Annotated in this window: 114 protein-coding genes and 2 riboswitches (2 of these 116 running past the window's edge); of the genes, 75 read left to right on the top strand and 39 right to left on the bottom strand. The window is 58.3% G+C overall.

Annotation, left to right across the window (positions count from 1 at the left end; all coding sequences use genetic code 11):
• A protein-coding gene (locus ACQQ2Q_RS10120) for a LysE family translocator (protein ID WP_428186947.1) crosses the window boundary here: on the top strand, positions 1-512 show its 3' portion. Its footprint begins 112 nt before the window's first position; the window shows 512 of its 624 coding nt (coding positions 113-624); its start codon lies beyond the left edge, outside the window; it ends in the stop codon at positions 510-512.
• A gap of 42 nt (positions 513-554) precedes the next feature.
• On the opposite strand, the gene ACQQ2Q_RS10115 is transcribed toward ACQQ2Q_RS10120, so the two are convergent.
• The 6 genes from ACQQ2Q_RS10115 to ACQQ2Q_RS10090 form a co-directional block, all read right to left on the bottom strand.
• Positions 555-878 (bottom strand): flagellar basal body protein, encoded by a 324-nt coding sequence (locus tag ACQQ2Q_RS10115; protein ID WP_428186946.1) that lies wholly within the window; start codon positions 876-878, stop codon positions 555-557.
• Positions 879-1,109: 231 nt separating this feature from the next.
• Complete coding sequence (locus ACQQ2Q_RS10110; protein ID WP_428186945.1) at positions 1,110-1,319, bottom strand: cold-shock protein; 210 nt, start codon at positions 1,317-1,319, stop codon at positions 1,110-1,112.
• A 337-nt stretch (positions 1,320-1,656) separates the two neighbouring features.
• Positions 1,657-4,521: an aminomethyl-transferring glycine dehydrogenase gene (gene gcvP / locus ACQQ2Q_RS10105; RefSeq protein WP_428186944.1), complete on the bottom strand. Its 2,865-nt coding sequence runs from the start codon at positions 4,519-4,521 to the stop codon at positions 1,657-1,659.
• Positions 4,518-4,880 carry a glycine cleavage system protein GcvH gene (gcvH, locus tag ACQQ2Q_RS10100; RefSeq protein ID WP_428186943.1) on the bottom strand — a complete coding sequence of 121 codons (363 nt, stop codon included), beginning with the start codon at positions 4,878-4,880 and terminating at the stop codon, positions 4,518-4,520. The genes gcvP and gcvH overlap by 4 nt, the downstream gene beginning before the upstream one ends.
• A gap of 78 nt (positions 4,881-4,958) precedes the next feature.
• The gene (gcvT, locus tag ACQQ2Q_RS10095) at positions 4,959-6,152 is read right to left on the bottom strand and encodes a glycine cleavage system aminomethyltransferase GcvT (protein ID WP_428186942.1); all 1,194 of its coding nucleotides are present in this window, start codon (positions 6,150-6,152) and stop codon (positions 4,959-4,961) included.
• Positions 6,153-6,269: 117 nt separating this feature from the next.
• A riboswitch (glycine riboswitch) is annotated at positions 6,270-6,356 on the bottom strand.
• Positions 6,357-6,462: 106 nt separating this feature from the next.
• Entirely contained in the window at positions 6,463-6,648 is a 186-nt protein-coding gene (locus ACQQ2Q_RS10090; protein WP_428186941.1) for a DUF3008 family protein, read from the bottom strand.
• 212 nt (positions 6,649-6,860) lie between these two features.
• Between ACQQ2Q_RS10090 and ACQQ2Q_RS10085 the strand changes: the two genes are divergently transcribed.
• On the top strand, positions 6,861-7,235 hold the full coding sequence (locus tag ACQQ2Q_RS10085; RefSeq protein WP_428186940.1) for a hypothetical protein: 375 nt from the start codon (positions 6,861-6,863) through the stop codon (positions 7,233-7,235).
• An 84-nt stretch (positions 7,236-7,319) separates the two neighbouring features.
• Positions 7,320-8,321: a DUF1775 domain-containing protein gene (locus tag ACQQ2Q_RS10080; RefSeq protein ID WP_428186939.1), complete on the top strand. Its 1,002-nt coding sequence runs from the start codon at positions 7,320-7,322 to the stop codon at positions 8,319-8,321.
• 37 nt (positions 8,322-8,358) lie between these two features.
• Here ACQQ2Q_RS10080 and ACQQ2Q_RS10075 read toward each other — a convergent pair whose 3' ends face one another.
• Complete coding sequence (locus tag ACQQ2Q_RS10075; protein WP_428186938.1) at positions 8,359-8,631, bottom strand: hypothetical protein; 273 nt, start codon at positions 8,629-8,631, stop codon at positions 8,359-8,361.
• A 188-nt stretch (positions 8,632-8,819) separates the two neighbouring features.
• Here ACQQ2Q_RS10075 and crcB point away from each other — a divergent pair, with 188 nt between their 5' ends.
• The 13 genes from crcB to cobO all read left to right on the top strand — a co-directional run bounded on the left by crcB (position 8,820) and on the right by cobO (position 22,086).
• Entirely contained in the window at positions 8,820-9,197 is a 378-nt protein-coding gene (gene crcB / locus ACQQ2Q_RS10070; protein ID WP_428187483.1) for a fluoride efflux transporter CrcB, read from the top strand.
• A 102-nt stretch (positions 9,198-9,299) separates the two neighbouring features.
• Positions 9,300-10,295, top strand: coding sequence for an RluA family pseudouridine synthase (locus ACQQ2Q_RS10065; protein ID WP_428186937.1), 996 nt, complete (start codon positions 9,300-9,302; stop codon positions 10,293-10,295).
• On the top strand, positions 10,292-10,951 hold the full coding sequence (locus ACQQ2Q_RS10060) for an HAD-IA family hydrolase (protein ID WP_428186936.1): 660 nt from the start codon (positions 10,292-10,294) through the stop codon (positions 10,949-10,951). Before ACQQ2Q_RS10065 ends, ACQQ2Q_RS10060 begins: the two co-directional genes overlap by 4 nt.
• 3 nt (positions 10,952-10,954) lie before the next feature.
• A complete protein-coding gene (locus ACQQ2Q_RS10055) occupies positions 10,955-11,758 on the top strand; it encodes an ATP12 family chaperone protein (protein WP_428186935.1) in 804 nt (267 codons plus the stop codon).
• 61 nt (positions 11,759-11,819) lie between these two features.
• On the top strand, positions 11,820-12,539 hold the full coding sequence (locus tag ACQQ2Q_RS10050) for a hypothetical protein (RefSeq protein ID WP_428186934.1): 720 nt from the start codon (positions 11,820-11,822) through the stop codon (positions 12,537-12,539).
• Between the two features lie 103 nt (positions 12,540-12,642).
• Entirely contained in the window at positions 12,643-14,175 is a 1,533-nt protein-coding gene (locus ACQQ2Q_RS10045; RefSeq protein ID WP_428186933.1) for an acyl-CoA carboxylase subunit beta, read from the top strand.
• A 65-nt stretch (positions 14,176-14,240) separates the two neighbouring features.
• A riboswitch (cobalamin riboswitch) is annotated at positions 14,241-14,623 on the top strand.
• A 136-nt stretch (positions 14,624-14,759) separates the two neighbouring features.
• Entirely contained in the window at positions 14,760-15,038 is a 279-nt protein-coding gene (locus tag ACQQ2Q_RS10040; RefSeq protein ID WP_428186932.1) for a hypothetical protein, read from the top strand.
• Position 15,039: 1 nt separating this feature from the next.
• Entirely contained in the window at positions 15,040-15,567 is a 528-nt protein-coding gene (gene cobU / locus ACQQ2Q_RS10035; RefSeq protein WP_428186931.1) for a bifunctional adenosylcobinamide kinase/adenosylcobinamide-phosphate guanylyltransferase, read from the top strand.
• 3 nt (positions 15,568-15,570) lie between these two features.
• Positions 15,571-16,653 (top strand): cobalamin biosynthesis protein CobW, encoded by a 1,083-nt coding sequence (cobW, locus tag ACQQ2Q_RS10030; RefSeq protein WP_428186930.1) that lies wholly within the window; start codon positions 15,571-15,573, stop codon positions 16,651-16,653.
• A gap of 13 nt (positions 16,654-16,666) precedes the next feature.
• Positions 16,667-20,602 carry a cobaltochelatase subunit CobN gene (gene cobN / locus ACQQ2Q_RS10025; protein ID WP_428186929.1) on the top strand — a complete coding sequence of 1,312 codons (3,936 nt, stop codon included), beginning with the start codon at positions 16,667-16,669 and terminating at the stop codon, positions 20,600-20,602.
• Positions 20,595-21,014: a GFA family protein gene (locus tag ACQQ2Q_RS10020; protein WP_428186928.1), complete on the top strand. Its 420-nt coding sequence runs from the start codon at positions 20,595-20,597 to the stop codon at positions 21,012-21,014. Before cobN ends, ACQQ2Q_RS10020 begins: the two co-directional genes overlap by 8 nt.
• Positions 21,011-21,457 (top strand): GNAT family N-acetyltransferase, encoded by a 447-nt coding sequence (locus ACQQ2Q_RS10015; RefSeq protein ID WP_428186927.1) that lies wholly within the window; start codon positions 21,011-21,013, stop codon positions 21,455-21,457. Before ACQQ2Q_RS10020 ends, ACQQ2Q_RS10015 begins: the two co-directional genes overlap by 4 nt.
• A complete protein-coding gene (gene cobO / locus ACQQ2Q_RS10010) occupies positions 21,454-22,086 on the top strand; it encodes a cob(I)yrinic acid a,c-diamide adenosyltransferase (protein WP_428186926.1) in 633 nt (210 codons plus the stop codon). Before ACQQ2Q_RS10015 ends, cobO begins: the two co-directional genes overlap by 4 nt.
• Positions 22,087-22,163: 77 nt before the next feature.
• Here cobO and ACQQ2Q_RS10005 read toward each other — a convergent pair whose 3' ends face one another.
• Positions 22,164-22,949, bottom strand: coding sequence for a TSUP family transporter (locus tag ACQQ2Q_RS10005; RefSeq protein WP_428187482.1), 786 nt, complete (start codon positions 22,947-22,949; stop codon positions 22,164-22,166).
• 149 nt (positions 22,950-23,098) lie between these two features.
• A complete protein-coding gene (locus ACQQ2Q_RS10000) occupies positions 23,099-23,269 on the bottom strand; it encodes a hypothetical protein (RefSeq protein WP_428186925.1) in 171 nt (56 codons plus the stop codon).
• A 305-nt stretch (positions 23,270-23,574) separates the two neighbouring features.
• On the opposite strand from ACQQ2Q_RS10000, the gene ACQQ2Q_RS09995 reads away from it, so the two are divergent.
• From ACQQ2Q_RS09995 to ACQQ2Q_RS09955, 9 genes are all read left to right on the top strand, one after another.
• The gene (locus ACQQ2Q_RS09995) at positions 23,575-24,882 is read left to right on the top strand and encodes a sirohydrochlorin chelatase (RefSeq protein WP_428186924.1); all 1,308 of its coding nucleotides are present in this window, start codon (positions 23,575-23,577) and stop codon (positions 24,880-24,882) included.
• Positions 24,883-24,884: 2 nt separating this feature from the next.
• Entirely contained in the window at positions 24,885-25,538 is a 654-nt protein-coding gene (locus ACQQ2Q_RS09990; RefSeq protein ID WP_428186923.1) for a precorrin-8X methylmutase, read from the top strand.
• Positions 25,531-26,769 carry a precorrin-6y C5,15-methyltransferase (decarboxylating) subunit CbiE gene (gene cbiE / locus ACQQ2Q_RS09985; RefSeq protein ID WP_428186922.1) on the top strand — a complete coding sequence of 413 codons (1,239 nt, stop codon included), beginning with the start codon at positions 25,531-25,533 and terminating at the stop codon, positions 26,767-26,769. The genes ACQQ2Q_RS09990 and cbiE overlap by 8 nt, the downstream gene beginning before the upstream one ends.
• 88 nt (positions 26,770-26,857) lie before the next feature.
• Positions 26,858-27,589: a precorrin-2 C(20)-methyltransferase gene (cobI, locus tag ACQQ2Q_RS09980; protein WP_428186921.1), complete on the top strand. Its 732-nt coding sequence runs from the start codon at positions 26,858-26,860 to the stop codon at positions 27,587-27,589.
• Positions 27,586-29,424, top strand: coding sequence for a precorrin-3B C(17)-methyltransferase (gene cobJ / locus ACQQ2Q_RS09975; protein WP_428186920.1), 1,839 nt, complete (start codon positions 27,586-27,588; stop codon positions 29,422-29,424). Before cobI ends, cobJ begins: the two co-directional genes overlap by 4 nt.
• Before the next feature lie 85 nt (positions 29,425-29,509).
• Positions 29,510-30,295 carry a precorrin-4 C(11)-methyltransferase gene (gene cobM, locus ACQQ2Q_RS09970; RefSeq protein WP_428186919.1) on the top strand — a complete coding sequence of 262 codons (786 nt, stop codon included), beginning with the start codon at positions 29,510-29,512 and terminating at the stop codon, positions 30,293-30,295.
• Positions 30,285-30,755, top strand: a complete 471-nt coding sequence (locus tag ACQQ2Q_RS09965) for a hypothetical protein (RefSeq protein ID WP_428186918.1) — start codon at positions 30,285-30,287, stop codon at positions 30,753-30,755. Before cobM ends, ACQQ2Q_RS09965 begins: the two co-directional genes overlap by 11 nt.
• A 141-nt stretch (positions 30,756-30,896) precedes the next feature.
• A complete protein-coding gene (locus ACQQ2Q_RS09960; RefSeq protein ID WP_428186917.1) occupies positions 30,897-31,358 on the top strand; it encodes a GFA family protein in 462 nt (153 codons plus the stop codon).
• 104 nt (positions 31,359-31,462) lie between these two features.
• Positions 31,463-32,425 (top strand): nucleoside hydrolase, encoded by a 963-nt coding sequence (locus tag ACQQ2Q_RS09955; protein WP_428186916.1) that lies wholly within the window; start codon positions 31,463-31,465, stop codon positions 32,423-32,425.
• Positions 32,426-32,459: 34 nt separating this feature from the next.
• On the opposite strand, the gene ACQQ2Q_RS09950 is transcribed toward ACQQ2Q_RS09955, so the two are convergent.
• From ACQQ2Q_RS09950 to ACQQ2Q_RS09940, 3 genes are all read right to left on the bottom strand, one after another.
• Positions 32,460-32,690, bottom strand: a complete 231-nt coding sequence (locus ACQQ2Q_RS09950) for a GlsB/YeaQ/YmgE family stress response membrane protein (protein WP_428186915.1) — start codon at positions 32,688-32,690, stop codon at positions 32,460-32,462.
• Positions 32,691-33,116: 426 nt separating this feature from the next.
• Positions 33,117-33,818 carry a cobalt-precorrin-6A reductase gene (locus tag ACQQ2Q_RS09945; RefSeq protein WP_428186914.1) on the bottom strand — a complete coding sequence of 234 codons (702 nt, stop codon included), beginning with the start codon at positions 33,816-33,818 and terminating at the stop codon, positions 33,117-33,119.
• Positions 33,802-34,932, bottom strand: coding sequence for a cobalt-precorrin-5B (C(1))-methyltransferase (locus ACQQ2Q_RS09940; RefSeq protein WP_428187481.1), 1,131 nt, complete (start codon positions 34,930-34,932; stop codon positions 33,802-33,804). Before ACQQ2Q_RS09940 ends, ACQQ2Q_RS09945 begins: the two co-directional genes overlap by 17 nt.
• 122 nt (positions 34,933-35,054) lie before the next feature.
• Here ACQQ2Q_RS09940 and cobA point away from each other — a divergent pair, with 122 nt between their 5' ends.
• The 7 genes from cobA (at position 35,055) to ACQQ2Q_RS09905 (ending at position 41,805) form a co-directional block, all read left to right on the top strand.
• Positions 35,055-35,900 (top strand): uroporphyrinogen-III C-methyltransferase, encoded by an 846-nt coding sequence (gene cobA, locus ACQQ2Q_RS09935; RefSeq protein ID WP_428186913.1) that lies wholly within the window; start codon positions 35,055-35,057, stop codon positions 35,898-35,900.
• Positions 35,897-37,204 carry a cobyrinate a,c-diamide synthase gene (locus tag ACQQ2Q_RS09930; protein ID WP_428186912.1) on the top strand — a complete coding sequence of 436 codons (1,308 nt, stop codon included), beginning with the start codon at positions 35,897-35,899 and terminating at the stop codon, positions 37,202-37,204. Before cobA ends, ACQQ2Q_RS09930 begins: the two co-directional genes overlap by 4 nt.
• Positions 37,201-38,211, top strand: coding sequence for a threonine-phosphate decarboxylase CobD (gene cobD, locus ACQQ2Q_RS09925; protein WP_428186911.1), 1,011 nt, complete (start codon positions 37,201-37,203; stop codon positions 38,209-38,211). Before ACQQ2Q_RS09930 ends, cobD begins: the two co-directional genes overlap by 4 nt.
• Positions 38,208-39,185 carry an adenosylcobinamide-phosphate synthase CbiB gene (gene cbiB / locus ACQQ2Q_RS09920; protein ID WP_428186910.1) on the top strand — a complete coding sequence of 326 codons (978 nt, stop codon included), beginning with the start codon at positions 38,208-38,210 and terminating at the stop codon, positions 39,183-39,185. The genes cobD and cbiB overlap by 4 nt, the downstream gene beginning before the upstream one ends.
• A 228-nt stretch (positions 39,186-39,413) precedes the next feature.
• On the top strand, positions 39,414-39,842 hold the full coding sequence (locus ACQQ2Q_RS09915) for a L,D-transpeptidase (RefSeq protein WP_428186909.1): 429 nt from the start codon (positions 39,414-39,416) through the stop codon (positions 39,840-39,842).
• A gap of 133 nt (positions 39,843-39,975) precedes the next feature.
• Positions 39,976-40,374: a DUF2946 family protein gene (locus tag ACQQ2Q_RS09910; RefSeq protein WP_428186908.1), complete on the top strand. Its 399-nt coding sequence runs from the start codon at positions 39,976-39,978 to the stop codon at positions 40,372-40,374.
• A gap of 60 nt (positions 40,375-40,434) precedes the next feature.
• Positions 40,435-41,805 (top strand): PepSY-associated TM helix domain-containing protein, encoded by a 1,371-nt coding sequence (locus ACQQ2Q_RS09905; protein ID WP_428186907.1) that lies wholly within the window; start codon positions 40,435-40,437, stop codon positions 41,803-41,805.
• Positions 41,806-41,881: 76 nt separating this feature from the next.
• Here the strand turns inward: ACQQ2Q_RS09905 and ACQQ2Q_RS09900 are convergent, their stop codons facing one another.
• Positions 41,882-42,607: a Crp/Fnr family transcriptional regulator gene (locus ACQQ2Q_RS09900; RefSeq protein WP_428186906.1), complete on the bottom strand. Its 726-nt coding sequence runs from the start codon at positions 42,605-42,607 to the stop codon at positions 41,882-41,884.
• A gap of 218 nt (positions 42,608-42,825) precedes the next feature.
• On the opposite strand from ACQQ2Q_RS09900, the gene hemN reads away from it, so the two are divergent.
• The 8 genes from hemN (at position 42,826) to ACQQ2Q_RS09860 (ending at position 50,752) form a co-directional block, all read left to right on the top strand.
• Positions 42,826-44,175 (top strand): oxygen-independent coproporphyrinogen III oxidase, encoded by a 1,350-nt coding sequence (gene hemN, locus ACQQ2Q_RS09895; protein ID WP_428187480.1) that lies wholly within the window; start codon positions 42,826-42,828, stop codon positions 44,173-44,175.
• A gap of 101 nt (positions 44,176-44,276) precedes the next feature.
• Positions 44,277-44,561 (top strand): acyl carrier protein, encoded by a 285-nt coding sequence (locus tag ACQQ2Q_RS09890; protein WP_428187479.1) that lies wholly within the window; start codon positions 44,277-44,279, stop codon positions 44,559-44,561.
• Positions 44,562-44,583: 22 nt separating this feature from the next.
• Positions 44,584-45,054 (top strand): 3-hydroxyacyl-ACP dehydratase FabZ family protein, encoded by a 471-nt coding sequence (locus ACQQ2Q_RS09885; RefSeq protein WP_428186905.1) that lies wholly within the window; start codon positions 44,584-44,586, stop codon positions 45,052-45,054.
• A 143-nt stretch (positions 45,055-45,197) separates the two neighbouring features.
• The gene (locus ACQQ2Q_RS09880; protein ID WP_428186904.1) at positions 45,198-46,403 is read left to right on the top strand and encodes a beta-ketoacyl-ACP synthase; all 1,206 of its coding nucleotides are present in this window, start codon (positions 45,198-45,200) and stop codon (positions 46,401-46,403) included.
• An 11-nt stretch (positions 46,404-46,414) separates the two neighbouring features.
• Complete coding sequence (locus ACQQ2Q_RS09875) at positions 46,415-47,701, top strand: beta-ketoacyl-ACP synthase (protein ID WP_428186903.1); 1,287 nt, start codon at positions 46,415-46,417, stop codon at positions 47,699-47,701.
• Positions 47,702-47,764: 63 nt separating this feature from the next.
• Complete coding sequence (locus ACQQ2Q_RS09870) at positions 47,765-48,793, top strand: zinc-binding dehydrogenase (RefSeq protein ID WP_428186902.1); 1,029 nt, start codon at positions 47,765-47,767, stop codon at positions 48,791-48,793.
• Positions 48,794-48,797: 4 nt separating this feature from the next.
• Positions 48,798-49,727 (top strand): lipid A biosynthesis lauroyl acyltransferase, encoded by a 930-nt coding sequence (locus tag ACQQ2Q_RS09865; protein WP_428186901.1) that lies wholly within the window; start codon positions 48,798-48,800, stop codon positions 49,725-49,727.
• A gap of 326 nt (positions 49,728-50,053) precedes the next feature.
• Positions 50,054-50,752: a PAS domain-containing protein gene (locus tag ACQQ2Q_RS09860; RefSeq protein ID WP_428186900.1), complete on the top strand. Its 699-nt coding sequence runs from the start codon at positions 50,054-50,056 to the stop codon at positions 50,750-50,752.
• Between the two features lie 27 nt (positions 50,753-50,779).
• Here the strand turns inward: ACQQ2Q_RS09860 and ACQQ2Q_RS09855 are convergent, their stop codons facing one another.
• The gene (locus ACQQ2Q_RS09855; protein ID WP_428186899.1) at positions 50,780-51,289 is read right to left on the bottom strand and encodes a hemerythrin domain-containing protein; all 510 of its coding nucleotides are present in this window, start codon (positions 51,287-51,289) and stop codon (positions 50,780-50,782) included.
• 256 nt (positions 51,290-51,545) lie between these two features.
• Here ACQQ2Q_RS09855 and ccoN point away from each other — a divergent pair, with 256 nt between their 5' ends.
• From ccoN to ccoP, 4 genes are read left to right on the top strand one after another with little or no spacing between them, the layout of a single operon-like run.
• Positions 51,546-53,180: a cytochrome-c oxidase, cbb3-type subunit I gene (gene ccoN, locus ACQQ2Q_RS09850; RefSeq protein ID WP_428186898.1), complete on the top strand. Its 1,635-nt coding sequence runs from the start codon at positions 51,546-51,548 to the stop codon at positions 53,178-53,180.
• 14 nt (positions 53,181-53,194) lie between these two features.
• Complete coding sequence (gene ccoO / locus ACQQ2Q_RS09845) at positions 53,195-53,926, top strand: cytochrome-c oxidase, cbb3-type subunit II (protein WP_428186897.1); 732 nt, start codon at positions 53,195-53,197, stop codon at positions 53,924-53,926.
• A gap of 13 nt (positions 53,927-53,939) precedes the next feature.
• On the top strand, positions 53,940-54,092 hold the full coding sequence (locus tag ACQQ2Q_RS09840) for a cbb3-type cytochrome c oxidase subunit 3 (protein WP_428186896.1): 153 nt from the start codon (positions 53,940-53,942) through the stop codon (positions 54,090-54,092).
• Positions 54,093-54,095: 3 nt separating this feature from the next.
• The gene (gene ccoP, locus ACQQ2Q_RS09835; protein WP_428186895.1) at positions 54,096-54,959 is read left to right on the top strand and encodes a cytochrome-c oxidase, cbb3-type subunit III; all 864 of its coding nucleotides are present in this window, start codon (positions 54,096-54,098) and stop codon (positions 54,957-54,959) included.
• Positions 54,960-55,030: 71 nt separating this feature from the next.
• Here the strand turns inward: ccoP and ACQQ2Q_RS09830 are convergent, their stop codons facing one another.
• A complete protein-coding gene (locus ACQQ2Q_RS09830; protein ID WP_428186894.1) occupies positions 55,031-56,452 on the bottom strand; it encodes an alanine/glycine:cation symporter family protein in 1,422 nt (473 codons plus the stop codon).
• A 206-nt stretch (positions 56,453-56,658) separates the two neighbouring features.
• Here ACQQ2Q_RS09830 and ccoG point away from each other — a divergent pair, with 206 nt between their 5' ends.
• From ccoG to gndA, 5 genes are all read left to right on the top strand, one after another.
• Positions 56,659-58,245: a cytochrome c oxidase accessory protein CcoG gene (gene ccoG / locus ACQQ2Q_RS09825; RefSeq protein WP_428186893.1), complete on the top strand. Its 1,587-nt coding sequence runs from the start codon at positions 56,659-56,661 to the stop codon at positions 58,243-58,245.
• A gap of 5 nt (positions 58,246-58,250) precedes the next feature.
• A complete protein-coding gene (locus ACQQ2Q_RS09820) occupies positions 58,251-58,739 on the top strand; it encodes a FixH family protein (protein WP_428187478.1) in 489 nt (162 codons plus the stop codon).
• The gene (locus ACQQ2Q_RS09815) at positions 58,736-61,039 is read left to right on the top strand and encodes a heavy metal translocating P-type ATPase (RefSeq protein ID WP_428186892.1); all 2,304 of its coding nucleotides are present in this window, start codon (positions 58,736-58,738) and stop codon (positions 61,037-61,039) included. Before ACQQ2Q_RS09820 ends, ACQQ2Q_RS09815 begins: the two co-directional genes overlap by 4 nt.
• Entirely contained in the window at positions 61,036-61,191 is a 156-nt protein-coding gene (ccoS, locus tag ACQQ2Q_RS09810) for a cbb3-type cytochrome oxidase assembly protein CcoS (RefSeq protein ID WP_428186891.1), read from the top strand. The genes ACQQ2Q_RS09815 and ccoS overlap by 4 nt, the downstream gene beginning before the upstream one ends.
• Positions 61,192-61,291: 100 nt before the next feature.
• Positions 61,292-62,713 (top strand): NADP-dependent phosphogluconate dehydrogenase, encoded by a 1,422-nt coding sequence (gene gndA / locus ACQQ2Q_RS09805; protein WP_428186890.1) that lies wholly within the window; start codon positions 61,292-61,294, stop codon positions 62,711-62,713.
• 108 nt (positions 62,714-62,821) lie between these two features.
• Here the strand turns inward: gndA and ACQQ2Q_RS09800 are convergent, their stop codons facing one another.
• A complete protein-coding gene (locus tag ACQQ2Q_RS09800) occupies positions 62,822-63,862 on the bottom strand; it encodes a LacI family transcriptional regulator (protein WP_428186889.1) in 1,041 nt (346 codons plus the stop codon).
• A gap of 446 nt (positions 63,863-64,308) precedes the next feature.
• On the opposite strand from ACQQ2Q_RS09800, the gene ACQQ2Q_RS09795 reads away from it, so the two are divergent.
• The 9 genes from ACQQ2Q_RS09795 (at position 64,309) to ACQQ2Q_RS09755 (ending at position 76,147) form a co-directional block, all read left to right on the top strand.
• Positions 64,309-65,544, top strand: coding sequence for an ABC transporter substrate-binding protein (locus tag ACQQ2Q_RS09795; protein ID WP_428186888.1), 1,236 nt, complete (start codon positions 64,309-64,311; stop codon positions 65,542-65,544).
• Between the two features lie 181 nt (positions 65,545-65,725).
• A complete protein-coding gene (locus ACQQ2Q_RS09790; protein WP_428186887.1) occupies positions 65,726-66,628 on the top strand; it encodes a carbohydrate ABC transporter permease in 903 nt (300 codons plus the stop codon).
• Positions 66,629-66,680: 52 nt separating this feature from the next.
• Complete coding sequence (locus ACQQ2Q_RS09785) at positions 66,681-67,562, top strand: carbohydrate ABC transporter permease (RefSeq protein WP_428187477.1); 882 nt, start codon at positions 66,681-66,683, stop codon at positions 67,560-67,562.
• Positions 67,563-67,567: 5 nt separating this feature from the next.
• Positions 67,568-68,659 (top strand): ABC transporter ATP-binding protein, encoded by a 1,092-nt coding sequence (locus ACQQ2Q_RS09780; protein WP_428186886.1) that lies wholly within the window; start codon positions 67,568-67,570, stop codon positions 68,657-68,659.
• A 54-nt stretch (positions 68,660-68,713) separates the two neighbouring features.
• The gene (locus ACQQ2Q_RS09775) at positions 68,714-71,173 is read left to right on the top strand and encodes a beta-mannosidase (RefSeq protein WP_428186885.1); all 2,460 of its coding nucleotides are present in this window, start codon (positions 68,714-68,716) and stop codon (positions 71,171-71,173) included.
• Positions 71,174-71,242: 69 nt separating this feature from the next.
• Complete coding sequence (locus ACQQ2Q_RS09770; RefSeq protein ID WP_428186884.1) at positions 71,243-72,004, top strand: sugar phosphate isomerase/epimerase family protein; 762 nt, start codon at positions 71,243-71,245, stop codon at positions 72,002-72,004.
• A gap of 32 nt (positions 72,005-72,036) precedes the next feature.
• Positions 72,037-73,170, top strand: a complete 1,134-nt coding sequence (locus ACQQ2Q_RS09765) for a Gfo/Idh/MocA family protein (protein WP_428186883.1) — start codon at positions 72,037-72,039, stop codon at positions 73,168-73,170.
• Positions 73,171-73,281: 111 nt separating this feature from the next.
• Positions 73,282-74,328 carry an L-glyceraldehyde 3-phosphate reductase gene (gene mgrA, locus ACQQ2Q_RS09760; RefSeq protein ID WP_428186882.1) on the top strand — a complete coding sequence of 349 codons (1,047 nt, stop codon included), beginning with the start codon at positions 73,282-73,284 and terminating at the stop codon, positions 74,326-74,328.
• A gap of 208 nt (positions 74,329-74,536) precedes the next feature.
• Entirely contained in the window at positions 74,537-76,147 is a 1,611-nt protein-coding gene (locus tag ACQQ2Q_RS09755; RefSeq protein ID WP_428186881.1) for a glycoside hydrolase family 43 protein, read from the top strand.
• Positions 76,148-76,327: 180 nt separating this feature from the next.
• On the opposite strand, the gene fghA is transcribed toward ACQQ2Q_RS09755, so the two are convergent.
• The 6 genes from fghA to ACQQ2Q_RS09725 form a co-directional block, all read right to left on the bottom strand.
• Positions 76,328-77,161: an S-formylglutathione hydrolase gene (gene fghA / locus ACQQ2Q_RS09750; RefSeq protein WP_428186880.1), complete on the bottom strand. Its 834-nt coding sequence runs from the start codon at positions 77,159-77,161 to the stop codon at positions 76,328-76,330.
• A 210-nt stretch (positions 77,162-77,371) separates the two neighbouring features.
• Entirely contained in the window at positions 77,372-77,641 is a 270-nt protein-coding gene (locus ACQQ2Q_RS09745; protein ID WP_428186879.1) for a hypothetical protein, read from the bottom strand.
• 44 nt (positions 77,642-77,685) lie between these two features.
• Positions 77,686-79,110, bottom strand: a complete 1,425-nt coding sequence (locus ACQQ2Q_RS09740; RefSeq protein WP_428187476.1) for an SPOR domain-containing protein — start codon at positions 79,108-79,110, stop codon at positions 77,686-77,688.
• Between the two features lie 193 nt (positions 79,111-79,303).
• Positions 79,304-80,065 carry a hypothetical protein gene (locus tag ACQQ2Q_RS09735; protein WP_428186878.1) on the bottom strand — a complete coding sequence of 254 codons (762 nt, stop codon included), beginning with the start codon at positions 80,063-80,065 and terminating at the stop codon, positions 79,304-79,306.
• A 253-nt stretch (positions 80,066-80,318) separates the two neighbouring features.
• The gene (locus ACQQ2Q_RS09730; protein WP_428186877.1) at positions 80,319-80,930 is read right to left on the bottom strand and encodes a transglutaminase-like cysteine peptidase; all 612 of its coding nucleotides are present in this window, start codon (positions 80,928-80,930) and stop codon (positions 80,319-80,321) included.
• Positions 80,931-81,390: 460 nt separating this feature from the next.
• On the bottom strand, positions 81,391-82,002 hold the full coding sequence (locus ACQQ2Q_RS09725) for a PilZ domain-containing protein (protein ID WP_428187475.1): 612 nt from the start codon (positions 82,000-82,002) through the stop codon (positions 81,391-81,393).
• A gap of 305 nt (positions 82,003-82,307) precedes the next feature.
• Between ACQQ2Q_RS09725 and ACQQ2Q_RS09720 the strand changes: the two genes are divergently transcribed.
• Positions 82,308-83,057 carry a rhomboid family intramembrane serine protease gene (locus tag ACQQ2Q_RS09720; RefSeq protein WP_428186876.1) on the top strand — a complete coding sequence of 250 codons (750 nt, stop codon included), beginning with the start codon at positions 82,308-82,310 and terminating at the stop codon, positions 83,055-83,057.
• A gap of 132 nt (positions 83,058-83,189) precedes the next feature.
• A complete protein-coding gene (locus tag ACQQ2Q_RS09715) occupies positions 83,190-83,624 on the top strand; it encodes a CBS domain-containing protein (protein ID WP_428186875.1) in 435 nt (144 codons plus the stop codon).
• A gap of 45 nt (positions 83,625-83,669) precedes the next feature.
• Here the strand turns inward: ACQQ2Q_RS09715 and ACQQ2Q_RS09710 are convergent, their stop codons facing one another.
• The 3 genes from ACQQ2Q_RS09710 to folE all read right to left on the bottom strand — a co-directional run bounded on the left by ACQQ2Q_RS09710 (position 83,670) and on the right by folE (position 85,830).
• Positions 83,670-84,632, bottom strand: coding sequence for a patatin-like phospholipase family protein (locus ACQQ2Q_RS09710; RefSeq protein ID WP_428186874.1), 963 nt, complete (start codon positions 84,630-84,632; stop codon positions 83,670-83,672).
• A gap of 123 nt (positions 84,633-84,755) precedes the next feature.
• Complete coding sequence (gene hisI, locus ACQQ2Q_RS09705; RefSeq protein ID WP_428186873.1) at positions 84,756-85,202, bottom strand: phosphoribosyl-AMP cyclohydrolase; 447 nt, start codon at positions 85,200-85,202, stop codon at positions 84,756-84,758.
• 22 nt (positions 85,203-85,224) lie between these two features.
• Positions 85,225-85,830, bottom strand: coding sequence for a GTP cyclohydrolase I FolE (gene folE / locus ACQQ2Q_RS09700; protein ID WP_428186872.1), 606 nt, complete (start codon positions 85,828-85,830; stop codon positions 85,225-85,227).
• A gap of 259 nt (positions 85,831-86,089) precedes the next feature.
• Between folE and ACQQ2Q_RS09695 the strand changes: the two genes are divergently transcribed.
• From ACQQ2Q_RS09695 to ACQQ2Q_RS09675, 5 genes are all read left to right on the top strand, one after another.
• The gene (locus ACQQ2Q_RS09695; RefSeq protein WP_428186871.1) at positions 86,090-86,533 is read left to right on the top strand and encodes an iron-sulfur cluster assembly scaffold protein; all 444 of its coding nucleotides are present in this window, start codon (positions 86,090-86,092) and stop codon (positions 86,531-86,533) included.
• A gap of 31 nt (positions 86,534-86,564) precedes the next feature.
• Entirely contained in the window at positions 86,565-86,933 is a 369-nt protein-coding gene (yidD, locus tag ACQQ2Q_RS09690) for a membrane protein insertion efficiency factor YidD (protein ID WP_428186870.1), read from the top strand.
• 8 nt (positions 86,934-86,941) lie between these two features.
• Complete coding sequence (locus tag ACQQ2Q_RS09685) at positions 86,942-87,298, top strand: nuclear transport factor 2 family protein (protein WP_428186869.1); 357 nt, start codon at positions 86,942-86,944, stop codon at positions 87,296-87,298.
• 177 nt (positions 87,299-87,475) lie between these two features.
• Entirely contained in the window at positions 87,476-89,521 is a 2,046-nt protein-coding gene (thrS, locus tag ACQQ2Q_RS09680; RefSeq protein WP_428186868.1) for a threonine--tRNA ligase, read from the top strand.
• A gap of 155 nt (positions 89,522-89,676) precedes the next feature.
• Entirely contained in the window at positions 89,677-90,543 is an 867-nt protein-coding gene (locus tag ACQQ2Q_RS09675) for a lysophospholipid acyltransferase family protein (RefSeq protein WP_428186867.1), read from the top strand.
• On the opposite strand, the gene ACQQ2Q_RS09670 is transcribed toward ACQQ2Q_RS09675, so the two are convergent.
• Positions 90,540-91,493 carry a hypothetical protein gene (locus tag ACQQ2Q_RS09670; protein WP_428186866.1) on the bottom strand — a complete coding sequence of 318 codons (954 nt, stop codon included), beginning with the start codon at positions 91,491-91,493 and terminating at the stop codon, positions 90,540-90,542. The two genes, ACQQ2Q_RS09675 and ACQQ2Q_RS09670, sit on opposite strands and share 4 nt — an antisense overlap.
• Positions 91,494-91,604: 111 nt before the next feature.
• Between ACQQ2Q_RS09670 and ACQQ2Q_RS09665 the strand changes: the two genes are divergently transcribed.
• Positions 91,605-92,192, top strand: a complete 588-nt coding sequence (locus ACQQ2Q_RS09665; protein ID WP_428186865.1) for a nitroreductase family protein — start codon at positions 91,605-91,607, stop codon at positions 92,190-92,192.
• Entirely contained in the window at positions 92,192-92,797 is a 606-nt protein-coding gene (locus tag ACQQ2Q_RS09660) for a flavin reductase family protein (protein WP_428186864.1), read from the top strand. The genes ACQQ2Q_RS09665 and ACQQ2Q_RS09660 overlap by 1 nt, the downstream gene beginning before the upstream one ends.
• 7 nt (positions 92,798-92,804) lie before the next feature.
• Here the strand turns inward: ACQQ2Q_RS09660 and ACQQ2Q_RS09655 are convergent, their stop codons facing one another.
• A complete protein-coding gene (locus ACQQ2Q_RS09655) occupies positions 92,805-93,515 on the bottom strand; it encodes an aldolase/citrate lyase family protein (RefSeq protein WP_428186863.1) in 711 nt (236 codons plus the stop codon).
• A 95-nt stretch (positions 93,516-93,610) separates the two neighbouring features.
• Here ACQQ2Q_RS09655 and ACQQ2Q_RS09650 point away from each other — a divergent pair, with 95 nt between their 5' ends.
• Positions 93,611-94,762, top strand: a complete 1,152-nt coding sequence (locus tag ACQQ2Q_RS09650; RefSeq protein WP_428186862.1) for a DUF2336 domain-containing protein — start codon at positions 93,611-93,613, stop codon at positions 94,760-94,762.
• Between the two features lie 14 nt (positions 94,763-94,776).
• Here ACQQ2Q_RS09650 and ACQQ2Q_RS09645 read toward each other — a convergent pair whose 3' ends face one another.
• Complete coding sequence (locus tag ACQQ2Q_RS09645; protein WP_428186861.1) at positions 94,777-95,247, bottom strand: hypothetical protein; 471 nt, start codon at positions 95,245-95,247, stop codon at positions 94,777-94,779.
• 207 nt (positions 95,248-95,454) lie between these two features.
• On the opposite strand from ACQQ2Q_RS09645, the gene ACQQ2Q_RS09640 reads away from it, so the two are divergent.
• On the top strand, positions 95,455-97,182 hold the full coding sequence (locus ACQQ2Q_RS09640; RefSeq protein WP_428186860.1) for an ABC transporter ATP-binding protein: 1,728 nt from the start codon (positions 95,455-95,457) through the stop codon (positions 97,180-97,182).
• Positions 97,183-97,206: 24 nt separating this feature from the next.
• Here the strand turns inward: ACQQ2Q_RS09640 and ACQQ2Q_RS09635 are convergent, their stop codons facing one another.
• The 7 genes from ACQQ2Q_RS09635 to parE form a co-directional block, all read right to left on the bottom strand.
• The gene (locus ACQQ2Q_RS09635; protein WP_428186859.1) at positions 97,207-98,412 is read right to left on the bottom strand and encodes an AI-2E family transporter; all 1,206 of its coding nucleotides are present in this window, start codon (positions 98,410-98,412) and stop codon (positions 97,207-97,209) included.
• 172 nt (positions 98,413-98,584) lie between these two features.
• Positions 98,585-99,433 (bottom strand): pyridoxal kinase PdxY, encoded by an 849-nt coding sequence (gene pdxY, locus ACQQ2Q_RS09630; protein ID WP_428186858.1) that lies wholly within the window; start codon positions 99,431-99,433, stop codon positions 98,585-98,587.
• 175 nt (positions 99,434-99,608) lie between these two features.
• A complete protein-coding gene (locus ACQQ2Q_RS09625; protein WP_428186857.1) occupies positions 99,609-99,875 on the bottom strand; it encodes a hypothetical protein in 267 nt (88 codons plus the stop codon).
• Between the two features lie 69 nt (positions 99,876-99,944).
• Positions 99,945-100,184, bottom strand: a complete 240-nt coding sequence (rpsU, locus tag ACQQ2Q_RS09620) for a 30S ribosomal protein S21 (protein WP_428186856.1) — start codon at positions 100,182-100,184, stop codon at positions 99,945-99,947.
• Positions 100,185-100,212: 28 nt separating this feature from the next.
• The gene (locus ACQQ2Q_RS09615; RefSeq protein ID WP_428186855.1) at positions 100,213-100,503 is read right to left on the bottom strand and encodes a hypothetical protein; all 291 of its coding nucleotides are present in this window, start codon (positions 100,501-100,503) and stop codon (positions 100,213-100,215) included.
• A 114-nt stretch (positions 100,504-100,617) separates the two neighbouring features.
• Positions 100,618-100,827: a cold-shock protein gene (locus ACQQ2Q_RS09610; RefSeq protein ID WP_428186854.1), complete on the bottom strand. Its 210-nt coding sequence runs from the start codon at positions 100,825-100,827 to the stop codon at positions 100,618-100,620.
• A gap of 287 nt (positions 100,828-101,114) precedes the next feature.
• Positions 101,115-103,193 (bottom strand): DNA topoisomerase IV subunit B, encoded by a 2,079-nt coding sequence (gene parE, locus ACQQ2Q_RS09605; protein WP_428186853.1) that lies wholly within the window; start codon positions 103,191-103,193, stop codon positions 101,115-101,117.
• Positions 103,194-103,434: 241 nt separating this feature from the next.
• Here parE and ACQQ2Q_RS09600 point away from each other — a divergent pair, with 241 nt between their 5' ends.
• The 6 genes from ACQQ2Q_RS09600 to ACQQ2Q_RS09575 all read left to right on the top strand — a co-directional run bounded on the left by ACQQ2Q_RS09600 (position 103,435) and on the right by ACQQ2Q_RS09575 (position 109,131).
• Positions 103,435-104,340, top strand: coding sequence for an alpha/beta hydrolase (locus ACQQ2Q_RS09600; RefSeq protein WP_428186852.1), 906 nt, complete (start codon positions 103,435-103,437; stop codon positions 104,338-104,340).
• Between the two features lie 127 nt (positions 104,341-104,467).
• Entirely contained in the window at positions 104,468-105,238 is a 771-nt protein-coding gene (tpiA, locus tag ACQQ2Q_RS09595) for a triose-phosphate isomerase (protein WP_428186851.1), read from the top strand.
• 131 nt (positions 105,239-105,369) lie between these two features.
• Complete coding sequence (secG, locus tag ACQQ2Q_RS09590; RefSeq protein ID WP_428186850.1) at positions 105,370-105,768, top strand: preprotein translocase subunit SecG; 399 nt, start codon at positions 105,370-105,372, stop codon at positions 105,766-105,768.
• A gap of 133 nt (positions 105,769-105,901) precedes the next feature.
• On the top strand, positions 105,902-107,539 hold the full coding sequence (locus ACQQ2Q_RS09585; RefSeq protein ID WP_428186849.1) for a CTP synthase: 1,638 nt from the start codon (positions 105,902-105,904) through the stop codon (positions 107,537-107,539).
• A 354-nt stretch (positions 107,540-107,893) separates the two neighbouring features.
• Positions 107,894-108,424 carry a DUF992 domain-containing protein gene (locus tag ACQQ2Q_RS09580; protein WP_428186848.1) on the top strand — a complete coding sequence of 177 codons (531 nt, stop codon included), beginning with the start codon at positions 107,894-107,896 and terminating at the stop codon, positions 108,422-108,424.
• Between the two features lie 236 nt (positions 108,425-108,660).
• Positions 108,661-109,131 (top strand): MarR family winged helix-turn-helix transcriptional regulator, encoded by a 471-nt coding sequence (locus ACQQ2Q_RS09575; RefSeq protein WP_428186847.1) that lies wholly within the window; start codon positions 108,661-108,663, stop codon positions 109,129-109,131.
• Between the two features lie 26 nt (positions 109,132-109,157).
• Here the strand turns inward: ACQQ2Q_RS09575 and ACQQ2Q_RS09570 are convergent, their stop codons facing one another.
• The 4 genes in view from ACQQ2Q_RS09570 to trpD are tightly spaced (at most 15 nt apart) and all read right to left on the bottom strand, a layout consistent with a single transcriptional unit that may run on beyond the window.
• Positions 109,158-110,384 carry a molybdopterin molybdotransferase MoeA gene (locus ACQQ2Q_RS09570; RefSeq protein WP_428186846.1) on the bottom strand — a complete coding sequence of 409 codons (1,227 nt, stop codon included), beginning with the start codon at positions 110,382-110,384 and terminating at the stop codon, positions 109,158-109,160.
• A gap of 2 nt (positions 110,385-110,386) precedes the next feature.
• Positions 110,387-110,881: a cyclic pyranopterin monophosphate synthase MoaC gene (gene moaC / locus ACQQ2Q_RS09565; RefSeq protein ID WP_428186845.1), complete on the bottom strand. Its 495-nt coding sequence runs from the start codon at positions 110,879-110,881 to the stop codon at positions 110,387-110,389.
• Positions 110,878-111,693 (bottom strand): indole-3-glycerol phosphate synthase TrpC, encoded by an 816-nt coding sequence (gene trpC, locus ACQQ2Q_RS09560; RefSeq protein WP_428186844.1) that lies wholly within the window; start codon positions 111,691-111,693, stop codon positions 110,878-110,880. Before trpC ends, moaC begins: the two co-directional genes overlap by 4 nt.
• A gap of 15 nt (positions 111,694-111,708) precedes the next feature.
• Positions 111,709-112,620 carry the 3' portion of an anthranilate phosphoribosyltransferase gene (gene trpD / locus ACQQ2Q_RS09555; RefSeq protein WP_428186843.1) on the bottom strand. The gene runs 105 nt beyond the window's last position, so 912 of the gene's 1,017 nt are visible here — the last part of the coding sequence; its start codon lies off the right edge, out of view; the stop codon is at positions 111,709-111,711.

The following is a 112,620-nucleotide window of genomic DNA, read 5'->3' as shown; positions in this document are numbered from 1 at the left end:
GACTCGCCGGTGGGGTGGGTACTGCGCTTGCCGATGCGACCTATGCGGCATTGGCGGCCGCCGGCTTTGCGGCTTTCGCCCGGTTTCTCGATGCGATCTCGTTACCGCTGCAATTGGCTGGTGGCGCTTTCCTGTTGTGGCTCGGTGTAACAAACCTTCGACCGCGACGCGACGTCAGGCCCGCAAGGGTCGGTACCCGAGACGTACTGTCGACGACGGTTAGCACCTATCTTCTGACCATGGCCAATCCCACGACGATCCTTTCCTTCGCCGCGATCTTTGCGGGTCTCGGTCTGGCAGGAGAGGGAGACTGGTTTGGGGCCATATCGCTGGTCGCAGGTGTATTTGCCGGATCGATGCTGTGGTGGTTGTGTTTGTGCGGGCTTGTCACGCAGTTGCGTTATCGTCTGCCGAAGGCGTTTGCGAACTGGGTATCGCGCATCTCTGGACTGGTGTTGATCGCGTTTGGAGCCGTTGCGGTGGTGTTGGGGCTGCAAGGATTATTGGTGTAATCGCTGCCGGTTCGACTTCAATTACGTCGAGCGCCGCTCCCCTCAGTCCCGCTTGATGCTCATCAGCACATCCCACATGTCGGCACCGGTTTCCCAGACGGCCGCATTGGCTTTGAACCCGATTTCGGATTCGATGGTGGAGAGCATTTCCCGGCCGAGGTCGACATTGGAGGTGTCGGGGAAGGTCATGTCTTGGGAGGATCGGACGGTTGTTTCCACGCCAGCGGGCGAGGATGAGAATGCGGTGACCTGGCGGTCATAGCCGGGCGTCATGACATTGGCGACATTGTTGGCAGTGGTCGATAGCTTGCGCGTATTGGCCTGCATGCCCGACAAGGCGGTGTTCATGATTGCGGAAATGCTCATTGCTCACCCGTGCTGTGTTGACGGATGAGAGTTTAGTCAGGGTTTTTTAGGAAAGTCTGAACGATCAAGGTAACGGGAATGTTGCGCTGATCTCCCGCTTTGTGCCGAATTGGAGCAATGTCGTGCGGCGCTTTGGCTCGCTCACGCGAAAAGGCCGGGCTCAAGGCCCGGCCAATTCATGCTGATTGATTGTGGTGACCGCCCATTGAAGGACGATCTCCCTGCGGCGCCTCAGGCGGCCTGCAGGTTGTCAGCGGAGCTCTTGCCCGAACGCTTGTCCTGAACGATGTCGTACGAGACCTTCTGGCCTTCGTCGAGACCGGCAAGGCCTGCGCGCTGAACTGCGGAGATGTGAACGAACACGTCCGGCGTGCCATCATCCGGCTGGATGAAGCCATAACCCTTGGTGCTGTTAAACCACTTTACGATACCTGTAGACATAACGATTTCCTTTCAAATCGCTTGTGGGCCCGGTCGAGAATGACCGACAGTAGATCGACTATGAGAGGAAATCTGAATGGGCTTTGAGGGCCGGCAACAGTCGCTAGCAAAGTTCGATTTGGATTAATTACGGATTCGGACAAAAAAATGCAAGAGTTTGATCGCGGGAATTGCGCCGGATTTACCACAAACTGGTGGCTCTTACTCTTTTCCCTAAGGGGCAAGTCTTTGATATCGCAGTCTTCCAAGTGAGTGCTGACGTAACCTGTGACCCTTGGCCCTCTCCCCTCATCGGGGGAGAAGGCGATTTTCTCCTGTCAGACAAGCGCTGGACTATTTACTCAGCCGCCTCTGCATATTCGCTCATTGGCGGGCAAGTGCAGATGAGGTTGCGGTCGCCATAGACATTGTCGACGCGGTTGACGGAGGACCAGTATTTGTCCACCCGGAAGGCCCCCGGCGGGAAGCAGGCCTGTTCGCGCGAATAGGGTCTTGTCCATTCGCCGACGAGGTCTTCCACGGTATGCGGTGCGTTCTTGAGCGGATTGTCGGTCTTGTTCATCCGACCGTCTTCCACCATGCGTGCCTCTTCGCGAATGGCCAGCATGGCCTCGCAGAAGCGATCGATCTCGGCCTTGGTTTCCGATTCCGTCGGCTCGATCATCAGCGTGCCGGCGACCGGCCAGCTCATGGTCGGAGCGTGGAAGCCGCAGTCGATCAGGCGCTTGGCCACATCGTCGACAGTAATGCCGCAGCTGTCGTTGAGCGGGCGGGTGTCGACGATGCATTCATGAGCCACGCGTCCGGCCTCAGACTTGTAGAGCACGTCGTATGCACCCTTCAGGCGGCAGGCGATGTAGTTGGCGTTGAGGATCGCCACCTTGGTTGCCTGGGTCAGGCCTTCTCCACCCATCATCAGGCAATAGGACCAGGAGATCGGCAGGATCGAAGGCGAGCCGTAAGGGGCGGCCGATACCGCGCCGGGTCGACCATCGGTTGCCGTGTGTCCCGGCAGATGGTCTGCCAGATGCGCCTTCACACCGATCGGTCCCATGCCCGGTCCGCCGCCGCCATGGGGAATGCAGAAGGTCTTGTGCAGGTTGAGATGAGACACGTCGGAGCCGATATCGCCGGGACGGGCAATGCCGACCATGGCGTTCATGTTGGCACCGTCGAGATAGACCTGTCCGCCATGCTTGTGGGTGATTTCGCAGATCTCGCGCACCGTTTCCTCAAACACACCATGGGTTGAAGGATAGGTGATCATGCAGCAGGATAGATTCTCTGCATATTTTTCTGCCTTTTCGCGGAAATCGTCGATATCGACGTCGCCGTTTTCGCGCGCCTTGACCGGCACCACCGTCATTCCGGCCATTTGCGCCGAAGCCGGGTTGGTGCCGTGCGCGGAGGTCGGGATGAGGCAGATGGTGCGGTGGGTATCGCCATTGGCAATGTGATAATTGCGGATGGTCAAAAGGCCCGCATATTCCCCTTGCGCACCGGAGTTCGGCTGCATCGAGATCGCATCATATCCGGTGACGGCGCAGAGCTTTTCGCTCAGATCGTCAATCATCTCCTTGTAACCCAATGCCTGATCGGCGGGAGCGAAGGGGTGGATGTCGGCAAATTCCGGCCAGGTGATCGGCAGCATTTCGGCCGTGGCGTTCAGCTTCATGGTGCAGGATCCGAGCGGGATCATGGCCCGGTCGAGTGCCAGATCCCGGTCCGACAGTCGGCGGATATAGCGGGTCATCTCGCTTTCCGCGCGGTTCATGTGGAAGATCGGGTGGCTCAGATAGTCGCTTCGACGCAGAAGATCCTTCGGCAGTCGGTAGTCTGCGGTGAATTCGGCAACGGCGAACGCGCCGCCGAAGGCGCGCCAGACGGCTTCCAGCACGGCTGGGCGGGTGCGCTCATCAAGCGCGATGCCGATCTTCGTTGCGCCGACCTTGCGCAGGTTCACACCTTCGGCGACGGCCGCCCGCAGGATGAGGCCCTGCATATGACCGACCTCGACAGTGATCGTGTCGAAAAAGGTCTCCGGTTCGACAGCATAGCCGAGCTTTTCGAGACCCTTTGCCATCAGGACAGCCTTGCGGTGTACCTGCTGGGCGATGGCCTTGATACCCTGTGGACCGTGGAAGACGGCATACATGGAGGCCATAACAGCCAGTAGAACCTGCGCGGTGCAGATATTCGATGTCGCCTTTTCGCGGCGGATATGCTGTTCGCGGGTCTGCAACGACAGGCGATAGGCGCGGTTGCCGCGGGCATCGACGGAAACGCCGACGAGACGACCGGGCATCGAGCGCTTGATGGCGTCCTTGACTGCCATGAATGCCGCATGCGGGCCGCCATAACCAACCGGAACGCCGAAGCGCTGCGAGGAGCCGATAGCGATATCGGCTTCCATGTCTCCCGGCGATTTCAAGAGCGCCAGCGCCAGAAGATCGGTTGCGACGGTGGCAATCGCGCCGGTCTGGTGGAGGCGGGCGATCAGGCCGGAGAAATCGTGGCAATGACCATGGGTGCCCGGATACTGGAAGATCGCACCGAACACCTCTGTCGGGTCGAGGTCGGAGAAGGGATTGCCGACGATGACCTGCCAGCCAAGCGGTGCCGCGCGAGTCTGGATCACGTCGATGGTCTGCGGGTGGCAATCCTTGTCGACGAAGAAGGCGTTGGCCTTGGATTTCGAGACGCGCTGCGCCATGGCCATGGCTTCGGCTGCCGCGGTCGCTTCGTCCAGCAACGAGGCATTGGCGACGTCGAGGCCGGTCAGATCGGTGATCATGGTCTGAAAGTTCAACAGCGCTTCCAGGCGTCCCTGGCTGATCTCCGGCTGGTAGGGCGTATAGGCCGTATACCAGGCGGGATTTTCCAGGATATTGCGCTGGATTACCGGCGGCGTGATGGTGCCGTAATAGCCCTGACCGATGAGCGAGGTCAGCGCCTTGTTCTTGTTGGCCGTCTCGCGCAGCTTGTCGAGCGCTTCGCGTTCCGTCATCGGCGCACCCCAGGTCAGCGGCACGTCCTGACGAATGGAGGCCGGAACCGTGGCATCAATGAGGTTATCGAGGGTCTTGTAGCCGATCACCTTGAGCATCTCGTCCATTTCGGCCGGCGAGGGTCCGATATGGCGGCGATTGGCGAAATCGTATGGATCGTAATCGGTAAACTGGAATTCTGTTGGCGTGGTCATGCGATCAGCTCTTGGTAGGCGGATTCATCGAGAAGGGCGTCGGCATCGGCGGCATTCTTCAGCTTCAGCTTGAAGAACCAGCCCTTGCCCTGTGGATCGGAGTTGACCAGCGACGGATCGTCGGCGATTGCCTGGTTAACTTCGACGATCTCGCCATCGAGCGGGCAATAGACTTCGGAGGCTGCCTTGACGCTCTCAACTGTCGCTGCGTCCGCACCCTTGTCGAATTCCGCACCTTCGTCTGGAAGTTCAACGAAAACGAGATCGCCGAGCTGCTCGGCAGCGTGTGCGGTAATGCCAACGGTCGCAACGTCGCCGTCGATCTGCAGCCATTCATGTTCAGCAGTGAATTTCAGCATTGGAGGATCCTCTCAAAGGGAATGGGGAATGGATAGAAAAATAGGACTATGTCGGATTTCCACCGCCACACCGCGCGCCTATCGCTTGTAGCCGGGCGTGATGAAGGGGAGAGCCGAGACGATGAGCGGCAGATATTTTCCGCGCACTTCAGCGAAAACCGTCGTCCCGGGCTCGGTCTTGTCCGTGGGCAGATAACCCATGGCAACGGGGCTTTCGACCGAAGGACCAAAACCGCCGGATGTGACGTGTCCGATTTCGGTTTGGCCGTCGGCATCGGCAAAGAGCCTGGCCGGTGCTCGAACGGGTGCCTTGCCTTCAGGCTTCAGGCCGACCCGACGACGGCTGGTGCCGTTTTCCAGTTCGCCCAGAATGCGCTCGGCCCCCGGGAATCCCCCTTCGCGTTCGCCACCCCTGCGGCGGACTTTCTGGATTGCCCATTCCAGGCCGGCTTCGATGGGGCTGGTGGTGGTGTCGATGTCATTGCCATAGAGACACAGACCAGCCTCCAGCCGCAACGAATCGCGGGCACCAAGGCCGATGGCCTCGCAGTCTGGATGACCGAGGAATATTTCGGTCAGTTCGGTGGCGCGCTCAGCCGGCACGGAAAGTTCATAGCCATCTTCGCCGGAATAGCCGGAGCGTGACACCATGCACTCGATATCGTGCAGCGGTCCTTCCCGCATATCCATGAATTTCATGGCGGCAAGGCCAGCCCACAGTTCCGGTACGACCTGACCGGCACGGGGTCCCTGGATTGCCAGAAGAGCGCGATTTTCCAGAACCTCAATGTCGCAAGCCTCGGACAGATGTGCCTTCATATGGGCGATATCTGCATCCTTGCAGGCCGCGTTGACAACGACAAACAGATGATCGCCGCGATGGGTGATCATCAGGTCATCGAGAATGCCGCCATTGTCATCGGTGAAAAAGCCATAGCGCTGGCGGCCGTCTTTGAGCCCGAGAAGATCGACAGGCACCAGTTTTTCCAATGCCAGAGCGGCATCCTCGTACCGTCCGGACTTGGCACGCACGAGCACTTGTCCCATGTGCGATACGTCGAACAATCCAGCCTTTTCACGGGTCTGGAGATGCTCCTTCATCACGCCCAGCGGATATTGCACGGGCATGTCATAGCCCGCGAACGGCACCGTGCGGGCACCAAGTTTCACATGCAGATCGTGCAGCGGGGTGGTTTTCAGTGTGGGCTTTTCGTCCACAGGGGCCTCCAGGTCTTGTGCGGCCGGATCGAAACGCCCGGCGCACTGGCTCATGTCTGGCGCTTGCTGCGCCGGTTCATCGAGCCCCCTCTGTCCCTTTGCCTGAGATTGTTATCCCTTCGGCAAGTGCCTTCCCTTATGGCGGGCGGCTCTATTCTCCAGAGTTCCTATCGGCACCTTGTGGTCCTGTTGCCTGAGAGTTTCCGGGGCGGTTGCTCCTTCGGCACCGGATCAAACCGGTTCTCCCAACAAGGTCAGGTTGCCATTATCGATGGCTGCGGCATGTTGGCAATAGCCAAACGTCGTTCTCAGCCAATTTTTTGTCGCGTCGGTGCGACACCTGAGGCTGGAAGACGCATTGGGTTCAGTCGGACTTCTTGTCCGGCAGACCTTTGCGCTTGGACTCTGCCAGATCTTCCAATTCCTTTTCCGTCATCGATTCAACCATCTGTTTCGATGCGCCCTGAAGTTTGGATTTGGGCATGTCGCCGCGTTTTGCAGCAAGCGCGGCGCCTGCTGCCTTCTGCTGGGCTTTGGATTGTGCTGGCATGAAAGCCTCCTCAGTTCTGAACGTGATGGACGCTCAAAGCATGAAGGGCGGGGTTGGTTCCCGGCAGGGACAATGACGGATGCAAGTTTGTCCCGATCGTCACTGTTTTCACAGGTCGCTCGAGCGGGCTGCTACGTGTTGCCGCAGGCTGATGGCCTTTGCCTTCCACTCTGTTTCCGGCTAAGCAGTCGCTGACATATTCGGGGACGGTTATGACGGCTAATCTGACAAGGGCGACATTGTATCTGCGCATCCTCTGCGCCGTTGCACTGGTGTCTTTGGCATTCGCCCACAAACCGCCCCAGGTTCTGGCAGCCATTATCGAGACGACGGCTCTGCAATTGCCGGACGGCAGCTATGCCGATCTCTGCATTGGCGAGAGAGGGACCTCGATTCCGGGAATTCCCGCCGGCAAATGCGAGGCCTGCCTTTTGGGCGGCCAGACCGTGTTGCCTCCGCCTTCCGATTGCTCGTGGCTGATTGCCAGTTTTGCTTCGCTTGAAAATCGCCCTGTCAGCGACAAGGCCGTTCCGGTTGCAAGCCCCGTTGCCCAGCCGCGCTCTCGCGGACCGCCTGCGTTCTCCTGACACTATCGTTTACCCACGATATTTCATCATCCCAGATCGGGATTTCGGTCGGCGTTGTGACGTCCGGCTGTTCAGGAGACACTTATGAACAAGCATATCAATTTCACCCTTGCCGGCCTTTTGGGCCTCGGCTTTGCCCACTCGGCGCTTGCGCATGCCACCTTCGCCAACGATCCGGTCAAGGTCGGGTCTTATGTTGCCGCCACACTGCAAGTGCCGCATGGTTGCGATGGCAAGGCGACCACGGATGTCGAGGTCAAGCTGCCGGAAGGCTTTATCTCTGCCAAGCCTCAGCCCAAGGCTGGCTGGGACCTGGAGATCATCCAGGGTGACTACCAAAAGGCCTATGACAATCACGGCAAGCAGATCACGTCGGGTCCGGTAGAGATCCGCTGGAAGAACGGCGATTTGCCGGATGACAACTACGATACCTTCGTTATCTACGGCAAAGTTGCAGAGGCTGGTCCGGCAGGCCTTGCCTTCCCGACTGTCCAGCTTTGCGGCACGGACGGCGAGGTGGCATGGACCGAGATTGCAGCAGAGGGCGTCGATCCGCATTCGCTTGCTCATCCTGCACCCGTGCTGAAGATCGCCTCCGGTGAGGCTGCCGGTCACGATCATGGTGCGATGAATCATGATGCCATGGACCACGGTTCGATGGATATGGGGGCGATGGCTCCAGCGGACGGCGCTTCTGTGACAATTGGCGATCTCGAGCTCACTGGCGGTTTCACCAAGGCGATGCTTCCAGGCCAACCTGTCGGTGGCGGTTTCATCACCATCCACAACAGTGGCCACCATGATGATCGCCTCGTTTCGGTGTCATCACCGAGCGCTGGAGAGGTCCAGTTGCACGAAATGGCCATGCAGGGCGAGGTCATGAAAATGCGCGCGCTCGATGACGGTATTGCGATCCCTGCCGGTGAGACGGTTTCCCTTCAGCCCGGAGGCCTGCACATGATGTTTATGGCGGTGAAGGAACCCTTCGTTGAAGGGAAGACTGTCAACGTCACAATCACCTTTGAGAAGGCCGGGACGGTTGACGTGTCATTGCCGGTGATTTCGGCTTCGGGAAAGAAAAACTGAGTTTACTGGTGACGACGCGGGCGGTTGCGCCCGCGTCTCATTGACCGGCCTTGTATGCTTCCACGGCCTGGGTCAGCGTTGCCTGTTCAAATCGCGGCGTAGACGCTGTCAGCCAGTATAGCGACAGGGCCGGGGGCTTGATCACGGTCATCATGGCGCGAAGAGAGAAATCTTCGCTCTTTTGGGCCAGTTCCGCCAATGCGCGGGTTTGTTCTTCCGCGAGAGAGCTTCGCGTGACCTTTTGAGTCTTTTGATGCGTATCCGCGGCGTAGTGCGCGGTTTGGGCCGATATGGTCAGAACCTGTGTCATGTGTTTCACCGCAAAAGTGTTTCGCGATTACTATGCACGTGAAATGAATATGCATTTTAAACTTCGGCATCTGTATTTTATTCAAATGCAATATGCCGAGCAGGTCTCTTTTGTTGCCTGCGGCGAGCATGATCGCTATGGGGGGATAAAAGGGTCCGTCGCGGCCTTTACGGAAACGAAGGCGATTGATCATGCATATTCTTCTTGTGGCGCTGGGCGGCGCCTGCGGCTCAGTTCTGCGATATCTTGTCGGGCTCTTCACGATACGATGGCTCGGGCCCAATTTTCCCTGGGGCACCATCACCGTGAATATTCTGGGCTCGCTTATGATCGGTTTGTTTGCCGAGCTGGTATTGCGCAAGTTCAACGCGTCGGCAGATATGCGGGTCCTGATCGTGACCGGTTTTCTGGGCGGTTTTACAACCTTTTCCGCGTTTTCACTGGACTTCATTTCGCTTGTCGAGCGGGGCGCCTTTGCCTCGGCAGCTGCCTATATGATCTTCAGTATCGTCTTGTCCGTGGCCGCTGTTTTCGCTGGCCTGACGATCGGGCGTATCATCTTCTGAAATCCTTTTCGCCATTAAGGTTGTCCGATGGCGGTGAAATGCAGTAAAGCCGGCGCTTGAAGAGACATTAGTGGGCGCGCGCGCCTGAGCGAAAGTGACGACATGGCCGGCATCGAACATATCACAGTGGACGGGGAAGAGGCGGGTATGCGCCTCGACCGCTGGTTCAAGATCCATTATCCCGGCCTCGGGTTCGGAGCACTGCAGAAGCTTTTGCGGTCCGGTCAGGTGCGTGTCGATGGTGGCCGCGTCAAACCCGATGCGCGCGTGCAACCGGGGCAGGTCGTTCGCATTCCGCCGATGAATGTCGACGCGAAGGATACCAAGACCGGTCCGATTGCCAGCAAGGATCTCAAGCATGCCGGCGATGGAGAGCTTCTGTCGCGCATGCTGTTGCATGAAGACGACAAGGTCTTCATTCTCAACAAGCCTGCTGGCCTTGCGGTTCAGGGTGGTTCGGGCCTGACACGGCATATCGACAAGATGCTTGAGGCATGGACCAGCAAGAAGGGTGAAAAGCCACGGCTTGTTCACCGGCTGGACCGCGATACATCAGGGGTTCTCGTCGTTGCCCGCACCAGAGGCGCTGCGCAGAAGCTGACGGCAGCGTTCCGCGAGCGCGACACGAAAAAGACCTATTGGGCACTGGTCAGAGGCGTTCCGCGCAAGCACGAAGACAAGATTTCGAGCTGGTTGCTGAAGGAAGAGACCGAGGATGGCGACCGCATGCGGATCGCCCGGCACGGCGAAGAGGGTGCCGATCACGCCATTTCCTATTACCGCGTGCTGGAAACAGCGGCGCAGACCATGGCCTGGCTGGAAATGCAGCCGTATACCGGCCGCACCCATCAGTTGCGCGTTCATGCCCTGTCGCTGGGTCACCCCATCATTGGCGATCCGAAATATTTCATCGACGATCACAACTGGGAATTTCCAGGTGGCATCCAGAAACGACTTCATCTGCACGCGCGCCATATCGATATTCCCCATCCGGCGGGTGGTCGCCTGAAGGTCACGGCTCCCCTGCCGCCGCATATGGTGCAGAGCTGGAACCTCTTGGGCTTCGATGAGACTTCTGCCGACGAGGACCAGTCGTGAAGCTGGTTCTGTTTGACTGCGACGGAACGCTGGTCGACAGCGCCGCTCTGATCCATGAGGTCATGCGCCGCACCTTCATTCAGTACGGTCACCAAGCGCCGTCGCTCGACGACACCAAGTCGATTATCGGACTGACGCTCGATATTGCCATTGCGCGGCTTCTCGGTCGTCCGCATGCTGACGGCGAATGCGTGGAGATGATGGCTCACTACAAGTCGATTTACGCGGATGTCCGAAGCGAAAGCGGTGCCATTGATCGATTGTTCGACGGTATCCGGGACGTCATCGCCGAACTCGCTGAGCGCGACGACGTCATTATCGGTGCTGTCACGGGGAAGTCCCGCCGCGGTCTCGATCTCATTCTCGATACGCATGACTGGCGCCGCCATTTCTTCGTCAGCCGCACTGCGGACGATTGTCCATCGAAGCCGCACCCGGCGATGGTGAGCGAGTGCTGCGATGAGGCGGGTATTTCGCCAGCCGACACGATTGTCATCGGCGACGCCATCTATGACATGCAGATGGCCAAGGCCGCCGATGCCACTGCCATCGGCGTTTCCTGGGGCTATGCCTCGACGAACGCGCTCTGGCAGGCGGGTGCTGACGCCGTGATAGACCAGCCGGCGATGCTCTTAAGCTATATTCACAAGGGGTAACCCATGCGCGACGAACTCTCCGATATCTTCGGTCCCTTCATTCCTGAACTCAGTCATGAGGATCCGGTGCGGCGCGCGCAGATCCAGATGAAGAAGGCGCTGCCCAAGCGGTTCTACAAGGAGGTGGCCGTCGCACCATGCGATTCCGGCTTTCTCATCCAGCTCGATGGCCGCACGGTGAAGACACCGGCCAAGTCGGATCTGGCCATGCCGAATGCTGAACTGGCAGAGATGGTGGCAGATGAGTGGCGCGCACAGGTCGAGGTGATCAATCCCACCTCGATGCCAGTGACGCGTCTGGTCAATACAGCGCTCGATGGTGTGGCAGTTCAGATCGGGGCCGTTGCCGAGGAAATCGAGCGGTTTGCCGGCACCGATATGCTGTTCTATCGGGCCGACTCACCTGATGCTCTGGTCGAGCGCCAGACGCGGGAATGGGATCCGGTCCTCGCCTGGGCGTCTTCCAATCTTGGGGCGCGCTTTATTCTGGCTCAGGGCATCATTCATCAGCAACAGCCGGCAGAAGCGCTTTCAGCCTTTTCGAAGGCCTTGAAAAAATATCACCAACCGCTGCCCCTGTCTGCGATCCACGTGATCACAACGCTCACCGGTTCCGCCGTTCTGGCGCTGGCGTTCGCCGAAGGTGCGCTGGAGCGTGACGAGGTCTGGCGTCTTGCCCATCTGGAAGAAGATTGGACAATCGAGCATTGGGGTTCTGATGCCGAGGCGGAAATGCGCCGTGCAAAGCGTTTTGAGGAATTGCGGGCAGCATCGGCTGTGTTCGAAACGTTAAGAGCTGCTACTTAACCGTTTGCTAACTATAAATGCGCATGCTTTCGGCGTTACTTCATTTCGCCGGGAACCCGCTATGCTTCGTCGACTGCTGCCGATTGTCGCCACTCTTCTTGCTGCATTGACGCTTGCGGGCTGTGTCGCTTTTCCGACGGATCCGATCCGTCGGCCTTTCTTTTATGATGTGCGCGATGTCAGCGTGATCGCCAACGAGCAGGTCCCGCTTGCGCTCACTACGGGCGTGGACCAGCGCGTCTCGGCAGCAATCAAGGCTACCGAGCGGCGGGTGGCAACCGAACGGGTTGTGCTGACCGTAAAGATCGAAAGCTACCGCGCTGTCCGCTATCTCGGCGACAGGCGTGCGCTTGCACGCTTCAAGGTGACCGCTGCGGATGTCGTGACCGGTAATCCGGTTGCCGCCGGAAGCTTCCTTGTTCGCAGCAATACCGATAATCCAAACATCGCCATTCAGGCGCTCGCCGACGAGATCGCCGCGCGCATACGTTTTTCTTTCGCCCTGCAGACCCCGAGCCTCGTGCGTGTGGTCAAGCCGAAGCCTCGGACCTCGACCAGGCTGAAAACAGATTATGTGACCGAAGAAACCATCGCGCCTGACGCCACATTCGACGCCTTCGTGCAAAAGCCTGACGTCGCCGTCGAAGTCGTGAAGCCGACTGTGCGGTCGGGGACGAATCTGGAAGACGGGGCCAATGCCAGCATCAGCTTGTCACCGGCTCCAAAGGTGGAGACAGCTGCACCGAAATGCGCGTCCAATGACCCTGCCTGCAAACCATAGGCTGTCTCTTTCGGGTCCTAATACCAATAGCGAAGGCTGTTGCGCTTCAATCCGCAGCGTTGTCATGGTAAGCCCGCACATTCGTTGAGGATGAGGGGCTGCCATGAAGGAAATTCTCCGGGAACTTGAAGAGCGTCGCGAAAAAGCGCGGCTTGGCGGCGGACAGACGCGCATCGATGCCCAGCACAAGCGCGGCAAGCTGACTGCGCGCGAACGCATCGACATCTTTCTGGATGAGGGCTCCTTCGAGGAATTCGACATGTTCGTCGAGCACCGTTGCTCGGATTTCGGCATGGAGAATACGCGCATTTCGGGGGACGGTGTCGTCACCGGATGGGGCACGGTCAACGGCAGAACGGTCTTTGTCTTTGCCAAGGACTTTACCGTGTTCGGCGGTTCGCTGTCGGAGGCGCATGCCGAGAAGATCTGCAAGATCCAGGATATGGCGCTTAGAAACCGTGCGCCGATTATCGGGATCTATGACGCCGGCGGTGCGCGCATCCAGGAGGGTGTGGCAGCGCTTGGCGGTTATGCAGAGGTGTTCCAGCGCAATGTGCTGGCCTCTGGTGTCATTCCGCAGATTTCGGTGATCATGGGGCCCTGCGCCGGCGGTGACGTCTATTCGCCGGCCATGACCGATTTCATCTTCATGGTGCGCGATACCTCCTATATGTTCGTGACAGGCCCCGATGTGGTGAAGACCGTGACCAACGAGACGGTGACTGCGGAAGAATTGGGTGGAGCCTCTATCCACACGACCAAATCATCGATCGCCGATGGCGCCTATGAAAACGACGTGGAAGCGCTGCTGCAGGTGCGCCGGTTGATCGAGCTTCTGCCGCAGTCGAATACGGCGCCAGTTCCCGAGATCGAGTGCTTTCAGCCCGTTGACCAGACCGATACGTCTCTCGACACGCTGGTGCCTGCCAATGCCAACAAACCCTACGACATCAAGGAACTGGTCCTGAAGACGGCGGATGAAGGCGATTTCTTCGAGATCCAGGCAAGCTTCGCCAAGAATATCGTCTGTGGTTTCGGTCGCATCGAGGGGTCGACCGTCGGCTTTGTCGCCAACCAGCCAATGGTGCTGGCCGGCGTCCTTGATTCCGATGCCAGCCGCAAGGCTGCACGCTTCGTCCGCTTTTGCGATTGCTTCAACATTCCGATTGTCACCTTTGTCGATGTGCCGGGCTTTCTGCCGGGCACAGCGCAGGAATATGGCGGATTGATCAAGCATGGCGCCAAGCTGCTGTTTGCCTATGCCGAGGCGACCGTGCCGAAGCTGACTGTGATTACCCGCAAGGCCTTCGGTGGCGCTTACGATGTGATGGCGTCAAAGCATCTGCGTGGTGACATCAACTATGCCTGGCCAACGGCGCAGATCGCGGTGATGGGGGCCAAGGGTGCGGTCGAGATCATTTTCCGCAAGGATATCGCTGATCCAGACAAGATTGCCCAGCACACCAAGATGTATGAAGACCGCTTCCTGTCGCCGTTCGCGGCCGCCGAGCGTGGCTATATCGACGAGATCATCCGTCCGCAATCGACCCGCCGACGGCTGGCGCGCGGGTTGAAGATGCTGCGTAACAAGGACCTGTCCAATCCTTGGAAGAAACACGACAACATTCCTCTGTGAGCGAAGTCGTCCCCTGTCTTTTGAGGTCGCCGGTTTGATTGACTTCATTCGGCGGAACGCATAATCATGCGGGAGAATTGGATGGTTTCCGCTTCATCCTGGGATGACGCGGAGAGCAAAAGGGAATGCGACGGATGGACCCAAACAGGGCGTCCCAATCGCAGCCGACCCCGCGACTGTAGAGCGGCGAGGCTTTCTCATCCGTTTGTGCTGAAGACTGTCGAGATCGACCGCATGGTGCGGCGGCAGGTGGTCTTCCTGCAGGCGGAAAAGCCACTGAAAATGTGGTGCGAATAACCGGGGTTGGACGCCTCCTTATCTACGAATCGTCCGCCTTTCGCATCACGGTAGTTTTCGGGAAGGTGAGGGAAAGCCGTGGGCAAATGCGCGTGACTGCGCTGCGCCCGAAGCCGCGAGCCAGGAGACCTGCCGTCCTTCAGGGCCTGACGCCCGAAACTGGGGTATCTCCCCGTTGCCAGCACGGAGGTTGTCGTGGCGACATTTGGTGAAGCGCCCTTGCGGTCGCGTCTACGCTGTTGTTGCTGCCGGGAGGTCGCGTGCATTGCATGCGACATGCAAACCCGATGAAGCCTTCTGCATTGTTCAAACGCTGGACGGTCCTCTTGCTGGTCGTGGCCGCGCTGTTCTTTGCCATTCTGCCGCGCTTTATCGGTCGCAACGCCGAAGACCTGAATTCTGCCGCCGACGCGGAGGTGGAGCTACCCAATGTGGACAAGCTCCTGCCCGAGGAAGACAAGAGCAATCCCGATTTTGCCATTTCCGGCAAGGCGACCGCTAAGGATCGTACCGTGATCATCGGCAAGCCCGGCGGCCTGTTCGGCTCGTCCGACAAGGTGAATTGACGTGGCAGCGGATAAAACCAGAAATGTGACATTTGTTCTGGGTGGTGCGCGCTCCGGAAAGTCGCGTTTTGCCGAAAACATTGTCACAGATACGTGTCTGGACCGACATTACATCGCAACAGGACAGGCCTTCGATGACGAGATGCGGGCGCGCATCGCGGCCCATCGTTCGGATCGGGGTGAGGGGTGGATCACCCACGAGGCGCCACTCGAGCTGGTTGAGACGCTGACCTCGTCCAGCGCGTCACAGAATGCCGTTCTGGTCGATTGTCTGACGCTCTGGGTGTCCAATCTGATGCTGGCGGACAAGGATGTGGAGGGGCAGAGCGCCGGGCTGGCTGACTGCCTTCGCCATCTCTCAGGAGAGATCGTGATCGTTGCCAATGAAGTTGGGCTTGGGATCGTGCCGGATAATCGCATGGCGCGCAAATTTCGCGACCATGCGGGGCGGCTCAACCAGATGATCGCCGCACAAGCGGACACAGTGTATTTCGTAGCGGCCGGTTTGCCGCTGAAAATGAAGGGTTAAATCATGCTGCAGGCCAAAATTCCGGCAACCGTCATCACCGGCTTTCTCGGATCGGGAAAGACCACGATTATCCGCAACATGCTGATGAATGCCGGCGGCAAGAAGATCGCCCTCATAATCAACGAATTCGGTGATCTGGGTGTCGATGGCGATGTGCTGAAGGGCTGCGGTGCCGATAATTGCACCGAAGACGACATCATCGAGCTCACCAATGGCTGCATATGCTGCACGGTCGCCGATGACTTCATTCCGACCATGGAAAAGCTCCTGGACCGGCCAGACCGCCCCGATCACATCGTGATCGAGACATCGGGGCTTGCCTTGCCGCAGCCGCTGGTCGCGGCGTTTAACTGGCCGGGTATCAAGACGCGGGTGACGGTGGATGGCGTGGTCACGGTCGTCGATAGTGCAGCGGTCGCTGCCGGGCGCTTTGCCGATGATCACGACAAGGTGGACGCGCTTCGTGCGCTCGATGACAATCTTGACCACGAAAGCCCGATTGAGGAACTGTTCGAGGATCAGCTCACTTGCGCTGACCTGATCATACTCAACAAGGCCGATCTTCTGGAGGCCGAGGCGCTTGCCGACGTCAAGTCAAAGGTTGCCGGCCGCATTGCCCGCAAACCGTCATTGATCGAGGCCCGCCATGGCGAGGTTCCGGCACTGGTGCTTCTGGGGCTTGGTGCCGCTACGGAAGGCGACATCGACAATCGCAAGTCTCACCACGAGCTGGAGCATGCTGCGGCGCATGAGAGTGGCGACGACCATGATCATCTTCATCACCATGACCACGATGAATTCGAGAGCTTCGCGCTCACACTGCCATCGATTACCGATCCGGCAGCCTTTGCGGAGACGCTGAAGAACATCATTTCCGACCATGACATTCTGCGTCTCAAAGGGTTCATCGACGTGCCGGGCAAGCCGATGCGGCTTGTCATTCAGGCCGTGGGCACCCGCATCGACACCTATTTCGACAGGCCCTGGGCAGCCGGCGAAAAGCGCGAAACCCGGATCGTGGTCATCGGCCTGCATGACTGGGATTTCGGCGCAGTTGTCGAAGCGGTGGAAGGGGCGGCGGCTTAGCCGTCGTTAGGCAATGCACCTTCTGCTCGCCCAGAAAGGCACGATTGCCGACAGTGACGAGGCCATCGATCTGGGACAGACGCCGGGCGATGTGTTGTTCCTGTCTGCCGCCGATACCGAGCTTGCCGCCATCGCGGCTGCCTACCGCATGGTGGCCCCTGCGTTTTCGCTGAGGGTCGCAAGCCTTTCGAGCCTCAAGCATCCGATGTCGGTCGACGCCTATATCGAGCGCACTGCGCGGCACGCAAAGCTGATCGTCGTCAGGGCGTTGGGAGGTGCCGGTTACTTCCATTATGCGCTGGAGGCGCTGCATGCTGTCGCACGCCGCACAGGCGCTGCAATCGCGGTGCTTCCGGGCGATGACAAGCCGGATCAGGGACTGGAGAGTTTCTCGACGGTAGACGCTGACGCACTCGACACTCTGTGGGCCTATCTGATCGAGGGCGGGGCGGATAACAGCGAAAGCCTGATCCGCTTTTGCGCAGCGCTGATCGGCAAGGGCGACAAGCCGGAACCGGCGATCCCCTTGTTGAAAGCTGGTATCTGGTATCCGCGCAGGGGCGTGATCGGTGTTGAGGAATGGCGCACTTTGCAGCGCGCCATGTCCGTCGGTGGAGAGACAGATCTTGCCACCAATAAGGGCGATCTGGCTCCATCACCCGTCGTTGCCATCTGCTTTTATCGCGCGCTTGTCCAATCGGGTGACACCGCGCCTGTTGCTGCCTTGGTGGAGGCGCTGGATGTTGAGGGTATCAGGGCGCTTCCGGTGTTCGTCTCCAGCCTCAAGGATGCCGTTTGCGCCGATACCATCCGCTCGGTCTTTGGCGCCGTGACACCCGATGTGGTGATCAATGCCACGGGGTTTGCCGTGTCTGCGCCGGGCGCCGAGCGCAAGGCAACCGTTTTGGACGAGCAGGGTGCAGTGGTCCTGCAGGCGGTCTTTTCCTCCTCGTCGCGCGAGGGGTGGGAGAACAGCAGCCAGGGACTATCGGCGCGAGATCTGGCGATGAATGTGGCGCTGCCGGAGGTCGATGGCCGAGTGCTGTCCCGGGCTATCTCGTTCAAGTCGGCAGCCCGCTTCGATGCAGCCGTCGAAGCCAATATCGTCAGTCATCAGCCGGATACCAACCGCGCGGCCTTCGTGGCGCGCCTTGCTGCCAACTGGGCGCGGTTGAGGCGAACTTGCGCCAGGGACCGTCGTGTGGCGATCGTCATGGCCAATTATCCAAACCGCGATGGCCGGCTTGGCAATGGTGTGGGTCTCGATACGCCTGCTGGCACGATGGAAGTGCTGCGCGCGATGCAGGAACAGGACTATTCCGTCGACGATTTGCCCGCGGATGGCGATGCGCTGATGCAGCATCTGATGGCGGGGCCGACCAATGCCGCCAATGATGGTCGTGAGATCCGCGAGACGCTTTCGTTGAGTCGATACAAGACGTTCTTCGAGAGTCTTCCTATATCGATTCAAGACGCGGTCACTTTGCGCTGGGGGGCGCCTGAGCGCGATCCGTTCTTCCTCGACGGTCGCTTTGCGCTGCCGTTGACGCGCTTCGGCGACGTGCTGGTGGGTATCCAGCCGGCACGCGGTTACAATATCGATCCCAAGGAAACCTATCACTCCCCGGATCTTGTTCCGCCGCACGGTTATCTGGCGTTTTACGCCTATCTGCGGGAGGCCTATGGCGCGCATGCGATCGTGCATATGGGCAAGCATGGCAATCTCGAATGGCTGCCGGGCAAGGCACTGGCGCTGTCGCAAGCGTGCTATCCTGAAGCCGTGTTCGGCCCCTTGCCGCATCTCTATCCCTTCATCGTCAACGATCCCGGCGAAGGAACCCAGGCCAAGCGCCGCACAAGTGCCGTCATCATCGATCACCTGACACCGCCGCTCACACGCGCAGAAAGCTATGGTCCGCTGAAGGACCTGGAGGCACTGGTCGATGAATATTACGAGGCATCCGGCGGCGATCCGCGCCGCCTGAAGTTGTTGAAAAAGCAGATCCTCGACCTGATCGCCGATATCGGTCTCGATCAGGATGCCGGTATCGCCAAAGGTGAGGCGGAGGATACGGCACTTGAAAAGCTGGATGCCTATCTGTGCGACTTGAAGGAGATGCAGATCCGCGACGGGTTGCACATCTTCGGTCTGGCGCCGGAGGGGCGGCTGCTGACGGATTTGGTGGTGGCGCTTGCCCGTGTGCCGCGCGGCCAGGGCGAGGGCGGGGATGCGAGCCTGCAGCGGGCCATTGCGGGGGATCTCAAGCTGCAGAAAAAACCCTCCACAACCCCTCCACACAAGGGGGAGGAGCTGCTCCTGCATTCGGCGTCTGCCTTGGCGGTCGAGCGGGTGCCGCTTGTCGTCGCCCCCCTTGTGGGGGAGATGGCCGGCAGGCCAGAGGGGGACTTGGTTTCGACTTTCGACCCCCTCGACTGCGTCATGTCCGATCCGTGGACCGGAGCGAAACCCGCAATCCTCGCCGATCTCACGGACTCTTTCTGGCGCACCCACGGCGACACCGTCGAGCGCATCGAATTGCTCGCCGCCAAGCTCGTCTCCGGTGATTTGATCTGCCCCGAAAGCTGGCCGCTAACCCAAGCCGTGCTGGCAGAGATCGAAACCCGTCTCAAGCCCGCCGTCGTCTCCTCCGGCCCCGCCGAAATCCAGGGCCTGCTGAAAGGCCTTGCTGGCACATTCGTGCCTCCCGGTCCCTCCGGCGCACCGACGCGGGGGCGACCGGACGTGCTGCCGACCGGTCGGAACTTCTATTCCGTCGATAGCCGTGCGGTGCCGACGCCGGCGGCCTATGAACTGGGCAAGAAATCCGCAGAGCTTCTGATCCAGCGCTTTGTCCAGGACCATGGAGAGTGGCCGCTTTCCTTCGGCCTGACGGCCTGGGGGACATCCAATATGCGCACCGGCGGCGATGACATCGCCCAGGCTCTGGCGCTGATCGGGGTGAAGCCGTTGTGGGACATGGCCTCTCGCCGCGTTACCGGCTACGAGATCATTCCGCAGGCTCTGCTTGGGCGACCACGTGTGGATGTGACCCTTAGAATTTCAGGGTTTTTCCGCGATGCATTTCCGGAGCAGATCGCGCTCTTTGACAAGGCCGTGCGAGCGGTGGCGGCTCTGGACGAGGATGAGGCCGACAGCCCGATCGCTGGCAGGGTCAGGGCAGAGACTGCGCGACTGCTCAGCGAGGGGCTGGATGCGACCGCAGCTGCGCGCCGGGCGGGCTACCGTGTCTTCGGTTCGAAACCCGGTGCCTATGGCGCAGGTCTTCAGGCCTTGATCGATGAGAAGGGCTGGGACAATCGTGCGGATCTGGCCGAGGCCTATCTCGTCTGGGGTGGTTATGCTTACGGGGCAGGCGAAGACGGCCAGGCTGAACGAGGCTTGTTCGAAGAGCGACTGCGTTCGGTGCAGGCTGTGGTGCAAAATCAGGACAATCGCGAGCACGACCTGCTCGACAGCGATGATTACTACCAGTTCGAGGGCGGCATGACGGCGGCGGTCGAGCATGTTTCCGGAGCTCGGCCCAAGGTCTATCACAACGACCATTCCCGTCCGGAAAAACCGGTGATCCGGAGCCTTGAGGAAGAGATCGGTCGCGTGGTGCGCGCCCGCGTCGTCAATCCGAAATGGATCGCCGGTGTGATGCGCCACGGCTACAAGGGCGCCTTCGAGATCACCGCGACGGTCGACTACATGTTTGCCTTTGCTGCGACCACTGGCGCCGTGCGAGATCACCATTTCGAGGCCGTATACCAGGCCTTCATTCTCGACGAACGCGTGCGCGATTTCATGGCCGACAAGAATGCTCCGGCCCAGAAGGAGCTGGCCGAGCGCCTGATCGAGGCAATCGACCGTGGATTGTGGACGCCGAAGAGCAATTCGGCCAAGTTCACGCTGAGCGAGATGGTTCAAGGAGAACAACATGCCTGACGTTCACATTGGAAAACCGATGGCTTTGAGCGGACATTGCCTGTGCGGTGGCGTGCGCTTCCGCACAGTTGGCCTCGTGCGGACCTCCGGCCATTGCCATTGCGAAAGCTGCCGGCGCGCCGCGTCGTCCCCGGTCACCACATTCTTCACCGTGTCGCGCGAGGCTACGGAACTCGGTGGTGAGAGCCTGAGCTTCTATGCCTCTTCACCGGGTGTGCGCCGCGGCTTTTGCGGCACTTGCGGATCGCCGATGTCTTTTGAGACTGAGCGTCGACCTGACGATATTGATCTGTATGTCGCAAGCCTCGATGCCGGGCTATCCGTCCCGATTCGCGAACACTGGCACTGGGACGAACGCGTCGACTGGTTGACGATCGTCGACGACTTGCCGAAGAGCGAGGGCGGCGCATGACGAACGGGATCCGCATCGAGCTCGTCGAGAGTGACGATGAGGCCGTGGCCAAGGCTGTTGATGCCATTCTTGACGAGGCCGCTGAGGCACAAGGGCGCACCTTCGAAGGTCGAAAGGTGCAACTGCGCGCCGTCAACGCCGAGGGAAACATGCTCGGTGGCTTGTTCGGCGCACATCTGCAGCGCTGGTTCTTCGTCAAGCTCCTGGCGGTATCGGCTGAGGCGCGAGGCCATGGCATCGGCGCCCGACTGCTGTCCGAAGCCGAAGCGCTCGCCCGCAGAGAGGGCCTCGTCGGCATCTATCTCGACACATTCGAGTTTCAGGCGCCGCGCTTCTACCTGCGCGAGGGATATCGCGAAATTGGGCGTTTGCCCAAGGTCGGCGACGCCCCGCAGCGCATCTGGTTTGCAAAAGAATTCAACGATACGGGGAGTACGACATGACCGAGGAAACCACTGGGGCCGGCGAGGCCGATCTCGCGCGTCACGCGGAAAAGATGGCCAAGAAGAAGGCCGCCCGCGACAAGATCATGGCGACCAAGACCGGTGAGAAGGGCCTGATCATCGTCCATACCGGCAAGGGCAAGGGCAAGTCCTCGGCCGCCTTCGGCATGATTTTCCGTCACATCGCCCATGGCAAGAAATGCGCTGTGGTGCAGTTCATCAAGGGCGCGATGTCAACAGGCGAACGGGATATGATCCTGAAGCATTTCTCGGATCTTTGCGAATTCCACACCATGGGTGAAGGCTTTACCTGGGAAACACAGGACAAGGCCCGCGACATTGCCATGGCCAAGGCCGCCTGGGAGAAGGCAAAGGAACTGATCCGCGACCCTGCCAATTCCATGGTGCTGCTCGACGAGGTGAACATCGCCATCCGCTACGACTATATCGATCTCGCTGAGGTGCTGGAGTTCCTGGCGTCCGAAAAGCCCGACATGACCCATGTCGTCTTGACCGGCCGCAACGCCAAGGATGAGTTGATCGAGATCGCCGATCTTGTGACCGAGATGGAACTGATCAAGCATCCGTTCCGCTCCGGCATCAAGGCCCAGATAGGCGTCGAATTCTAACGGAGACATGGCCCCGGCTGGCAGTTGGCAATTCTGCTGGCCGTCGCTCGCTGCCTGGGCGGGGGCGGTGCGTTGTTCTAAACGCCGAGCCAGACGCGAACGGGGTTGGCCGGATCAGACAGAAGTTTGATTGCCATGGCAAGACAGGACAGGATCAAAAGCGGTTTGATGATCCGCGCGCCATTGCGCATGGCCAGGCGCGAGCCGATCTGGGCTCCGATGATCTGGCCGACACCCATGATCAGGCCGATTTTCCAAAGGATCGCGCCCGAGAAGATGAAGACGATGAATGCACCGACATTGGAGCCGAGGTTCAAGAGCTTGGTGTGGGCCGTTGCTTTCAGCATGCCGAAGCCCGCCAGTGACACAAAGCTCAACATGAAGAAGGACCCGGTGCCCGGCCCGAACAAGCCATCGTAAAGCCCGATCAGCGGAACGACGGTGACGCCGAAGGCGAAGGCTGCCATGCGGCGGTGGCTGTCGACGTCGGAGAGATTCGGTTTCAGGGCGAAATAGACGGCCACGGCGATCAGCAGGAAGGGCATCAGCAATTTCAGCACGTCGCCCGGCATGATTGTGGCAAGCCCTGCGCCCACTCCACCGCCAATCGTGGCGGCCAACGCCATCGGCAGCTGCGCCTTGAGGTCCACATGGCCCTTGCGGGCATAGGCGATGGTGGCCGAGGCTGCTCCGAACTGTCCCTGAAGCTTGTTGGTGCCAAGCGTCTCCAAAGGCGGGATGCCGGCGATCAGCATGGCGGGAATGGTAATCAGCCCGCCGCCGCCGGCAATGGAATCGACAAAACCCGCAGCAAGTGCTGCCGCAAATAACAAAAGCACGGTGAGATCGAAGAATTCCAGCACGGAAAAGCCTGCATCTATGACGTTAAGAGGCGGAACGTCCGCCACGTTTTAAGCTGCCCTATGCCACAGGAGGTTTGCTGGATAAAGCGCGATATTGATCATCCCCGGCGAGCGTTTGCAAACGCGCCGAGGATGAATGCTGCTTGCCGCTAAAGACCTTTGACGACGTTGCCCAGGCACAGCAGGCCGAATGCCGCGGTCATCAGCCAAAAAGCGGGAATGCCAACGAAATGCAGAACGTTGAAAACCATCAGCAGGGCGACGATTGCCAGGACGAGCGAGATCAGAAATACGATTTGTGTTGGGCGGCTGAGATTCATGGTGTTCTCTCCGGTGAATATCAAAGCACCATAGGACTATTGCCGGGCAGGTCAATGCGAGTTGCAAAGCATCAGTTCGCGCAATTATGGGCATGAATGGCGCAAACGGGTTTGACCCATTCGCGCGGCTTCGCTAAAGCTCGGACATGTGCGACGGCGCCTGTTCGACAGGCTGGAAATAGTCCGGTGCGGCTGACCCAATCAGGGGGCCAATTCCGGAGCTGTCCCAATGGCCAAAGAACCGCGTGTGAGCGTGGTTCCGGCGCTTCGTACATGAAACGGCATACGAAGCAGGAGGCCACGACATGGCGGAAAAACTCGGAATCATGGTGTGCGGACACGGCAGCCGCAATCAGAATGCAGCGCGCGAATTCGCGGTGATCGCTGAGGCTCTGAAGGCCCGAAATCCCGATATGCCCGTGGAATATGGCTATCTCGAATTCTGCAATCCGGTGATCGCCGAGGGTCTGGACAAATTGCGGGCCGAGGGTGTGACGCGCGTGCTGGCCATTCCGGGCATGTTGTTTGCCGCGGGCCATGCCAAGAACGACATTCCCTCGGTGCTCAATACCTATCAAGCGCAAAATCCGGGCATGGTCATCAATTACGGTCGCGAGCTTGGCATCGACCTGAAAATGATCCGAGCCGCCGGCGACCGCATTCAGGAGGCTGTCGAGAGCGCCAATGCCGAGTTCGGCTTCGTTGACAAGCACGACACACTTTTAATGGTGGTCGGTCGCGGTTCGTCCGATCCGGATGCGAATTCCAATGCCACCAAGGTCATGCGCATGCTGTGGGAAGGCCTTGGCTTCGGTTGGGGCGAAACCTGCTATTCGGGTGTGACCTTTCCGCTGGTGGAGCCGGGCCTGACCCATGCCGCAAAACTTGGCTACAAGCGCATCATCGTCTTTCCGTATTTCCTGTTTACTGGCGTTCTGGTGAAGCGGATCTATTCCTATACCGATGAGGTTGCGGCCAGATTTCCCGATATCCAGTTCGTCAAGGCAAGCTATCTCAACGATCATCCGCTGGTGCTCGACACGTTTCAGGACCGCGTCGGCGAGATCCTCGAGGGTGCGGCCGTGATGAACTGTCAAATGTGCAAATATCGCGAGCAGGTGCTCGGCTTCGAAGCCGATATCGGCCAGCCGCAGGAAAGCCATCACCACAATGTCGAGGGCATTGGCGGCGGGCTGGAAGACTGTCCGTGCAAGGGCGATTGCGATGCCTCTTGCCGCGATCCGGAATTCTGCAAGGCGCATGGTCTGCCCTGGACGCCGGTGCATAGTCACGACGCGCCGAACGATCTTGAGCCTGCATTCGACTATTCCGCGTCGTTCACGCTCGGTGGCAAATATGCCGGTCTAGCGAATAGGGACGTCGATCGAGACCTGCAGGCGGTGATGGATGCACCGTCGAGCGGCAAGGCTGCGGTCCATGAACATGGCCCCGATTGCGGCTGCGGCCATCACCATGGACATGATCACGGTCACAGCCACGCTCACGGACATGAGCACGACCATTCCCACGGGCACTCTCATGGTCACGACCATCATCATGCACCATACCCTCATGCGGACCATCCACTCGGGCCGAAATCGATGAAGAAATAGAAATGGCGGCGGCGGTGACATCCCTCGATTACATTCGCGATCCGGCTGAGATCTACCGACAGTCTTTCGAGACGATCCGTAGTGAAGTGGCTCTGGATGATTTTCCGGTTGTCATGCAGCCGCTGGTCATCCGTTTGATCCATGCCTGCGGTATGACGGATCTTGCCGCTGACATCGCATTTTCGGAGGGTGCGTTCGAAGCAGGGGCGGCGGCTCTCGCAGCCGGTGGTTCCGTGATCGTCGATGCGGAGATGGTGCGGCATGGTATTATCACGCGACTTCTACCGGCCGGAAACCAGGTGCTCTGCCTCTTGAACGACGCGCGCACGCGCCCCACGGCCGCCGAGATTGAAAACACCCGCTCTGCGGCCCAAGTGGATCTTTGGGATGCGCATCTTGACGGTGCCGTTGTCGCCATTGGCAATGCGCCGACCGCTCTGTTTCGGCTTCTGGAGCGGATAGACGCGGGCGCACCGAAGCCGGCGTTGATCCTCGGCTTTCCGGTCGGTTTTGTCGGGGCCGCAGAATCCAAGGATGCGTTGATCGCTGACAGTCGTGGCATTCCATACATTGCCGTTCGTGGGCGCCGTGGCGGATCGGCCATGGCTTCTGCTGCCGTCAATGCGCTTGGGGGAGGTCTCGGAACCAATGTCTGACGTCATCCTCGAACCATGGCTTACCATCATCGGCATCGGCGACAATGGGCTGAAAAGCCTGACGCCGGAGGCGCAGTCGCTTGTCTGGCAGGCCGAGACGCTGGTGCTGGGAGAGCGGCTCGATGCTGTGATCGACGGCAGCCGGTTACCGGATTTGAAGCGCATCCTCAACTGGAGCGGTGGTTTTCGCGATACGCTGGCCGAAGTGTTGAAGCTGCGGGGTACGCCGGTGACGGTGTTGGCCACCGGCGATCCCATGCATTACGGCATCGGGGCGACATTGCTGCGCTATGTTCCGGCGGAAGAAATTCGGGTATTGCCGTCACCCTCTGCCTTTTCTCTGGCGGCTTCGCGGCTGGGTTGGCCGTTGCAGTCTGTTACCTGCATTTCTTTGCATGGCAGGCCGCTGGCCAAGCTCAACCGGCATCTGATGCCGCGCCATCGCATTATGGCTCTGACATCCGGAACGGAAACCGTGATTGGCGCTGCGGCCTTGATGGTGAAGCGTGATTTCGGCAATTCATTGCTGACCGTGCTTGAACATATGGGTGGCGATGACGAGCGGGTTACCACCATGACGGCGAGTGACCTGCTGGCCGAGCAGCCGGAATTTTCCGCGTTTAATACGCTGGCTATCGATTGCGTTTCGGACTCGCCGCTCGTGTCTCCAATCGCCGGTCTGCCCGATGATGATTTCGTTCATGATGGCCAGATCACCAAGCGGGAAGTACGGGCCGTCACTTTATCTTTCTTGCAACCATTTCCGGAAGCGCTGCTTTGGGATGTGGGGGCTGGCTGCGGCACCGTGGCGCTGGAATTCATGCGGATCGGTCACGGCGCGCGGGCCATTGCGATCGAGGACAAGCCGGAACGCGTTTCGATGATCCGTGAGAATGCGGAAAAGCTCGGTTTTCCCGATCTCGATATTGTCGAAGGTCGCGCGCCTCACGCGCTGGAGCGGTTGGAAACGCCGGATGTCATCTTTATCGGTGGCGGCATAACCGGCGACGGGGTCTTCGACGCCTGCTGGCGCGCACTCCCGCCGGGCGGTCGCATCGTCGCCAATGCCGTGACGGTTGAGGGCGAGGCCAGGCTTGCCCAGCTGCAAAGCGAATTTGGCGGGGAGTTGACGCGTTTGACCGTGTCGCGCGCGGAACCTGTCGGTCGATATCTCGGCTGGAAGGGCCTGATGCCTGTGACCATCTGGTGGACGATGAAGGGGAACGGGTGATGACTTTGGCAGTGGCGTTGTCGGTCGAGAATGCAGGAGCTGCAATCGGCAGCCTTGTTCTCTGCCGTCCGGCGATTGGAGCGCGTCCATGAGCGGCAAACTCTACGGGCTTGGCCTTGGGCCGGGCGATCCGGAATTGATCACGCTGAAGGCCCATCGCATCCTCACGTCGACGCCGGTGATTGCCTATCCCGCCCCGGATACGGGACCGAGTTTCGCGCGCCAGATCGTCGCCTCTTATCTGGATGCCTCGCAGCTTGAGGTACCAATCGTCGTGCCGATGCGGGTGGAGCGGTTTCCGGCACAGGAGATCTATGATGCTGCCGCCAGCGAATTGTCGCGGCATCTGGATGCCGGCTCCAATGTCGCCGTCTTGTGCGAGGGAGACCCGTTTTTCTACGGCTCGTTCATGTATCTGTTTTCGCGGCTTTCGGGTCGATATGAGACCGAGGTTGTGCCTGGCGTCTCATCGATCATGGCCGGAGCATCCGCCTTTGGCCGACCGCTTGCGGCGCGAAACGATGTGCTTTCGGTGGTGCCGGGTCCGCTGGAAGATGTAATGCTGATGGCACGGATCGAGGCTGCTGATGCGGTAGCCATCATCAAGGTTGGCCGCCATTTCGCCCGTATTCGTGCCTTGATTGATCGATTGGGGCTCACGGATCGCGCCGCCTATGTCGAGCGCGTGTCTCTGGCAGAAGAGCGGGTCATACCGCTCGGTGACGTGCCAGAGGATACCGCCCCCTATTTCTCGATGATCCTGATCTACAAGGGTGCCGAGGCCTATGCCTTTGGCGCCGACAAAACGGAAACCGCATGATCGACTTGAACAAACCTGCCGTTCTCATTCTGACCCAGCGAGCCTTGCCTTTGGCCTCGCAGGTTGCTGCGCTGATTGACGGTGAGGTGCATGGCGCCGAGGCACGGGTCAGCGGCGCTGACCTGGTATTCCCAGAGACCAAGGCGCATGTGCGTGAACTCTTTCACGCAGGCCGTCCCATCATCGCCATCATGGCGTCCGGTGCGTTGATCCGCCTTCTCGCACCGGCTCTCGCAGACAAGAGCACCGAGCCGCCGGTGATTGCACTCTCCGAGGATGGCAAGTCGATCGTGCCGCTTCTGGGCGGTCACCATGGTGCCAATGATCTGGCGCGCTTGATTGCCGACGGGCTGGACGGCCATGCTGCCGTGACGACGGCTGGCGATCTGAGATTCGGCGTTGCACTGGATGCACCGCCTGCAGGCTATGTGCTGGCCAATCCGGACAATGCCAAGGCCGTGATGGCGGAGCTCGTCGCCGGTGCATCGGCGAGCCTGTCCGATCCCGATGGAATCGGTGCCAATTGGCTGAGGTCCTCGCGCATCCCGTTTGCGGACGATGCCGAGGTGACGCTGACAGTGACAGACCAGGCCCGGAACGGGGATCCGCTCGAACTCATCTACCACCCGAAAACACTGGTGCTTGGTATTGGCTGCGAACGTCATGCTTCAGCCGAGGAAGCAATCGCGCTGGCTGAAAAGGCGCTTGCCGATGGCGGATTTGCACGGGCGAGCCTTGCAGCCATCTGCTCGATCGATCTGAAGGCCGATGAGACCGCGGTCCATGCTGTTGCCAGCCATTTCGGCGTGCCGGCGCGCTTTTTCGATGCGGCAACGCTGGAAGCGGAGGCGCCACGGTTGAAGAACCCGTCGTCCATCGTATTCGCCGAGGTCGGGTGCCACGGTGTGGCTGAGGGCGCGGCGCTCGCGGCCGCCGGTCCAAAGGGTGTGCTGGTGGTGGAGAAGATCAAGTCCAGAGGCGCCACCGCTGCGATTGCACGCGCGACCGAGCCCGTCGATCCGCATAGCACCGGCCGCGCCCGTGGCACGCTGTACGTCGTCGGCATCGGTCCGGGTTCAGATGGCTGGCGTTCGCCGGAAGTGTCTCAGATGGTGGCGCGGTCCACGGATCTCGTCGGCTACTCGCTTTATCTCGATCTGCTCGGTGAGCTTGGCCGCGACAAGACCCGCCATGATTTCGATCTGGGCAAGGAAGAGGCCCGGGTTGTCCATGCCATGGAACTGGCGGGGCAGGGCAAGACCGTTTCGCTCGTTTGTTCTGGCGATGCCGGCATTTATGCCATGGCGACGCTGGTTTTTGAACTCTTCGAAAAGGGCGGCATTTCCGAGGCTGCCCGGCGGATCGAGGTGCAGAATTCACCGGGTATTTCGGCCCTTCAGGGTGCTGCAGCGCGGATCGGTGCGCCACTTGGACACGATTTCTGCACGATATCGCTGTCGGACCTTCTGACGCCCTGGGAACATATCAAACGCCGCGTCACAGCGGCTGGCGAGGGTGACTTCGTCATCGCCTTTTACAATCCGGTGTCGATGAAGCGCCGCACCCAGCTTGCCTGGGCGCGCGACACACTTCTCGACTATAGGCCATTCGATACGCCCGTCGTGCTGGCCACCAATCTCGGTCGGCCCGGCGAATTCGTCCGCACTGTTCCGCTGGGTGCACTCGACGTTGACGATGTCGACATGCTGACCGTGGTTGTGGTCGGCTCGTCGGAAAGCCGCACGGTAACCACCGGTGACGGCAAGACCTGGGTCTATACCCCGCGCGGTTATTCCGGAAAGTCCGATACCGGCATGACGGGGGCGGCAGAGTGATTGTGTCGCACAGTATTCGAGCCCCTCATCGGGTGGGGCAATGCTTTCGGCGTCGTCTGTCGCTTTGTTGTCTGAGGAGTTCTCCATGACTGTCTATTTCATCGGTGCCGGTCCCGGCGCGCCGGATCTTATTACGGTGCGCGGTTTGCGGCTGATCGAGCGCTGCCCGGTCTGCCTTTATGCCGGTTCTCTGGTGCCTGAAGAGATCGTCAAGGCAGCGCCCCAGGATGCGCTGGTCAAGGACACAGCACCCATGCATCTCGACGAGATCATCGCCGATATGGTCGCGGCCCATGATCGCGGTGAGGATGTCGCTCGGGTGCACTCCGGAGACCCCTCGATCTACGGGGCGACAGCCGAACAGATGCGCAGGCTCGATGCGCTGGATATTCCCTATGACGTGGTGCCCGGAGTGCCGGCCTTTGCCGCTACCGCCGCGCGACTGAAGACAGAATTGACCCTGCCCGAGATCGCCCAGACGGTGATTGTCACGCGAACCGGCATGAAGGCATCGTCGATGCCGGAATTCGAGACGCTGGAGATACTCGGTAAGTCCAGGGCAACGCTTGCCATCCATCTGTCGATCCGCAATCTGCCACATATACGCGAAACGCTGACACCCTATTACGGCGAGGACTGCCCTGTCGTTATTGCCTACCGTGCGACCTGGCCGGACGAGTTGTTCATCCGCACCTCGTTGAAGGACATGCAGGCCGCGGTGCGCGAGGCGAAGATCACCCGCACCGCTTTGGTCATGGTGGGCAAGGTGTTCGGGGAGGTCGAGTTCCGTGACAGCGATCTCTACAATTCCGGATTCTCTCATGTGCTGAGGAATGTCGGCAAGAAAAAGAAAGTCGCCAGTGACGGCTGAAAGCGGCTCTGCCGCTCAGCGTGGCAGGATTGTCCGGACAGTATTTGGCAGTTTTCTGATCTATTGTGCAGCCTTGGCGGCCGGCCTCATCACGACAGGCCTGATGTTTGTCGGCTATATCGCGCTTCGCATGGCAAGCGGTCTGCCGCCGGTCCTCAAGCAGGCCTTGGGCTACAACGTGATCGATGACGGTACGCCCTGGCAATGGACTTTCAATCTGCTGTTGTGGGGCCTGCCGGCGCTGCCGCTGTGCCGGTGGTTGCTCGGCTTCATCGCCGGACATCGGCCTCCCTGGGGCCGCATGTTTGCAGGTTTTGGTGCTCTTGGCGTGTTACTCTATTTTTGCGGTGTGCTGGCCTACGAGACCGATCTCGATCGCCGTCTTCTGGTGGCTTGCGGTGTCGTCGTCCTGTTGACCTTCGGTTTTGCCGCGACCCGTCGCTGGATCACCGTCGCCTGAGCGCCGTCAGGGCTTATGTTGGTGCCGCATCAAAGAACGGCATATTTCTAGCTGCAATGCATGGGGGCTCTCGACAGGTTGAGGGCTCTTCCGGGTTTGTGATAGTGCTGCGAGAGTTTCATTATTGTGGGGGAGAGTGGCATGAAGGAAGACGGGCGCGTTACCGAAGGTTCTTGTCGTTGTGGGCAGGTGCGCATGAAGCTGAAAGGCAAGCCCGCGCTCACGATGGCGTGCCACTGCACGGGATGTCAGAAGATGACGGCAAGCGCCTTTTCGCTCAGTGCCTTTTATCCCTTTGAGAATTTCGAGGTCTCAGGTCTCGAGCCCGTTATCGGAGGCCTACATGGCGACCTGGATCATTATTGCTGCCCCCATTGCCTGAGCTGGCTTTTTACCCGCGCGGAGCGAATGGGGCCGTTCGTCAATGTCCGTCCGACAATGTTCGAAAATGCCCGAAGCTTCATACCCTTCATCGAGTCCCAGACGGCGGAAAAGTTGTCTTGGGCAACGACGCCGGCAGTCCACAGCTTCGAGCGTTTCCCGCCGCCGGATTCCTATCCTGCGTTGATCACGGAGTTTGCGGCATCCGGTTTCGCCGATTGATGCACAGGCCACACTGCGCTTTTGTCGCTTGAACGGTCGGTGGCGCTTCTGTAAGTCGATCTGACGGCACTGGCCGGACACAGGTAATTTAATCGGTGACACTCATGCATAAAGTCATTTTCGATACGGATCCCGGCGTCGACGACGCGATGGCCTTGCTCTTTCTGCATCATCACCCTCAGATCGATCTTCTGGGCATCACCACCGTGTTCGGCAATGCCACGATCGAAACCACGACCCGCAACGCGCTCTATCTGAAGCGCGAATGGAAGATCGATGCGCCGGTTGTCCGTGGTGCCGGCGAAACCTTTTTGCCCAATCGCGTCAGTCATGAACCGCCAAAATATATTCACGGCGATGATGGGCTGGGCAATATCGGTGTTCCGGATGACGTGGGCATTCACGCCGATCCAAGGCTCGCCCACCGTTTCATCATAGAGGCGATCAAGGCCGACCCCGGTGAAGTGACGCTCGTGGCTGTCGGTCGGATGACCAATCTGGCGCTGGCGCTGAGGGAAGCGCCGGAGATTGCCAAGCTGGTCAAGCAGGTCGTCATCATGGGCGGTGCCTTTGAGGTCAACGGCAATGTCACGCCCGCTGCCGAGGCCAATATTCATGGCGATCCTGAAGCTGCCGACGTGGTGTTCACCGCAGACTGGCCGGTTGTCGTTGTCGGTCTCGACGTGACCATGCAGACGGTCATGACCAATGGACAGCTGGCTGATATACGCGACGCGGCGGGCTCAAGCCGCGCGCGCCTGCTGTTTGATCTCTCGCAATTCTATATCCAGTTTTACCAGAGCCGGGTTCCCGATGGCATGGTGGTGCATGACAGCTGCGCCTGCGTCTATGTCGTGGCGCCGGAATTGTTTGAGACCCGCAAAGGGACCATTCGCGTGGTCTGCGGTGGTATTGCCGACGGTCAGACGATTCAGAAACCGGACGGCCGCGGTTTCGGTCCTTCTGAATGGGACAATCTGCCGAGCCAGACAATCTGCACCGGCATCGACGCGCCTGCGGTGCTGAAGCTCATTCATGATGCGATCGTGTCGGTGAAGGAAGACTGATCGTTTTAAATGCGGACTATGGAGGCTGGTGAGACTAAAGTTTCCTCAGCGTTCCGCAGACGAGTGAGAGGATGACAGCGCACAGGGCAGGTGTGATCACCGTGCCGACATAGCCGACCAGATGGACTCCGGCCAGCGGGGGCATGTAGATCGCAATCAGCCCGCCGATGACGCCGATCATCATGTCACCAAGCGCGCCAAAATTGGCCTCCAGCACCAGAATGCCGGTGAGCCAACCGGCAATGACGGCCGGTAGCAGTGCCATCGCCAACTCTTCCATTAGGAGACACTCCGCAAACGCCGCTTGTGCGGGGGCGAGGCGTGCGCGTCCTTTGATGCGCTGGATGGACTGTTCCCATTCGGCACATATGCGGCCTGGGCGTTAATGTCTTTGCAAGCACGCTCCAGTTTGACGCTGCTCCATTTCTGGTGGAGCTCTGGTGAGCACTTAACACGCCAAAATTTCACGGCCCGCCGTTTGGTTGCGCCTGAACCAGCATTCATGGCGACATTTCTCCCTTACCCCAGAGATTTCGCTTCCGAGATAATATGTGCCAAGCCGCCTGGATTGAGAATATCGTCTATCCAAATTCTCTAATGTATATAAATTTCCAGTAAATGCACACGCCAGACGTGTCCCGCATTGGTGCAGAACACCGGTCTTCGATGGCAATGACGGGTGGAGATGAGACTACGGAGTGCGCGGGTTGTCCAGGCGAGACAGAAGGATGACCGGGATGGCGAGCCGGCGTGCCGCTTCGATCTTGCCGTAGCTGGCGCGACCTCCTGAATTGCGGGCTACCAGATGGGTGATGCCATGCTCTTTAAAGAGCGCTCCTTCCGTGTCTTTGTCGGGTGAGGGCTTGCCGATCACCAGCTCGTGTGAGGGCAGGTCAAGCGGTGCCAATGGCGGATCGACCATTCGAATAACGAAGTGGCAATCCGGGCGGCTTTCGAAGGCTTTGAGATATTGCCGTCCCAGTGCGAGAAAGACGCGGGCACCGGCGGGCAGGGCGCTTGCAGCCTCCTCCAGAGATGCAACCTGTGTCCAGAGATCGCCATTCTCGGGTTGCCATTCCAGACGTTGCACGTGCTCGAGCGGCACTCCGGCCGCCTTGCTGGCAAGTCTTGCGTTTTCTGATATGCGGCGCGCGAATGGATGTGTGGCGTCAATGACGCGTGTGATGCGCTGATCTCGCAAATAGGCGATCAGCCCATCCACGCCGCCAAAGCCGCCGATACGAACCTCGCCAGAGGGTAGCGCCGGCTCTGCGGTGCGCCCGGCAAGCGAGGTGATGACGCGGGCCTCTCCAGACGCCGTCAGCGTATTTGCCAGTGCATGGGCTTCTGCTGTGCCGCCCAATATCAGAATGGTCTCACCCGGCGCGGCCAATGATTTTGCCTTTCCGGTCAGTGACGACGATATCGATTTCGACGGGGGCACCGCGCAAAATGCCAAGGGCTGCATCCCGCGCCCGGGCGGCGACGATCGGGGGGAGGTCGATGCCGTTTTCGCGAGTCAGCTCAAGGACTTCCAGGGCAGTATTCGCATTTTGAATCTGCTCCTTCAAAGGGTGAGTGAGGCTCTCGGGTACAATCAGGGATTCCAGAAACCCCATGTCGACCTGGCTTCTTGCCGAGTGCAGATCCATGGCGCCTTGTGCCAGCTTTGTCAGCTTGGCGAAGCCGCCGGCAATGGTGAGGCGCGCAACGGGATGGGCGCGCACATATTTCAAAAGCCCGCCGGCGAAATCGCCCATGTCGATCAGCGCGCCTTCCGGAAGACCGTAAAGTTCTTGTCCAGCCTTCTCAGAGGTCGAACCTGTCGCGCCGAGCAGATGTGTCAAACCTTCGGCACGGGCGACGTCTACACCACGATGGATGGAGTGGATCCAGGCTGCGCACGAGAAGGGATGAACGACGCCGGTTGTGCCGAGCACAGAGAGGCCGCCGACGATGCCAAGCCGCGGGTTCCATGTCTGTTGCGCAACGGTCGCTCCGCCCGGAATAGAGATGGTTACCTCGACATCTGCGGGCCTGCGATGTGCCGTACACAGCGCCTCGACTTCTGCCGTGATCATGGCACGGGGTACGGGGTTTATGGCAGGTTCACCGACGGGCAAAGGCAGGCCGGCCTTGGTGACTGTTCCAACGCCGTCGCCGGCGACAAAGCGGATACCGCTTCCGGGGGCTGAAAACCGGACAGACGCCATTACGGTGAGCCCATGGGTCACATCCGGATCATCGCCCGCATCCTTGACGATGCCTGCCGTAGCAACGTCGTGTTCGAGGCTTTCCTGCGTCAGCGCGAAGGCGGGCTCCTCGCCGCGCGGGAGCCGGATCGAGACGGGATCTGGAAAGGTGCCGGTGATCAGCGCAGACAGTGCCGCCTTGGTGGCCGCGGTTGCGCAGGCGCCCGTCGTCCAGCCGGTGCGCAAGGTCCCTTCGGGCTTGTCACGGTTTTTGCCGGAATCGGCATCGGATGGTTGCGCTGCGGCCTTGCTCATGCTGGTCTTATAGGCCAGCCTTGTGACGGGCGGAAGCACCTTGGAAACCATGGCGCCAACCGACGGGGCCTGATGAGATTTGCGAGATTGCAATTTTGCCTGCCGCAGCATAGAGCAAGACCATGAACGACACTCCTTTCCGGAACCTGCCATCGCTCGAGCCGGGGCATGTCTGGCTCGCTGGCGCTGGCCCCGGCGACCCGGGGCTGCTCACCCTGCTTGCCGCAAAGGCGCTCGGTGAAGCGGATGTCATCGTGCATGACGCGCTGGTCAACGACGAGTGTCTACGGCTCGCCCGCTCTGGCGCGACAATCGAATATGCTGGAAAACGAGGCGGCAAACCGTCCGCCAAGCAGCGGGATATCTCTCTTCGCCTTGTGGAGCTTGCGCGATCCGGTCAGCGTGTACTGCGATTGAAGGGCGGCGATCCGTTTGTTTTCGGTCGTGGCGGCGAAGAGGCCCTGACCCTTGCCGAACACGGAATTGCCTTTCGCATCGTGCCTGGCATTACCGCTGGCATCGGTGGTCTTGGTTATGCGGGCATTCCGGTGACCCACCGTGAAGTCAATCACGCGGTCACCTTTCTGACCGGGCATGATTCGTCCGGTTTTGTGCCGGACCGCATCGATTGGGACGCCATCGCACGCGGCTCACCGGTGATCGTCATGTACATGGCCATGAAGCATATCGGATCGATTACCGGCCAGTTGATGGCGGCCGGCCGCTCGAAAGACGAGCCGCTGGCTTTTGTCTGCGATGCGGCAACGGCTGCGCAACGCGTGCTCGTCACCACACTTGGCGAGGCCGAGCAAGCGATGACGGAAGCCGGAATTTCACCGCCGGCCATTGTCGTGGTGGGAGAGGTCGTGCGCCTCAGACCTTCACTCGACTGGCTCGGCGCATTGTCAGGCAAGACATTGGCGCCCGATCCCTTTCTAACAGACGCTGCCAGAAGAGACAGAGCATGAGCGGATTGATGATTTCTGCCCCATCCACCGGATCGGGCAAGACCACTGTGACGCTCGGACTTTTGCGCGCTCTGAGGAATGCGGGTTATGCCATTGCGCCGGGCAAGGCCGGTCCTGATTATATCGATACGGCTTTCCATGCCGCCGCAAGCGGCGAAGCCTGTTTCAATTTCGATCCCTGGGGCATGCGCAAGGAGTTGTTGCTTGCCAATGCGGCACTTCATGCATCGGGCGGCAAGACGCTGGTGATCGAGGCCATGATGGGCCTGTTTGATGGCGCTGCCGATGGGTCCGGTTCTGCGGCCGAACTGGCTTCCATCCTCGGCCTTTCCGTGGTGCTTGTGGTCGATTGCGCCAAGGCGTCGCATTCGATTGCCGCACTGGTGAGTGGTTTTGCCAATTTCCGGGTCGATACACGAATCGTCGGCGTGATCCTCAACCGAGTCGGCAGTGCCCGCCACGAGGCCATGCTGCGGTCGGCGATGGACAAGATCCGTATGCCCGTCTTTGCTGTGATGCGTTCGGACAATACCCTGACCATTCCAGAGCGTCATCTGGGACTCGTGCAGGCTGGCGAGCACGGCGAGCTCGATGCGTTCATCGAGCATGCAGCGACAGCGGTTGCCGCCGAATGCGATCTTGAGGCGTTGATGCGGGCGGCGCGCTATATTCCGGACAAGCCTTCGGACGCCAATATCCTGCGCCTTCCACCGCTTGGGCAGAAGATCGCGGTCGCGCGCGATGTGGCCTTTGCCTTCTGTTATGAACACATGCTGTTCGGCTGGAAACGGCGCGGCGCGGAGATCAGCTTCTTCTCGCCCTTGGCCGACGAAGCTCCGGCGGATGATGCCGATGCGGTTTATCTTCCGGGTGGATATCCGGAATTGCACGCTGGCGAGATCGCGGCGGCTTCAAACTTCCGTGCAGGTCTGATTGCTGCGCGCGATCGTGGTGCGCGTATCTTTGGAGAGTGCGGCGGCTATATGGTTCTGGGCGAGGGGCTGATCGATGCAGACGGCGTACGGCATGAGATGCTCGGCATGCTGCCGGTCGTCACCAGTTTTGAAACGCGCAAGCGTCATCTCGGCTATCGCCACATGAGGCCGCTCGGCTCATCTTTCTTCACCGATCCCATGAACGGTCACGAGTTCCACTACGCCACTGTGGTGAGTGAGGGAGAGGGTGATGCCTTGTTCCAGGTGGAGGATGCGCTTGGAGCGGATCTGGGACAGGCGGGGCGGCAACGCGGCAATGTGGCCGGCTCGTTCATGCATCTGGTCGATATTCGCAGCGAGGAACAGTGAGCGCGCCTATTCGCCATGGCGGCGGCGTCGCAGACGCTGCAGCACGCTATGGAGGCTGCGAGACCGCCTGGCTGGATTTGTCGACGGGTATCAATCCTTGTCCGCCAGTTCTCCCCGAAATTGAGGAACGGACGTGGCACCGGCTCCCGGATCGCTCGCTGGACGTGGCCGCTTGCGAGGCTGCGCGGGTATTTTATCACAGTGGGACTATCCTGCCGCTGGCCGTTCCCGGCACGCAATCGGTGATCCAGGTGCTGCCGCGTCTGGCCGATCCAACCCGGCGTATAGCGATCTTTTCTCCGACCTATGGGGAATATGCGCGCGCCTTTGCTCTGGCGGGTTTCGAGGTTGATGGCGTCGCTTCGATGGACGACATTGGGCCACAGCATCAGTTGGTGGTGCTGGTCAATCCGAACAATCCGGATGGGCGTGTGTTTTCATCGGCTGAAGTCGAAGCGCTGGCGCAGCGCCTGGCCGCGCAGGGCAGTTATCTGGTGGTCGATGAGGCTTTCTGCGATTGTTCGCCCGAGGTGTCTGTCGCAACCCGCGTGGAGCGTTCTCCCAATCTCATTGTCTTTCGATCATTTGGAAAATTCTTCGGCATGGCAGGGATGCGGCTTGGCTTTGTCATCGCTGAGGCATCGTTGCGTGAGCAGTTTTCAACGTGGCTTGGGCCATGGGCGGTATCCGGACCGGCACTTTCTGTCGCATCCTCGCTAATGCAGGGGGAAGCGGACGTTATACGGAAGAGCCTGTTGGAGCGGCATCGGGGTCTGGATGCGGTTTTAAACGCAGCGGGATTGAGAGTGCGGGGCGGGACTGCGCTGTTTTCTCTTGTCGAGCTCGACGATGCTGCGGGCCTTCACGACCATTTATGCCAGTGTCATATCCTGACGCGGGTTTTCGACTACGCGCCCAAGTGGATGCGTCTCGGCCTTGCCCCTGATGCGGACGGGGATCATCGCTTGGCTTCAGCCCTCGCCAACTGGAAAGCGATGCGGTCATGATACGGCTTGCGATCCTGCTCATTGCGCTCGTGCTGGACCGCATCATTGGCGATCCGCCGAAATTGTGGTCGCGTATTCCGCATCCGGTGGTCCTGTTCGGAGCGGCTATCGCGTTTCTCGATCACCGGCTCAACAAGCCACTCAGCGCGCCATCCTTGCGCAAACGCAATGGCGTGATTGCCATCGCCGCATTGCTTGTGCTGGCCTTGACCATCGGCTGGCTTCTGCACGCCGTGTTCTGGCAGCTTGGCATAGCGGGATTTGCGTTGGAGGCTGTACTCGTTTCTGTCTTGCTGGCCCATAAAAGCCTTCGCGATCATGTCGATGCGGTCGCCAAAGGCCTTCGCCAAGGTGGGCTTGAGGGTGGACGAAAGGCTGTGTCGATGATCGTTGGGCGCGACCCCAATACGCTCGATGAAGCGGGTGTCAGCCGTGCTGCCATCGAAAGTCTGGCAGAAAATTTTGCCGATGGCGTGGTGGCGCCGGCCCTCTGGTATGCGCTACTCGGTTTGCCCGGCCTCGTCGCCTACAAAATGCTCAACACGGCCGATTCGATGATCGGTCACAAGAATGAGACCTATCTGCATTTCGGCTGGGCATCGGCGAGGCTCGATGATGTGGCCAATTGGCCCGCTGCACGCTTGTCAGCGGGCGCGATTGCTGCGGCTGCAACGCTGCGTTGGGGTTTGGCGACAGGTGCGCGTGCGCTAACGGTTGCGGCGCGCGATAGCGGGCTGCACAGGTCTCCCAATTCCGGGTGGCCGGAGGCGGCCTTTGCCGGTGCGCTCGATATACGACTGGCCGGCCCCCGGATTTACGGCGGCGTGCTGGTCAGCGAACCGATGATCAACGGGGCAGGGCAGTCTGTCGTGGGCGAGGCGGATATCAATCGGGCTGTTGGACTTTTCGATATCTGTGGCTGGGTGTTGTGCGCCGTTACCGCCATCGGAATTGTGTTGCTGGCGATGCTATAGGCCGGTGATTGTTTTTCTTCCCTACCTTTGAAATTGGCCGCCCCTTCTCATAACTCTGTCTTTATTCCCGCGAGTTCTGGCCCGTTGAAGAATAGAATTGCGGCTTTTCAAGCTATTCTTTTAAGACTTTCGTGCTCATGCTGTTTGACGTTACATATCAGAGTTGCGGTTTAGATGGGGTGCACAAAGCGTTCCGCTGGGGCGTTTGCCTGTGAAGAGGGGAAAAACATGCGCAAAGTTCTGCTGGCCATTCTGGCCTTTGTTTGCTTGCAATTTCAACCATTGGTCGCCGAGGCCGGTAATGTGGTGGCGCGCATCAGCCTGTCCAGTCAGACAATGACTGTGAGCAAGAACGGTATCGTTCAGTATCGCTGGAAGGTGTCGACGGCGCGCAAGGGTTATGTGACGCCGACCGGAAGCTACAGTGCCAAATGGTTGTCCAAGAATCATCGGTCTCGCAAGTATAACAATGCGCCGATGCCGTATTCGATCTTCTTCAAGGGCGGCTATGCGGTGCACGGGACCACGGATCTCAAGCGTCTCGGCCGCCCGGCTTCCCATGGATGCGTACGCCTCGACCCGAAGAATGCCGCGCGGCTCTTTGCCATGGCCAAAAGCAATGGTCTTTCAAATACGCGGATCGTCATTACGCGCTGAGGGCGGCATTTTGCAGCGCCAATCTTTGTATTCAGCTGGATTAAAAGTCCGGTTTTGAAGTCGATAGTGGACGGCGCCTGCGCGGCAAACGGGCGCAGGTGACAGTCGCTTTCGATTGTGCGATGCGAAATTCATGCAAGCCTTTCGCGACATATGGAAAGACAGAATCTCGGCCACTGCAATCGCGGTGCTTTTTGCCGTCTTTCTGCTTGTGCAGGGCTTTGTCAGCGGGTGGGCCAATGCGGCAATGGCTGCGCCGTCAGCCTTCGATCCACTTCATGAAATCTGCTCATCGGCCGATAGCGCACAGACAGACAAAGAGTCTCCTGTCCCGAAAGTGCCGGATTGCCCATGCGGCAGTCTGTGCCGTCTCGCTGCCGCGCCACCGAATGCGATTGTCCCAGTATCAGAACTGTCTCTGCGGGTCTCATTTTCGGCCGTTGCAACCACCTATGTTGCTGTGCCCGACGTGCCAAACTTTGGCGCACGCCGTCTGAGGCCTGAAGTCCGCGGTCCACCACGTTACGCCTGACGGATGTATTGCGCGACGACCATTGTGTCTTCGCTTCTCAAACTCATCAGGAATTTTACAATGACCGATACGTCTATCGGCGTGAGCCGCTCAGAAAAGTCCGTGCGCTCAGCTGCCGACCTTTATCGCGCCGTCTGGCGCTGGCATTTCTACGCAGGCCTGCTGGTTCTGCCTTTCATGATCACGCTCGCTATAACCGGTGGCCTTTACCTGTTTCGCGATGAGCTCGATGCAGTCATTCACGCTGACCTCAAAAGAGTGGCTGTACAGCAGGCTGTCGTCCAAGCCTCACCCTCGACAATGGTCGCGGCAGCGCTCGCTGCGCATCCAGGTGTCGCTGTCAAGTTTACGGATCCGGCAGCGGACGATCTGTCCGCGGAGGTTACTGTTAACTCAGAGAGCGAGGGACGTTTGGCGGTCTATGTCGATCCGTATACGGGGCAAGTTCTGGGGGCTTTGCCTGATCGTGGCACGGTGATGTGGACGGTGCGCTATCTGCACAGCCTGCGCTATTTCGGTCCATTCGTGCGCTCTTTCATAGAAATCGCGGGAGGTTGGTCAATTCTTCTTGTCGCAACGGGCATTTTTCTCTGGTGGCCACGGCGGCAGACTGGAGGCGTCATCAGTGTGCGTGGAACACCGTCCCGCCGGGTGTTCTGGCGCGATACCCATGCGGTGACCGGAATATTTGTCGGTGGTTTTATCGTCTTTCTCGCAATCACGGGCATGCCATGGTCAGGCGTCTGGGGCGCCAAGGTCAATGAATGGGCCAATGGTAACAATTTCGGTTATCCGGCCGGTGTGCGAGTGAACGTGCCGATGTCGGGTGAACATCTGGACCATGTGGCCAAGACGACATGGTCGCTGGAGCAGGCACAAATACCTCAGTCGGAAGTCAAGGCGGGCGGCGTTCAGCCGATCGGACTGGATAAGGCTGTGGCCAAGTTCGAGCAGCTTGGACTGCATCGCGGATATTCAGTTGCTTTGCCCGGTGATCAGACGGGTGTCTATTCCGGTTCGGTTTACCCGAATGATCTGTCACAGCAGCGTGTGGTGCATCTCGACCAGTATAGTGGCGAACCGCTGATTGACATGAGCTATGCTGACTATGGGCCGCTCGGCAAGTGGCTGGAATTCGGCATTAATGTGCATATGGGGCAAGAGTTCGGTCCGGCCAACCAGATCATTCTGGTGGTGGTGTGCCTCGCCATCGTCCTGCTGGCAGTCTCTGCCGGCGTGATGTGGTGGAAACGCCGCCCGTCAGGTTCGTTGGGGGTTCCACCCATGCCGTCTGACGCCCGCGTTTTCCGCGGACTGATTGCAATTCTCTTAATCGGGGGCGCGATCTTCCCGCTTGTGGGGCTTTCGCTGTTGATCATGTTGCTGCTGGACTTCGCCTATACGCGATTGCGCAGGCATCTGGCATCGTAAGCTGGACGGCAAGTCGACATAAAGAGGATCCGGCTGGTGTCAGGTCAGCCGGATCTTTGCCTACAAATTCGGAAAATCAGTCGATTTCAGCGAAAATGCGCAGTCGCTCGAGCTTGGGTACCGTCAGGTGCCGGTTGTTCTCGATGACGATAATGCCTTCCTTGCGCAGTTTCGTCATCTGGCGGCTCACTGTTTCAATGGTGAGGCCGAGGAAATCCGCGATATCTGCCCGGGACAAGGGCAGATCGAAGGTGCTCTGGTCGCCGTCGCCCGGATTGATGTGGGTGGCGATCAGATAGAGGAAACTGGCGACTTTTTCCTGAGCGCTCTTGCGACCAAGGGTGAGCATCCAGTCGCGCGCTTCGTCCAGCTCTTTCAGCGACTGGTCGTGTAGCTTGCGCTCGAAATCCGGCGCTTCTTCAACGAAACGGTCGATGACCTTGCGCGGAAAGCTGCAGAGTTCGGTTTCGGTCGCGGCTTCTGCGGTGACATTGCTTTCCCTGAGGAAGGGTCTTCCGAGAAAATCCGGTGCAAATTGCAGACCGACAATCTGTTGTCGACCGTCAGACATCATCTTCGACAGCTTCACCACACCACGCAGAATATTGCTGTAGTTGTCGATCGATTCGCCCTGACCGATCACTTCGCTGCCGGATTCGACGCGACGACGGCTGGAAAATTTGTTGAGTTCAACGAGCTGAGGGGTCGTCAGCGTGCCGCAGACTCCCCCGTGACGCGCTTCGCAGGCACGGCAAATTGCCGGGGTCTCACTGTCGAGCTGTCGTTTCCCGTGGGCGTCCATAATCGATCCAATGCGGTGTGTGGGCTGCTTTTTCGGTGATGCAGCCACTGTAGCGGCGGGTCTGCGACGGTTGTCGGCATGGCACCCTTTGCGCCTGTAGTCCTGCCACAATTCCTTGTCGGAAATCTATCAGCAGTTTGACTAATGTCAAAGTCGCTATCCTGTCGGTCCTCTATCAGTATGCCGGTCGCGAACTGTATGGAAAGGCACCTCCGGATATGACAAACGCTCTGCTCGCCAAGTATTCTGGCGCGGTTCCCCGCTATACAAGCTATCCGACAGCACCGCATTTCCATGATGGCGTCGACTGCGGCAAATATGCGCAATGGCTGGGCGAACTGGGAGAGGGGCAGGATATATCGCTCTATCTCCACATTCCCTATTGTGATCGCCTGTGCTGGTTCTGTGCCTGTCATACCAAGCATACGTTGAAATATGAGCCGATTGCGGCCTATCTCGTTTCTCTTTATCGCGAGATCGAGACCGTCGGTGCGCTGGTGGGAAAAGGGGCCAAGGTCAGTGCGGTGCATTTTGGCGGTGGTTCGCCAACACTGTTGAACCCCGACGATTTGGTCGAAGTGATGGCGCGGCTGCGCTCCGCCTTCGATTTCGGCGATGATATCGAAATCAGCGTCGAAATGGATCCCAACGATCTGGATGAACCACGCTATGATGCGCTTGCGGCCATCGGTATGACGCGCGCGAGCCTCGGCGTTCAGGATTTCGATCCCAAGGTCCAGGAAACCATCAATCGCATTCAGACATTTAGACAAACGGCGGGGGTCGTGGAGGCTGTGAGAAAACGCGGTGTCCACTCGGTCAATTGCGACATTCTTTATGGCTTGCCGTATCAGACGGTGGAGACGCTCGAAAAGACGGTGCGGGACATCGTCTCACTCGATCCGGATCGAATTGCCTTGTTCGGCTATGCCCATGTGCCCTGGATGAAGAAACACCAGCAGATGATTCCCGTGGAGGCGCTCCCCGATGTCGATGCCCGATACCAGCAAATGAGCAGCGCTGCCGAGATGCTCTTGCAGGCGGGGTATCAGGCGATTGGTATCGATCACTTTGCCAAACCGGATGACGCGCTGGCCGTGGCCGAGCGGGAAGGGCGCCTGCGCCGTAACTTCCAGGGTTATACGGATGACGCGGCCTCGGCCCTGATCGGTCTTGGCGCATCGTCGATCGGTTTCTTGCCGCAGGGATATGTGCAAAACATGCCGGCAACAGGGGAATATCAACGCATGGCAATGCGCGATGGTCTCACCATTGTCAGGGGGATCGAACTGAGCGAGGATGACCGCTTGCGTGCCTATGTGATCGAGCGCGTCATGTGCGATTTTGGCTTTGCCTTTGCGCCATTGCGTGAAGCCTTTCCGCAGTTGGCGGATACAGTCATAAAGGAAGCGCGGATCTTTGCTGCTGGCAATGACGATGGCATCTGCCTTGTGGATCGGGATGGCTTTCGTCTGACGGATGCCGGAAAACCCTTTGTGCGCACGGTCGCTGCTGCCTTCGACAGCTATCTCGGTAACGGAAAAGGCCGCCATTCCATCGCTGTTTGAGCAACACATGCTTCGCAAATGCGTTAGATGCGCCATCTACCCATTGGCATTTCGAAGAGTTTTCCCTATGTGGGGCCATCATAAGACATATCAGAAGGGCCATTGGCGTGACTGCTACATTTGACAAAGTTGCCGACCTTATCGCGGAAACCAGCGAAATCGATCGCGAGACGATCACACCTGAAAGCCACACAATTGACGATCTGGGCATCGACAGCCTCGATTTCCTCGACATCGTTTTTGCGATCGACAAGGAATTCGGCATCAAGATTCCACTCGAAAAGTGGACCCAGGAAGTCAACGAAGGCAAGGTTTCGACCGAGGAATACTTCGTGTTGAAGAACCTGTGCGCCAAGATCGACGAGTTGCGCGCGGCCAAGGCCTGAGCAACGGAACGATCATAAAGGCATGTTGCTCGAATATTTCCAGATGATCGACCGGGTCGAGGCCGTCAGCCTCGACGACAAGGTGCTGCGCGCCCGTTCGCGCGTGCCCGCCGCAAGCCCGGTATTCGAAGGCCATTTTCCCGGAATGCCTCTCGTTCCGGGCGTGCTTTTGATCGAGACCATGGCTCAGGCCTCCGGCTTTCTGCTTCTCGCACTCAACGACTTTGCCTCCATGCCTTTCCTCATGACGGTGGACGGCGCCAAGATGCGCAGTTTCGTCAAGCCGGAAGACGAGTTGGAAATCGAGGCGAGGCTTGAGCATGATGGGTCGGGCTATGCCGTCACCAAGGCGAAGATCACATGCGCCGGTGCCAAGGTTTGCGATGCGCAGCTCAAGCTTCGCACGCTACCGTTTTCCGAACTGCCGATCGGTGATCTCGTCAAGAAGAGGGCTGAAGATGTCGGCCTTCTGACGGCTCTCGCTGCGGGATAGATCTGAGGCGCAAGGCCTCCTTTTGTCGCCCGTGACATTCTTCATTATTGTTGACGGATCGGGCGGCTTGCGCTTTTAAGCGCCGAGATATGCAAGCGCCAAGGCAGGCGATACGGTGCGCAATGCGCCGAAAGGACGACAAGATGACCAAGAAGCCGAATGATGTGGTGATAACCGGAGTTGGGATCGTGACCTGTCACGGAACCGGCAAAGAGCCGCATATCGCTCTCTTGACGGCCAAGGAGACGGCAAGACCGCCAGTCGAAGGCGAGCGTTTCAAGCCGTATCCAGTGCATCCTTTGCCGGAGATCGACTGGTCAACACAGATCCCCAAGCGGGGCGACCAGCGGCAGATGGAAAACTGGCAGCGCCTTGGTGTCTATGCCGCAGGTCTGGCGCTCGATGATGCCGGATTCAAGGATGATCTCGACGCGTGTGGCACGATGGATATGATCGTGGCAGCTGGCGGCGGCGAGCGCGACATCAAGGTGGATTCGATGATCGTCGATGAAGCCTTGAAGCGGAACGATCGTGAGAAACTTCTCAACGAGAAGCTTACCACTGAATTGCGCCCGACCTTGTTCCTCGCACAGCTCTCCAATCTTCTGGCCGGCAATATTTCCATCGTGCACAAGGTGACCGGTTCATCGCGCACCTTCATGGGTGAGGAGGCGGCCGGTATATCGGCGGTGGCCACGGCCTATGCGCGGATCGTCGCCGGTCAGTCCAGCCACACGCTGGTTGGCGGAGCATTCATTGCGGAACGTGCCGACATCCTGCTTCTGGTCGAAGGCATCAGCGCTCATGCGACGGGTGACTGGGCGCCCATGTGGTCGCGTGAAGACGGCGCCGGTGGCGGTATGATGCTGGGCTCGGTCGGTGCATTCCTGGTCATGGAATCACGGGAACATGCAGAGGCTCGTGGTGCGCATATCTATGCGGTGGTGAAGGGTATTGAGGGCGACCGCGGTCAGCGCGCCGATGGCGGTCTGGAAACGCGCCTCCAGCGTATGGAAGACACAGTGGGTGCAGCCGCTGGGACGGACACTGTCATCTTCAGCGGTACTAGCGGTCTGCACGATCTTGCAGCGCGCGAGAAGGCGCAGCTGGAAGCAAAATTCCCCGGCACGCCTATTCGCGGCTTTGGCGGTGTCACCGGCCACGCCATGGAAGCGCAATTCCCGCTTGGCCTGGCTCTGGCCGCGCTTGCCATTGACGGAAAGGTCGCTGTGCCTGCATTCGATCCCGCCAACGAAGATGACGCAAAGGGTGCAGCAAGCCAGGCACTCGTGACGACAGTCGGCTATATCCGGGGTGAGGGCATTGCGCTTCTCGCCGCCGACGCCTGAGGAGACAGATCATGACGACCTCCCGCTTTACAGATCATCTGGGCCGTCCACTCGTCGCCGTCACCGGCATGGGTGTCATCACCTCGCTTGGACAGGGACTGGACGATAACTGGGCTGCGTTGACGTCTGGTACATCCGGCATCCACGAGATCAAGCGCTTTCCGACCGAAGGCTTGTCGACGCGTATTTCCGGAACAGTCGATTTTCTCGAACTGCCAGCGAAAAATGCCGTCGAGCGTTCCTATGCGATGGCGCGCGATACGACGCTTGAGGCCCTTGGCATGGCCGGTATCTCCGGTGATTTCGATGGACCACTGTTTTTGGCTGCGCCTCCGGTGGAGCCGGAATGGTCGGATCGCTTTGCCCTTGCCGACCGCGCTCCGCCGTCCGAGGAAGAGGGCGATGCCTATGTGCGTTTCCTGGCCGCACTTCGAGCCCGGCCCGATCCGGTCCTTCTCGAAGCTGTGCAGTTCGGATCGATCTCCGAGCGCCTGGCAGATCGATTTGGTACGCGTGGACTGCCCGTCACACTGTCTACGGCATGTGCCTCGGGCGCGACCGCGATCCAGCTCGGCGTTGAATCCATCAGACAGGGCCGAGCTGAGCGCGCGCTCACAGTTGCGACAGACGGTTCGGTGAGTGCTGAAGCCTTGATACGCTTTTCGCTTTTGTCTGCGCTGTCCACCCAGAATGATCAGCCGGAAAAGGCATCCAAGCCATTCAGCAAGGACCGTGACGGTTTCGTGATGGCAGAGGGTGCTGCCACGCTGGTGCTGGAAAGCCTCGAATCGGCCATCGGTCGTGGTGCCAAGGTTCTCGGCATCATCCGTGGCTGCGGCGAAAAAGCAGACCATTTCCACCGTACCCGGTCGTCGCCAGATGGCGGTCCCGCCATTGCGACGATCCACGCGGCGCTGGAAGATGCTGGCCTGTCTGCCGACCACATTGGCTATATCAATGCGCATGGTACGTCGACACCGGAAAACGACAAGATGGAATATGGCGCAATGCTGGCCGTGTTTGGTGAGCGGATGAAGTCCATTGCCTGTTCGTCGAACAAGTCGATGATCGGACATACGCTGACGGCGGCTGGCGCAGTTGAGGCCGTGTTCTCCCTGCAGACCATGCAGACGGGCACCTTGCCGCCGACGATCAATTACACCAATCCTGATCCAACAATCGAACTTGACGTGGTGCCGAATGTGAAGCGGGATGCAGAGGTCTCGGCGGTGTTGTCGAACTCCTTTGGCTTCGGCGGTCAGAACGCAAGCCTTGTCATGACGCGCGATCCGGCTTAATCGACGGCGCAACATCATTTTTTGACATAAGACAGACGCCCGCCGGGCAAAGGACGGACCTTTATGCGCGCTTTGCAACTCATCGAAGATCGCCGGCTCGAAATCACAGATGTGCCTGAGCCCGAAGCCCCGGGTCCCGGTGAAGTGACGCTTCGTGTAAAGGCAGTCGCTCTCAATCACATCGATGTCTGGGGTTGGCGCGGCATGGCCTTTGCCAAGCGCAAGCTTCCGCTCACGATCGGTGCAGAAGCATCCGGCGTTGTCGAGGCGATCGGTCCGGGTGTCGGCAATATTCTTCCGGGTCAGCTTGCATCGATCTATGGCGCGAGGACCTGTGGCTTGTGTTCGGCGTGCCGCGATGGACGTGACAACCTGTGTGAAAACGTCGGTGGCGTGCATGGCTTCCATCTTGATGGCTTTGCACAAGAAAAGATCAATTTGCCGGCGCGGCTGCTGGTTCCGGCACCACCCGGTGTCGATGCGGTTGCGGCGGCTCTTGCGCCCGTAACCTTTGGGACCGTCGAGCACATGCTGTTCGACAATGCCAAGCTGCAGCCCGGTGAGACCATCCTCGTTCATGCGGGCGGTTCCGGCATTGGCACGGCTGCCATTCAGCTCGCCAAGAAAATGGGTTGCACGGTGATCACTACGGTGGGATCCGACGAGAAGATCGAACCGGCAAAGGCGCTCGGTGCCGATCATGTGATCAACTACCGAACCGATCGTTTTGAAGGCGTGGTCAGAAAGCTGACCAAGAAGAAGGGCGTCGATGTCGTCTTCGAACATGTCGGCAAGGATACCTGGGCCGGTTCCATGCTGTGCATGAAGCGTGGCGGTCGTCTGGTTACCTGTGGCTCGACATCCGGCGTGTCGACCGAGATGAACCTGATGATGCTGTTCCAGCAGCAGTTGAAGTTGTTCGGCTCTTTTGGCTGCCGCATGGAAAACATGGCCAATGCCATGCAAAAAATGGCACGCGGACTGGTTCACCCGGTCATCGATACGGAAGTTACCTTCGAGGATATCGACAGGGCGCTGGAGCGCATGGAAGGCCGTCAGGTCTTCGGTAAAATCATTCTTCGTATGGACTGATTCATTGAAACTGTTCGTTACCCGCATCGTTCTGGCGCTTATGCGTTTCCGGCAATGGCTGGTGGCTCAGCTTGCCTTTGGCTTCCTCAGCATGTTGAAGGTGTTGCCGGCTGATCCTGCGATCAATTTCGCAGACCGATTGATGCGATTCATCGGTCCAAAGACCAGTCGGCACAGGCTAATGTTGACGAATTTGCGCAATGCATTTCCCGACAAGGACGATGCCGAGCGCGAGCGCATTGCGCTGGCCAGCTGGGGGCATATGGGCCGGCTTGCTGCCGAATATGTGTTTCTAGACCGCCTGTTCGATTTCGATCCGGAACGACAGGGTGAGGGACGGATCGAAGTGTCCGGCTCATCGACGTTTCTCGACTTGAGAGATAACCCTCGGCCCTTTATCGTCTTTACCGCGCATACGGCCAATTTCGAGATCTTACCTGTCGCCGGCGCGACGTTCGGCCTTTATGTCACCGTTCTGTTCCGTCCACCGAATAATCCCTATGTCGCGGACAAGGTGTTTTCATTCCGGCGCAAGCGGATGGGGGAACTCGTCCCTTCGCATGCTGGGTCTTCCTTTGCCCTCGCTCGTCAACTGGAACGCGGTGGCGGTGTCGGCGTCCTGGTTGATCAGAAGTTCAACAAGGGGCAGCCCACGACCTTCTTTGGTCAGGACGTTCGAACAAATCCGCTCCTTGCCAAGCTGGCCCGCCAGTTCGAATGCGATATCTATCCGGCGCGCTGCATCCGCCTGCCTGGAAACCGCTTCCGCCTTGAAATCGAAGACAAGGTTGCACTGCCGCGTACCGAGGCCGGCCAGGTGGACGTTCGGGCGACCGCGCAGCTTCTCAACGACAAGGTCGAGGGATGGGTGAGAGAGTATCCGGAGCAATGGCTCTGGTATCATGATCGCTGGGCGATCAAAAAATCGCTCTAGGTCTGTGTATAATCAAATCTATACATATAGCGGCAAGTCGACTGCGTATCGCCTTATGACGATATAGTCTTTACTTATATTGATATTTTCCCGCTGCTCTCCAGTCTGGTGTCGCCTGTATTTATTATGCAGACGTATAGCGAATTTATTCCATTTCCCCCCAAAGTTAGTTAGTTGAATGTGAGGCCTATTCATGTTAACTGGCTAACAAAGATAGTGTTTTCACTTTTTGTTTGGCCTGCGTTCCAAGTGTGAGATTTTCAGTGATTCAGTAAGTTATTGGAGTTTTGATGCCGCAAATGTTCACGGGCGACATGCTGTTGCCGATGTTTGAAGCCGTCACAATGAAAAGTCAGCAATTGGAGCAGGCTATCCGTAGCGGCAATGATGAACTGGTGCGCTTGATTGATCGGGAGATCGATCCATTGATTTCGGCCGTTGTCGAATACAGGGCGCGGAATCCAAGCGAAATTCAGCAGCAACTCCGTTTCGTCAGCAGTTTGATCCGCGAATATGCGGATGATCGTGCGTGTGTGGTGCGCACTTCGGCGATCCTCAACGTCCTGATCGAACGTTATTTCGGTGGCGAGCAATCAGCGTCGCTCGAGGGCATTGCCTGCGGTCTTCCCATGACACGGCAAGCTGGCGACGATAGTTTGCTGAACGAGAGTATCCTCGACAATATTCCAGTTCGCGTGGCGGTCATTACGCGTGATTACCGGTTTCTGCTCGGCAATGCAGCAGAAGCAGAGTTCTACGGTATCAGAGGTTTTGAGCTGATCGGGCGTCATGTGGCCGAATTTATCGGGCACGACGTATTCGAAAACAAAGCCCGTTTGTTGCTTGACCGGTGCTTTGACGGCGATGTCTTCGATTTTCACTATCAATGCGATCGAAGCAAGGGAAACAAGCGGATTTATTGCCGAATGAAGCCTCTTCGGGGGCAGCGCGGCAATATTGTCGGAGCGGTCGTCGTGAACGAGGACGTTGTTGGCAGTCTCAGCGAGACGCTGGTGACCATATAGAGAGACGTCCGGCTCATCAGCCGATCCTTATTGATGGTTTGGCCGGACCAGACCAAGAAGATAGTCGGCTTCATAGGCAATGTGGCGGCGAACGCCCTCGAAAAATCCCCGCAACATATAGCCGACTGCTTCCATATTGGACGGTTCTCCCGATCCAAGCCTGAGCAATGCGTCTGTCAGTTCCTCTGCGAAACATTCATCTTCACAGTCTTCGATTTTCAGTCGTTCCAGTGTCTTTCGCACGTCGACATGGGGCGGCGATGTTGTCGCTATCCATGGAAATAGCACCTGCTCTTCATAGTGGTGGAATCCGCCGATAAGGGGTCCCAGAGCTTTGGCTGCATAGATGCATTTCTGGCGGTTGATGTCGGCGGGGAGGGAGTCGGCTATCTCTTCCAGGGCCTGGCATAGTGCGAGCTGCTCCTGATGCGCACGGCGCAGCCAATTGAGATTGTCGCCTTCTTCAATGTGCATCGCCATCACGCGTTCAATGTCGCTTTCCGGTTTGCGCGGCAGTGCCGGATCGTTGGACGCCATGGCAATGTTCTCCCTCCGGTGTGCGCGCGCATGGTGCCGCCTAAAGCGGGCGGCGCGATGCGGAATGCCGCGTTATCGGGTGCTTTGCTCACACCCCTCCTCGGTTTTTGTTTTTCTTAGACTTTGCGGCTGTGCGCCTTGATCTGGATCAAGGTTATCCCGTTGCCCGAATGGCAGATGTGCGGTGGACGCGGCGGCAGGTGAGTCTCACCAATTGCCGTTGCGATACGAAGCAAGACGTTGGGGGATACCAACAATGAATTACACGTTTGAAACTTTGGTGATGGCACTTCTCGCCTTCGCCGCGCTGCTAGGGGTGGCGTTCACCCAGGACAGCTTGTTTGCGGCTCATATGAGCATCGCGTTCGTGGTGCTGGCAATCGGCACCGTCATCATGCTGCGCCGCATGTCGTTTGCGCCAGCGACGGCCAATGGCGCAGCCACTGCCACACGGAAATCCGAATATTTCGACGAAGTCGTCAAATATGGCGTCATCGCAACGGTTTTATGGGGTGTGGTCGGATTTCTGGTCGGTGTTTTCGTCGCTTTGCAGATGGCGTTTCCTGACCTCAATATCGAGCCATATTTCAATTTCGGTCGGTTGCGTCCGCTGCACACGTCTGCGGTGATTTTCGCCTTTGGCGGTAACGCCCTGATCGCGACGTCGTTTTATGTCGTGCAGCGAACTTCCCGCGCGCGCCTGTTTGGCGGCAATCTCGGTTGGTTCGTTTTCTGGGGCTACCAGTTCTTCATCGTCATGGCGGCTACCGGCTATTTGCTGGGCATTACCCAGGGGCGCGAATATGCCGAGCCCGAATGGTATGTCGATCTGTGGCTGACTGTTGTTTGGGTCGCTTATCTGATCACCTTCCTTGGCACGATCATGACGCGCAAGGAGAGCCACATCTACGTGGCGAACTGGTTCTATCTGGCCTTCATCGTCACGATCGCAATGCTGCATATCGTCAATAATCTGGCGGTTCCGGTCTCGTTTCTCGGTGTGAAGAGCTATTCGGCCTTTTCCGGTGTGCAGGATGCCCTGACCCAATGGTGGTATGGTCACAACGCCGTGGGCTTCTTCCTGACCGCGGGCTTCCTGGGCATGATGTATTATTTTGTGCCCAAGCAGGCCGGTCGACCAGTCTATTCCTATCGTCTGTCGATCATCCACTTCTGGGCGCTGATCTTCATGTATATCTGGGCCGGCCCGCACCATCTCCACTACACGGCTTTGCCGGATTGGGCGCAGACATTGGGCATGGTTTTCTCGATCATGCTGTGGATGCCCTCTTGGGGCGGTATGATCAACGGCCTGATGACGTTGTCTGGCGCCTGGGATAAAATCCGGACAGACCCGATCATCCGCATGATGGTGATTGCCATCGCCTTCTACGGCATGTCGACCTTCGAAGGTCCAATGATGTCGATCAAGGCCGTCAACTCGCTCAGCCACTATACCGAATGGACCATCGGTCACGTTCACTCGGGCGCACTCGGCTGGGTCGGCATGATCTCCTTCGGCGCGATCTACTACCTCACCCCGAAGCTCTGGCAGCGCAACCGCCTCTACTCGCTGCGTCTGGTCAACTGGCACTTCTGGCTCGCGACACTTGGCATCGTCATCTATGCGGCCGTGCTTTGGGTTGCGGGTATCCAGCAGGGTCTGATGTGGCGCGAATACGATAGCCAAGGCTTCCTGGTCTATTCATTCGCAGAGTCTGTCGCTGCCATGCATCCCTACTTCGTCCTGCGTGCCCTCGGTGGCAGCCTGTATCTGCTGGGCGGCATTGTCATGGCCTACAACGTGCTCATGACCATTCTCGGTTATGAGCGGCAAGAGGCACCCATCGGTGGTTCGGTGGCGCCTGCAGCCCTTCAACCGGCTGAATGAGAAGGAAGGTTCATATGTCAATTCTCGACAAACACGCCATCTTCGAGAAGAACGCCAGCCTTCTATTGGTCGGTTCTCTGCTGGTGGTTTCGATTGGCGGCCTGGTGGAAATCGCGCCGCTGTTCTATCTGGAAAATACGATCGAGAAGGTGGAGGGGATGCGTCCCTATTCACCGCTCGAACTGGCCGGGCGCGACATCTATGTCCGCGAGGGCTGCTATGTCTGTCACAGCCAGATGATTCGTCCGTTCCGCGACGAAGTGGAGCGCTACGGCCATTACAGCCTGGCGGCTGAATCGATGTACGACCATCCGTTCCAGTGGGGGTCCAAGCGAACAGGGCCTGACCTTGCGCGTGTGGGCGACCGTTATTCGAACGAGTGGCACGTCCAGCATCTGACCGAGCCGCGCGACGTCGTCCCGGAATCGATCATGCCCAGCTATTCCTATCTGAAGAAAACGCCGCTGAAGGTCGCCAATATCACGGCGCATCTTCAGGCCAACCATGCGGTTGGAGTCCCCTATACGGACGAGATGATCGAAAATGCCGTGTCGGATCTGAGAGCACAGGCCGATCCGGAGGCGGATACGGAAGCGCTTCTGGCGCGCTATCCGAAGGCCCGGGTTGGCGACTTCGATGGCAATCCGGCTGAACTGACGGAGATGGACGCCTTGATCGCCTATCTGCAGATGCTCGGCACGCTGGTGGACTTTACCACCTATGACGATGCAACCGGCTACCGGTAGGGGAGTGTGAATTATGGAAACTTATACGGCAATGCGGCACTTCGCAGACAGCTGGGGCCTTCTGGCCATGGCCCTGTTCTTCGTCGGTGTCATCGCCTTCACACTCCGGCCGGGCGGCAAACGCGCCGCCGACGAGGCCGCCAGCATACCTCTCAAGGAGGACTAGGAAATGGCTGATAAGAAAATTGACGACATCAGCGGCGTCGAAACCACCGGCCATGAATGGGATGGCATTCAGGAACTGAACAATCCTCTGCCGCGCTGGTGGGTGTGGACATTCTACGCAACGATCGTCTGGGCCATCGGCTATACGATACTCTACCCGGCCTGGCCGTTGCTGAGCGAAAACACCAAGGGCGTTCTGGGCTACACCAACCGAGCGGCACTGACTGAGGAGATGACGGCCGCCACAGCCGCACAGGCCGTCTTCGTTCAGAAGATTGCGGCCATGCCGCTTGGCGATATCCTGGCAGACCCGGAACTCACCCAGTTTGCCACTGCCGGGGGCGCTGCAGCCTTCAAGGTGAACTGCTCGCCATGCCATGGTTCGGGTGCGGCCGGTGGTCCAGGCTATCCCAATCTTAACGACGACGACTGGTTGTGGGGTGGTGATGTCGAGGCGATCAATCAGACGATTGCCCACGGCATTCGCTATGAGGCGGACGACGAAACACGCTTCTCCGAAATGCCGGCCTTTGCCGACATACTTGAGCCTGAGCAGATCCGCGAAGTGGCGGCCTATGTCTGGAGCCTGACCAATACACCGTCGGATCCGGCTCTGGTCGAGCCCGGCAAGGTCGTTTTCGCAGAAAACTGTGCGGCTTGCCATGGCGACGATGCCAAGGGCGATCGCGATTTAGGCGCACCGAACCTGGCGGATGCCATCTGGCTGAAGGTCAATAGCGAAGCGCAGCTTGCAGCCCAGGTGGCTCGTCCGAAACACGGTGTGATGCCTGCATGGCAAGCGCGCCTGGGGGAGACCACCGTCAAGGAGTTGTCGATCTACGTCCACTCGTTGGGCGGTGGCGAGTAAAACGCTTCTGAACTTCAGTCACGTTCTAAAAACCCCGCGACGCGAGTCGCGGGGTTTGGTGTCTTTGGATCTCAGTCGCGGCGCGACCAGATCTCTTCGTTGATCCGCCCCTGTAGCTCCGGATAGTCGGCTGCGTGAAAGCGGGGGACTTCACCCGCCTTTTTCTGCGCGAAATAGTCCTTGGTGAGTTTGGCCACCGTTCCAGACAGTAACAGGATCGCGATCAGGTTGATGGTTGCCATCAGGCCCATGGAGGCGTCGGCAGCGTCGAAGACTGTCGACACGCTTTCATAGGCGCCCCAGATGACCATCAGCAGCACGGCAAGGCGCATGATCATCATTGGCACCTTCTGGTCGAGCTTCATGAAGGTGAGGGCGTTTTCGGCATAGGAGTAGTTGCCGATGATCGAGGTGAAGGCGAAGAAGAAGATGGCGATGGCGATGAAGTAGCTGCCGAACCAACCGATATGGGCGGAGATCGCAGCCTGCGTGAGCTGGGTTCCCGTCAAGCCGGAGCCGGGCTCAAGCGTGCCGGACAGCAGGATCATGATGGCCGTCGCCGAGCAGATCAGCAGCGTATCGATGAAGACGCCGAGTGCCTGGACGAAGCCCTGCGATGAGGGGTGATGCGGATCGGGGGTGGCAACGGCTGCGATATTGGGTGCAGAGCCCATGCCTGCCTCGTTGGAGAAGAGGCCGCGCTTTACACCATTCATCATGGCCGCCATGACACCGCCGGTGACGCCGCCTGCCGCTTCCTGCAGGCCGAAGGCGTGAGACAGGATCATGCCGATGGCGGCAGGTACTTCGGTGATGTGGACGATCAGGACGTAAATCGCCAGCAGCAGATAGACTACTGCCATAAAGGGCACCACGATTTCCGCGACGCGGGCAATCTGGCGAATACCGCCGAAGATCACCACGCCGGTGATGGCAGCAAGCACCACGCCGACGCCGATCTTCGGCACACCGAAGGCACCTTCCATGGCGTCTGCGATGGAATTGGCCTGAACGGCGTTGAAGACAAGGCCGAAGGAGATGATCAGGCAGACGGAGAAAACCCAGCCAGCCCAAGGAGCACCAAGGCCACGGGCGATGTAGAAGGCGGGGCCGCCTCGATAGTCGCCGTTCTCGTTTCTGACCTTGTAAAGCTGCGCCAGCGTGCTTTCGGAATAGGCGGTCGCCATCCCGACAAGGGCGACCATCCACATCCAGAAAATCGCACCGGGGCCACCCAGATAAAGGGCGACGGCGACGCCTGCGAGATTGCCGGTGCCGACGCGCGAGGCGAGGCTGACAGTCAGGGCCTGAAAGGGGCTGATTCCGGACTTGTCGGTATTGTCACTGCGGCGGAGGACCCGGAACATTTCGCCAAAATGCAAGAATTGCGGAAAGCCAAGCTTGATGGTGAAGAACACGCCAACGGCCAAGAGCCCGTAAATCAGTACATAGCCCCAGAAGACCGTATTCAGAAATCCGATCAATGCCGTCATGGTGCTTCCCCTCACTTTGAACAACAGGAAGGCCAGACTGCGCGATGTGCGACATTTTGTCCATTCGATTTGAATGATTTAGTCATCGACCCTGGAAGAAGGCGTTGGCATCCGGCGCGTTGCGGCGCTTCGCCGCGACTTGATGTATGTCAAGGTAGAGCCTGCTTGGAGGTGACAGAGATGCACTGACTTGAGAGGTGCATCACATGAATTTTCAGGCTGACGACAAACGCCCTGCAGAGAGTGGAGACATCGAGCGTCTCGACGCTCAGGCCGTCAACGCTGCTGGCGTTCGCAAACCGCTTTACGAAGCGCGCAAGAAGATCTTTCCCAAGCGCGCCGAAGGGCAGTTTCGCCGGTTCAAATGGCTGGTCATGATCGTCACGCTCGGGATCTACTATCTCACGCCGTGGCTGCGATGGGACAGGGGCCCTTATGCACCGGATCAGGCCGTGCTCATCGACCTGGCGCATCGCCGATTCTATTTCTTCTTCATTGAAATCTGGCCACAGGAGTTCTTCTTCGTGGCGGGACTGTTGGTGATGGCCGGTTTCGGACTGTTTCTGATTACGTCTGCCGTCGGTCGGGCGTGGTGCGGCTATACCTGTCCGCAGACGGTGTGGGTGGATCTGTTCCTGGCGGTCGAGAGGGCCGTCGAAGGAGACCGCAATGCCCGCATGAAGCTCGACAAAGCGCCCTGGTCCTTCGATAAGGTCGCAAGACGGGTTTCCAAGCATGCCATCTGGATCGCGATTGCCGTCCTGACTGGCGGTGCATGGATTTTTTACTTCGCCGATGCGCCGGGCCTTCTGATTGACTTTGCAACGGGGCGGGCTCCGTCTGCTGCTTACATCACCGTCGCTATTTTGACCGCCACGACCTATGTCTTCGGCGGTCTGATGCGCGAACAGGTCTGCACCTATATGTGCCCCTGGCCGCGCATTCAGGCGGCAATGCTGGATGAAAATTCTCTGGTGGTCACCTATAACGACTGGCGTGGTGAACCGAGGACGCGTCATGCCAAGAAAGCGGCTGCTTCCGGCGAGCTGGTGGGCGATTGTGTGGATTGCAATGCCTGTGTTGCTGTCTGTCCCATGGGAATCGACATACGCGATGGCCAGCAGCTTGAATGCATCACCTGTGCCTTGTGCATCGATGCCTGCGACGGTGTGATGGACAAACTCGGCCGCGACCGCGGGCTGATTTCCTATGCCACTCTCTCGGACTACGACCAGAACATGGCCCTTGCGACCGGCAATGGAACGCATGGTGTCAATCCTGATCTGGTGCGCGACAGCGACGGCCATTTCCACCACAAGGTGAGGCACTTCAGCTGGCACGTCATTTTCCGTGCACGCACGCTGCTATACATGGCTGTGTGGTGCGCTGTCGGTATCGGTCTAGCGGTTGCGCTGCTCAACCGTGAGCGGCTGGAAGTCAACGTGCTGCATGACCGCAATCCGCAATATGTGCTGGAATCGGACGGATCGATCCGCAACGGCTATACGGTTCGGCTGTTGAACATGATTCCGGAACCACGCAATGTTGAATTGTCGATCCAGGGGCTGCCTGAGGCGACCATGAAGATCAACGGTATCGATCAGCCGATTGGGCAGTCTATCACGCTGTCAGTCGAGCCGGATGAGGCAACCGCGCTGAAGGTCTTCGTCACGCTGCCGGGCAATCAGGTTAGCTGGACATCTGAGGAATTCGACTTCGTCGCCAAAGATGCCAATGGAGATGAAACCGCAATCTACAAGGCCGTCTTCAACGGGCCGGGAGTGAAAAAGTGACCTCGATGCTGCAAAAACGCCCCTTCGTTTTTACCGGCTGGCACATGCTGGCTGTGATGTTCGCCTTTTTCGGAACGATTATTTCAGTGAACTTTTTGATGGCCTACTATGCCACGTCCACATGGAGCGGGCTGGTGGTTCAAAACACCTATGTCGCCAGCCAGGAATTCAACGGAAAGGCGCATGCGATCCGCGACATGCTGGCAACCGGCATTACCGGCAAAATGACGGTGGCCGATGGCGAGATCCGCTACAATCTGACGATTGCTGGCAAGGGTGCGGTGGGTGCCGATCACGTGACGGCTCATTTCAAGCGTCCCGTTGGCGAGCACCAGGATTTTACAGTGGTCCTGTTACCTGTCGGCAATGGCGATTTCGTTGCCGAACATGATGTGCTTCCTGGCCATTGGATTGTGGAAGTCAAGGCAGAGAAAGATGGCACTTTGCTGATCCACGAAGCCAACCGGATTGCCGTGACCGAGGATGGAAAATGAGCTGCTGTGCTGCCGGCACCGAAGGGACCCTGGAGATGGAGCGGGCCGCCCATGCCCTGCCATCGTCAGAGGAATTGCGCCTTTCCAGCCGTGATCTTGGTGATGGACTTTACCAGACAGAGCTGTCTGTTCCGGGCGTGCACTGCGGTGCCTGTATCGCCACGATCGAGAAAAGCCTGAAAAGCCGGCCCGATGTGGAACGGGCACGGGTCAACCTTTCCACAAAACGGGTGTCTATCGTCTGGAAGGCCAAGGTCGGCCAGATTGTTACCGATCCGGTCGACATCGTGCGTACTGTGTTCGCCTCCGGTTACGAAGCGCATTTGTTCGCAGCCGCAACAGACGGTGATGAAGCCTTGCGCAACAAGCTGATGCTGGCCGTCGCAGTGGCAGGATTTGCTGCCAGCAATATCATGCTTTTGTCGGTATCGGTCTGGTCAGGCGCGGATGCTGCCACACGAGACATGTTCCACTGGCTGTCGGCAGCAATCGCAGCACCGGCCATTATCTATGCCGGTCGTTTTTTCTTCGTCTCTGCCTGGAATGGCCTGCGCCATGGGCGCGTGAACATGGATGTGCCGATCTCGCTGGCTGTGATCCTGGCCTATTCGATGTCTCTTTGGGAGACCGTTCATCACGGTGAACAGGCTTGGTTCGATGCCTCGGTGACTTTGCTGTTTCTGCTCCTGATCGGCCGCACGCTCGATCATGTGATGCGCGACAGGGCGCGCTCTGCCATCACCGGTCTTGCGCGGCTATCGCCGCGCGGCGCCATGGTGGTGATGGCGGATGGGGGACGCGAATACCGGCCGTTGGCCGACATCGCCATTGGTGATCGTCTTTCGGTCGGTGCCGGTGAGCGGGTGCCCGTCGACAGTATTGTCGTCTCAGGCGTCAGCGATTCTGATTTTTCCATTGTCAACGGGGAGAGCGCTGCAGTGCGCGTGCAGAAAGGGGATGCGCTTCAGGCAGGTATCCTCAATCTCACCGGTGGATTGACGCTTGAGGCGAGTGCGCTTGCCCGTGATTCCTTCCTGGCGGAAATCGTGCGGCTTATGGAAGCCGCTGAAGGCGGCAAAGCCGGCTATCGCCGCATCGCTGACCGGGCGGCGGAAATCTATGCACCGGCGGTTCATCTGCTGGCCTTTGGCGCTTTCCTGTTCTGGGGTCTCTATGGCGGCGACTGGAAGCACGCGCTGCTGGTGGCGGTTGCCGTCTTGATCATCACCTGTCCATGCGCGCTCGGCCTGGCCGTTCCTGTGGTCCAGGTCGTGGCGGCCGGTCGGCTGTTCAAGGCGGGCATCATGGTCAAGGACGGCTCGGCGATGGAGCGACTGGCAGAGATCGACTGTGCCGCCTTCGACAAAACGGGTACGCTGACGCTTGGGCGCCCCCGGTTCATCAATCGGTCGGGCGTCGATCCCGGCCATATGCAGATTGCCGCAAGCCTCGGCTCCCATTCCCGTCATCCGCTGTCGGAGGCGCTTTATCGCTCCGTCGGCAGTGTCGCCGTCACATTCGACGACGTCCGTGAAATACCGGGTTCGGGTATCGAGGCTAAGACTTCTGCGGGAATTTATCGTCTCGGCAGTCGTTCGTTTGCAGGCAACGGGACGACAGCGCCAGAGGGCCGTATGTCGTCGCGTTCGGAGGTTGTGTTGTCGCTGGATTATGCCGTGCTCGAAACCTTTCAGTTCGAAGATGCGCTTCGGCCAGGCGTTGAACAGGCATTGGCCGATTTTGCACTGAAGAAAATCCCGGTGACGATCCTGTCCGGAGACCGGCCCGAGGTTGTTGCTAAGCTTGCGACAAGACTTTGTGTCCGGGACTGGAAAGCCAATTTGAAGCCAGCAGACAAGGCGGGGTTCTGTGTAGAGGCTCAACGATCGGGCCACAGGCTGTTGATGGTGGGAGACGGCATCAACGATGCGCCGGCACTTTCGGCGGCCCATGTTTCGATGGCACCTGCCACGGCTGCCGATATCGGGCGACAGGCCGCCGATTTCGTCTTCATGCATGACAGCCTGGAAGCCGTGCCCCTTGCGATCCGTGCGTCGCGCAAGGCAGGGCGGCTTATCCGTGAGAATTTCGCCATCGCCATCATCTATAACGGTCTGGCGGTGCCGTTGGCGCTTTCGGGCATAGCAACGCCGCTGATTGCTGCCATCGCCATGTCGACATCGTCGATCATTGTGGTGCTCAATGCCCTGAGGCTCAATTCCCTTGGCAGCCATCTGCCGGTGCCGAAGGGTGCGCCGACGCCAAATGTAGCGCCCCGCACAGCAAGGCTTGCATCATGAACATGCTGATCTATCTGATCCCGATCGCCTTGTTTCTGGGCGGCCTGGGGTTGGGCGCCTTCCTGTGGTCGCTGAAGAGCGGTCAGTATGACGATCTGGAAGGGGCCGCCTGGCGGGCGCTCGATGACGGTGATGACAAGCCTGAGGTTTAATTCACGTTTGCGCAAACAGAGACAAGAGCCGTTTCAGCTCTTGTCCTAGCCTGTCTGGAGTGCCAAATAGTGCCTCCAAAGAGTCTAGAAAGGGTCACCTATGCAAGCGGAAATCGGATTGATCGGCCTTGGGGTCATGGGGTCCAACCTCTCCCTCAATATTGCCGAAAAGGGTAACAAGATCGCGGTCTTCAATCGGACCGGAGCGCGTACCGACGAATTCCTCGGGGAAGCGGGTGACCTCGCCGGCAATATCGTCAACTGCCAGACACTTGAAGAATTCATCGCGGCCATACGCCCGCCGCGTCCGATCATCATCATGATCAAGGCCGGCGATCCGGTCGATCAGCAGATCGATGCGCTTTTGCCGCTGTTGTCGGATAACGACATCATCATCGATGCCGGCAATGCCAATTTCCGCGACACGATGGCGCGCTTCGACCGATTGAAGGACACAGGCGTGACCTTCATCGGCATGGGCGTCTCGGGTGGCGAAGAGGGTGCGCGTCATGGTCCGTCGATCATGGTTGGCGGTACCGAACAATCCTATGCGCGCGTCGAGAAGGTGCTGACGTCTATCGCTGCCAAGTTCGACGGCGATCCGTGCTGCGCCTGGCTCGGTGAGAATGGTGCCGGTCATTTCGTCAAGACCATCCACAACGGTATTGAATATGCCGACATGCAGATGATCGCCGAAGTCTACGGTGTGCTGCGTGACGGAATGGGCAAGTCGGCCCACGACGTTGGTGCCACATTTGGTGAGTGGAACAAGGGTCGTCTCAACTCCTATCTGATTGAGATCAGTGAAAAGGTTCTGAACGCAAAGGATCCGATTTCTGGCGAGCCTATGGTCGATATGATCCTCGACAAGGCCGGCCAGAAGGGCACGGGCAAATGGTCTGTGATCGAGGCCCAGCAGATGGGTATTCCGGCGACGGCCATCGAGGCCGCTGTCGCTGCTCGCAGCCTGTCGTCGATGAAGACGGAGCGCGAAGCTGCCGAAAAGCTGTTCGGCAAGAGCACGTTGAAATTCGATCATTCCGGTGACCTCGAAAAGGATCTCGAACTCGCGCTGTTTGCTGCCAAGATCGGCGCCTATGCGCAGGGCTTTGCCGTGATGTCCGCGGCCAGCAAGGAATTTGGCTGGAACCTGCCGATGCCGACCATTGCCAAGATCTGGCGCGCCGGCTGCATCATCCGTTCGCAGTTTCTGGACGAGATCACCCAGGCCTTTACCGCGATGCCTGATGCCGCCAATCTGGTGGTCACGCCAGCCTTTAGCGAAATGCTGAAGGAATCGCTGCCATCGCTGCGCCGGGTCGTGTCCACTGCCGTGAATGCCGGTCTTCCGGTTCCGGCCCTTGCCTCGGCGCTCAACTATTTCGACGCCTATACACAAAGCCGCGGTACGGCCAACCTGATCCAGGCCCAACGCGACTTCTTCGGCGCCCACGGTTTCGATCGTATGGACGGCAAGGACTTCCACCACGGTCCCTGGGGCAGTGGGCTGGCAACGTTCTGATCAAGACTATTGCCTGCCTTCATCAGGCGACATACTCGAAAAGTCCCGTGCATCACAAATGCGCGGGATTTTCTGTTTTGGCTCGGCCACCATGGGCGGCACATTCCTTCAGACGCTTTCGGGCCATTTTGCCTGGCTGATGCTTTGCAAGGTTTCCGGCGGTGCTCCGTCGATCTGGGCGATCACGGCCCTGGCCAGTTGCGTGCCGGCCTCGCGCACATCCTCGAACGCGGTGATGATTTCCGGACGGATCCAGTTGAGGACAGGGGCAGATTGTTTCGAGACCACGTCGACATCTTTGCCGATCCGCTTTCCGGCTGCCTCGACGCCACCATTGACGGCGATCGTTCCGCTTCCTGACGATGATATGATGCCATCCGGTGCCTCGGGCGAGCGCATCAGCGTCTCGATGGCGTCGCGGATATCGGGGAGCGGTGTGTCGATTGTCACATTGAGCGGTACTTCGCCTGCGCCGAACTCGGCGAGGGCGCGCTGGAAACCCAATCGCGTGTGCTGGTGATAGGCAAGCTTTGTCGGTGGCTGTAACAGGGCGATACGCCGACGTCCCTTGTCCTTGACCAATCTGCGCACAGCTTCTCGCGCATAGGCTTCATTGTCGAAGTCATGATAGGGATGAGCAAGGCCATTGTCGCTTCGACCATGCGCTGCAAATGGCATGTTCTGGTCGATCAACAGCGTAACGCGTGGATCATTGGGTTCAATACGCGAAATGATCACACCGTCAGCCGAGCCCGTATCGAGAATATATCGGACTGGGGCCAGCGGATCCCGGCTGTGGGAATGGGGCGTCAAAATAAGATGATAGGGTGTTCCCGACAGGGCTTCGCTGATGCCGAACACCATCTGGCTGGAAAAGCCCATGATCTCTTCGTCGATGGAAAGCACCAGTGCGATGACATTTGTCTTGCCCGTGCGGAGGCGAACGCCTGCACGGTTTGGCTGATATCCAAGCTGGCGGGCGACAAGGCGAACACGTTCCTTGGTATCGGCGCCGATATCGGGGGCGTCTTTCAGTGCCCGTGAGACGGTGGTGATACCGAGGCCCGTCATATAGGCAATCGTCTTCAGGGTCGGGCGTTCCTTGCCCGCTCCTGGACGTCTGGCCGTCCGGTCTTCTGCGTCAGCCATGCGCTTCCCCCACGATCGTCAATTTTCGCTTCTTATACTTATTATTTAGCATTTGCCATTGTTGGGCGCATCATCCTCCAACATGCGCACCGCTATTAACTGTAACGATACAGTACGAAAGTCTAGGCTTAAATTAGGGTGTGTACGGTCATTTCCGTCCTTCAAGGTTGTGTTCTCCTGTGTTTCAAAATTTCGCACCTGCGAAATCCCACAGGTGCTGATTTTTGCGGATTTTGCGAGAAAAGAAGCCAAAATACTGCATTGTTTGAGCTATTTGTTGACGCTGCGACGCAATAATCGGCGATCGGCAACATTTCTATCTCACTCCTCAATACGCGCGCAGATTGAAAATACGCTCTATTATAGAAATTATGCAGCGCGCCGTTGCGTCGTCGATAGGTTTCGAATAGGTTTTTACGGCAACGTTTCAGTGAGGGAGGAGACTCATGAAATTTTCTAAAGTTGCAGCCTTTTTGGCTGCAGGTGTCGCTATGCCGTTTGGTATGGCGCATGCCACCGATCTCGAAGTCACGCATTGGTGGACCTCCGGTGGCGAAGCAGCCGCGGTGGCCGAGCTTGCGAAGGCCTTCGACAAAACTGGAAATCACTGGGTTGATGGGGCGATTGCCGGTTCGGGAGGAACTGCACGTCCGATCATGATCAGCCGTATTACCGGCGGTGATCCGATGGGTGCGACCCAGTTCAATCATGGTCGTCAGGCGGAGGAGCTCGTCGAGGCCGGGTTGATGCGTGATCTCAGCGATGTCGCTGAGAAGGAAAAATGGACCGAAGTCATCCGTCCGGCAAGCCTGCTGGAAGGCTGCACGATCGATGGCAAGATCTACTGCGCGCCGGTCAATATCCATTCCTGGCAGTGGCTGTGGCTTTCCAATGGTGCCTTTGAAAAAGCGGGTGTCGCCGTTCCGACGAACTGGGATGAATATGTCGCGGCAGCTCCAGCCTTGGAGAAAGCCGGAATTCTTCCGCTGGCCGTCGGCAGCCAGCCATGGCAGACATCTGGTGCGTTCAGCGTGCTGATGGTGTCATTGGCCGGTAAGGACAATTACTACCGGGTCTATGAAGACAAGGACGCCGAATTTGCCGGTGGTCCCGAGATTGCCAAGATCTTCAAGGCCGCCGATGATGCCCGTCGCATGTCGAAGGGCTCCAATGTTCAGGACTGGAACCAGGCGACCAATCTGGTGATCACAGGCAAGGCCGGTGGACAGATCATGGGTGACTGGGCACAGGGTGAATTCCAGGTGGCCAACCAGGTGGCGGGCAAGGATTACAGCTGCCTGCCGGGTCTCGGTGTCAACGAGGTCATCTCGACCGATGGCGACGCCTTCTACTTCCCTCTGCTCAAGGACGACGAAAAGTCTGCCGCACAGGCTGTTCTTGCGTCCACCATTGTCAGCCCGGAAACTCAGGTCGCTTTCAACCTGAAAAAGGGTTCACTGCCAATCCGCGGCGACGTGGATCTGGAAGCTGCCAATGACTGCATGAAGAAGGGGCTCGATATTCTCGCCCAGGGCAATGTGGTCAAGAGCACCAACCAGATGATGTCTGCAGATAGCCAGAAACAGATCGAAGATCTCTTCTCGGAATTCTTCGCAAATGAGTCGATGACGCCGGAAGACGCGCAGAAGCGTTTCGCCGACCTCATCGCGTCGGCTGACTGACAGCAGCCGAAGCGCACGCCGGACAAGGGGGAGTCCGGCGTGCGCTGCTCGATGCCTTTTCCGGTGTCGGGTTCAGCTGCGGTTGTCACCGGACATATTGAAGCCGACCGGTTGTGGATTGCCGTGAACTTGCCTCGATCGAGCGGAGGTTACGGGGTTTGCGACGGAGGAGATTTTACCCATGACGGACAGGGCGATCGCTCGCCGACCGAACCAATTGTTTCGCAATCTCAATTCCAAGATTGCCTCAATCCCGATGATCCTCACCGCCCTGGTGATCTTCCTCGGCGGAACGGTCTGGACAATTGTTTACTCCTTTACAAATTCCAAACTGCTGCCACGCATGAAATTCGTCGGGCTGGATCAGTATGAACGGCTTTGGGCGGCGCCCCGCTGGCTCATTTCGATCGAGAACCTGGCCATCTTCGGCGTGTTGTCGCTGATTTTCAGCCTGCTGATAGGGTTCATTCTGGCGGCGATGATGGATCAGAAGATCCGCTTCGAAAATACCTTCCGTTCAATTTTCCTTTATCCCTTTGCGCTGTCTTTCATTGTCACGGGTCTGGTGTGGCAGTGGATTCTCAACCCCGATTTCGGCGTTCAATCGGTGGTGCGTTCACTGGGCTGGACCAGCTTTACATTCGATCCGCTCTACACCCAATCCATTGTCATCTACGGCATCCTGATTGCAGCGTTGTGGCAGGGCACGGGACTGGTCATGTGCCTGATGCTGGCGGGACTGCGCGGCATCGACGAAGACATCTGGAAGGCGTCGCGGGTCGACGGCATTCCGACCTGGCGCACATATATCTTTATCGTCATTCCAATGATGCGGCCCGTGTTCATCACCACGCTGGTTATCATCGCCAGCGGTATCGTTCGCGTCTACGACCTCGTGGTCGCGCAGACGAGCGGCGGTCCCGGTATCTCCTCCGAAGTGCCAGCCAAATACGTCTACGACTACATGTTCCAGGCGCAAAATCTCGGGCAGGGCTTCGCGGCTTCGACCATGATGCTGATCACCGTTTCGATCATCATCATTCCCTGGGCCTATCTCGAATTCGGAGGGAAGAAGCGTGGCTAATCCTGCAGCTCTCAACGTCGCGGCGGCAGCATCCGATCCATCTGTGTCGCAGATGGAAGGCCCGCGCGGGCGGCGTCCAAAACGGCTCTTTTCGGCGCGCAATCTGGTGATCTATGGCACGCTGACACTGGCCGCCATCTACTACCTGTTGCCGCTCTACGTGATGATCGTCACCTCGTTCAAGACAATGCCGGAAATCCGGCTTGGCAATATCTTCTCGCCGCCGGTCGAGATCACCTTCGAGCCTTGGGTCAAGGCATGGTCCGAGGCCTGCACGGGCCTCAATTGTGACGGGCTTTCGCGTGGTTTCTGGAACTCGGTCAGGATCACGATTCCATCGATGATCATCTCGATCCTGATCGCGTCGCTGAACGGATATGCGCTTGCCAACTGGAAGTTCAAGGGCGGGGAGATGTTCTTCACGATCCTCGTGATCGGTGCCTTCATTCCCTATCAGGTGATGATTTATCCGATCGTGATCGTGCTGCGCGAACTGGGCATTTACGGTACGCTGACGGGCCTGATTGTTGTCCATACCATCTTCGGCATGCCGATCCTGACGCTGCTCTTCCGCAACTACTTTACATCGTTGCCGCAGGAACTGTTCAAGGCCGCACGTATCGACGGGGCGGGGTTCTGGCAGATCTATTTCCGCATCATGTTTCCGATGTCCATGCCGATCTTTGTGGTCGCGATGATCATTCAGATCACAGGCATCTGGAACGACTTCCTGTTCGGTGTCGTGTTCACGCGCCCGGAATATTATCCGATGACCGTGCAACTCAACAATATCGTCAACTCCGTTCAGGGGGTGAAGGAATACAACGTCAACATGGCGGCGACCATTCTGACCGGTCTCGTTCCGCTGTTCGTCTATTTCGTCTCCGGCCGTCTGTTCGTCCGTGGTATCGCCGCCGGCGCCGTCAAAGGGTAATTCGTATGTCTATCAGCGTTTCGATCAAGGATCTTTCATTGAGTTTCGGCGCGGTCAACGTGCTCAAAAACCTAAATCTCGACATCAATGACGGCGAATTTCTTGTTCTGCTCGGCTCATCCGGTTGCGGAAAATCGACTTTGCTCAATTGCATTGCCGGCCTTCTGGAGCCGACCGACGGGCAGATCTATATCAAGGATCGCAATGTCACCTGGGAAGAGCCGAAGGACCGTGGCATCGGTATGGTGTTTCAGTCCTATGCGCTTTATCCGCAGATGACGGTGGAGAAGAACCTGTCCTTCGGGCTGCAGGTGGCAAAGGTGCCTGCAGACACGATCAAGGCGAAGGTGGCGCGTGCCTCCGAGATCCTGCAGATCGAACCCCTGCTACAGCGCAAGCCCGCCGAGCTTTCCGGTGGGCAACGGCAGCGGGTGGCGATCGGTCGTGCTCTTGTGCGCGACGTTGACGTATTCCTGTTCGACGAGCCGCTGTCGAATCTCGATGCCAAGTTGCGCTCGGAGTTGCGCGTCGAGATCAAGCGTCTGCACCATTCGTTGAAGAACACGATGATCTACGTGACGCACGACCAGATCGAGGCCCTGACGCTTGCCGATCGGATTGCCATCATGAAAAGCGGCGTGATCCAGCAACTTGACGATCCGATGACGATCTACAACCGTCCGGTCAATCTGTTCGTGGCTGGCTTTATTGGTTCGCCGTCCATGAATTTCATGTCCGGCCATACCGAGGAGCGGGGTGGGCGTCTCTGCTTTGTCACGAGCGACGCGGAAATTCCGCTCGATGGCTATGATGCGTCCGAGCCCTTGATGGCCGGGCGCAAGGTCATTCTCGGCTTGCGCCCCGAACATATCAAAGTCGATGAGGAGGTAGCTGCCGGAGTTGTCAGCCATGATGCCGTCGTGGATATCGAAGAGCCGATGGGTGCCGACAACCTGCTGTGGGTCAAACATGGCGGCCACACGATGTCGGTGCGCACCGCCGGTACGCGTCGATATTCTCCCGGCAGCGCAGTACGCCTTACCTTCGACATGTCCGTCGCGTCCCTGTTTGATGCGGAAAGTGAGATTCGTATCTAGGGAAACTTCAGCTCCGGATTATTCGTTTCGGAGTTGGCATTTGGGACAGGCTTGATGAGTATACGCAGCGACAACGCCAACCATAGAGATCTTGCCGGCACATGGCGCCTGTCATCGGCTGGCGCGCATCAGACTGTCATGGCGGTGCCCGGCGACGTGCATTCGGCGCTATGCGACGCCGGTGTCATTCCGGATCCCTATGAGGGCCGGAATGAGGAGCTTGTGCAATGGGTAGCCGAGCGCGATTGGGAGATCGAGCGAGAATTTGTGGTCGAACAGGTGGATGGCGACTGGTATCTCGACATCGACTTCCTCGATACGGTCGCCATCGTTTTCGTCAATGATGTTCCGGTCTTGTCTGCCGACAACTGCTTTCGGCGATATCGCCCATCGGTGACAGATGCCTTGCAGCCCGGCGAAAATCGTATCCGCATCCTGTTCCATTCCAGCATTGCAGCCGGCGCCGAGCGTCAGGCAAAACAGCCCTTTTATGTGCCATACCAAAAGGCCAATTCGCCAATTCCCAATGGCAATATGTTGCGCAAGCCGCAATGCCATTTCGGTTGGGATTGGAACATCGCGATCGCGCCTCTTGGTCTCTATGGCACTATTGCGCTGAAGAAGTTCGATCCGGCACGTGTGGAGCATCTGACCACCGAGCAGACCCATCATACGGATGGCAGTGTCGATCTGGCTGTTACCCTGACACTGTTTTCCGACGATCCGGCCATCGTGCCGGTGCATTTCGAACTGGACGGCGAACGTATCCGCCTCGATTGCGGCACGCGTTCCGGAGAAACGGTGATTACCCATGTCTTCACGGTCGAAAAGCCACGGTTATGGTGGCCGGCCGGAAGCGGCGAACAGGCAGTCTCGATCCTCAAGGTCGAAATTCCCGGTGAGATCGTAGAACGCAAGATCGGTTTTCGCACCGTCGAATTGCTGACCGACAAGGATGATGCCGGCAGCCGCTTTGCGCTCAGCATCAATGGACGCGAGATTTTTGCGCGGGGCGCCAACTGGATACCGGCGGATGCGCTGTTTTCGCGGACATCACGCGAGAAGACCCGCGACCTGCTGCAATCGGCAGTCGACGCCAATATGAATATGATCCGCATCTGGGGCGGCGGTTTCTATGAGGCCGACTGGTTCTATGATCTGTGCGACGACATGGGGCTGATGGTCTGGCAGGACTTCATGTTTGCCTGCAATCTTTACCCCTGCACCGATGACTTCCTCGCCAATGTGGCCGCAGAAGTGGATTATCAGGTTCGCCGTCTGTCGTCTCATCCCTCAATCGTGTTGTGGTGCGGTGACAATGAATTGGTGGGCGCGCTCACCTGGTTCCCCGAATCTCTGGAGAACCGCGATCGCTATCTTGTGGCCTATGACCGGCTCAACAGGGTGATCGAACAAGGTTTGAAACAGGCCGCGCCACAAGCCATCTGGTGGCCTTCCAGCCCTTCGTCGGGCTACCTCGACTTTGGTGACGCATGGCATGCCGATGGCGCTGGCGACATGCATTACTGGTCGGTCTGGCACGAGAACAAGCCATTTGAAAACTATCGCGAGGTGCATCCGCGCTTCTGCTCGGAGTTCGGCTTTCAGTCCTATACGTCACTGCAGGTTATCAAGGGTTTTGCCGATGAACGCGATCTCAACATCGCTTCGCCCGTGGTGGAACTGCATCAGAAGAATGCGGGCGGCAACGAGCGCATAGCGGCGACCATGTTCCGCTATTTCCGCTTTCCCACGGATTTTGGAAAGTTCATTTATCTAAGCCAGATCCAGCAAGGTCTGGCGATCCGCACTGCGGTTGATTACTGGCGGTCGCTCAAGCCCCATTGCATGGGCACCGTCTACTGGCAGCTGAACGATACCTGGCCGGTCGCGTCGTGGTCGAGCCTTGATCATGGCGGTGGCTGGAAAGCGATGCACTATATGGCACGGCGCTTTTTCCAGCCGGCTACCGTCGTGGCAATCCCGTCCAAGGACGGGGACACCATCGATTTCAAGATGATCAACGATACAGCCGAGACGCTGGTGTTCGACATGAACCTGTCGGCTTTGACGCTGAGCGGCGAGCGCGTGCCGCTTAAAAGCGCCAATGGGCAGTGTTCACCTGATCGTGCTGAAGCACTGCTGTCGGTCTCGCTCGACGACATTCCACCTGATTGTGTGATCGGCTGGAGTTTCATTGCGTCCAACGGCATGAGCGGCGAGGGCCATCAAGTGATGTCGAGCTACAAGGCGCTCGATCTCGAGGACTCGGGGGTGTCGCTGTCGGCTGCCTTGCGGGGCGACGGTTCCATTGAATTGGATGTGTCCGCGTCTGGACTGGCGCTCTATGTCATGGTCGAGAGCGAGTGCCCGGGCCGCTACAGCGACAATGCAATCGATCTCGCGGCGGGTGAAAGTCGGCGGATCATATTCAGGCCGAACACGCCGCTGGAGGGCGGGTCTGTGCCCCAGTTTCGTGCGCTGGACCTTTACGGCTCCCAGGCCCTTGGTTGACGACGATATTTTGAACGAGGATTGAACTTTCAGTTCTGGAAAAGGGCTAAAGCCCACGGAGGAGACGACATGACCAAGCTCGGTTTTCAGCTTTACAGCGCCCGCAATTTTCAACCTTTTTCAGCGATATTCCCGAAGCTTGCCAAAGCCGGGTATTCGGAGGTTGAAGGCTATGGTGCTCTCTATGCCAGCGCGAGCGACGGCGAGATCGCGGCATTGCGCGACGAACTCGACGCCAATGGGCTTTCCATGCCGACCGGACATTTCGGCTTGGACATGCTGGAGAACGAACAGGACAAGGTGATGAAGATCGCAAAAACGGTCGGCATTTCCTCCATCTATTGCCCGTTCCTTTTACCGGATCAGCGCCCGGATGGCGGTGATGGCTGGGAAGCCTTTGGCAGACGTCTGTCGGAGGCAGGAAAGCCCTACCGGGACGCCGGCTTCGACTTCGGCTGGCACAATCATGATTTCGAATTCAAGGAACTGGACGACGGCTTCACACCGCAGGATTACATTTTCACAGGCGGCCCGGATCTGTCATGGGAAGCCGATATTGCCTGGGTCATCCGGGGCGGTGCCGATCCGCTCGGCTGGATCGAGAAATACGGTGACAGGATCACATCGGTGCATGTGAAGGACATCGCCTCCGAGGGCCAGAACCTCGACGAGGATGGTTGGGCCGATGTCGGTCACGGGGTTGTGGGCTGGAAGGCGATCATGGAGGCGCTTACGGTGCATGACGTCCGCCACTACATCGTCGAGCACGACAATCCGAGCGATATCGATCGTCTCATCACGCGGTCGATCGAGTCATTCAATCGCTACTGATTCACTCACGGATCTCCATTCAGAGGCATAAAATGGCACGCGAACTTGGCATTGGCATCATCGGATGCGGCAATATCTCGACGACGTATTTTTCGCTTTCACCACTCTTCAAGGGGCTGAAGGTTCTGGCCTGTAGTGACGTCAATATGAATGCCGCCGAAATCAGGGCGGATGAATATGGCGTTACGGCACAACCGGTCGACGATCTCTTGAAGAACGACGAGATCGATCTGATCGTCAACCTCACCATTCCGGATGCCCACTTTCCGGTTTCGAAGCGTATTCTGGAGGCTGGCAAACATGTCTATTCGGAAAAGCCGCTCGTATTGTCACTCGCTCAGGGCGAAGAACTGCGCGCTTTGGCAAAAGAAAAGGGGCTGGCGGTCGGCTGCGCGCCCGATACCTTCCTGGGCGGGGCCCACCAGCTTGCCCGTCACTATATCGATGAGGGTGGCATTGGACGGATTACATCCGGAACTTGCCATGTGATGAGTCCGGGGATGGAGATGTGGCATCCCAATCCCGATTTCTTCTTCCTGCCGGGTGGAGGACCTGTTCTCGATCTCGGACCATATTACATTGCCAATCTCGTCAATCTGATTGGACCGGTAAAGCGGGTGGCAGCACTGACATCCATGGCCCGTGAGACGCGCACCATCACCAGCCAACCGCGCAGCGGCGAGGTGATCCCGGTGAAGACGCCGACCAATATTCATGCACTGCTGGAATTCGTCAGTGGCGCCACCATAACGCTGTCGGCAAGCTGGGACGTGTGGAGCCATCGCCATGCCAATATGGAGCTCTACGGCACCGACGGCTCGCTCTACGTGCCTGACCCGAACTTCTTCGGCGGCAAGGTGGAAGCTTCGGGTCGCAACAAGGATATCGCTGTCCTGGAAGAATGGGATCATCCCTTCTCGAAGAACAACCAGGACAGTCCGCAGGGGCCACGCGCCAATTATCGGACGGCGGGTCTTGCCGATATGGCGGTATCACTGATCGATGGCCGCGACGCTCGCTGCTCGCTCGATCGCGCCCTTCACGGTGTCGATGTGATGACGGCAATCCTGACGTCTGGCGAAACAGGTGAGTTTGTCACATTGTCCACCACCTGCACACAGCCGGCTGCTCTTGGCATTGCCGAAGCCGAGGCGCTTTTGCGGTAAATAATCGACGCGTATAGAGTTGACCTTCATTTGGTCGCCGCTCCTTGGTTTTGCAAGCGGGAGGCGGCTGGTGGGGACTTTCTCGACAATTGATAATCTGGAGACTGCGTTATGACATGGCACCCGGCCGAAGACCGCTATGAGCGGATGACCTATAATCGCTGCGGCAAGAGCGGGCTCAAGCTTCCGGCGCTTTCGCTGGGACTGTGGCATAATTTCGGGGACGATGCGCCGCATCAGGTCAAGCAGGCGATCTGCCGCAAGGCATTCGATCTGGGTATTACCCATTTCGATCTGGCCAATAATTATGGACCGAAACCCGGTGCAGCCGAGACGGCCTTTGGTGAGATCCTGAAGACCGATTTCGCCGGCTATCGCGATGAGATGATCATTTCGTCCAAGGCAGGTTACCTGATGTGGCCCGGCCCTTATGGAGAATGGGGCAGCCGAAAATATCTGATCGCCTCTTGCGATCAAAGCCTCAAGCGCATGGGGCTGGATTATGTCGACATCTTCTATTCGCACCGCTTCGATCCCGATACGCCGCTGGAAGAAACCTGCGGTGCGCTCGATCACATCGTCCGGTCGGGCAGGGCGCTCTATGTCGGCATCTCGTCCTACAACTCGCAACGGACCCGTGAGGCTGTCGCTATCCTCAAGGAACTCGGCACGCCCTGCATCATTCATCAGCCCAGTTATTCGATGATCAATCGCTGGATCGAGGATGACGGACTGATCGATACTCTGGAAGAGCTGGGGATCGGGTCCATTGTCTTTTCACCGCTGGCCCAGGGCATGCTGACATCGAAATACCTGAACGGCATTCCCGACGACAGTCGTGCAGCGCAGGGCAAGTCGCTTCGCAACGAGTTTCTGACGGAGCGCAACATAGAGAATATTCGCAAGCTCAATGCGATTGCGGAACGGCGCGGTCAGACGCTGGCCCAGATGGCGATCGCCTGGGTATTGCGCGGCGGCCATATTACCACTGCGTTGATCGGAGCCAGCCGGCCAGAGCAGGTTGAAGACTGTGTCAAGGCGCTGGAAAAACCGGATTTCACCGCTGAGGAACTGGCCGAAATCGATGTCCATGCGCGGGATGCCGATATCAACCTTTGGGCAGCCTCAGCCGAACGCAATGGGCCGCAGCGGAAGTAACCCGTAGCACCCGTCTGGATGGGTGTGTCCGTCCCGAGGCACCAGGGGCGGGCTCCGGGGCAAACAGAGCGGATCCTCGGCGCATGTCGCCGAGGGTCGCGGCCTGACGGAGATGCGATGGGAGAGCTTCTGCGTCGGTCCGGATCTGGTTACTGCACATTGCGGGTGTACTGGAGCAGACAGACTTTGGTTTCGAGGAGGAAATTTCGTGATCCGCAATCCCATTTTGCCGGGCTTCAATCCGGATCCGTCCATTTGCCGTGTTGGCAAGGACTATTATATTGCGACCTCCACCTTTGAGTGGTTTCCGGGGGTGCAGATCCACCATTCACGGGATCTGGTGAACTGGACTTTGGTCCGTCGACCGCTGGAGCGGAAAAGCCAGCTCGATATGCGCGGCAATCCCGACAGTTGTGGCATCTGGGCGCCGTGCCTTTCTTATGCCGATGGACTGTTCTGGCTGGTCTATACCGATGTCAAACGGCTGGACGGAAATTTCAAGGATACCCATAACTATATCGTCACATCGCCGACGATCGCGGGTGAATGGTCCGATCCGATTTACATCAACTCTTCGGGCTTTGACCCTTCGCTGTTCCACGACGATGACGGGCGGAAGTGGTTCATCAACATGCAGTGGAACCATCGGACCGAAAGCTTCGGCGGATCGCCCAAAAGCCCGGCCTTTGACGGCATTTTGTGCCAGGAATGGGATGCCAAGGAGCAGAAGCTCACGGGGCCGATCCGCAATATCTTTGCCGGCTCCAGCCTCGGGCTCGTCGAAGGTCCGCATCTGTTCAAGCGCAATGGCTGGTATTACCTGACCACGGCAGAGGGAGGGACGGGCTATAGTCATGCCGTTACCATGGCGCGGTCGCGAAGCATCGACGGACCCTATGAGATGCATCCAGACACCTATCTGATCACCGCGAAGGACGATCCCGACGCCTTGCTTCAGCGCGCCGGTCATGGCCAGTATGTCGAAACACCCGATGGCGAAGCCTACCATACACATCTGTGCGGCCGTCCGCTGCCGCCCAAACGGCGTTGCACGCTGGGGCGCGAAACGGGTTTGCAGAAATGTGTCTGGAAGGATGACGGCTGGCTCTATCTGGCCCATGGCGGCTCGGTTCCTGCGATGGAGGTCGAGGCGCCAGCTGGAGCAGGCGAACCGGTGACGCAAGACGTGCCGGTGCGCGATTTTGACGATGGGACGTTGCCACCGGAATTTCAGTGGCTGCGCACACCTGAGCCAGAGCGGATCTTTTCCACGACGGCGCGGGCCGGCTACCTGCGCCTCATTGGCCGAGAAAGCCTGGGCTCCTGGTTCGAGCAATCGCTTGTGGCGCGGCGTCAGGAGCATCACCGATTCCGTTCGGAAACCGTCGTGGATTTCGATCCCGATACCTATCAGCAGGCTGCGGGGCTGATCCACTATTACAACCGCCACAAGTTTCATGCGCTGGCCGTCACGCTGCACGAGGAACTCGGTCGTGTCGTCACGGTGTTTTCCTGCCCCGGCGACTTTCCCCATGCGCGGATGGAGTTTCCTGCAGGGGCGGGCGTTGCGGTGCCGGATGGGCCGGTCGAACTCTCCATGGAGATTACCGACAATGACCTTCAATTCTGTTGGCGTTCGGCCGGCGCCAATGAATGGCAAGCGCTTGGTCCATCGCTCGATGCCGGTGTGGTGTCCGACGAAGGCGGGCGCGGCGAGCACGGTTCCTTCACCGGCGCCTTTGCCGGGCTGTTCTGTTTTGACACCAGCGGACGCTGCAAGACGGCGGATTTCGATCGGTTTGTGTATCAGCCAATTTAAGCCTGGCACTTGAGCCCTGAGCGTTAGGTGGCAATTTGCGCCACCTAGCGCGCATCGTGGAGCCCAAAAGTCAGAGGGGGCAATTAACGCGCGATCACCGCGTTGGCATTACGCCCACCAAGCCAAATGATCTTCGTCGGCGCTAGACCTCACCAACTGGGAAAAGCTTCTCAGCCAGACTCACGCCAGCCGTTCGGCATGCCAGCGCAGATGGTCTTCCATGAAGGTGGAGACGAAGTAGTAGGAGTGGTCGTATTTCTCCTGCGTGCGCAACGTCAGGCCGATATCAGTGCCCTTGATGGCCTCTTCAAACAGCCAGGGTCGCAGGCCTTCGTCGAGAAACGGATCGGCGGTGCCCTGGTCGATCAGGAATTCGGGGAAGCGTGCACCGGACTTGACCAGCGCACAGGCGTCGTGCTCGGCCCATTTGGCCTTGTCGGCGCCGAGATATTGACCAAAGGCGTTGGCTGTCCAGTCGGCCGTCGTCGGCTCGACGATTGGGGCAAAGGCCGAACAACTCTTGAATCGGCCCGGATTTTTCAGCGCCACCGTCATCGCGCCATGGCCGCCCATGGAATGACCAAAGACACCCTGGCGCGACATGTCGGCCCGGAAGTGTTCGGCAATCAGGGCCGGCAGTTCCTCGGTGATGTAGGTATACATTTTGTAGTGCGCGGCCCAGGGCATTTCGGTGGCGTCGAGATACATGCCGGCGCCCTTGCCGAGCTTCCAGTCAGTCAGTTCATCGGCCACATCATCGCCGCGCGGGCTTGTGTCGGGGCAAACGATAATGAGACCGAGTTCTGCGGCAAGCCGGCGATATTCGCCCTTTTCCATGACATTGGCGTGGCTGCAGGTGAGGCCCGACAGGAACCAGAGGACGGGCCTTTTTTCCGCAATGGCAGCCGGAGGAACGAAGACCGCGAAGGTCATGTCGCAATTGCAGGCTTCCGACTGGTGTGAATAGACGCCCTGCATGCCGCCGAAGGCCATGTTTTGGGAGATGATGTTCATAGTCCGTCCTCGTTCTTCATTCTCGGGTTGCCCATTCAGTGGAGCGACCGTTTGTGGGCGAACAAAAACGGAGATGGCGTTACGGCGCAAGGCCGAAGCCGGATTTATTTGGCAGGACGACGCAGAGCTTGTTTGATGACGGCAAAAAAGGCGCGGTCCGTCGATGACGAAGCCGCGCCTTCAGTTGAGGGCCGGAGACCCTGAACCCGATTATTTCATCCGCATGATGACGGGAAAGCGACCGTTATGGGATGAGACATGAAGATGGATCGCAGTTTCTGGCTGTGAATAGCGCCAGGCCCGCGCACCGTGGGACAGAAGAAGGCTGATGAGATCGCGGGACTTTTCCCTGGGCCGGTTGATGCCCAGATCCGCGATCTTCAATGCGGCCTCGTGGAGCGGATGAAGCGCAAAGCGTGGCTTGTCGAGCTTCGCTTCCTCATCGGGCTGCGCATCAAAACGATTTTCGTTCATTGCCATGACGGTTCCTCGTACACGTTACAAATCGAGGTCGTCTGCCGGGCTTACTGCATTGCAGCCCAGCAGCCGAATCCCACTTTCTTCAAAGTCCTGCAGGCATTGACTGCTGTCTTCTGGTTGTCGAAACCGCCAAACCGGGCGCGGTAAATCTGTTTGGACCCGGTATCGTATGCGACGGTGAATGGGGTGGCGGAACGCAATACCTTTCCGCCTTTACCCTGCGCATTGCGCAGGAGTTCGTTTGCCTGATCCTTGTTTGGCGACGTGCCGACCTGAATGACCCAGCCCGAAAGCTGTTTCTCGGTCGAGCCGGTCACGGTGTCGTCCACGGCTACGCTCGCAGCACTGCTCTCTTCGGCAACGGCAGGTGTCGATGCTGTAACTTCGCTGGCCGCCTGGGGTGCATCGGGCATGAAGGCAGGCGCGGGGGCGGGCACAGGAACAGAGGCCACGAGCGGCATGGGGGCGTGGGCCGAAGCGACACGATCGAGCGCCTGCTGAGCGGGGCTTGCGGCACCGGCTGCGGCAAAGGCAGTCTCGGTGACGGCATCTTCAACCGCCTCTGATGCGATATCATAGCGTGTCACGGGAAGAGGCCCTGTCTTTGGCAGGTCGAGAGCGCTCAGGGCGATGGCACCGCCGGCGGACGGCATGGCCAGACGGTTCTTGGCAATGTGGAAAGTGGTCGCCCCGGAACGCGAGGCGCGCGGCATGTATTTCGCGACGAGGTCACGCATGGTGGCGTCGCGACGTGCGCCGGTGGTGCCGCCGAGAACAACGGCGACAATGGAGCGACCGTCAGCCTGAGCGGATGTCGCCAGATTGAAGCCAGAAGCGCGGGTATAACCGGTCTTGATGCCATCCACACCGCGCACAGCGCCCAGCAACCTATTGTGATTGCCGATGGTTTGCTTGCCGAAATGGAAGCTGCGGGTGGAGAAATAGCCGTAATATTGCGGGAAATGCTGACGAAGCGCGATGCCGAGAAGGGCCTGATCGTAGGCGGTCGTCATTTGCGCCGTATTCGGCAAGCCATTGGCGTTGCGATAGGTGGTGTTTTTCATGCCAAGGCTGCGCGCCTTTGCCGTCATCAACTGGGCAAAGCGCTTTTCCGAACCGCCGACATATTCACCCAGTGCTGTCGCCATATCATTGGCTGAACGGGTGACCAGAGACTTGATGGCTTGTTCGACCGTGATCGAACCGCCGGCGCGCACACCCAGTTTGGACGGGGGCTCCTTAGCCGCGTTGGCCGATACCGGAACGGCGCTGTCGAGGCTGATACGACCGCTCTCCAAGGCCTCGAAGGTGAGGTAAAGGGTCATCATCTTGGTCAGCGATGCGGGATAGCGCAAACTTCTGGCGTCACTCTCATAGAGGATCTTGCCTGTCCGGGCATCGACAACCACGCCGGCATATTTCGCAGCCAATGCGGGGGCAGCACTCAACATCATCAGACCTGCCAGCATGGCGGCGATAAGATTCAGCGGGGTCAGGGATGTTCGTTTGTTTTTCTTGGCGACAACAACTCGGTGCACAGCAAACTCGCTTAATCACTTCATTTCAATCGGGTGCCCCCCAGCGACCCTTGAAGCAGACGATAGCGAAACAGCCTTACCAACTCGTTTATGATGAACGAATAGTTTGCGATGCAGAGCGGATTTAATTCAAACGCGATGCTTTGGCCGAGCCATTTTGCAGGCGCGCTTCAAAATAGGATCGTATTGCGTTGTCCAGTTTGTGCCATTCAGGCAGTCGCGCGCTTGAAAAGCGGTAGAGCACCGTCAGGTCGCGTCCGACGTGGATGTCGCGCTGGCAATCGCCGCTGCTTGGTGTGGTATTTGCTGCAGGTGGCAGGCAACGGACGGCATAGTCATCGGCTCCAGCAGATGAGGCGGTGTACATGATTTCACTGCCATAGCCGGTTTCAGCACGCAGGTGATGCAGTGTCAGGCCATAATTGGCAGGTTCCGGCTGGCCTTCGAAAAGGTGTGCGTAGATCGGCTCAAGACGTCCGGACATGTCGCGCGACATGGTGCTTTGCGAGACTTGAACGAAGATCAGTTTGTCCGATTGGCTCACATCGTTGAACCTGCGGCTGTTGGCGCCGCTGTAACCTGACATATCGGGCCAAAGGAAATAGAGATCTGCGCGATCTGTCTTGCCGTTTCGTCGCTGCTCCTCGAAGCGAAGCGTGTTCGCGGCGAGCGTCAGGTGGTCCTGTCCTATCGTGACTGTAAATTGTTGTGTGCTTGCACTGTGTCCCGCGCGGGACAGGCGCTCGCCCAGTTCGCGACCGGCAATATTGATGACCACCGACAACAGCGCCAGAATGCCAACCGCAATGGCGACTTTCAGAAGGAAAGCATTGGAGAGCAATGGCAGCTCGTTGGAAGAATCAGTCTGAGCGGCGCTCTTATCCATCGTTTACGCGTTCCTGATGGCGCAGCGGCGCAAAAGAATGGGCCGGCGCAGGCAAAGCAAATGTGCGGTCTGCGGCAGGCTCGCGTATCGTGGTTAATAAGTCGTTAAAGGGCGACGGGCGGTGCATTGCGGTCTTGTCAATAAAAAGAGCCGGTTCCGATTGTGCGGAACCGGCTCCAGGCACCGGCCGGGGACGGGTATGCGGGGGACAGACCGGGCCTAAGTCGTGTTGGCTTTTCGCTTCGGCGTCAGCTCAGTTCGACGACACGGATGCGACAGCAGGGGCGCGACCGTCGTGGAGCTTTACCCAGCGACCCGAATGGTCGGAGGACTGGCGCTTGAGATAGGTGTATTCCGTCTCAGACCATAGCAGCACCTTGTTGCGCATATTGTCGAGAATGAAATCACCGCGGTCGGTGCGGACGGTCAAGACGGCATGCCCTTCGCGATTCGGTTGCAATACCACCGTGATCAGGACGTCGGATGGAGAAAAGCCGGCATCGATCAGCATCTTGCGCTTAAGCAGCACATAGTCTTCGCAGTCGCCGACGGTGCGTGGGTATGCCCACCGTTCTTCGACGCCGTAAATCTCAATGTCCGTCATGGGCTGGATCTTCGTGTTGACCGTATAATTCACGTCGAGCAGCGTTTTCCACTTGCTCTCGGTGAGGGTCATCGGGGCGCTACCGCCCGTATTGGCCTGGCATTCATTCGCATAGGTCTTGCAGAATTCGTAGTGGCCGATTGGCGGATTGGCTCTGCCGACAATCTGCATATTTGGCGAGAATGCCATGGTCTGGATTGCAGTTGCGGCGAGTGCCGCCGCGGTCAGGAGGTTGATCCTCAGGATTTTCTTTTTTGTCATTTGTTGTGTCCCCGTTGTGAGGAGACACTGACATGAAGATTTTGATCCATCGCAAAGTTGCGAAGTACAATTAAGTTCTTATCGTATTAAAACAAGTATTGATTTGTATTAAAACAAGAATAGAATTTATTTTATATTTGACGCAATTTTTCGCTAAATTTGTTGAAAATTTGAGTTATCTCGGCTCGCCAAATCACCGATTCCGAGGTTTAATATATTGTATTTAAATGCTTATTTTGGCTTGTGACGTGAGGGCGCGGCCGGTTTTCCAACTGCGGATTGTCGCCCGATTGTACTTTTGCGTTGCTCTAAGACAGCGCGCGCACAGTGTTGTCGAGCGATGTGTGCCATTTCGAAACGACAATCGAGCTCGACAAGGCGAAAATTATTTCTGCATAATTTTGAAAAAAAGTTTTCGCAGGCGTGTCTGGCGGCGTTTGTTGGACGCCGAATTGGCTGATTACAGGAATTCAGCCAGAGATTCACGTGTCTGGAGCACGGTGAATTCGATTGCGACACCTTCGAGGAAGTGACGCACAACGCGCCCGCTCATGCTGCCGAGCGTGATCTTCGTGCCGATCGGTGGACGAATGTCGATGTCGATGGCCGCACCTGACAGGGAAAGGTCCATCAGGCGGCAAGGGTAGCGACGGCCGTCTTCGATCAACAGTTCAATCAGAGTACTGCGCGGGGTCAGGCGATCATGGCGGCGATCTTCCGGCAAAGACAATTCGTGCTTGTTGGCAATCCAGGTCAACTGCGCCGCGAGCTTCTCGCGTTTACGCTCAGTTGCAACGATGGACATGACGAAGCCGCCTTCGCTGAGCTTGATCACGTTGCCTTCGACGCGACCGAGATGCTCGATATAGGCAATGACGCGTTCGCCGGTGCGCGGAACGCCAGCGCAGGCGAATCGCACGTCGCCGGGCGACATGTCGATCACCGCGCAGACATACTCATCGTAGTTGGAAAGCATTAGTCGGCCCTGCAGACTTACACTCACGCGCTGATACGCCCTCTGTTCGATGGGCGCATTCGGTCGTGCTGCTTGTTGGGTCTGGAAAGAATACATTCTGTCTATGCTCAATAGCCGATACGGAATACTTACGCGGAAGCGGTTAACAGAAGGTTCTGCGCAGGTCGCCTTGGAAGTCCATATCGCCGCAATTAAGGTTAATAATTGGTTTCGCTTGATGGCGCTCTCTGAAGGTGGCAAACCTTTTTCAGCGACACGGCCTACTGTTTGTGTCGGCACTCAATTTTCCGGGCCGGGTATTCCCGCGGGGGCCCGACTAGGCCGTCCGGTTCGCCGGGCGGCTTTTTTTTAGCCATTTGCTCCTGTATGGCTGTGCCCTGAAATCGGGAGACTGCTCCATAATGAACGATACACCTCATCCGTCACAACAGCCTGACGCCCGCGGTCCAAACACCTTCGGTACCGGCGGGGAGCGTCCGCCGCGCGAGCCGGTATTCAATCTGCCGACCGGCATTCTTGTGGCCCTGGGCTTGCTGGTGGTCATTTACGCTGTTCAATCGCTTCTGATGTCGCCGACTTTGGAAGAGAGCTTTGTCGTGAACTTCGGCTTTTCGCCGGCGCGTTATGTCTATCCGTTGTCGGAGCAGGGGTTGGAATGGCTCTGGAGCCCCGTTACCTATTCTCTTCTGCATGGCAGCATCGAGCATATCGTCTTCAACGGTCTATGGCTTGCAGCCTTTGGAACACCCGTCTACCGCCGCATTGGTGCGACACGATTCGTTGTGTTCTGGATATTGTCTTCGATCGCGAGTGCGGCGCTGCATGCTGCGCTCAACTGGGGTGAACCCTCATTGATGATCGGCGCATCGGGCGTGGTGTCGGCGCTGATGGGGTCGGCCTGCCGTTTCGCCTTCGGCGGTCCTGAGCGGCACGCCAAGTTGTTTCCAGGCGGCAAGGTGCCGCGGCTTTCCATTGGTCAGGCGTTGCAGGAGCGAACCGTGCTGGTCTTCACCGCCGCCTGGCTTTTCGGCAACCTGGCCATTGCTTTCGGTTTGCCATTGTTTGGCGACATGTCGGCCCAGATAGCCTGGGATGCGCATATTGGCGGTTTCCTGTTCGGTTTCCTGTTCTTTGGTGCATTCGACCGATAATCCCTGTCTCATTCTGGTGTATTGCATTATCTCCTAATTAAAGGCAGGCTCCCTACCGGAACGCATCGTCTCGTGGAGGCGTAATTCGGCGAGGCTTCCGGGAAGCATGAGTGCTTTAAGAAGGAGGAGCATATGTCGGTAACGGTCAAAACCATACTCGATGAAAAAGGGCGCAACGTCGTCACCATCGGCCCTAATGTCACGCTTGCAGAAGCGGCTCGCGTTCTTGAGCAACACAAGATCGGTGCCACCGTCGTGGTCGGCATGGAAGAGCGGATCGTCGGCATCTTCACAGAGCGTGATTTTGTCACCGCGATCGGTAGAAGCGGTCCGGAAGGTCTCAGCCAGCCTGTGGCAACTGTGATGACGGCCAATGTCTATCGCTGTGGCGAAGAGGCAACCGTCGACGAGTTGATGGAAGTGATGAGTGCAAGACGCTTCCGCCACGTGCCGGTTGAAACCGGTGGCAAGCTCGTCGGCATCATTTCGATTGGTGACGTGGTGAAAAACCGCATTCGTGAAATCGAACTCGAGGCTGAACAGATCAAAGCCTATATCGCCGGTTGATGGTCTGGCAGTCGGAAGAGGCCTGTTCGTCCGGAGGTGGTCATCTTACCGGGCAACAGCTTCCTGCATGCGCCGGATCTCGCTGATGCGCGACATGGCTTCCTCATAGCCGCGGTCGATTGATTCGCCTGCGCGGTGAAATTCCGACAGGCCGATTTCGCTGACGCGCGGATGAAGGGCCAGATCGGGTGGGTCGCCGGCCAGACGTGCCCTGGAAATGCGGTCCTGAATGATATTGAAGGCCTGCACCATCACGGCTGTCACGCCCATGCGATTCTTGCCCTTGCGGAAGTCCGCATCCACGCCCAGTTCCTGGGCCTTGTGCTTGACCACGGCGGAGCGGCCGAACAGGTCGTAATGAAGGTTGACGGCCATCACCAGCGGCTGTTCGTAGGCACGGCAGACGGAAACAGGGACTGGATTGACCAGTGCGCCATCCACCAGTGTCCGGTTGTTGCACTTGATGGGTTCGAAAATGCCGGGCAGGGCATAAGATGCGCGGATTGCGGTAATCAGATTGCCGCCGTCGATCCAGACTTCATGGCCGCTGTTGAGTTCCGATGCGACTGCGACAAAAGGCAGTGGCAAATCTTCAATATTGAGGCCCTGCAGATATTCCTGCATCCGTTTGGTCAGGCGCATGCCGCCCAAAAGGCCGCCGCCGCCGATGGTCAGATCCAGAAGAGCGGCAATGCGGCGCATGGTCAGGGAGCGGGCGAAGGATTCCAGCTCATCGAGGCGTCCGGCCAAGTAGCAACCACCGACCAGTGCGCCGATTGACGTGCCGGCTATCATGCTCACCTCTATGCCCGCTTCGTCGAGCGCACGCAGGACGCCGATATGGGCCCAGCCGCGCGCCGCGCCGCCGCCGAGGGCAAGGGCAATTTTGGCTTTGGGCGCAGCAGGCTTTTCCAGGGTCATGATACCGCCGCCATCGGTGTTGGCAGGCCCTCCGGGACTGTCTGATGGCGCCGCAGCGGGCTGACGTGTCAAACTCCAGTTCAGCATAACCATTCATTCCTCGCCGCCGAACATTCCAATGTGCCATTAAGCGCATTGTGTCGTTACCAAAGATTTAAGTCGGGTGTGCGGCTGAGTATGGAACGGGCAACAGCATAAAAATTGAACGGATCAGCCGTAAACGTCGTCTGGATTAAAGTGTTTGTGGTCGTCGACCATTTCAAGGCGCGCCTGGCCATCTTCAGCCTTACCGACACGGTAAAAGCAGGAACGACGACCAGTATGGCAAGTCGCGCCATGGCCAGCAACCTCTACTTTCAGCCAGACGGCATCCTGATCGCAGTCAGTACGCAGTTCCCGCACTGTCTGAAAGTTGCCTGAGCTTTCGCCTTTTTTCCAGATTTTCGCGCGCGAGCGGCTGTAATAATGAGCGATACCGGTTTCGAGCGTGAGCGCCAGCGCTTCCGCATTCATATGGGCGACCATCAGCAACTCGCCGTCGGCGATATCTGTCACCACGGCAGTGACAAGGCCCGCATCATCGAATTTGGGCGTGAAAGGCGCACCTTCCTCGAGCGTTGTCTTGTCTTTTGCGGGCGGGTCGAATGCGACGGTCATGCTGGTGTCCTTCACCGCGGTGTTACTGAATGCGAAGCATGGTCATGAAGCGCACCTGTTCGGCGGCATTGTTCTTGAACTCGCCGGTAAAGGTTGTGGTCATTGTTGTCGATCCTGACTTGCGAACACCGCGCATGGCCATGCACATATGTTCGGCCTCGATCATCACGGCCACACCACGTGGCTTCAGGCTGCCGTCGATGGCACCGGCGATCTGGGCGGTAATCGATTCCTGTGTCTGGAGACGGCGGGCGAAGACGTCGACCACGCGGGCGATCTTGGACAGACCCAGCACACGGTCGCGCGGCAGGTAGGCCACATGCGCCCGTCCGGTGATCGGCACCATGTGGTGTTCGCAATGGGAGTGGAAGGGAATGTCCTTGACCAGCACGATATCGTCATAGCCCGAAACTTCGCCGAAGGTGGTGCCAAGGACCTGATCGACATCGGCCTGATAGCCGGAGAACATTTCCTCATAGGCTTTGACGACGCGTTTGGGGGTGTCGAGAAGCCCTTCACGTTCGGGATTGTCACCGGCCCAGCGCAGCAGAACGCGTACTGCTTCCTCTGCTTCCTGGCGGCTGGGCTTTGCGACCTCCGGCATCAACTTCTTCACAATTGCGTCCATCGCTTTCAAACTCCCGGTCCGCAACTGGTTGCGAACCCCGTTATACTGCCGTTCTATCGGCGCTAAATGCGGAACTCGCGCGCAATTTGCAAGCTTCCGCGTTGAATTGAACGGTGCCGGTATTGGGAAACCTTGTTTTCCGTGGACCGGGTAACAACATTCCATATAGGACAGTGGGGGAGAGAATAAAGGTGCAGTGGCGCTGTGCTTTGCCGCAAATATCGGCGAGCGTGACCGCATAGCTGAACGAGATGGCATCATGGACGATATCTACAATAGCAAGATTCTCGAATTCGCCGGGAACATCGAGCGAAGCGGAACGCTTGTCGATGCCGACGCCACGTCGGAAAAACACTCGAAATTGTGCGGTTCACGGGTGCGTGTCTATCTGAAGATGGATGGCGACCGGGTGGCTGATTTTGCCCATGAGGTGAAGGCGTGCGCGCTCGGTCAGGCCTCGTCCTCGATCATGGCGCGTCATGTGGTCGGGGCAAGCGCCGATGAATTGCGGCAGGCACGTAGCGATATGCTGGCGATGCTGAGAGAAGGTGGTGCGGGTCCTTCCGGCCGGTTTGAAGACATGCGCTACATGATGCCGGTCAAGGACTACAAGGCGCGCCATCCGTCCACCATGCTGACCTTCGACGCTGTTGTCGATTGTCTCGACCAGATCGCGCAAAAAACGACGGCTGCGGCAGAGTGAACAGGCGGACTTTTGCCCCGGAGTGTCGGTGATGTGCGCTGATCATCGGCACGGCGGTGCCGGACCCGGAAAAACCCGCAATTATGACGGCCCTTTTCGCAAGACGCCGGATCGCTTGCTGGGCATGGGGCTTATCCGCCTGTACCAGCTGACGCTCTCCAGCTTTATCGGCAATTCCTGCCGTCATCTGCCGACCTGTTCCGAATATGGCTATGAGGCCATCGCCCGTTACGGTCTGTGGAATGGCGGCTGGCTCACACTCTTTCGGGTCGGGCGTTGCGGTCCCGGCGGGACTCACGGTATCGATCGGGTACCGGACGTTCTGGATAAGCACTGGCACTGGTGGACACCCTGGCGTCTTATTCAGGCCGGGCGGAAGAGAAAACCCCTCGATTCCTAGAGGTAGAGATGACATTCGATCCAGCAGCGCGCCTGCAATTCTTTCACGATGCAATCAATGCCCTCGACTTCGACACCATCGAAGCCTGTTTTGCCAGAGACGCCGTCTACCTCTCCGGCGGCACGGGAGACAAGACGGGTCGCGATGCGATCATGGCTGCGTTTCGCACCTATTTCGACGTCTATGGGGATCAGGTGGCATCCAATGACAAGGTCGAGACTTTGGGGCCGCATCGGGCGCGTTCGTTCTGGCGCTTGAGGGCAAGCCATGGCGAGACAGGCGAGCCGTTGGTGCGACAGGGAATCGAGACGATCACATTCAATGACGCAGGACTGATTACCGAGGTTCTGGTCGAGGACAGGTGAGACAGGCGGGAGTCTCGCGCTGGCAGAGATCTGTAATTCCCTGTCGGCCGGTGGACACCTTTACTCAAAAGCATTTAGCGACTATCACGCGCCCGTTAATGGCCGGTCATACCAACTTTATCACGACCGGTTTTCACCACCCGCATTCGTTGGCGGGACTGGATCAAGGAGCACACCATGGCAGATGCCGTTTCCCTAAAATTTCCCGATGGTTCCATTCGTTCATACGAGGCCGGCACGACCGGTCTTGCTGTGGCCGAATCGATTTCGAAGTCGCTGTCCAAGAAGGCCGTCGCGATTGCGCTTGATGGCACTCTGCGCGACCTTTCCGATCCGGTCACCGATGGCACTATCGAAATCGTCACCCGCACGGATCCGCGGGCGCTCGAACTTATTCGCCATGATGCCGCGCATGTGATGGCCGAGGCCGTACAGGAGCTTTGGCCCGGCACACAGGTGACAATCGGTCCCGTGATCGAGAACGGCTTCTATTATGACTTCAAACGTGTCCATCCCGACACGCGTGAGGACTGGCCGTTCACGCCGGAAGATCTGCCCCGTATCGAAAAGAAGATGAAGGAGATCATTCAGCGGAATGCCGCCTTCACCAAGGAAATCTGGACGCGTGAAAAGGCAAAGGATGTTTTTGCCGACAAGGGCGAGGCCTACAAGGTAGAGCTCGTCGACATGATTCCGGAAGGCCAGGATCTCAAGATCTATCATCAGGGCGACTGGTTCGATCTTTGCCGTGGTCCGCATATGGCCTCGACCGGCCAGATCGGCACCGCGTTCAAGCTGATGAAGGTTGCCGGCGCCTATTGGCGCGGTGATTCGACCAAGCCGATGCTGACGCGCATCTACGGTACTGCCTGGGCGACGCAGGAAGAACTCGACAACTATCTGCACATTCTTGAGGAAGCCGAAAAGCGCGATCACCGCAAGCTTGGACGCGAGATGGATCTGTTCCATTTCCAGGAAGAGGGTCCAGGCGTGGTGTTCTGGCATGGCAAGGGATGGCGCATGTTCCAGGCCCTGACGGCCTATATGCGTCGCCGGCTGGCTGGAACCTATGAGGAAGTCAACGCGCCGCAGATCCTCGACAAGACGCTTTGGGAGACCTCTGGGCACTGGGGCTGGTACCAGGAAAACATGTTCGCGGTGAAATCGGCCCATGCCTTTACGCATCCGGATGACGAAGAGGCCGACCAGCGCATCTTTGCCTTGAAACCGATGAATTGCCCGGGCCACGTGCAGATCTTCAAGCACGGTTTGAAATCCTATCGCGATCTGCCCGTGCGTCTGGCCGAATTCGGCAATGTGCATCGCTATGAGCCATCAGGCGCATTGCATGGTTTGATGCGCGTACGCGGCTTCACGCAGGACGATGCGCATGTGTTCTGCACGGAAGATCAGCTTGCGGCGGAATGCCTTCGCATCAATGACCTGATCCTGTCTGTCTATGAGGATTTCGGCTTCAAGGAAATCGTGGTCAAGCTTTCGACCCGTCCGGAAAAGCGGGTGGGCTCGGATGCAAACTGGGATCACGCCGAATCGATCATGATGAACGTCTTGAAGACCATCGAGGCGCAGTCAGGTGGCCGCATCAAGACCGGAATCTTGCCGGGCGAGGGTGCCTTCTATGGTCCGAAGTTCGAATACACGCTGCGGGACGCCATTGGCCGTGAATGGCAGTGTGGCACGACGCAGGTCGACTTCAACCTGCCGGAGCGCTTCGGTGCGTTCTATATCGACCAGAATTCGGAGAAGAAGCAGCCGGTGATGATCCACCGGGCAATCTGCGGCTCGATGGAGCGCTTCCTCGGCATTCTGATCGAGAACTTTGCCGGCCATATGCCGTTGTGGTTTGCGCCCACTCAGGTCGTGGTGGCAACAATTACCTCGGATGCCGACGAATATGGTCAGGGCGTTGCCGACGCATTGCGCGATGCCGGCCTTCAGGTCGAGACTGACTTCCGCAACGAGAAAATCAACTACAAGGTCCGCGAGCATTCGGTGACCAAGGTGCCGGTGATCATTGTGTGCGGCAAGCGCGAGGCGGAAGAGGAAACGGTCAACATCCGTCGTCTCGGCTCGCAAAACCAGACGTCGATGCCTCTCGTTGAAGCGATTGCGCTTCTTTCCGGCGAAGCCTCACCGCCGGATATCCAGCGCAAGCTTTTGGCCAAGGTGGCGGCACAAGAGGCCAGAGACGCGGCAAAGTAAGCCGGCTAAGCAATAACCGGAGACGGCGGGTAAAGGCCCGCCGTTTTTCGTTTGTGTCTTCACGCTGGCAGGTGCAATCGCGTCAATCGTCCGTTTGTCATCCGGCTGTCATGGCCCAAAGGCATAGCTCTTCGATCATCGGCAGGAGGTTTGCCTTGCGATTCGAAGAACTCAGTTACGCCAATGCGCGCGATCCCAAGATCAAGCGCTGGTTCATTCGCTCCATCGAAGGTTTGTCGGGTCGTGATCGCTATGCCCGTCTCTACGATATCTGGCGCAGAGATATCGTTGGAAAGTCAGACCGCGTGTTTGGCAAGATGCTCGACCTTATCGATGTGACGCTGGATGCCAAGGGGGCATGGCCGCCGACAGACCTGCCTGCGGGGCCTGTGGTGGTGGTTGCCAACCATCCCTTCGGTATCGGCGACGGCATCGCCATTCTCGCCATGGCAGAACAATTGGGCCGTCCGTTTCGCGTTTTGATCAATGACGAGTTGCTGAAGGTTCCGGAGATGGAGCCCTATTCGCTGCCGGTGTCTTTTGAGGAAACCAAGGAAGCGCTGGCGATGAATATGCGCACGCGCCATGAAGCTGTGAGGCTTTTGAAAGAGGGCGTCACGGTGGTGGTGTTTCCGGCCGGTGGCGTTGCGACAGCCAAGAAGGGCTTTGGCCGCGCCGAGGATCTGCCCTGGAAGATGTTTCCTGCAAAGCTTATCCAGGCGGCACAGGCAAGCGTCATCCCGATCTACTTCGAAGGTCAAAATGGCGCGCTTTTCCACCTGGCCAGTCGACTGTCCATGACGTTGCGGATCTCGCTTCTGATCCGCGAGTTTCGGCGCCTGTCGGGGTCGACGATTTCTGCGCGTGTTGGTCCGGTGCTATCGTGGGAAGATATCGCGCTCACGGGCGACCGCAAGCTGTTGCTGACCAAGCTCTATGACTCGGTCTTCTCCATGGCAGCGCCGGCGAAAGTGCGGCGCATTAAAATCATGGGGCGAGACAAGGTCAAAATTGCCGCCTAGTTTTCCAGCAGCAGTTCAACATCCGAATTGACACCGGCGACGACGGTGAAGTCCTTCTGGTAGATCTTGTCCTTGTTGCGGGCAATCGCGGTATATTCGCCTTCGGCGAGAACCATGGTCGGGAAGGCGCTCACGCTTTCGCTGACAATATCGCCCGAGTTGGCAAGCACCGACCAAGCCGTATCGGCAATGGCTTCTCCACCATGTTCGGAGACCAGCTTGAAGTTCACCTGGGCTGCGCGGTGCTGGATCGTTGCCTCGGTCAGTTTGCCGGCCTCCACCTTGATATCGGCGCGGATGGTGGCGTTGATGTTCCCGTATTCGGACACGATATGATAGGTATCGGCATTGAGGCGGATGATCGTGTCGGGCCTGACATCCGCAATGATCAGGCCTCGCTTTCCGTCCGACTGGGTTTCTTCCGAATAGATATCGAAGCGAAGCTGTTGAGCCGGGATGCGCGTATCCGAGCCGGAAATTGCGTTCAGCAAAAGGCCGCCTGCGTCCAGAACCATGACTTGTGGATCGAGCTTGCCTTCTTCCGGAATGCTCAGCTTCTTGGTTGTACCAGCGCGACCGAAGGCGACATTGACGAAATAGTCACCGGGCGTGAGCAAGAAGTCTGCCGATCCACCCTCGGCGCTTGCCAGAAGCGGAAGCTTACCATCTTCACCGGGGATGGGACTGAAGACTCGCCAGCTCAACCCCTCGGTCATGGCCTCGCCATCCGTCGTCAAACGCGCTTCCATCACCACATTCCTGGCACTGGTATCGGGCGCACTGACATCGGGAAGGGCAGGTGAAAAGGCGTTCAGTTTCGGCATCTTGGCATTGTTGTCGAGCTGCTTGAACGCGTCGAATGCATTCTCCTGCGCACGGGCGGACGTCATGCTCGCACATGATATCGACAGGATCGCGAAAGACAGCACGAGGGCGCGAATGAATGACATTACTGGAATGCAACCGGTTGACTTCTTAACTACAGGCAGCAATTTCAATCCCAACGACATGGCAATTTCAAGTCCGACGTCCGATCTTTCCCTACAAGAGAGCATTCCCGCATGAAAAATCCCTTTACTCTCGCCGAATATCTCGCAACGCGCCGCTCGGTGCCGGCATTCCAGATGCGTGAACCTGGGCCATCGCGGCAGGAGCTTGACGATATTCTCAAGCTTGCCGTGCGTGTGCCTGACCATGGGAAATTGGCGCCATGGCGGTTCATCGTCTATCGCGGTGACAAAAGGGCCGAAATCGGTGAAGCGCTCTTAAAGCTGGCGCTTGAGGCCAAGCCCGATCTCAGCGCAGAGATGATCGAGGTCGAGCGGGCGCGCTTTACGCGTGCACCCGTTGTCATTGCCGTGATCAGCCGCGCTGCACCCCATGGCAAGATTCCGGAATGGGAACAGGTCATGTCTGCCGGTGCCGTTTGCCTCAATCTGTTGATGGCAGCCAATGCGACGGGTTTTGTGTCGAACTGGCTGTCGGAATGGTTCGCCTTCGATCAGCGCGCCTGGCCACTGCTTGGCATCAATGCGGATGAGAAGGTTGCCGGTTTCATCCATATCGGCTCGACCGACTTTCCGGTTACCGAGCGACCGCGGCCAGAGCTTGCTGATGTCGTTACATGGGTTGGCGGCGAGGAGGATTGATGTTCTACGAGACAGCGGAAAACCGGCACGGACTGGACCACGATCCCTTCAAGGCGATTGTGGCACCCAGGCCGATCGGCTGGATCGGGACCAAGGGGCGCGATGGCTCCCATAACCTCTCGCCCTATTCGTTCTTCACGGCCGTCAGCGATCGTCCCAAACTGGTGATGTTTTCGTCGAGCGGTGCCAAGGATAGCCTGAAGAATGCCGAGGAAACCGGCGCTTTCACGTGTAGCCTCGTGTCCCGCGGTCTGGTGGAGCAGATGAACAGGTCGTCGATTGCTGTGCCTTACGGGGAAAGCGAATTTGCGATCGCTGGCCTCACGCCCGTCATCGGTCGTCTTGTCGATGCTCCTTATGTCGGCGAAGCCCATGCCGTGCTTGAGTGCCGGACGACGGAGGTTGTCAGGCCGCGTTCAGTCGATGGCGAAGTCTCTGAAAACTACGTCATCTTCGGGCAGGTGGTCGGTATTCATATCGATGAGGCGATCATCACCAAGGGTCGGATCGACATCGGCTTGGCGCGCCCGGTTACCCGTTTGGGGTACATGGATTATGCCGAAACCGACGAAGTCTTTGAGTTGATGCGGCCTGCTAGGCCCTGAGGCATCGTCATGTTTCTGACGTCAAACTGTCGCGTGCTATGCGCGCCTGCGAGAGCGTAGCGGCCATGACGGCGTCAAAGCCGTCGCGCTGTGCCATGATTGCTCTTGCAGAATAGTGATCGTCGCTGCCGGATGTGTCACCGAACTTGATGGCTGACAAGCCGGCTGCTGAAGCCGCCATCACGGTCATCGCGCGTGCGGTTATTTCCACCAGGCTTTCCTTTCCGTTCAGCCCGATATCGGCTTTGAACGCAAGGGGATCGAAGACGAGGGCCTTCAATCGCTCGGATTTGCCCGCGAAACTAGATCCGTTCAATACGCCGGCACCGTTGTCACCGGATATGGCGATGATGGTGGTCTTGCCGAGCTCCAAACCGGCCTCCACCTCCTGCACATCCAGATAGGCATGAAGTTGCTGTATATCGGCACCGTGTCTCACCTGCGGCAGAAGCACCGCGTCGGCTTTCATGCGCATGGCAAGAGCCAGATCCTTGCTGAGTGCGGTATCATGGGTAAGTGGCCTGCAGCGGATGATGACCGGTATGCCCTCCAACGCCGTGGGGATCTCCTGCGGGTCGGTTTCGGGTTTTTCCAGGCGCGCGGCATCGAGCAAAAGCGCTATTCCGCGCGGCAACTCGGAAGCCGTCAAGTCCGGGGCGTAGGGTATGATCGCACTGATCGGGGTATGGCCGGATTTCAGCAAAAGCGGACGGGTCACAGGCACTCCTTACAGTTAACGGACATGGTGAACCAATCTTAAACGTTTTCTGTCTAGGGTTATACCTAGGCTCATGTGGGGCTGTTGTATGGCGAATGGATTTGATCGTGATTGTAGAGGCTTTTCTTCGTTGGGTCGAAACGGCTAAAACCGGTGAGCGGGTACGCGCGGCGAACGCGCTCGGGCGAGCGTTTTTGCAGTCTTCCATGGATGCAGAAGAGCGTCAGGCAGCCCAACTTGCGATGACCTATTTGCTGGACGACCCATCGCCCCAGGTGCGGCTCGCACTGGCAGACGTGCTGGCCGATTCAGCCGATACCCCACGAAACATGATCATGTCCTTTGCCGAAGACCAGCTGGAGATTGCGTGCACCGTTGTGCTGCGTTCACCGGTTCTAAGGGATTCGGACCTGGTCGACCTGGTCGGGCGTGGCAGCGATTGCCTGCGCGCACTTGTTGCGGCGCGTCCCAATCTCTCCGTCGGCGTTTCTGCCGCCATCGCAGAAGTTGGCGATACCGACGACACATTGCTTCTTCTGGAGAACAGGTCTGCCCGGATCTGGCGCCCGACGCTGCGGCGCATTGCCGAACGCCATGGAAAGCGTCCGGAGATTCGCGGTCTGCTTCTCGACCGTGAAGACTTGCCAGCCGATGCCCGCCATATGCTTCTTGAATTTGTCAGCGAAGCCTTGATTGGTTCTGCGCTTGTTCGTGCCGCGGTCAATCCGCGCCGCGTGGACAATGTCGCGCGTGAGGCCAGTACCTCAGCAACGTTGGAAATTGCCGATCATGCCGTGGCCGACGATCACGGCGCACTGGTCGAGCATCTTCGCACCAGTGGAAAGCTGACGCCGTCGTTTCTGATGGAGGCCCTTTGCTGCGGTCGCACCGAATTGTTCTCGTCAGCCATCGCCAACCTGTGCGGTCTAGAAGACCGGCGTGTGCGCTCGGTGCTGGCGACAGGTCGTTTTCATGCGGTGCGGGCGCTGGTGGAATCGGCAGGTGTCGTTCGCGAGATAAGCACGATCTTTGCCGACGCCATTTTGACATTGCGCGAGTCTTTGCAGTCGCCGCAAGGCGGTACTTTGCCTGATATCGCAAGCCGGCTTCGCCTGCATTTTGAACAGAGCAGCCATGCCGGCGAAGCCGCCCGCAATATGCTGGCCATCATTGACAAGATTTCCATTAACGAACAACGGCGGTTCGCCCGTGGTTTCGCCAGTGGGTTTTCACTCGTCGCAGCCTGATTCCCGGCGGGTGATTACGGCTTGTGGGTGAGCTTTCGGGCAACCCAGGAATAGCTGTCCGCGACGACGTGGATTGGCGTCTCAAAGACCATCTTCACATCGGCCTTGCCTGGCAAGGCTTCGCGCACCGTATCGATGGCACGCGTCGCCAGCGACTTGCGTTGGTCCTCGGCAGGTTCCGGAACTGTGACGGCACCTGGTTGTATGTCCGTAGTCACGGACGGTTTGATTGCGGGTGTGACTTTCTCTGTCTTGGGTGGCTGCGGTGCGCCGTCGATAGCGGCAATGGCCGGATCGTCGGCCTTTCGGCAAACGGCCACGACAGTCGGATAGGCAACATTGCCGTAACCAGCGAGCATTTTTTCCGAGGCAGCATCGCATAGTTCGACGCTGACGAATTGCTGCTTGACCGTATCGACATACTTGCACTGGCTGATGCTGTCATCGCAGCCGAGGATGGTCATCAGGATGAGAGCGGTCTGCATGGCGTTCTACCTCTTGCATAGGATGGACATGTTCAATCAGCGCTTTGCAGCAGAAGCATGGCATTCGGAAAACCATTCCTGTGATGACGCCTGCCTTGCGAGACATTGGCGCGGAAAACCCGCCAGGTTGATCTTGGCCGCGCAGCACAAACATGACAGAAGGGCTCATATTCGCTGTGTCCTGCGACGTGTTACGGATTGTCTTTCATGCTATTGCGCTTCTTCTCATTCTATCGTCCCTATCTGCCGCTGTTCTTCCTCGATTTTGGCTGTGCCATTGTCACAGGATTGCTGGAACTCGGCTTTCCAATGGCCGTCAAGCTGTTCGTCGACAAGCTTCTTCCTTCGGGCGATTGGGGTGTCATTGTGGCAGCATCAGCGGCCTTGCTGGTGATCTATGTGATCAATACCGGCTTGATGGCGACTGTGACCTATTGGGGCCATATGCTTGGGATCAATATCGAGACAGACATGCGACGCATGGCGTTTGCCCATGTGCAGAAATTGTCGTTCCGCTATTTCGACAACAACAAGACAGGACATCTGGTCGGGCGATTGACCAAGGATCTCGAAGAGATCGGCGAGGTGGCCCATCATGGGCCGGAAGATCTCTTTATCGCCATCATGACCTTCCTTGGCGCGCTGCTCTTGATGTTTTCCATCAATTCCAAACTGGCTCTGATTACCGCATTTGTGGTTCCCCTGACCGCATGGGTGACCAGCCGCTATGGTCGTCGGATGACGGAGAATTTCCGCAGGCTTTACGGCAGTATCGGTAATTTCAACGTGCGCATCGAAGAAAATGTCGGCGGTATCCGCGTGGTGCAGGCCTTTGCCAATGAAAATCATGAGCGCTCGCTGTTTGAGGAAGACAATCAGAGCTATCGCCGCACCAAACTCGAAGCCTATCGAATCATGGCCGCAAGTACCTCGCTCAGCTATATGAGCATGCGGCTGATCCAGATGATCGTGATGATCGTCGGTGCCTGGTTGGTGATCAGGGGCGAGCTCTCCAATGGTGGTTTTGTCAGCTTCCTGCTGCTAATCGGCGTGTTCTTCCGCCCGGTTGAGAAGATCAATTCGGTCATCGAGACCTATCCCAAGGGCATTGCCGGCTTCCGTCGCTTTACAGAGCTCATGGAGACGGAACCTGATGTCGAGGACAAACCTGCGGCCAAGGAAGCACCGCAGCTCAAAGGGGACATCCGGTTCGACAATGTCGGTTTCGGCTATGTCGAGGGACGCCCTGTCCTTCAAAATGTCGACCTGTCTGTGAATGCGGGCGAGACCATTGCCTTTGTCGGCCCATCGGGGGCGGGCAAGACCACGCTGTGTTCTCTTCTGCCGCGGTTCTATGATGTCACAGCGGGTGCGATCTCGGTCGATGGCTACGATATCCGCGATCTGAAGCTGGCCTCTCTGCGTGGCCAGATCGGTATCGTACAGCAGGATGTGTTCCTGTTTGGCGGCACCATTCGCGACAATATCGCCTATGGACGCCTCGATGCCAGCGATATCGAGGTCTGGGAGGCTGCGCGCCGTGCCCGCCTCGATGGCGTGATCGGCGCCATGCCGGAGGGGCTCGATACGGTTATTGGCGAACGCGGCGTGAAATTGTCCGGCGGGCAGAAGCAGCGTCTGGCGATAGCCCGGATGTTCCTCAAAAACCCGCCGATCCTCATCCTCGATGAGGCCACATCTGCGCTCGATACCGAAACCGAACAGGCAATCCAGCAGTCTCTGCGAGAGCTTGCCGACGGTCGCACGACATTGGTGATCGCCCACCGTCTGGCGACCATTCGCGATGCTGCTCGAATCGTTGTTGTCGACGAGGGGGGGATTGCAGAGATGGGTGGTCATGATGAATTGCTGGCGGCAGGAGGCCAATATTCAAGGCTCTATCATGCGCAATTTGGTGCGGCGGCTGCAGAGTAATGTCCGCAGCCGGTCCAAACTCGATCAGATCGGCGTTGCCTTGCGGATCGGCTTGATCTCTTCTGCTTCTTCGACTGGGTCTTCGGCAATCGTTCCGTTTGCCAATCCGTGCGACAGTTCCACTTCGCGCATCCATTCGCGCCAGATGGCAACGATCAACGCCATCAGCACCGGTCCGATGAAGAGACCAAGGAAACCCATGGTTTTGACGCCGCCGATCAGCCCGAAGAAGGTTGGCAGGAACGGCAGCTTGATCGGCCCGCCGACCAGCCGCGGTCGGATTGTCTTGTCGACCACAAAGAGCTCCACCGCGCCCCAGATGAAGAGCGCCAGTCCAGCCACATAGGATCCGCTTGCAAGCAAATACAAGGACACAAGCGTGAAGGCGAGTGGCGCGCCGCCTGGAATGAGCGCCATCACACCTGTCAGGACACCAAGCGTCACGGGCGAGGGGACCCCTGCAAGCCAGTAGGCCGTGCCGAGCACGATACCTTCGCCAATCGCGATCAGCGTCATGCCGGTGACGGTGGAGCTGATTGTGGCTGGCACAACCCTCGACATGCGCTCCCAGCGGTGCGGCAGAATACGCTCGCCGAGCAAGTCGAGCTGCTGTGCAAATTTCGAGCCATCGCGATATACGAAGAACAGCGCGATCAGCATGAAAAGAAGCGTGAGAAGCAGATGGAACACGCCATCGCCTGCTGCGAGCAAGGCGCGGTAGATATTGCCGATATTGGCACCGGAGACGATCTGGATCAGTTCTCCGATTGCTCCCGGCGGGCCGACATGGACGACCCAGCGCTCTGCAAGCCATGCGCCGACGCCCGGCAGTCTCGCGATCCAGTCCGGCGGCGGTGCACCGGCACGATTGACCTCCAGCACCCAGCCTATCCACTGGCGCAGTTCTTCCACCGTGTAGGTGCCGGCGATGCCGATCGGGACCACCAGGAAAACGAGAATGGCAATCAGTGAAATGGTCGCACCAATGGTGGTGTTGCCACCGACCTGTTGCAGAAGCTTGCGGTAGAGCGGCCAACTGGCAAAGGCGATCACCAGAGCAGCCAGCATCGGCACGACGAAACCGTGGAAGAAATAGATGCCGGCGATGACAATCAGAACCAGCAACCAGCGGGCAGCCGAGATCGGCGGGATCAGTGCCGTTCGGCTGGGCGTGGTCGGACCCAGCCAGCGAGGCCCACCATGGGGCTTGGAATTTTCAGAATTTCTCAACTGCTCTTGTCGCCCGATGGAGTGTCACTGCGGATGCATATGTGTGACTTGCGACCATCATGCAAGACACTTGTCCGGTCAAGGATACAAGTCAGCCTTAAATAAGGCGCTACCGGCAAAGGTTGTATGAACATCTGGCTTCGCCGCAAAGGGCCGCTGTCTCTGCCTGCGGTCAGAGCGCAGTTGTGGCAAGCGGAGCCGGATTGGCAAAATCGTCCTGGGCTGCAATCATTGCCAATTCGCGCCGACCCGCTGCCATCGTCTTTTCAAACAGCGAGAACACGCTGGAGGCCGTCTTCGACAGCGCAGACTCCAGGCTCTCACCGGCAAGACGGTGACCGAGGAACAATGCCGATGTGCAGTCGCCCGCGCCATTGGGCGCAGGATCAAGGGGCAATCTTTGCGTGGAGACAACGAATTGCTCGCCAGATTTCGCAGATGCCAGCATCTGGATGCGGTCCGGAGGCGTATTGTCGTGAATGAGCGAGGTCAACAAAACGATGTCCGGCCCCATCTCGTGGGCCGCACGCACGGCCTGTCTTGCGTCCTCCAGCGTATGGATGGTGATACCGGTCAGATATTCCAGCTCAAACTGGTTGGGGGTGATGATGCCGGCGCGGCCAAGGGCACGCTCCTTGAAATATTCAGGGATGCCGGGGCGCACGAAAAAGCCGCGCCCCACATCGCCCATCACCGGGTCGCAAAGCCATAATGCATGTTTTGGCAATCTGTCTTTCAGCGAAAGGATGACCTCGCCGACCGCCGGATCGCCAAGATAGCCTGTCAGCAGCCCGTCGATCTGGCTCAGGACGCCACGCGCCTCCAGGCCTTCCAGGATGGCTTCGATGCTGGCTGCCGAAAAGACCTCACCAGTCCAGGCACCGTAACCGGTGTGATTGGAAAACTGAACCGTATCTATGGCCGTCACTTCGTGGCCCATACGCTGCAGCGGAAACACAGCCGCGCGGTTTCCGACATAGCCATAGGCGACATGGGACTGGATGGAGAGGATCTGTTTCATGGGAGACTGGCCGGTCGGGAGGGCTAGGAAGGTGATGGTATCCTTCTTAGACCCAAAGCCGGCCCTGTGCCAAAGAGAATTTGTCACGGTGACAGGTTGGCACATGGGAATGCTTCATCACAGCACGTCAATGCTGTGATGTGATATTCGATATGGCGGCAGCTTGTGCCTGCAATCAGCTTGTGCTGTCGGGCGCCTTGGCGCTCGCACGCTTGGGAGCTGTCTTCTTCACCTTGGCCTTGGCTTTCGGCTTTGGCGCTTCTTCAACGGGCTCCGGCTGCGCCATGCGCATGGCTCTGAGCTTTTCGGTCTTCTTTTCCCGAGCATTGACTTCCGCAGCCATAATTTCGCGTGCGGTTGTATCGGTCTGCTGGGCTTTCGCCTGCGCGGACATCTTCGTCGGTTTGAAGAAGGTTTCCTTGGTATCGGTCGTGTCGGTCATGCCTTACTCCTTTTCAGCAGGAGGGAGAGAACGCGACCCACAAAGGGCCGCCCATATCCCATGCGGGCCCTAGCGGGCGCGCATGACCTTTTTCTTCGGCGCAGGCAACAGGCCTTCGCGCTGCAACTGTTTGCGGGCAAGTTTTCGCAGGCGGCGGATAGCATCGGCTTTTTCGCGGGCGCGTTTTTCCGAAGGCTTTTCATAGGCGCGGCGGGCGCGCATTTCGCGAAATACACCTTCGCGCTGCATCTTCTTCTTCAGAACGCGCAGCGCCTGATCAACATTGTTGTCCCTTACGAGTACCTGCAAAATTTCTCCTTGCTCAGCAAAACTGCTGTTACTTCCTGATCTTTATCGCGGTCGAATTGACCCAGCTCGAGCCCGCCTTGACAGGTTCCGGCTCTGGTGGCCGCTCCTGGAGGGTCGGCTGTGTTTCGCTCGCGTCGACTTCGTCTTCAGTGACGTGCCGGACGAAACGTTCGTCGTCGAACTGCACCCGATACTGGGCGCGACGGTTTACGACAGGCATGACCGCGCTGATTTTGCAGCTCCGGTCGTCATCTGCCTTGTTGAAGATACCGCGCTTCAAGACGACAATGTCGCCGGCGGCGTAGACAGGCGCACCCATCGAAGCTCTCCTCGTAGAGGACAAAAACAAAAGGCCGGGACTTCTCCCGACCTTCCACATCATTGTCTCAAGCGTGCCAGTACATCCGTGGTCACGCGCGACAATGAAAAATCTTTAAGCGGCCTGCAGGTTGTCAGCAGAGCTCTTGCCAGAACGCTTGTCCTGAACGATGTCGTAGCTGATCTTCTGGCCTTCTGTGAGGCCGTTCATGCCAGCGCGTTCAACTGCAGACACGTGGACGAAAACGTCCTGGCTGCCGTTGTCAGGCTGAATGAAGCCGAAGCCCTTGGTGCTGTTGAACCACTTTACTGTGCCGGTGTTCATAACGATTTCCTTTCAATCGCTGGTGTGCCCGGTCAAAATGACCGATCTGATAAATCGACGTTGAAGGGAAATCTGAAAGAGCCTAGGCTTCGTGCAAAAGTCGCTAACAAGGTGCGATTTGAGCAACATATTCATTTTTTTAGAAAATTACAAGAGCGCAGCGGTAATAAACGGCGCGATAGGCCGCTCACGCCCCCTCAGGTCCGTGCGGTTGGACCAATTGCTCCGATTAGATCAACATTATCAATGCTCGTGTCATTCCTTCGACGTTCACCAAACGATGACCGTCATATATCCAGATTGTCGGCAAAGGCCGCACGGTCGGTGATGAAACGGAAACGGGCTTCCGGCTTGGTGCCCATCAGTGCGTCGACGGCGTCGCGGGTACCTTCGAAGTCGATATCGTCGATGGCGACTTTCAAAAGTGTCCGTTTGGCCGGATCCATTGTCGTTTCCTTGAGCTGCGCCGGCATCATTTCGCCAAGCCCCTTGAAGCGTCCAACTTCGACCTTCTTGTTCTTGAACACTGTCTCCATCAGTTCCGCGCGGTGGATGTCGTCACGAGCGTAAACGCTTTTGCCGCCCTGACGCAAAACATAGAGCGGCGGGACTGCGAGATAGAGATGACCGCCACGGATCAGTTCCGGCATTTCCTGATAGAAAAACGTAATCAGCAGGGACGCGATATGGGCACCGTCGACGTCGGCATCGGTCATGACGATGACGCGTTCATAGCGCAGGTCCTCTTCGCGGTATTTTGCCCGTGTGCCGCAGCCGAGCGCCTGGATCAGATCGGCAATCTGCTGATTGGCCATCAACTTGTCGCGGCTGGCAGAGCCCACATTGAGGATCTTTCCGCGCAGTGGCAGGATCGCCTGATTGGAACGATTGCGTGCCTGCTTGGCGGAACCACCAGCCGAATCGCCCTCGACGATGAAGAGTTCGGCGCCAGCGGCCGTGTTCTGGGAGCAGTCGGCCAGTTTGCCGGGCAGGCGCAGTTTACGCACTGCGCTCTTGCGATTGACTTCCTTTTCCTTGCGTCGGCGAAGACGTTCCTCGGCGCGCTCGATCACCCAGTCCAAAAGCTTGGCCGCCTCGTTGGGGTTGCCGGCCAGATAATGGTCGAACGGATCGCGCAGCGCGTTTTCGACGATGCGTTGGGCTTCGCCGGTTGCCAGCTTGTCCTTCGTCTGGCCTACAAATTCCGGCTCGCGGATGAAGACCGACAGCATGCCAACGGCAGAGATCATTACGTCGTCGGTTGAAATCTGCTGGGCACGTTTGTTCTGCGTCAGTTCGGCGTAGTTCTTCAGGCCCTTGGTGAGTGCAATGCGCAGTCCCGCCTCATGGGTGCCGCCTTCGGGAGTCGGAATGGTGTTGCAATAGGAATGCAGCTGCGGATCGCCGCCATACCAGGTGACGGCCCATTCCATGGCGCCATGGCCGCCGGTCTTCTCCGTCTTGCCGGCAAAGATTTCGCGGGTGACAGTAAAGTCCTTGCCGAGCGTTGCTGCCAGATAGTCCTTGAGACCGCCCGGGAAGTGGAACACCGCCTTTTCCGGGATCTCGCCACCTTCGGCGACCATGCCGGGATCGCAGGACCAGCGAATTTCCACACCACCGAAGAGGTAGGCTTTGGAGCGCGCCATGCGGAAAATACGGCCAGCGTCGAATTTGGCGTTAGCCCCAAATATCTGGGGGTCTGGATGGAAGCGCACACGGGTGCCGCGACGGTTGTGCACTTCGCCGAGATCTTCGAGCCCTGCCAATGGAAGGCCGCGCGAGAACCGCTGACGATAAAGGTGACGGTTGCGCGCCACTTCCACTTCCATGAGGTCTGACAGGGCATTCACCACCGACACACCCACACCGTGCAGACCACCGGAAGTCTCATAGGCCTTGCCGTCGAACTTGCCGCCGGCATGAAGCTTGGTCAGGATCACTTCGAGCGTCGATTTGCCGGGCATTTGCGGATGGTTTTCCACCGGGATACCACGGCCATTGTCGGTGACGGTGAGAAATCCATCGGCGCCGAGGTGCACGTCGATAAAGTTGGCATGGCCGGCGACGGCCTCGTCCATGGAGTTGTCGATCACTTCGGCAAAAAGGTGATGCATCGCCTTTTCGTCGGTGCCGCCGATATACATACCGGGACGCATGCGCACGGGTTCCAGGCCTTCGAGGACCCGGATGGAGGATGCGCCATAATCTTCACCGGGCGTCGCTGCCGCCGAAAAGGGCACGGAGGCCGCCGATGCAGGGGCAGGTGTTGCCACGGGACTTGGCGTTTCCGCCTTCGGCTCGCTTGCTGTTGCCGGCTTTTGCGTCAGCGGGGCATCTGAGAAGAGATCGTTACTATCGTCCATAGGCGTCATTGGTTCCTGGGCGACGTTGTTCCCGGCCAAAAGGGAGGGCCGGCACACAAGGGCGTCGCCGCATTTCTGTCACGGGACTTTGCGAATCGGTTCGATATTGCCAGAAAGGCTGCAGATGTGCGACCTCGGGCCGCCGCACCGGGTCCGCTTCGTCCATGAAATGTTCCGGGCGAGCTTTGCGCATCTGGCACAAGAAGTGCAAGACCCCTTGAGTGCCGGAGTTGAAAAACGCATGCAGATGTCCACAAAACAATGGCCCAACGGTGCCTTTTACCGAGGGACGATGCTCGCTGCAGCTATTTTCGCCGCTGTGATCGTGCCAGCCATGGCCGGTGAACCGTTAAAACCGTTCAAGGACAATCTGTTTTCCGATCAGACACAACTGGAAAGCCGCGACGGTGGCGACTTCCAAATCATCGACTATCAGGAATTGCGGGATATCAACGGTCGCGATCAGATCCCGGAACGTCGGGTGAAACGCGCCTATGTTTCGCTTGGTGTGCGTCGACAGCAGCAAAACGAGATGCTTGACCTTCCATCGGGACCGCTTCCCATTGCTCGCGTGGGCGCTGACGGCGGGCAGGCGTTTACGGTGATCTTCATACACGGGCGGGGCGGGGATCGCCGGCTTGGCATGAACGATTATTCCTTCGGCGGCAATTTTAACCGCCTGAAAAATCTCGCCGTCGAAAACGGTGGGACCTATTATGCACCGTCGGTGCCGTCATTCGATCAGGCGGGTGTCGATGCGGTTGCCGGTCTGATTGGCTATGCCGCCTCTCGTTCTCCCGGCAAACCGATCATTCTGTCCTGCGCCTCGATGGGCAGTTTCCTGTGTTGGGGAATTACCCGCGATGTCGCAGCTGTTTCGCAGCTGTCGGGGATGGCGATCCTCGGTGGAGCGACTGATCCGGCGTTCAGCAAAAGCGCTGCCCATGCCGCCAAATTGCCGATCTGGTTTACCCAAGGGTCCAATGACAGTGTTTATGCCGCCACCGACCAGATTGCACTTTACAGCCAACTTCATAAGTCCGGCTATCCCACGCGTTTCACCTTGTTTAACACCGGAAGCCACGGCACGCCGGTCCGGATGACTGACTGGCGCAAGGTGCTCAATTGGTTATTGACCATAGGTTGAATAGCTCGATTTGAACCGCTTCTTCATAATATGTGGCGAAATGGGGCAGGGACCGGGGTGGTAAGCTTCACTTTATGCTCGGGTTTTGCTAGTCCAACACCTCGAGGATTTTAGGGATGGATTTTATATGACGCCGGATATTCGCCCGCTTGTTGCGGGAAATTGGAAGATGAACGGCACCCGCGCTTCGCTCGACCAGATCAAGGCGATCGCAGAGGGCGTAAAGACTGACCTGTCGGAAAAGGTTGAAACCCTGATTTGCCCACCCGCTACGCTGCTCTATGTGGCAACGGCACTGTGCGATGACAGTCCGCTCGCGATCGGTGCGCAAGATTGCCATCAGGCACAGTCTGGCGCGCATACCGGCGAGATTTCGGCCGACATGATTGCCGATTGCTTCGGTACCTATGTGATTGTTGGTCATTCGGAGCGTCGCACCGACAATGCCGAGACCGACCATCTGGTTCGCGCGAAGGCCGAGGCTGCCTATGAGGCGGGTCTGACCGCAATCATCTGCATTGGCGAGACCGCTGACGAGCGCAAGGGTGGCCAGACGCTTGATATCCTCAAGCGGCAGATTGCCGGCTCCGTGCCCGACAGTGCAAATTCCGAGAATACCGTCATTGCCTATGAGCCGGTCTGGGCGATCGGCACGGGGCTGACGCCAACGGTCGCCGATATTGCCGAAGCCCATGCCTTCATGCGTGACGACATCACCAAGCGCTTCGGGCCTGCCGGTCACACAATGCGACTTCTCTATGGCGGTTCGGTCAAGCCTTCCAATGCGGCAGAACTGATGGCGATTGCCAATGTTGATGGTGCGTTGATCGGTGGTGCAAGCTTGAAGGCTGAGGACTTCCTCTCCATATTCGGCGCTTACAAGACGCTGCTTGACTGATTTGAACGCCCAAATTCAGGCGAAAGGGGCTTTCAAAGCCGTCAAGCCTCATGTAAAGAGCCGCCAACAGATTTAGACCTTGTCCCTCGGGGCATGAAGACTTTGCCCATCGGGGCAGGCAGGAATAATCCATGCAGACCGTATTGATCGTCATTCATCTCATGATCGTGCTGGCGCTTGTCGGCGTCGTACTTGTACAGCGCTCCGAGGGCGGTGGCCTTGGTATTGGCGGTGGCTCCGGCTTCATGTCGGCACGCGGCGCCGCCAATGCGCTGACGCGCACGACGGCCATTCTGGCGACCTTGTTCTTCATCACCTCGATGGGGCTTGGTATTCTCGCACGCTACGAATCGAAGCCAACCGATATTCTCGACCGCATTCCAGCCAGCCAGTCCGGATCGAGCGTTCTGGACCAGCTTGGCGGCGCGCCATCAACAGACGGTACAGCCGCGCCTTCGACAGGTGACGCAGCCACACCGCCGGCAGAAGCTCCTGCAGCCGATCCGAACGCTGTTCCAACCGGCAACTGATCGGTCTTTAAAATAAACGCTCCGGCGGACCTCAAAAGTCCGCCGGTTTTCTTTTGTCCATATTCCGGATCGCTTGAAAAAAGTTGGGACAACTTTTTTAGGGCTGGCGGAATCAGTTTCTACAAGGTAACCGGTGAATCCCATGGCGCGATATGTATTCATCACTGGCGGCGTGGTCTCCTCACTTGGTAAGGGCATCGCAGCCGCGGCACTCGGAGCATTGTTGCAGGCGCGGGGATACCGTGTGCGCCTGCGCAAACTGGACCCCTATCTCAACGTCGATCCCGGCACCATGAGCCCGACCCAGCATGGCGAGGTGTTCGTCACTGACGACGGCGCGGAGACCGATCTCGATCTTGGTCATTACGAACGCTTTACCGGGCGCTCGGCAACCAAGACCGACAACATCACCACGGGTCGTATCTACAAGAACATCATCGACAAGGAACGGCGCGGCGATTATCTCGGCGCCACCGTTCAGGTGATCCCGCATGTCACCAACGAGATCAAGGATTTCGTGGTCGAGGGCAATGACGATTACGACTTCGTCATCTGCGAGATCGGCGGCACGGTGGGTGACATTGAGGCGATGCCGTTCATGGAGGCGATCCGCCAGCTCGGCAACGATCTGCCGCGTGGCACGGCGGTTTATGTGCATCTGACCCTGATGCCCTATATTCCGGCAGCCGGTGAATTGAAGACCAAGCCGACCCAACATTCCGTCAAGGAACTGCAGGCACTCGGCATTCACCCCGATATCCTTCTGGTGCGCGCGGATCGCGAGATCCCTGAGCCCGAACGCCGCAAGTTGTCGCTGTTTTGCAACGTGCGCGAGACGGCCGTCATTCAGGCGCTGGATGTGGCAAACATCTATGACGTGCCCATGGCCTATCACAAGGAAGGCCTGGACAACGAGGTTCTGGCCGCTTTCGGCATCGAGCCGGCGCCCAAGCCCCGTCTGGGTGCCTGGGAAGAGGTCAGCGACCGTATACGCACGCCCGAAGGCGAGGTTACCATTGCCATCGTCGGCAAATATACCGGTCTCAAGGATGCCTATAAGTCGCTGATCGAGGCGCTCTATCACGGCGGCATTGCCAACCGCGTCAAGGTCAACCTTGAATGGATCGAGTCTGAGGTCTTCGAAAAGGAAGATCCGGCTCCCTGGCTTGAGAAGGTGCATGGCATTCTGGTGCCGGGCGGCTTTGGCGAGCGCGGCTCGGAAGGCAAGATTAATGCAGCCCGCTTCGCGCGCGAACGCAAGGTGCCTTATTTTGGCATCTGCTTTGGCATGCAGATGGCTGTGGTGGAAGCTGCCCGTCATCTGGCGGGTATCGAAAATGCGTCCTCCACGGAATTCGGCAAGGCGGAGGAACCGGTGGTTGGTCTCATGACCGAATGGATCAAGGGCAACCAGCTCGAAAAGCGTGCGGCCTCCGGCGATCTCGGCGGTACCATGCGTCTTGGGGCTTACAAGGCCGCTCTGAAGAAAGGCACCAGGATCGCCGAGATCTACGGATCGACCGATATTGCCGAACGTCATCGTCACCGTTACGAGGTGAATGTCGATTACAAGGATCGTCTGGAATCCTGCGGCCTGATCTTCTCCGGTATGTCACCGGATGGCGTATTGCCTGAGACGGTCGAATACGCCGATCATCCGTGGTTCATCGGGGTGCAGTATCACCCGGAACTGAAGTCGCGCCCGCTTGATCCGCATCCACTCTTTGCAAGCTTCATTGAGGCTGCTGTCGAACAGAGCCGGCTTGTCTGACAGCAGGTGACCTTCGTCAGCAATTTCGAAACCCGGCTTTCAGGCCGGGTTTTTTGTTGTCACTGGCGCCAATCAGGATCCTTTGGGTGCCTTGCTGCGTCCACTGTTCGGCCATATCCGCTCCGCACTTAAGTCACTTTCTGCGACCATAGCGATTGTCAGCACCTCACTATGTCAAATGACAATAGGGGCGCTGCCGCGCAATCGTCGAAGCGTTGAACTGAATGTTTCCGGGTGTGACATTTCGTGCCCAAGTTTTTTCGGATCAATATGGCGGCACATGCGTTTCTCAACCGTATCCGGATCAAAACCGGAAAATGAACGAACTCACATGCTTCCGAAAGGAATACAGGGATGAATAAGAAGATTGTCACTATGCTCGCCGCTCTGCCGCTCGTCGCCAGCGCTGGCGCTGCTATGGCCGCCGATGCACTCGTTGCCGCACCTGCACCTGCGTATCATGAGGCCGACAAGTACGGTGGCGTTAAAATTGGCTACCTGACCTGCGACGTCGATGGTGGCGTTGGTTATGTGGTTGGTTCCGCGAAGGCGGCCGAATGCTCGTTTTCGTCCACTGTTGGCAGCGAGCCTGTCGATACCTACGGCGCGACTATTCGCAAGGTCGGCGTTGACTTAGGCTTCACGACCAAGGGCAAGCTCGTCTGGGCCGTATTCGCTCCCACAGCCGGCTATCACCAGGGCTCGCTGGGCGGTCTTTATCAGGGTGCCACAGTCGAGGCGACCGTGGGTGCCGGTATTGGCGCAAACGTTCTGGTTGGCGGCACGGCCGGCTCTATCCAGTTGCAGCCCGTCAGCGTAACGGGTCAGCTTGGTCTGAACCTTGCTGCAACAGGTACGTCTGTGACCTTGACGCCGCAGAGCTAAGAAAAGAAATTTCAGTTGGGTGCGACCGCAAATGCGGGATCGTACTCGCTGGACGACCTTGATCCCAAGCAAGGCTTAGTACTCGCCGACGAACCATCGTATGCCCGACCTCTGCGTCGGGCATACGCGTTTCAGGAAAGTGGTGCTGCTGTGCCTCGTACATTGGACAATAATTTGCACTGCAGGACATAACTCCTTTATTTCATTAGAGACATTATGCGCTTAAAGATAATTTCATGAGTGAATTGTTGGATCTGCCGCCCGCCCGCATGACACGACTGATTGCGAACACTGCCCGGTTGTGGCGGCGTGCGGCGAATCGTCGACTTCAACCCTACGGTCTCACCGAGGCTACCTGGTTGCCGCTGTTGCATATTTTTTCGTCTCAGAATGCCATGCGGCAAAAGGACTTGGCCAATAAATTGATGCTGGATGGTTCGTCCGTCGTTCGGGTGGTCGACAATCTCGAAAAAGCGGGTCTTGTCTCACGGGTGGGTAATCCGGGAGATCGGCGGTCAAAAGAGGTGGTCTTGACGGAGGAAGGTCTCGTGGTGGTTACAAAGGTAACCGATATTGCGTTTCTTCTGGCGAGTGAGGCTTCCAGCGGTATTGACCAGCATGACATGGAAACGGCCAGGAGGGTTCTTTCCCATATGAGCCGATTTCTCTCTCAAGAACTGGGCGATGAAATTGAAAATGACGACTAGGGCGGCAATTCTGTAAGCGTTTCCACCTACGCCCCTGCAAAGGGTCTCAGCAGCAATATGGCTGTCTCTTCACCTGCCGAAAGTGCAGGAGCGTGAGGTGCGCGAATGATAAGGCAATCCGAACGGGCAAAGATCTTCATCATGGATGAATCCTGTTTGTCGAAGGCGGTTGCATAAAGCTTTCCATCCTCCGTACGCTTCAGGCTCGCGCGCATATAATCCTGGCGCTTGTCGTTCGAAGCGATGTCACTCGTCGTCACGGCGACTGCTTCTCTTCTTTTTTCAGCCTTTCGGGCCATCTTGAGAATCAGCGGTTCCAGAAAGAGCAATGCACACACCATGCTGGAGACCGGATTGCCCGGCAGGCCAAGCACCTGAATGTCTCCGAGACTGCCGACCATCAGCGGCTTGCCCGGTCGCATGGCGATGCGCCAGAAATCAAGCGTCATGCCGCTTCCCAGCAGCGCAGATTGCACCAGGTCGTGATCGCCGACCGAGGCGCCACCGACGGTCACCAGAATATCGGCACCAGCCTTTCGCGCGCGGTCTATGCAGGTGGCGATCGCCACACGATTATCGCGGGCAATGCCCAGATCCAGAATATCGGCCCCACATTCACGGGCAAGGGCTGCGATGCCATGGGTATTCGAGGCAACGATCTGCGACGGGCCGGGTGTCCCTCCGGGAGAAACAAGTTCATCACCGGTCGCAAGGATTGCCACAAGCGGCTTCTTGTAGACATCTATGACGTCGTGATTGGTTGCCGCAGCCAGCGTCACATGCGTGTAATCCATAAAAATTCCGGATTTCAGCACAGTTTCACCTTCGGCGAAGTCCTGTCCGCGGGGCCGGATATGGCGACCTCTGGTGACCGCGAATGTCGTTCTTATCCGGTTGCCGTCGAGCTTCTCGGCATCCTCCTGGATCAGGATGGTATCGGCGCCCTCGGGCACCGGTGCGCCGGTGAAGATCCGAACGGTTTCGCCCGGTCCCACCTTGCCGTCGAATGCATGGCCGGCAGCTGCCGCGCCAATGACCGTCAGTTCCGATCCAATGTCGACTGCATCATCAGCGCGCAGCGCATAGCCATCCATGGCGGACGCATCGAAGGGTGGTTGGGTCAGCCTGGAGACAATGTCTTGCGCCAGGATCCGGCCTTGTGCCCGATCCAGGTGCACGCTTTCCGTCGCAGCGATGGCATTGCCGCGGTCCAGGACGCGCTTTTGTGCATCACCAACAGAGAGGAGGGACATGATCAGTCCGCCTCCGGATGGCGGAAATCGCCTGACTTTCCGCCAGATTTCTGCAGCAGCCGAATGCCGCCGATTTCCATCGCCTTGTCTGCGGCCTTGGCCATGTCATAAATGGTGAGGCAGGCGACTGACACGGCCGTCAAGGCTTCCATCTCGACACCCGTCTGACCGGTCAGTTTGGCCGTAGCCGTCACTTTCAGCCCCGGCAGGGCGATATCCTCGACAATGTCGACCGACACTTTGGTCAGCATAAGCGGATGGCATAACGGAATGAGCGACGATGTCTGCTTGGCGGCCATAATGCCGGCAATGCGGGCAGTTGCGATGACGTCACCCTTTTTGGCATTTCCCTGGCGGATAAGGGCCAGCGTGGCCTCAGCCATTTTTACCCGACCTTCAGCGACGGCGATGCGAACCGTTTCGGCCTTGTCGCCAACATCGACCATATTGGCTTCGCCGGAAGCGCCGATATGCGTGAGCTCGCCGGGCGCTGTCATTCGGCAGCCATGGCGCCTTCTACGCCCGTGAGGAGCATGCGCGTGGCCGCTGCAACATCAGCCTTGCGCATCAGGCTTTCTCCCACCAGGAATGTAGAAATGCCGCAATTTTTAAGGCGCTGGCAATCCGCATGGGTGAAGACGCCGCTTTCGCCCACCAGCAGACGACCTGGCGGCACCATGGCAGCAAGTCTCTCACTCACGGCAAGATCGACCTCGAAGGTGCGCAGATTGCGATTGTTGACGCCGATCATCGGAGAGGTGAGCTTGAGCGCCCGCTCCATTTCGTCTTCGTCGTGGACTTCGACCAGAACATCCATGCCCAGATCGAAGGCCGCGCCTTCAAGGTCTGTCGCTTCTGCGTCAGACAACGACGCCATGATCAGCAGAATACAGTCAGCACCCCAGGCGCGCGCTTCCAGCATCTGGTAAGCGTCGAACATGAAATCCTTGCGCAGGGCAGGGAGCGCGCAGGCGGCACGGGATTGCGTCAGGTATTCGGGCGCACCTTGAAAACTCGGCCCGTCTGTCAGGACGGACAGACATGTCGCGCCGCCAGCCTCATAGGCCTTTGCCAGTTGTGGTGGATCGAAATCCGGGCGAATGAGACCCTTGGAGGGGCTGGCCTTCTTGATTTCAGCGATCAGTCCAAATGTGCCGGTATCCGCTTTCGTCTTCAACGCGCTATAAAAGCCACGAACCGGGTCTTGGTCGGCAATACGCGCCTTCAGTTCGGCGGCTGGAACGGCGGTTTTCGCCGCTGCGATTTCCTCGCGCTTGTAAGCCTCGATACGCTTCAAGATGTCGGTCATGGTGCCAGCCTAAACTCAATTGCTCTGGTTGGAAACGGCAATCAGACGCTCGAGCGCCTGCGTCGCCTTGCCTTCGTCAAGCGACCTGGAGGCGATGTCCATGCCTTCGGTCACGGAAGACGCCTTGCCGGCTATGACAAGGGCTGCCGCTGCATTGCAAAGGGAAATATCGCGGTATGCGTTTCTCGCTCCACCCAATACATCTTTCAAAGCGGCTGCATTGGCAACGCCATCGCCACCCTTCAATTGATCGAGCGTGACTTGCGGCACACCAAAATCAGCAGGTGTCAGCTCGAACTCGCGTATCTGACCATTTTCGAGGGCTGCAACCTGCGTCGTGCCAGTGGTGGTGATTTCATCCAGCCCGCTTCCATGGACGACCCATGCGGCAGTCAGGCCGAGGTCCAGAAGCGCTTCGGCAAGAGGCCGCACGAGGTCGGGAGAAAAGACGCCGAGAAGCTGGTGCTTGACGCTCGCCGGATTGGTGAGCGGGCCAAGCACGTTGAAAATCGTGCGCGTTCCAAGCTCGACCCGGGCCGGGCCGACATAGCGCATTGCAGGGTGATGCTGGGGCGCGAACATGAAACCGATGCCGGCCTCTGCGACGCATCGGGAAATTCCGGCGGGATCGAGGTCAAGTTTGACCCCCAATGCCGACAGGCTGTCGGAGGCACCCGATTTGGACGACAGGGCGCGGTTTCCGTGTTTGGCGACAGGCACACCCGCACCTGCCACAATCAGCGAGGCCAGTGTCGAGATATTGTAGGTCCCGGTTCCATCGCCGCCGGTTCCAACGATGTCGATAGCGCCTTCAGGCGCTTTGACCGGCAGCATCTTCGCGCGCATCACCGATACCGCACCGGCAATCTCGTTGACGGTTTCGCCGCGCACGCGCATGGCCATCAGGATGCCGCCGATCTGGGCCGG

It is taken from the genome of Agrobacterium sp. ES01 (assembly GCF_050320885.1).
Lineage (GTDB): Bacteria > Pseudomonadota > Alphaproteobacteria > Rhizobiales > Rhizobiaceae > Allorhizobium.
Note: the sequence above shows the minus strand (reverse complement) of the source record. Positions and strands in the feature narration are given on the sequence as shown.

Excerpts from the sequence above, each read along its gene's own strand:
- ACQQ2Q_RS10115 (WP_428186946.1), bottom strand. The coding sequence starts at position 878 with ATGAGCATTTCCGCAATCATGAACACCGCCTTGTCGGGCATGCAGGCC.
- ACQQ2Q_RS10110 (WP_428186945.1), bottom strand. The coding sequence starts at position 1,319 with ATGTCTACAGGTATCGTAAAGTGGTTTAACAGCACCAAGGGTTATGGC.
- gcvP (WP_428186944.1), bottom strand. The coding sequence starts at position 4,521 with ATGACCACGCCAACAGAATTCCAGTTTACCGATTACGATCCATACGAT.
- gcvH (WP_428186943.1), bottom strand. The coding sequence starts at position 4,880 with ATGCTGAAATTCACTGCTGAACATGAATGGCTGCAGATCGACGGCGAC.
- gcvT (WP_428186942.1), bottom strand. The coding sequence starts at position 6,152 with ATGAGCCAGTGCGCCGGGCGTTTCGATCCGGCCGCACAAGACCTGGAG.
- ACQQ2Q_RS10090 (WP_428186941.1), bottom strand. The coding sequence starts at position 6,648 with ATGCCAGCACAATCCAAAGCCCAGCAGAAGGCAGCAGGCGCCGCGCTT.
- ACQQ2Q_RS10085 (WP_428186940.1), top strand. The coding sequence starts at position 6,861 with ATGACGGCTAATCTGACAAGGGCGACATTGTATCTGCGCATCCTCTGC.
- ACQQ2Q_RS10080 (WP_428186939.1), top strand. The coding sequence starts at position 7,320 with ATGAACAAGCATATCAATTTCACCCTTGCCGGCCTTTTGGGCCTCGGC.
- ACQQ2Q_RS10075 (WP_428186938.1), bottom strand. The coding sequence starts at position 8,631 with ATGACACAGGTTCTGACCATATCGGCCCAAACCGCGCACTACGCCGCG.
- ACQQ2Q_RS10065 (WP_428186937.1), top strand. The coding sequence starts at position 9,300 with ATGGCCGGCATCGAACATATCACAGTGGACGGGGAAGAGGCGGGTATG.
- ACQQ2Q_RS10055 (WP_428186935.1), top strand. The coding sequence starts at position 10,955 with ATGCGCGACGAACTCTCCGATATCTTCGGTCCCTTCATTCCTGAACTC.
- ACQQ2Q_RS10050 (WP_428186934.1), top strand. The coding sequence starts at position 11,820 with ATGCTTCGTCGACTGCTGCCGATTGTCGCCACTCTTCTTGCTGCATTG.
- ACQQ2Q_RS10045 (WP_428186933.1), top strand. The coding sequence starts at position 12,643 with ATGAAGGAAATTCTCCGGGAACTTGAAGAGCGTCGCGAAAAAGCGCGG.
- ACQQ2Q_RS10040 (WP_428186932.1), top strand. The coding sequence starts at position 14,760 with ATGAAGCCTTCTGCATTGTTCAAACGCTGGACGGTCCTCTTGCTGGTC.
- cobW (WP_428186930.1), top strand. The coding sequence starts at position 15,571 with ATGCTGCAGGCCAAAATTCCGGCAACCGTCATCACCGGCTTTCTCGGA.
- cobN (WP_428186929.1), top strand. The coding sequence starts at position 16,667 with ATGCACCTTCTGCTCGCCCAGAAAGGCACGATTGCCGACAGTGACGAG.
- ACQQ2Q_RS10020 (WP_428186928.1), top strand. The coding sequence starts at position 20,595 with ATGCCTGACGTTCACATTGGAAAACCGATGGCTTTGAGCGGACATTGC.
- ACQQ2Q_RS10015 (WP_428186927.1), top strand. The coding sequence starts at position 21,011 with ATGACGAACGGGATCCGCATCGAGCTCGTCGAGAGTGACGATGAGGCC.
- cobO (WP_428186926.1), top strand. The coding sequence starts at position 21,454 with ATGACCGAGGAAACCACTGGGGCCGGCGAGGCCGATCTCGCGCGTCAC.
- ACQQ2Q_RS10000 (WP_428186925.1), bottom strand. The coding sequence starts at position 23,269 with ATGAATCTCAGCCGCCCAACACAAATCGTATTTCTGATCTCGCTCGTC.
- ACQQ2Q_RS09995 (WP_428186924.1), top strand. The coding sequence starts at position 23,575 with ATGGCGGAAAAACTCGGAATCATGGTGTGCGGACACGGCAGCCGCAAT.
- ACQQ2Q_RS09990 (WP_428186923.1), top strand. The coding sequence starts at position 24,885 with ATGGCGGCGGCGGTGACATCCCTCGATTACATTCGCGATCCGGCTGAG.
- cbiE (WP_428186922.1), top strand. The coding sequence starts at position 25,531 with ATGTCTGACGTCATCCTCGAACCATGGCTTACCATCATCGGCATCGGC.
- cobI (WP_428186921.1), top strand. The coding sequence starts at position 26,858 with ATGAGCGGCAAACTCTACGGGCTTGGCCTTGGGCCGGGCGATCCGGAA.
- cobJ (WP_428186920.1), top strand. The coding sequence starts at position 27,586 with ATGATCGACTTGAACAAACCTGCCGTTCTCATTCTGACCCAGCGAGCC.
- cobM (WP_428186919.1), top strand. The coding sequence starts at position 29,510 with ATGACTGTCTATTTCATCGGTGCCGGTCCCGGCGCGCCGGATCTTATT.
- ACQQ2Q_RS09960 (WP_428186917.1), top strand. The coding sequence starts at position 30,897 with ATGAAGGAAGACGGGCGCGTTACCGAAGGTTCTTGTCGTTGTGGGCAG.
- ACQQ2Q_RS09955 (WP_428186916.1), top strand. The coding sequence starts at position 31,463 with ATGCATAAAGTCATTTTCGATACGGATCCCGGCGTCGACGACGCGATG.
- ACQQ2Q_RS09950 (WP_428186915.1), bottom strand. The coding sequence starts at position 32,690 with ATGGCACTGCTACCGGCCGTCATTGCCGGTTGGCTCACCGGCATTCTG.
- ACQQ2Q_RS09940 (WP_428187481.1), bottom strand. The coding sequence starts at position 34,932 with ATGAGCAAGGCCGCAGCGCAACCATCCGATGCCGATTCCGGCAAAAAC.
- cobA (WP_428186913.1), top strand. The coding sequence starts at position 35,055 with ATGAACGACACTCCTTTCCGGAACCTGCCATCGCTCGAGCCGGGGCAT.
- ACQQ2Q_RS09930 (WP_428186912.1), top strand. The coding sequence starts at position 35,897 with ATGAGCGGATTGATGATTTCTGCCCCATCCACCGGATCGGGCAAGACC.
- cbiB (WP_428186910.1), top strand. The coding sequence starts at position 38,208 with ATGATACGGCTTGCGATCCTGCTCATTGCGCTCGTGCTGGACCGCATC.
- ACQQ2Q_RS09915 (WP_428186909.1), top strand. The coding sequence starts at position 39,414 with ATGCGCAAAGTTCTGCTGGCCATTCTGGCCTTTGTTTGCTTGCAATTT.
- ACQQ2Q_RS09910 (WP_428186908.1), top strand. The coding sequence starts at position 39,976 with ATGCAAGCCTTTCGCGACATATGGAAAGACAGAATCTCGGCCACTGCA.
- ACQQ2Q_RS09905 (WP_428186907.1), top strand. The coding sequence starts at position 40,435 with ATGACCGATACGTCTATCGGCGTGAGCCGCTCAGAAAAGTCCGTGCGC.
- ACQQ2Q_RS09900 (WP_428186906.1), bottom strand. The coding sequence starts at position 42,607 with ATGGACGCCCACGGGAAACGACAGCTCGACAGTGAGACCCCGGCAATT.
- hemN (WP_428187480.1), top strand. The coding sequence starts at position 42,826 with ATGACAAACGCTCTGCTCGCCAAGTATTCTGGCGCGGTTCCCCGCTAT.
- ACQQ2Q_RS09885 (WP_428186905.1), top strand. The coding sequence starts at position 44,584 with ATGTTGCTCGAATATTTCCAGATGATCGACCGGGTCGAGGCCGTCAGC.
- ACQQ2Q_RS09880 (WP_428186904.1), top strand. The coding sequence starts at position 45,198 with ATGACCAAGAAGCCGAATGATGTGGTGATAACCGGAGTTGGGATCGTG.
- ACQQ2Q_RS09875 (WP_428186903.1), top strand. The coding sequence starts at position 46,415 with ATGACGACCTCCCGCTTTACAGATCATCTGGGCCGTCCACTCGTCGCC.
- ACQQ2Q_RS09870 (WP_428186902.1), top strand. The coding sequence starts at position 47,765 with ATGCGCGCTTTGCAACTCATCGAAGATCGCCGGCTCGAAATCACAGAT.
- ACQQ2Q_RS09860 (WP_428186900.1), top strand. The coding sequence starts at position 50,054 with ATGTTTGAAGCCGTCACAATGAAAAGTCAGCAATTGGAGCAGGCTATC.
- ACQQ2Q_RS09855 (WP_428186899.1), bottom strand. The coding sequence starts at position 51,289 with ATGGCGTCCAACGATCCGGCACTGCCGCGCAAACCGGAAAGCGACATT.
- ccoN (WP_428186898.1), top strand. The coding sequence starts at position 51,546 with ATGAATTACACGTTTGAAACTTTGGTGATGGCACTTCTCGCCTTCGCC.
- ccoO (WP_428186897.1), top strand. The coding sequence starts at position 53,195 with ATGTCAATTCTCGACAAACACGCCATCTTCGAGAAGAACGCCAGCCTT.
- ACQQ2Q_RS09840 (WP_428186896.1), top strand. The coding sequence starts at position 53,940 with ATGGAAACTTATACGGCAATGCGGCACTTCGCAGACAGCTGGGGCCTT.
- ccoP (WP_428186895.1), top strand. The coding sequence starts at position 54,096 with ATGGCTGATAAGAAAATTGACGACATCAGCGGCGTCGAAACCACCGGC.
- ACQQ2Q_RS09830 (WP_428186894.1), bottom strand. The coding sequence starts at position 56,452 with ATGACGGCATTGATCGGATTTCTGAATACGGTCTTCTGGGGCTATGTA.
- ccoG (WP_428186893.1), top strand. The coding sequence starts at position 56,659 with ATGAATTTTCAGGCTGACGACAAACGCCCTGCAGAGAGTGGAGACATC.
- ACQQ2Q_RS09820 (WP_428187478.1), top strand. The coding sequence starts at position 58,251 with ATGCTGCAAAAACGCCCCTTCGTTTTTACCGGCTGGCACATGCTGGCT.
- ACQQ2Q_RS09815 (WP_428186892.1), top strand. The coding sequence starts at position 58,736 with ATGAGCTGCTGTGCTGCCGGCACCGAAGGGACCCTGGAGATGGAGCGG.
- ccoS (WP_428186891.1), top strand. The coding sequence starts at position 61,036 with ATGAACATGCTGATCTATCTGATCCCGATCGCCTTGTTTCTGGGCGGC.
- gndA (WP_428186890.1), top strand. The coding sequence starts at position 61,292 with ATGCAAGCGGAAATCGGATTGATCGGCCTTGGGGTCATGGGGTCCAAC.
- ACQQ2Q_RS09800 (WP_428186889.1), bottom strand. The coding sequence starts at position 63,862 with ATGGCTGACGCAGAAGACCGGACGGCCAGACGTCCAGGAGCGGGCAAG.
- ACQQ2Q_RS09795 (WP_428186888.1), top strand. The coding sequence starts at position 64,309 with ATGAAATTTTCTAAAGTTGCAGCCTTTTTGGCTGCAGGTGTCGCTATG.
- ACQQ2Q_RS09790 (WP_428186887.1), top strand. The coding sequence starts at position 65,726 with ATGACGGACAGGGCGATCGCTCGCCGACCGAACCAATTGTTTCGCAAT.
- ACQQ2Q_RS09785 (WP_428187477.1), top strand. The coding sequence starts at position 66,681 with ATGGAAGGCCCGCGCGGGCGGCGTCCAAAACGGCTCTTTTCGGCGCGC.
- ACQQ2Q_RS09780 (WP_428186886.1), top strand. The coding sequence starts at position 67,568 with ATGTCTATCAGCGTTTCGATCAAGGATCTTTCATTGAGTTTCGGCGCG.
- ACQQ2Q_RS09775 (WP_428186885.1), top strand. The coding sequence starts at position 68,714 with ATGAGTATACGCAGCGACAACGCCAACCATAGAGATCTTGCCGGCACA.
- ACQQ2Q_RS09770 (WP_428186884.1), top strand. The coding sequence starts at position 71,243 with ATGACCAAGCTCGGTTTTCAGCTTTACAGCGCCCGCAATTTTCAACCT.
- ACQQ2Q_RS09765 (WP_428186883.1), top strand. The coding sequence starts at position 72,037 with ATGGCACGCGAACTTGGCATTGGCATCATCGGATGCGGCAATATCTCG.
- mgrA (WP_428186882.1), top strand. The coding sequence starts at position 73,282 with ATGACATGGCACCCGGCCGAAGACCGCTATGAGCGGATGACCTATAAT.
- fghA (WP_428186880.1), bottom strand. The coding sequence starts at position 77,161 with ATGAACATCATCTCCCAAAACATGGCCTTCGGCGGCATGCAGGGCGTC.
- ACQQ2Q_RS09745 (WP_428186879.1), bottom strand. The coding sequence starts at position 77,641 with ATGGCAATGAACGAAAATCGTTTTGATGCGCAGCCCGATGAGGAAGCG.
- ACQQ2Q_RS09740 (WP_428187476.1), bottom strand. The coding sequence starts at position 79,110 with ATGCTGGCAGGTCTGATGATGTTGAGTGCTGCCCCCGCATTGGCTGCG.
- ACQQ2Q_RS09735 (WP_428186878.1), bottom strand. The coding sequence starts at position 80,065 with ATGGATAAGAGCGCCGCTCAGACTGATTCTTCCAACGAGCTGCCATTG.
- ACQQ2Q_RS09730 (WP_428186877.1), bottom strand. The coding sequence starts at position 80,930 with ATGACAAAAAAGAAAATCCTGAGGATCAACCTCCTGACCGCGGCGGCA.
- ACQQ2Q_RS09725 (WP_428187475.1), bottom strand. The coding sequence starts at position 82,002 with ATGTATTCTTTCCAGACCCAACAAGCAGCACGACCGAATGCGCCCATC.
- ACQQ2Q_RS09720 (WP_428186876.1), top strand. The coding sequence starts at position 82,308 with ATGAACGATACACCTCATCCGTCACAACAGCCTGACGCCCGCGGTCCA.
- ACQQ2Q_RS09715 (WP_428186875.1), top strand. The coding sequence starts at position 83,190 with ATGTCGGTAACGGTCAAAACCATACTCGATGAAAAAGGGCGCAACGTC.
- ACQQ2Q_RS09710 (WP_428186874.1), bottom strand. The coding sequence starts at position 84,632 with ATGCTGAACTGGAGTTTGACACGTCAGCCCGCTGCGGCGCCATCAGAC.
- hisI (WP_428186873.1), bottom strand. The coding sequence starts at position 85,202 with ATGACCGTCGCATTCGACCCGCCCGCAAAAGACAAGACAACGCTCGAG.
- folE (WP_428186872.1), bottom strand. The coding sequence starts at position 85,830 with ATGGACGCAATTGTGAAGAAGTTGATGCCGGAGGTCGCAAAGCCCAGC.
- ACQQ2Q_RS09695 (WP_428186871.1), top strand. The coding sequence starts at position 86,090 with ATGGACGATATCTACAATAGCAAGATTCTCGAATTCGCCGGGAACATC.
- yidD (WP_428186870.1), top strand. The coding sequence starts at position 86,565 with ATGTGCGCTGATCATCGGCACGGCGGTGCCGGACCCGGAAAAACCCGC.
- ACQQ2Q_RS09685 (WP_428186869.1), top strand. The coding sequence starts at position 86,942 with ATGACATTCGATCCAGCAGCGCGCCTGCAATTCTTTCACGATGCAATC.
- thrS (WP_428186868.1), top strand. The coding sequence starts at position 87,476 with ATGGCAGATGCCGTTTCCCTAAAATTTCCCGATGGTTCCATTCGTTCA.
- ACQQ2Q_RS09670 (WP_428186866.1), bottom strand. The coding sequence starts at position 91,493 with ATGTCATTCATTCGCGCCCTCGTGCTGTCTTTCGCGATCCTGTCGATA.
- ACQQ2Q_RS09665 (WP_428186865.1), top strand. The coding sequence starts at position 91,605 with ATGAAAAATCCCTTTACTCTCGCCGAATATCTCGCAACGCGCCGCTCG.
- ACQQ2Q_RS09660 (WP_428186864.1), top strand. The coding sequence starts at position 92,192 with ATGTTCTACGAGACAGCGGAAAACCGGCACGGACTGGACCACGATCCC.
- ACQQ2Q_RS09650 (WP_428186862.1), top strand. The coding sequence starts at position 93,611 with ATGGATTTGATCGTGATTGTAGAGGCTTTTCTTCGTTGGGTCGAAACG.
- ACQQ2Q_RS09645 (WP_428186861.1), bottom strand. The coding sequence starts at position 95,247 with ATGCAGACCGCTCTCATCCTGATGACCATCCTCGGCTGCGATGACAGC.
- ACQQ2Q_RS09640 (WP_428186860.1), top strand. The coding sequence starts at position 95,455 with ATGCTATTGCGCTTCTTCTCATTCTATCGTCCCTATCTGCCGCTGTTC.
- pdxY (WP_428186858.1), bottom strand. The coding sequence starts at position 99,433 with ATGAAACAGATCCTCTCCATCCAGTCCCATGTCGCCTATGGCTATGTC.
- ACQQ2Q_RS09625 (WP_428186857.1), bottom strand. The coding sequence starts at position 99,875 with ATGACCGACACGACCGATACCAAGGAAACCTTCTTCAAACCGACGAAG.
- ACQQ2Q_RS09615 (WP_428186855.1), bottom strand. The coding sequence starts at position 100,503 with ATGGGTGCGCCTGTCTACGCCGCCGGCGACATTGTCGTCTTGAAGCGC.
- ACQQ2Q_RS09610 (WP_428186854.1), bottom strand. The coding sequence starts at position 100,827 with ATGAACACCGGCACAGTAAAGTGGTTCAACAGCACCAAGGGCTTCGGC.
- parE (WP_428186853.1), bottom strand. The coding sequence starts at position 103,193 with ATGGACGATAGTAACGATCTCTTCTCAGATGCCCCGCTGACGCAAAAG.
- ACQQ2Q_RS09600 (WP_428186852.1), top strand. The coding sequence starts at position 103,435 with ATGCAGATGTCCACAAAACAATGGCCCAACGGTGCCTTTTACCGAGGG.
- tpiA (WP_428186851.1), top strand. The coding sequence starts at position 104,468 with ATGACGCCGGATATTCGCCCGCTTGTTGCGGGAAATTGGAAGATGAAC.
- secG (WP_428186850.1), top strand. The coding sequence starts at position 105,370 with ATGCAGACCGTATTGATCGTCATTCATCTCATGATCGTGCTGGCGCTT.
- ACQQ2Q_RS09580 (WP_428186848.1), top strand. The coding sequence starts at position 107,894 with ATGAATAAGAAGATTGTCACTATGCTCGCCGCTCTGCCGCTCGTCGCC.
- ACQQ2Q_RS09575 (WP_428186847.1), top strand. The coding sequence starts at position 108,661 with ATGAGTGAATTGTTGGATCTGCCGCCCGCCCGCATGACACGACTGATT.
- ACQQ2Q_RS09570 (WP_428186846.1), bottom strand. The coding sequence starts at position 110,384 with ATGTCCCTCCTCTCTGTTGGTGATGCACAAAAGCGCGTCCTGGACCGC.
- moaC (WP_428186845.1), bottom strand. The coding sequence starts at position 110,881 with ATGACAGCGCCCGGCGAGCTCACGCATATCGGCGCTTCCGGCGAAGCC.
- trpC (WP_428186844.1), bottom strand. The coding sequence starts at position 111,693 with ATGACCGACATCTTGAAGCGTATCGAGGCTTACAAGCGCGAGGAAATC.